Source organism: Streptococcus sp. 2342 (genome assembly GCF_013276795.1).
Taxonomy (GTDB): Bacteria; Bacillota; Bacilli; order Lactobacillales; family Streptococcaceae; genus Streptococcus.
This window is the reverse complement of record NZ_VMLR01000002.1, coordinates 1-115,343: the sequence shown is the minus strand read 5'-3', so window position 1 is coordinate 115,343 and position 115,343 is coordinate 1. Positions and strand designations below refer to the sequence as shown.

Annotated in this window: 103 protein-coding genes, 4 tRNA genes and 10 pseudogenes; 95 read left to right on the top strand and 22 right to left on the bottom strand. The window is 40.0% G+C overall.

The window, feature by feature from the left end:
* Positions 1–71: 71 nt before the first annotated feature.
* The 4 genes from metG to HT689_RS01705 all read left to right on the top strand — a co-directional run bounded on the left by metG (position 72) and on the right by HT689_RS01705 (position 4,631).
* Positions 72–2,069, top strand: coding sequence for a methionine--tRNA ligase (metG, locus tag HT689_RS01720; protein ID WP_173226640.1), 1,998 nt, complete (start codon positions 72–74; stop codon positions 2,067–2,069).
* A gap of 420 nt (positions 2,070–2,489) precedes the next feature.
* The gene (locus tag HT689_RS01715) at positions 2,490–2,810 is read left to right on the top strand and encodes a PadR family transcriptional regulator (protein WP_173226638.1); all 321 of its coding nucleotides are present in this window, start codon (positions 2,490–2,492) and stop codon (positions 2,808–2,810) included.
* Between the two features lie 3 nt (positions 2,811–2,813).
* On the top strand, positions 2,814–3,629 hold the full coding sequence (locus tag HT689_RS01710; RefSeq protein WP_173226636.1) for a hypothetical protein: 816 nt from the start codon (positions 2,814–2,816) through the stop codon (positions 3,627–3,629).
* 75 nt (positions 3,630–3,704) lie between these two features.
* Complete coding sequence (locus HT689_RS01705) at positions 3,705–4,631, top strand: aldo/keto reductase (RefSeq protein ID WP_173226634.1); 927 nt, start codon at positions 3,705–3,707, stop codon at positions 4,629–4,631.
* Positions 4,632–4,913: 282 nt separating this feature from the next.
* Here the strand turns inward: HT689_RS01705 and HT689_RS01700 are convergent, their stop codons facing one another.
* Positions 4,914–5,561 (bottom strand): hemolysin III family protein, encoded by a 648-nt coding sequence (locus HT689_RS01700; protein WP_173226632.1) that lies wholly within the window; start codon positions 5,559–5,561, stop codon positions 4,914–4,916.
* The gene (locus tag HT689_RS01695) at positions 5,558–6,004 is read right to left on the bottom strand and encodes a DUF1836 domain-containing protein (RefSeq protein WP_173226630.1); all 447 of its coding nucleotides are present in this window, start codon (positions 6,002–6,004) and stop codon (positions 5,558–5,560) included. Before HT689_RS01695 ends, HT689_RS01700 begins: the two co-directional genes overlap by 4 nt.
* Positions 6,005–6,138: 134 nt before the next feature.
* On the opposite strand from HT689_RS01695, the gene HT689_RS01690 reads away from it, so the two are divergent.
* The 7 genes from HT689_RS01690 to trxB all read left to right on the top strand — a co-directional run bounded on the left by HT689_RS01690 (position 6,139) and on the right by trxB (position 10,491).
* Positions 6,139–6,633, top strand: a complete 495-nt coding sequence (locus tag HT689_RS01690) for a GNAT family N-acetyltransferase (protein WP_173226628.1) — start codon at positions 6,139–6,141, stop codon at positions 6,631–6,633.
* Positions 6,633–7,142 carry a methylated-DNA--[protein]-cysteine S-methyltransferase gene (locus HT689_RS01685; RefSeq protein WP_173226626.1) on the top strand — a complete coding sequence of 170 codons (510 nt, stop codon included), beginning with the start codon at positions 6,633–6,635 and terminating at the stop codon, positions 7,140–7,142. The genes HT689_RS01690 and HT689_RS01685 overlap by 1 nt, the downstream gene beginning before the upstream one ends.
* 12 nt (positions 7,143–7,154) lie before the next feature.
* Positions 7,155–7,511 (top strand): arsenate reductase family protein, encoded by a 357-nt coding sequence (locus HT689_RS01680; RefSeq protein WP_000889092.1) that lies wholly within the window; start codon positions 7,155–7,157, stop codon positions 7,509–7,511.
* Between the two features lie 157 nt (positions 7,512–7,668).
* A complete protein-coding gene (locus HT689_RS01675) occupies positions 7,669–8,469 on the top strand; it encodes an amino acid ABC transporter permease (RefSeq protein WP_001103449.1) in 801 nt (266 codons plus the stop codon).
* The gene (locus HT689_RS01670) at positions 8,469–9,212 is read left to right on the top strand and encodes an amino acid ABC transporter ATP-binding protein (protein ID WP_000590982.1); all 744 of its coding nucleotides are present in this window, start codon (positions 8,469–8,471) and stop codon (positions 9,210–9,212) included. The genes HT689_RS01675 and HT689_RS01670 overlap by 1 nt, the downstream gene beginning before the upstream one ends.
* A 77-nt stretch (positions 9,213–9,289) precedes the next feature.
* Positions 9,290–9,514 carry a DUF4059 family protein gene (locus tag HT689_RS01665; protein WP_000926599.1) on the top strand — a complete coding sequence of 75 codons (225 nt, stop codon included), beginning with the start codon at positions 9,290–9,292 and terminating at the stop codon, positions 9,512–9,514.
* Between the two features lie 65 nt (positions 9,515–9,579).
* On the top strand, positions 9,580–10,491 hold the full coding sequence (gene trxB, locus HT689_RS01660) for a thioredoxin-disulfide reductase (protein ID WP_173226624.1): 912 nt from the start codon (positions 9,580–9,582) through the stop codon (positions 10,489–10,491).
* Between the two features lie 112 nt (positions 10,492–10,603).
* On the opposite strand, the gene HT689_RS01655 is transcribed toward trxB, so the two are convergent.
* Positions 10,604–10,789 carry a hypothetical protein gene (locus tag HT689_RS01655; RefSeq protein ID WP_001068557.1) on the bottom strand — a complete coding sequence of 62 codons (186 nt, stop codon included), beginning with the start codon at positions 10,787–10,789 and terminating at the stop codon, positions 10,604–10,606.
* Between the two features lie 231 nt (positions 10,790–11,020).
* Here HT689_RS01655 and rpiA point away from each other — a divergent pair, with 231 nt between their 5' ends.
* From rpiA to deoD, 9 genes and pseudogenes are all read left to right on the top strand, one after another.
* Entirely contained in the window at positions 11,021–11,704 is a 684-nt protein-coding gene (gene rpiA, locus HT689_RS01650) for a ribose-5-phosphate isomerase RpiA (RefSeq protein ID WP_173226622.1), read from the top strand.
* Positions 11,705–11,717: 13 nt separating this feature from the next.
* Positions 11,718–12,929: a phosphopentomutase gene (locus HT689_RS01645; protein ID WP_173226620.1), complete on the top strand. Its 1,212-nt coding sequence runs from the start codon at positions 11,718–11,720 to the stop codon at positions 12,927–12,929.
* Position 12,930: 1 nt separating this feature from the next.
* On the top strand, positions 12,931–13,491 hold the full coding sequence (locus tag HT689_RS01640; protein ID WP_173226618.1) for a DUF1697 domain-containing protein: 561 nt from the start codon (positions 12,931–12,933) through the stop codon (positions 13,489–13,491).
* Complete coding sequence (locus HT689_RS01635; RefSeq protein WP_173226616.1) at positions 13,488–14,297, top strand: purine-nucleoside phosphorylase; 810 nt, start codon at positions 13,488–13,490, stop codon at positions 14,295–14,297. Before HT689_RS01640 ends, HT689_RS01635 begins: the two co-directional genes overlap by 4 nt.
* A gap of 201 nt (positions 14,298–14,498) precedes the next feature.
* Positions 14,499–14,708, top strand: a complete 210-nt coding sequence (locus HT689_RS09665) for a hypothetical protein (protein WP_240148104.1) — start codon at positions 14,499–14,501, stop codon at positions 14,706–14,708.
* A gap of 43 nt (positions 14,709–14,751) precedes the next feature.
* Positions 14,752–17,499: a thiol-activated cytolysin C-terminal domain-containing protein gene (locus HT689_RS09890; RefSeq protein ID WP_173226615.1), complete on the top strand. Its 2,748-nt coding sequence runs from the start codon at positions 14,752–14,754 to the stop codon at positions 17,497–17,499.
* 340 nt (positions 17,500–17,839) lie between these two features.
* Positions 17,840–18,073: pseudogene (locus HT689_RS01620) on the top strand (purine-nucleoside phosphorylase); the annotation flags it as partial.
* The gene (locus HT689_RS01615; RefSeq protein ID WP_173226611.1) at positions 18,067–19,350 is read left to right on the top strand and encodes a chloride channel protein; all 1,284 of its coding nucleotides are present in this window, start codon (positions 18,067–18,069) and stop codon (positions 19,348–19,350) included. The pseudogene HT689_RS01620 and the gene HT689_RS01615, both read left to right, overlap by 7 nt.
* 557 nt (positions 19,351–19,907) lie before the next feature.
* On the top strand, positions 19,908–20,618 hold the full coding sequence (gene deoD / locus HT689_RS01610) for a purine-nucleoside phosphorylase (RefSeq protein WP_173226609.1): 711 nt from the start codon (positions 19,908–19,910) through the stop codon (positions 20,616–20,618).
* A 91-nt stretch (positions 20,619–20,709) separates the two neighbouring features.
* Here the strand turns inward: deoD and HT689_RS01605 are convergent, their stop codons facing one another.
* From HT689_RS01605 to coaA, 3 genes are all read right to left on the bottom strand, one after another.
* Entirely contained in the window at positions 20,710–21,222 is a 513-nt protein-coding gene (locus HT689_RS01605; protein ID WP_173226607.1) for a DNA topology modulation protein, read from the bottom strand.
* A gap of 52 nt (positions 21,223–21,274) precedes the next feature.
* Positions 21,275–21,511, bottom strand: coding sequence for a 30S ribosomal protein S20 (rpsT, locus tag HT689_RS01600; RefSeq protein WP_001274000.1), 237 nt, complete (start codon positions 21,509–21,511; stop codon positions 21,275–21,277).
* A 67-nt stretch (positions 21,512–21,578) separates the two neighbouring features.
* On the bottom strand, positions 21,579–22,499 hold the full coding sequence (coaA, locus tag HT689_RS01595; RefSeq protein WP_173226605.1) for a type I pantothenate kinase: 921 nt from the start codon (positions 22,497–22,499) through the stop codon (positions 21,579–21,581).
* Positions 22,500–22,698: 199 nt separating this feature from the next.
* Here coaA and HT689_RS01590 point away from each other — a divergent pair, with 199 nt between their 5' ends.
* The 9 genes from HT689_RS01590 (at position 22,699) to HT689_RS01550 (ending at position 31,062) form a co-directional block, all read left to right on the top strand.
* A complete protein-coding gene (locus tag HT689_RS01590) occupies positions 22,699–23,103 on the top strand; it encodes a hypothetical protein (RefSeq protein ID WP_173226604.1) in 405 nt (134 codons plus the stop codon).
* Between the two features lie 205 nt (positions 23,104–23,308).
* Complete coding sequence (locus tag HT689_RS01585; RefSeq protein WP_311518518.1) at positions 23,309–23,899, top strand: class I SAM-dependent methyltransferase; 591 nt, start codon at positions 23,309–23,311, stop codon at positions 23,897–23,899.
* On the top strand, positions 23,896–25,173 hold the full coding sequence (locus tag HT689_RS01580; protein WP_173226602.1) for a pyrimidine-nucleoside phosphorylase: 1,278 nt from the start codon (positions 23,896–23,898) through the stop codon (positions 25,171–25,173). The genes HT689_RS01585 and HT689_RS01580 overlap by 4 nt, the downstream gene beginning before the upstream one ends.
* 19 nt (positions 25,174–25,192) lie before the next feature.
* Positions 25,193–25,855: a deoxyribose-phosphate aldolase gene (gene deoC / locus HT689_RS01575; protein ID WP_173226600.1), complete on the top strand. Its 663-nt coding sequence runs from the start codon at positions 25,193–25,195 to the stop codon at positions 25,853–25,855.
* The gene (locus tag HT689_RS01570) at positions 25,842–26,231 is read left to right on the top strand and encodes a cytidine deaminase (RefSeq protein ID WP_000246089.1); all 390 of its coding nucleotides are present in this window, start codon (positions 25,842–25,844) and stop codon (positions 26,229–26,231) included. Before deoC ends, HT689_RS01570 begins: the two co-directional genes overlap by 14 nt.
* An 89-nt stretch (positions 26,232–26,320) precedes the next feature.
* Positions 26,321–27,373 carry a BMP family protein gene (locus HT689_RS01565; RefSeq protein WP_173226598.1) on the top strand — a complete coding sequence of 351 codons (1,053 nt, stop codon included), beginning with the start codon at positions 26,321–26,323 and terminating at the stop codon, positions 27,371–27,373.
* A gap of 143 nt (positions 27,374–27,516) precedes the next feature.
* Positions 27,517–29,052 (top strand): ABC transporter ATP-binding protein, encoded by a 1,536-nt coding sequence (locus HT689_RS01560; RefSeq protein WP_173226596.1) that lies wholly within the window; start codon positions 27,517–27,519, stop codon positions 29,050–29,052.
* Positions 29,045–30,103 (top strand): ABC transporter permease, encoded by a 1,059-nt coding sequence (locus HT689_RS01555; RefSeq protein ID WP_173226594.1) that lies wholly within the window; start codon positions 29,045–29,047, stop codon positions 30,101–30,103. The genes HT689_RS01560 and HT689_RS01555 overlap by 8 nt, the downstream gene beginning before the upstream one ends.
* Before the next feature lie 2 nt (positions 30,104–30,105).
* Positions 30,106–31,062, top strand: a complete 957-nt coding sequence (locus HT689_RS01550; RefSeq protein ID WP_055387421.1) for an ABC transporter permease — start codon at positions 30,106–30,108, stop codon at positions 31,060–31,062.
* A gap of 37 nt (positions 31,063–31,099) precedes the next feature.
* On the opposite strand, the gene plsY is transcribed toward HT689_RS01550, so the two are convergent.
* Complete coding sequence (plsY, locus tag HT689_RS01545; RefSeq protein WP_173226592.1) at positions 31,100–31,741, bottom strand: glycerol-3-phosphate 1-O-acyltransferase PlsY; 642 nt, start codon at positions 31,739–31,741, stop codon at positions 31,100–31,102.
* Between the two features lie 135 nt (positions 31,742–31,876).
* Between plsY and parE the strand changes: the two genes are divergently transcribed.
* The 30 genes and pseudogenes from parE (at position 31,877) to HT689_RS09885 (ending at position 64,523) form a co-directional block, all read left to right on the top strand.
* Complete coding sequence (gene parE, locus HT689_RS01540) at positions 31,877–33,820, top strand: DNA topoisomerase IV subunit B (protein WP_000037260.1); 1,944 nt, start codon at positions 31,877–31,879, stop codon at positions 33,818–33,820.
* A 27-nt stretch (positions 33,821–33,847) separates the two neighbouring features.
* Positions 33,848–34,681, top strand: a complete 834-nt coding sequence (locus HT689_RS01535) for an aminoglycoside 6-adenylyltransferase (RefSeq protein ID WP_173226590.1) — start codon at positions 33,848–33,850, stop codon at positions 34,679–34,681.
* Positions 34,662–35,396: a type II CAAX endopeptidase family protein gene (locus HT689_RS01530; protein ID WP_173226588.1), complete on the top strand. Its 735-nt coding sequence runs from the start codon at positions 34,662–34,664 to the stop codon at positions 35,394–35,396. Before HT689_RS01535 ends, HT689_RS01530 begins: the two co-directional genes overlap by 20 nt.
* A 52-nt stretch (positions 35,397–35,448) precedes the next feature.
* Positions 35,449–37,920: a DNA topoisomerase IV subunit A gene (parC, locus tag HT689_RS01525; RefSeq protein ID WP_173226586.1), complete on the top strand. Its 2,472-nt coding sequence runs from the start codon at positions 35,449–35,451 to the stop codon at positions 37,918–37,920.
* Positions 37,921–38,054: 134 nt separating this feature from the next.
* On the top strand, positions 38,055–39,077 hold the full coding sequence (locus HT689_RS01520) for a branched-chain amino acid aminotransferase (protein WP_033681953.1): 1,023 nt from the start codon (positions 38,055–38,057) through the stop codon (positions 39,075–39,077).
* 22 nt (positions 39,078–39,099) lie between these two features.
* Entirely contained in the window at positions 39,100–41,067 is a 1,968-nt protein-coding gene (locus HT689_RS01515; RefSeq protein ID WP_173226584.1) for a peptide ABC transporter substrate-binding protein, read from the top strand.
* A 97-nt stretch (positions 41,068–41,164) separates the two neighbouring features.
* A complete protein-coding gene (locus tag HT689_RS01510) occupies positions 41,165–41,395 on the top strand; it encodes a DUF2969 domain-containing protein (protein WP_000037113.1) in 231 nt (76 codons plus the stop codon).
* A gap of 49 nt (positions 41,396–41,444) precedes the next feature.
* A tRNA-Tyr gene (locus tag HT689_RS01505) sits at positions 41,445–41,525 on the top strand.
* 9 nt (positions 41,526–41,534) lie between these two features.
* Positions 41,535–41,606: transfer RNA gene (locus tag HT689_RS01500), tRNA-Gln, on the top strand.
* A gap of 161 nt (positions 41,607–41,767) precedes the next feature.
* On the top strand, positions 41,768–42,970 hold the full coding sequence (gene rpsA / locus HT689_RS01495) for a 30S ribosomal protein S1 (RefSeq protein ID WP_001001631.1): 1,203 nt from the start codon (positions 41,768–41,770) through the stop codon (positions 42,968–42,970).
* Between the two features lie 85 nt (positions 42,971–43,055).
* Positions 43,056–43,553, top strand: a complete 498-nt coding sequence (locus tag HT689_RS01490) for a GAF domain-containing protein (RefSeq protein WP_173226582.1) — start codon at positions 43,056–43,058, stop codon at positions 43,551–43,553.
* Entirely contained in the window at positions 43,553–45,208 is a 1,656-nt protein-coding gene (dnaX, locus tag HT689_RS01485; RefSeq protein ID WP_173226580.1) for a DNA polymerase III subunit gamma/tau, read from the top strand. Before HT689_RS01490 ends, dnaX begins: the two co-directional genes overlap by 1 nt.
* A gap of 27 nt (positions 45,209–45,235) precedes the next feature.
* Positions 45,236–45,430 carry a DUF3272 domain-containing protein gene (locus HT689_RS01480; RefSeq protein WP_173226578.1) on the top strand — a complete coding sequence of 65 codons (195 nt, stop codon included), beginning with the start codon at positions 45,236–45,238 and terminating at the stop codon, positions 45,428–45,430.
* A 150-nt stretch (positions 45,431–45,580) separates the two neighbouring features.
* Positions 45,581–46,351: a Fe-S cluster assembly ATPase SufC gene (gene sufC, locus HT689_RS01475; protein ID WP_000114489.1), complete on the top strand. Its 771-nt coding sequence runs from the start codon at positions 45,581–45,583 to the stop codon at positions 46,349–46,351.
* A 27-nt stretch (positions 46,352–46,378) separates the two neighbouring features.
* Positions 46,379–47,641, top strand: coding sequence for a Fe-S cluster assembly protein SufD (gene sufD, locus HT689_RS01470; RefSeq protein ID WP_173226576.1), 1,263 nt, complete (start codon positions 46,379–46,381; stop codon positions 47,639–47,641).
* Between the two features lie 10 nt (positions 47,642–47,651).
* Positions 47,652–48,878 (top strand): cysteine desulfurase, encoded by a 1,227-nt coding sequence (locus tag HT689_RS01465; RefSeq protein WP_173226575.1) that lies wholly within the window; start codon positions 47,652–47,654, stop codon positions 48,876–48,878.
* Complete coding sequence (gene sufU, locus HT689_RS01460; protein ID WP_173226573.1) at positions 48,865–49,305, top strand: Fe-S cluster assembly sulfur transfer protein SufU; 441 nt, start codon at positions 48,865–48,867, stop codon at positions 49,303–49,305. The genes HT689_RS01465 and sufU overlap by 14 nt, the downstream gene beginning before the upstream one ends.
* 53 nt (positions 49,306–49,358) lie before the next feature.
* Positions 49,359–50,771, top strand: coding sequence for a Fe-S cluster assembly protein SufB (sufB, locus tag HT689_RS01455; RefSeq protein ID WP_173226571.1), 1,413 nt, complete (start codon positions 49,359–49,361; stop codon positions 50,769–50,771).
* Positions 50,772–51,072: 301 nt separating this feature from the next.
* Positions 51,073–51,915 (top strand): annotated as a pseudogene (locus HT689_RS09645) (IS630 family transposase).
* A 110-nt stretch (positions 51,916–52,025) separates the two neighbouring features.
* Entirely contained in the window at positions 52,026–52,262 is a 237-nt protein-coding gene (locus tag HT689_RS01435; protein ID WP_000141907.1) for a DUF2829 domain-containing protein, read from the top strand.
* Positions 52,255–52,953, top strand: coding sequence for a 3-oxoacyl-ACP reductase (locus HT689_RS01430; RefSeq protein WP_173251785.1), 699 nt, complete (start codon positions 52,255–52,257; stop codon positions 52,951–52,953). Before HT689_RS01435 ends, HT689_RS01430 begins: the two co-directional genes overlap by 8 nt.
* A 9-nt stretch (positions 52,954–52,962) precedes the next feature.
* The gene (locus HT689_RS01425) at positions 52,963–53,442 is read left to right on the top strand and encodes an NUDIX hydrolase (RefSeq protein ID WP_173226559.1); all 480 of its coding nucleotides are present in this window, start codon (positions 52,963–52,965) and stop codon (positions 53,440–53,442) included.
* Between the two features lie 7 nt (positions 53,443–53,449).
* The gene (locus HT689_RS01420; RefSeq protein ID WP_173226557.1) at positions 53,450–54,178 is read left to right on the top strand and encodes a GNAT family N-acetyltransferase; all 729 of its coding nucleotides are present in this window, start codon (positions 53,450–53,452) and stop codon (positions 54,176–54,178) included.
* 41 nt (positions 54,179–54,219) lie between these two features.
* Positions 54,220–55,123 (top strand): annotated as a pseudogene (locus HT689_RS01415) (putative PEP-binding protein).
* A complete protein-coding gene (locus HT689_RS01410; RefSeq protein ID WP_173226553.1) occupies positions 55,065–55,505 on the top strand; it encodes an ASCH domain-containing protein in 441 nt (146 codons plus the stop codon). Before HT689_RS01415 ends, HT689_RS01410 begins: the two are co-directional and overlap by 59 nt.
* Positions 55,506–55,627: 122 nt before the next feature.
* On the top strand, positions 55,628–58,174 hold the full coding sequence (locus tag HT689_RS01405; RefSeq protein WP_173280774.1) for a M1 family metallopeptidase: 2,547 nt from the start codon (positions 55,628–55,630) through the stop codon (positions 58,172–58,174).
* Positions 58,175–58,282: 108 nt separating this feature from the next.
* On the top strand, positions 58,283–58,957 hold the full coding sequence (ciaR, locus tag HT689_RS01400; RefSeq protein ID WP_061439305.1) for a two-component system response regulator CiaR: 675 nt from the start codon (positions 58,283–58,285) through the stop codon (positions 58,955–58,957).
* Positions 58,947–60,281 carry a two-component system sensor histidine kinase CiaH gene (gene ciaH / locus HT689_RS01395; protein ID WP_173226549.1) on the top strand — a complete coding sequence of 445 codons (1,335 nt, stop codon included), beginning with the start codon at positions 58,947–58,949 and terminating at the stop codon, positions 60,279–60,281. The genes ciaR and ciaH overlap by 11 nt, the downstream gene beginning before the upstream one ends.
* A 182-nt stretch (positions 60,282–60,463) precedes the next feature.
* Positions 60,464–60,627: pseudogene (locus HT689_RS09640) on the top strand (transposase); the annotation flags it as partial.
* 368 nt (positions 60,628–60,995) lie between these two features.
* Positions 60,996–64,523: a pneumococcal-type histidine triad protein gene (locus HT689_RS09885; protein WP_173251787.1), complete on the top strand. Its 3,528-nt coding sequence runs from the start codon at positions 60,996–60,998 to the stop codon at positions 64,521–64,523.
* Positions 64,524–64,694: 171 nt separating this feature from the next.
* On the opposite strand, the pseudogene HT689_RS01380 reads toward HT689_RS09885, so the two are convergent.
* The 3 genes and pseudogenes from HT689_RS01380 to HT689_RS01370 form a co-directional block, all read right to left on the bottom strand.
* Positions 64,695–66,002, bottom strand: a pseudogene (locus HT689_RS01380) (transposase).
* A 308-nt stretch (positions 66,003–66,310) separates the two neighbouring features.
* Positions 66,311–67,861, bottom strand: coding sequence for an ATP-binding cassette domain-containing protein (locus tag HT689_RS01375; RefSeq protein ID WP_173251790.1), 1,551 nt, complete (start codon positions 67,859–67,861; stop codon positions 66,311–66,313).
* Between the two features lie 337 nt (positions 67,862–68,198).
* Complete coding sequence (locus HT689_RS01370) at positions 68,199–68,528, bottom strand: hypothetical protein (protein ID WP_000653208.1); 330 nt, start codon at positions 68,526–68,528, stop codon at positions 68,199–68,201.
* 162 nt (positions 68,529–68,690) lie between these two features.
* On the opposite strand from HT689_RS01370, the gene HT689_RS01365 reads away from it, so the two are divergent.
* The 7 genes from HT689_RS01365 (at position 68,691) to HT689_RS01335 (ending at position 77,520) form a co-directional block, all read left to right on the top strand.
* Complete coding sequence (locus HT689_RS01365) at positions 68,691–69,233, top strand: DUF177 domain-containing protein (protein ID WP_000773212.1); 543 nt, start codon at positions 68,691–68,693, stop codon at positions 69,231–69,233.
* On the top strand, positions 69,233–69,862 hold the full coding sequence (gene nth, locus HT689_RS01360; protein ID WP_173226543.1) for an endonuclease III: 630 nt from the start codon (positions 69,233–69,235) through the stop codon (positions 69,860–69,862). The genes HT689_RS01365 and nth overlap by 1 nt, the downstream gene beginning before the upstream one ends.
* A gap of 221 nt (positions 69,863–70,083) precedes the next feature.
* On the top strand, positions 70,084–70,605 hold the full coding sequence (pyrR, locus tag HT689_RS01355; protein ID WP_000644747.1) for a bifunctional pyr operon transcriptional regulator/uracil phosphoribosyltransferase PyrR: 522 nt from the start codon (positions 70,084–70,086) through the stop codon (positions 70,603–70,605).
* Positions 70,606–70,623: 18 nt separating this feature from the next.
* The gene (locus HT689_RS01350) at positions 70,624–71,547 is read left to right on the top strand and encodes an aspartate carbamoyltransferase catalytic subunit (RefSeq protein WP_000115770.1); all 924 of its coding nucleotides are present in this window, start codon (positions 70,624–70,626) and stop codon (positions 71,545–71,547) included.
* A 49-nt stretch (positions 71,548–71,596) separates the two neighbouring features.
* A complete protein-coding gene (locus HT689_RS01345; protein WP_000166853.1) occupies positions 71,597–72,676 on the top strand; it encodes a carbamoyl phosphate synthase small subunit in 1,080 nt (359 codons plus the stop codon).
* A gap of 447 nt (positions 72,677–73,123) precedes the next feature.
* A complete protein-coding gene (gene carB, locus HT689_RS01340; RefSeq protein WP_173280772.1) occupies positions 73,124–76,300 on the top strand; it encodes a carbamoyl-phosphate synthase large subunit in 3,177 nt (1,058 codons plus the stop codon).
* Positions 76,301–76,602: 302 nt separating this feature from the next.
* Positions 76,603–77,520, top strand: a complete 918-nt coding sequence (locus tag HT689_RS01335) for a bifunctional riboflavin kinase/FAD synthetase (RefSeq protein ID WP_173280763.1) — start codon at positions 76,603–76,605, stop codon at positions 77,518–77,520.
* 87 nt (positions 77,521–77,607) lie between these two features.
* Here the strand turns inward: HT689_RS01335 and HT689_RS01330 are convergent, their stop codons facing one another.
* Positions 77,608–78,456, bottom strand: a complete 849-nt coding sequence (locus HT689_RS01330; protein ID WP_023942678.1) for a YitT family protein — start codon at positions 78,454–78,456, stop codon at positions 77,608–77,610.
* 141 nt (positions 78,457–78,597) lie between these two features.
* Here HT689_RS01330 and HT689_RS01325 point away from each other — a divergent pair, with 141 nt between their 5' ends.
* From HT689_RS01325 to HT689_RS01300, 6 genes are all read left to right on the top strand, one after another.
* Complete coding sequence (locus HT689_RS01325) at positions 78,598–79,437, top strand: DegV family protein (RefSeq protein ID WP_173280761.1); 840 nt, start codon at positions 78,598–78,600, stop codon at positions 79,435–79,437.
* 106 nt (positions 79,438–79,543) lie between these two features.
* Positions 79,544–79,819 carry an HU family DNA-binding protein gene (locus tag HT689_RS01320; RefSeq protein ID WP_001284639.1) on the top strand — a complete coding sequence of 92 codons (276 nt, stop codon included), beginning with the start codon at positions 79,544–79,546 and terminating at the stop codon, positions 79,817–79,819.
* 377 nt (positions 79,820–80,196) lie between these two features.
* Entirely contained in the window at positions 80,197–81,372 is a 1,176-nt protein-coding gene (mutY, locus tag HT689_RS01315; protein WP_172934919.1) for an A/G-specific adenine glycosylase, read from the top strand.
* Between the two features lie 55 nt (positions 81,373–81,427).
* Entirely contained in the window at positions 81,428–82,132 is a 705-nt protein-coding gene (gene yycF / locus HT689_RS01310; protein WP_050223087.1) for a response regulator YycF, read from the top strand.
* Complete coding sequence (gene vicK, locus HT689_RS01305; protein WP_173226977.1) at positions 82,125–83,483, top strand: cell wall metabolism sensor histidine kinase VicK; 1,359 nt, start codon at positions 82,125–82,127, stop codon at positions 83,481–83,483. The genes yycF and vicK overlap by 8 nt, the downstream gene beginning before the upstream one ends.
* A complete protein-coding gene (locus HT689_RS01300; protein WP_054384038.1) occupies positions 83,476–84,285 on the top strand; it encodes an MBL fold metallo-hydrolase in 810 nt (269 codons plus the stop codon). The genes vicK and HT689_RS01300 overlap by 8 nt, the downstream gene beginning before the upstream one ends.
* Before the next feature lie 64 nt (positions 84,286–84,349).
* Here the strand turns inward: HT689_RS01300 and HT689_RS09625 are convergent.
* Both HT689_RS09625 and HT689_RS01290 read right to left on the bottom strand, forming a co-directional pair.
* Positions 84,350–84,718: pseudogene (locus HT689_RS09625) on the bottom strand (transposase); the annotation flags it as partial.
* Positions 84,719–85,114: 396 nt separating this feature from the next.
* Positions 85,115–85,414 (bottom strand): YbaB/EbfC family nucleoid-associated protein, encoded by a 300-nt coding sequence (locus tag HT689_RS01290; RefSeq protein WP_173226979.1) that lies wholly within the window; start codon positions 85,412–85,414, stop codon positions 85,115–85,117.
* Positions 85,415–85,628: 214 nt separating this feature from the next.
* Between HT689_RS01290 and HT689_RS01285 the strand changes: the two are divergent.
* Both HT689_RS01285 and HT689_RS01280 read left to right on the top strand, forming a co-directional pair.
* Positions 85,629–85,838, top strand: a pseudogene (locus HT689_RS01285) (helix-turn-helix domain-containing protein); the annotation flags it as partial.
* A 6-nt stretch (positions 85,839–85,844) separates the two neighbouring features.
* Positions 85,845–86,165: pseudogene (locus HT689_RS01280) on the top strand (transposase); the annotation flags it as partial.
* A gap of 146 nt (positions 86,166–86,311) precedes the next feature.
* On the opposite strand, the gene HT689_RS01275 reads toward HT689_RS01280, so the two are convergent.
* Complete coding sequence (locus HT689_RS01275; protein ID WP_000710764.1) at positions 86,312–86,554, bottom strand: type B 50S ribosomal protein L31; 243 nt, start codon at positions 86,552–86,554, stop codon at positions 86,312–86,314.
* Positions 86,555–86,649: 95 nt separating this feature from the next.
* Positions 86,650–87,585, bottom strand: a complete 936-nt coding sequence (locus HT689_RS01270) for a bifunctional oligoribonuclease/PAP phosphatase NrnA (protein ID WP_173226981.1) — start codon at positions 87,583–87,585, stop codon at positions 86,650–86,652.
* A gap of 103 nt (positions 87,586–87,688) precedes the next feature.
* On the opposite strand from HT689_RS01270, the gene HT689_RS01265 reads away from it, so the two are divergent.
* From HT689_RS01265 to HT689_RS01240, 6 genes are all read left to right on the top strand, one after another.
* Positions 87,689–88,132, top strand: coding sequence for a flavodoxin (locus tag HT689_RS01265; protein WP_001162128.1), 444 nt, complete (start codon positions 87,689–87,691; stop codon positions 88,130–88,132).
* A gap of 115 nt (positions 88,133–88,247) precedes the next feature.
* Entirely contained in the window at positions 88,248–88,514 is a 267-nt protein-coding gene (locus HT689_RS01260) for a chorismate mutase (protein ID WP_173226983.1), read from the top strand.
* Complete coding sequence (gene crcB, locus HT689_RS01255; RefSeq protein WP_173226986.1) at positions 88,511–88,885, top strand: fluoride efflux transporter CrcB; 375 nt, start codon at positions 88,511–88,513, stop codon at positions 88,883–88,885. The genes HT689_RS01260 and crcB (HT689_RS01255) overlap by 4 nt, the downstream gene beginning before the upstream one ends.
* Complete coding sequence (gene crcB, locus HT689_RS01250) at positions 88,879–89,208, top strand: fluoride efflux transporter CrcB (protein ID WP_173226988.1); 330 nt, start codon at positions 88,879–88,881, stop codon at positions 89,206–89,208. The genes crcB (HT689_RS01255) and crcB (HT689_RS01250) overlap by 7 nt, the downstream gene beginning before the upstream one ends.
* 118 nt (positions 89,209–89,326) lie before the next feature.
* Positions 89,327–89,674 (top strand): 50S ribosomal protein L19, encoded by a 348-nt coding sequence (rplS, locus tag HT689_RS01245; protein ID WP_001068669.1) that lies wholly within the window; start codon positions 89,327–89,329, stop codon positions 89,672–89,674.
* Positions 89,675–89,716: 42 nt separating this feature from the next.
* Positions 89,717–89,788: transfer RNA gene (locus tag HT689_RS01240), tRNA-Arg, on the top strand.
* Positions 89,789–89,843: 55 nt separating this feature from the next.
* Here HT689_RS01240 and yidA read toward each other — a convergent pair.
* Positions 89,844–90,650 carry a sugar-phosphatase gene (yidA, locus tag HT689_RS01235; protein ID WP_173226990.1) on the bottom strand — a complete coding sequence of 269 codons (807 nt, stop codon included), beginning with the start codon at positions 90,648–90,650 and terminating at the stop codon, positions 89,844–89,846.
* Between the two features lie 12 nt (positions 90,651–90,662).
* Positions 90,663–91,967 (bottom strand): HD domain-containing protein, encoded by a 1,305-nt coding sequence (locus tag HT689_RS01230; protein ID WP_173226992.1) that lies wholly within the window; start codon positions 91,965–91,967, stop codon positions 90,663–90,665.
* Positions 91,968–92,038: 71 nt separating this feature from the next.
* On the opposite strand from HT689_RS01230, the gene HT689_RS01225 reads away from it, so the two are divergent.
* The 7 genes from HT689_RS01225 to ffh all read left to right on the top strand — a co-directional run bounded on the left by HT689_RS01225 (position 92,039) and on the right by ffh (position 99,823).
* Complete coding sequence (locus HT689_RS01225; protein ID WP_173226994.1) at positions 92,039–92,416, top strand: DUF1934 domain-containing protein; 378 nt, start codon at positions 92,039–92,041, stop codon at positions 92,414–92,416.
* Between the two features lie 230 nt (positions 92,417–92,646).
* Positions 92,647–94,797 carry a Dam family site-specific DNA-(adenine-N6)-methyltransferase gene (locus tag HT689_RS01220; RefSeq protein ID WP_173226996.1) on the top strand — a complete coding sequence of 717 codons (2,151 nt, stop codon included), beginning with the start codon at positions 92,647–92,649 and terminating at the stop codon, positions 94,795–94,797.
* Complete coding sequence (locus HT689_RS01215; RefSeq protein WP_173226998.1) at positions 94,794–96,806, top strand: AlwI family type II restriction endonuclease; 2,013 nt, start codon at positions 94,794–94,796, stop codon at positions 96,804–96,806. Before HT689_RS01220 ends, HT689_RS01215 begins: the two co-directional genes overlap by 4 nt.
* 97 nt (positions 96,807–96,903) lie before the next feature.
* Positions 96,904–97,203 carry a hypothetical protein gene (locus HT689_RS09620; RefSeq protein ID WP_240148119.1) on the top strand — a complete coding sequence of 100 codons (300 nt, stop codon included), beginning with the start codon at positions 96,904–96,906 and terminating at the stop codon, positions 97,201–97,203.
* Positions 97,187–97,513 (top strand): hypothetical protein, encoded by a 327-nt coding sequence (locus HT689_RS09615; protein WP_240148118.1) that lies wholly within the window; start codon positions 97,187–97,189, stop codon positions 97,511–97,513. Before HT689_RS09620 ends, HT689_RS09615 begins: the two co-directional genes overlap by 17 nt.
* 394 nt (positions 97,514–97,907) lie before the next feature.
* Entirely contained in the window at positions 97,908–98,240 is a 333-nt protein-coding gene (locus HT689_RS01205; protein WP_050208479.1) for a putative DNA-binding protein, read from the top strand.
* A gap of 11 nt (positions 98,241–98,251) precedes the next feature.
* Complete coding sequence (gene ffh / locus HT689_RS01200; protein WP_000863622.1) at positions 98,252–99,823, top strand: signal recognition particle protein; 1,572 nt, start codon at positions 98,252–98,254, stop codon at positions 99,821–99,823.
* Positions 99,824–100,134: 311 nt separating this feature from the next.
* Here ffh and HT689_RS01195 read toward each other — a convergent pair.
* The 4 genes and pseudogenes from HT689_RS01195 to HT689_RS01180 form a co-directional block, all read right to left on the bottom strand.
* Positions 100,135–100,377, bottom strand: a pseudogene (locus HT689_RS01195) (solute carrier family 23 protein); the annotation flags it as partial.
* Between the two features lie 50 nt (positions 100,378–100,427).
* A complete protein-coding gene (locus HT689_RS01190; RefSeq protein WP_173251738.1) occupies positions 100,428–101,666 on the bottom strand; it encodes an NAD(P)H-dependent oxidoreductase in 1,239 nt (412 codons plus the stop codon).
* Positions 101,667–101,684: 18 nt separating this feature from the next.
* Complete coding sequence (locus HT689_RS01185; protein ID WP_000915940.1) at positions 101,685–102,290, bottom strand: NADPH-dependent FMN reductase; 606 nt, start codon at positions 102,288–102,290, stop codon at positions 101,685–101,687.
* A gap of 59 nt (positions 102,291–102,349) precedes the next feature.
* Positions 102,350–103,273, bottom strand: a complete 924-nt coding sequence (locus tag HT689_RS01180) for an FAD:protein FMN transferase (RefSeq protein WP_173251736.1) — start codon at positions 103,271–103,273, stop codon at positions 102,350–102,352.
* A 296-nt stretch (positions 103,274–103,569) separates the two neighbouring features.
* Here HT689_RS01180 and HT689_RS01175 point away from each other — a divergent pair, with 296 nt between their 5' ends.
* The 4 genes from HT689_RS01175 (at position 103,570) to HT689_RS01160 (ending at position 108,789) form a co-directional block, all read left to right on the top strand.
* Positions 103,570–104,949: an FAD-dependent oxidoreductase gene (locus HT689_RS01175; RefSeq protein ID WP_173251734.1), complete on the top strand. Its 1,380-nt coding sequence runs from the start codon at positions 103,570–103,572 to the stop codon at positions 104,947–104,949.
* A gap of 152 nt (positions 104,950–105,101) precedes the next feature.
* The gene (gene pdxS / locus HT689_RS01170) at positions 105,102–105,977 is read left to right on the top strand and encodes a pyridoxal 5'-phosphate synthase lyase subunit PdxS (RefSeq protein WP_000138526.1); all 876 of its coding nucleotides are present in this window, start codon (positions 105,102–105,104) and stop codon (positions 105,975–105,977) included.
* Complete coding sequence (pdxT, locus tag HT689_RS01165; protein ID WP_173227005.1) at positions 105,978–106,565, top strand: pyridoxal 5'-phosphate synthase glutaminase subunit PdxT; 588 nt, start codon at positions 105,978–105,980, stop codon at positions 106,563–106,565. It abuts the gene before it with no gap.
* An 889-nt stretch (positions 106,566–107,454) separates the two neighbouring features.
* On the top strand, positions 107,455–108,789 hold the full coding sequence (locus HT689_RS01160) for an Nramp family divalent metal transporter (RefSeq protein WP_000094601.1): 1,335 nt from the start codon (positions 107,455–107,457) through the stop codon (positions 108,787–108,789).
* A 78-nt stretch (positions 108,790–108,867) separates the two neighbouring features.
* Here HT689_RS01160 and HT689_RS01155 read toward each other — a convergent pair.
* Positions 108,868–108,955: transfer RNA gene (locus HT689_RS01155), tRNA-Ser, on the bottom strand.
* A 161-nt stretch (positions 108,956–109,116) separates the two neighbouring features.
* On the opposite strand from HT689_RS01155, the gene HT689_RS01150 reads away from it, so the two are divergent.
* The 4 genes and pseudogenes from HT689_RS01150 to HT689_RS01135 all read left to right on the top strand — a co-directional run bounded on the left by HT689_RS01150 (position 109,117) and on the right by HT689_RS01135 (position 115,107).
* Complete coding sequence (locus HT689_RS01150; protein ID WP_112443551.1) at positions 109,117–109,857, top strand: DeoR/GlpR family DNA-binding transcription regulator; 741 nt, start codon at positions 109,117–109,119, stop codon at positions 109,855–109,857.
* The gene (pfkB, locus tag HT689_RS01145) at positions 109,854–110,765 is read left to right on the top strand and encodes a 1-phosphofructokinase (protein ID WP_112443552.1); all 912 of its coding nucleotides are present in this window, start codon (positions 109,854–109,856) and stop codon (positions 110,763–110,765) included. Before HT689_RS01150 ends, pfkB begins: the two co-directional genes overlap by 4 nt.
* Positions 110,762–112,715, top strand: a pseudogene (locus HT689_RS01140) (fructose-specific PTS transporter subunit EIIC). The gene pfkB and the pseudogene HT689_RS01140 overlap by 4 nt, the downstream one beginning before the upstream one ends.
* An 88-nt stretch (positions 112,716–112,803) precedes the next feature.
* The gene (locus HT689_RS01135; RefSeq protein ID WP_345889730.1) at positions 112,804–115,107 is read left to right on the top strand and encodes a DNA translocase FtsK; all 2,304 of its coding nucleotides are present in this window, start codon (positions 112,804–112,806) and stop codon (positions 115,105–115,107) included.
* The last annotated feature ends 236 nt before the right edge of the window (positions 115,108–115,343 follow it).

Genomic DNA, 115,343 nt, shown 5'->3' with positions numbered 1-115,343 from the left:
AAAAATCCTTAAAAATGTGATATAATGAAGTGTTAGAAAAACAGGTTTCATTTGCCTGGAAAGGAAAAATTATGTCTGAAAAGAATTTTTATATTACAACGCCGATTTACTATCCATCTGGTAAACTTCATATCGGTTCTGCCTACACAACTATCGCCTGTGATGTCCTAGCTCGCTACAAACGCCTGATGGGCTACGATGTCTTTTATTTGACAGGTCTTGATGAACATGGTCAGAAGATCCAGCAGAAAGCGGAAGAAGCTGGCATTACACCACAAGCCTATGTTGATGGAATGGCAGTTGGAGTTAAAGAACTCTGGCAATTACTAAATATTTCATACGATAAATTTATCCGTACAACTGATGACTACCACGAAAAAGTAGTGGCTCAAGTCTTTGAACGCTTGCTGGCTCAAGATGACATCTATTTAGGTGAATATTCTGGTTGGTACTCAGTCTCAGATGAAGAATTCTTTACAGAAAGCCAGCTTGCGGAAGTTTTCCGTGACGAAGCTGGAAATGTGACTGGTGGAATTGCTCCATCAGGTCACGAAGTGGAATGGGTATCTGAAGAGTCTTACTTCCTTCGCCTCAGCAAATACCAAGATCGTTTGGTAGACTTTTTCAAGTCCCATCCTGAATTTATCACTCCAGATGGTCGTCTCAATGAAATGTTACGCAACTTCATCGAGCCAGGTTTAGAGGATTTGGCGGTATCTCGTACCACCTTTACCTGGGGTGTACCAGTCCCATCAAATCCAAAACACGTTGTCTATGTTTGGTTTGATGCTCTACTCAACTATGTGACAGCTCTTGGCTACGATCAAGACGAACACGCTAACTTTGACAAGTTCTGGAACGGAACAGTCTTCCATATGGTTGGAAAAGACATCCTTCGTTTTCACTCAATCTACTGGCCAATCCTTCTTATGATGTTGGATATCAAATTGCCAGAACGTTTAATTGGTCATGGTTGGTTTGTCATGAAAGATGGTAAGATGTCTAAGTCTAAAGGGAATGTTGTCTATCCTGAAATGTTGATAGAGCGTTTTGGACTAGATCCACTTCGTTACTACCTCATGCGTAGCCTTCCAGTTGGTTCAGACGGAACCTTCACTCCAGAAGACTATGTAGGCCGTATCAACTATGAATTGGCCAATGACCTTGGGAACCTCCTCAACCGTACGGTTTCTATGATTAACAAGTATTTTGATGGACAAATTCCTGCCTATGTAGAGGGTGTAACAGAGTTTGATAATACTCTTGCTCAAGTAGCTGCTGAATCAATTGCTGACTACCATAAATACATGGAAGCAGTTGACTACCCACGTGCCCTTGAAGCGGTCTGGACCCTTATCTCTCGTACCAATAAATACATCGATGAGACCGCACCATGGGTTTTGGCCAAGGATAAAGCTCTTCGTGACCAATTGGCAAGTGTTATGAGCCACTTGGCAGCCAGCCTTCGTGTCGTTGCTCACTTGATTGAACCATTTATGATGGAAACCAGTCGTGCAGTCTTGACTCAACTTGGTCTAGCAGAAGTTTCTAGCCTTGAAAACTTGAGTTTGGCTGCTTTCCCTGAGGGTGTAACAGTAGTTGCCAAAGGAACACCAATCTTCCCACGCCTGGATATGGAAGAAGAAATCGCCTATATCAAGGAACAAATGGAAGGTAACAAGCCAGCTGTGGAAAAAGAATGGAATCCAGATGAAGTTGAACTCAAATTAAACAAGGATGAAATCAAGTTTGAAGACTTTGACAAGGTTGAAATCCGTGTCGCAGAAGTCAAAGAAGTTTCTAAAGTTGAAGGCTCTGATAAGTTGCTTCAATTCCGCTTGGATGCTGGTGATGGAGAAGATCGTCAAATCCTCTCAGGAATTGCAAAATACTATCCAAATGAACAAGAATTGGTCGGCAAGAAAGTCCAAATCGTTGCCAACCTCAAACCTCGTAAAATGATGAAGAAATATATCAGCCAAGGTATGATTCTCTCAGCTGAACATGATGGACAATTAACCCTTCTTACAGTTGATCCAGCTGTACCAAATGGAAGTGTGATTGGGTAAAAGTAGACAGGACTAGTTCAGGCTAGTTCTGTTTTTTTTATTTATACTCAATAAAAATCAAAGAGCAATCTAGGAAGCTAGCCACAGGTTGCTCAAAGCACTGCTTTGAGGTTGTAGATGAAACTGACGAAGTCAGCTCAAAACACCGTTTTGAGGTTGTAGATGAAACTGACGAAGTCAGCTCAAAACATGGTTTTGAGGTTGTAGATGAAACTGACGAAGTCAGCTCAAAACATGGTTTTGAGGTTGTGGATAGAACTGACGAAGTCAGTAACCATATCTACTGCAAGGCGACGCTGACGTTGTTTGAAGAGATTTTCGAAGAGTATTAACTATTATGCTTTACAAACTAGTGTGAAAGTGGTATATTATAGATGAAGTTACTAGTAGGTATTACAAAATAGATAGAAGGGGGAAGGGATGAAGGAAACTCAACTATTAAAAGGTGTTCTTGAAGGTTGTGTCTTGGATATGATTGGTCAAAAAGAGCGGTATGGTTATGAGTTGGTTCAGACTTTGCGAGAGGCTGGGTTTGACACTATCGTTCCAGGAACTATTTATCCTTTGTTGCAAAAGTTAGAAAAAAATCAATGGATAAGAGGCGACATGCGCCCGTCGGCAGATGGTCCAGATCGGAAGTATTTTTCATTAACTAAAGAAGGAGAAGAGCGTGTCTCGGTCTTTTGGCAACAATGGGACGATTTGAGTCAAAAAGTAGAAGGAATTAAGAATGGAGGATAAACCATGAAGAAAATGAAGTATTACGAAGAAACAAGCGCTTTGTTACATCAGTTTTCTGAGGAGAATCAGCAGTATTTTGAGGAACTGTGGGATAGTTTTAATCTTGCTGGATTTCTCTATGATGAGGACTATCTCAGAGAGCAAATCTATTTGATGATGTTAGATTTCTCAGAAGCAGAACGAGATGGCATGAGTGCAGAGGATTATCTAGGTAAGAATCCTAAAAAAATAATGAAAGAGATACTCAAGGAAGCACCACGCAGTTCTATCAAGGAGTCACTGTTGACGCCAATTCTTGTCCTAGCGATATTACGTTATTATCAACTACTAAGTGATTTTTCTAAAGGTCCTCTCTTAACAGTCAATTTGCTCACATTTTTAGGGCAACTTCTTCTTTTTCTGATTGGATTTGGACTTGTGGCCACAATCTTACGTTGGGGGCTAGTCCAAGATTCTCCTAAGATGAAAATTGGCACCTATATTGTCGTTGGGATTCTTGTTCTGCTAGTTGTTCTGGGATATGTAGGAATAGGAAGTTTTGTACAAGAAGGAGCATTTTATCTTCCTGCTCCCTGGGATAGTTTGTCTGTCTTTATGATTTCCCTAGTCATCAGTATTTGGAATTGGAAAGAACCGATTTTTCGTCCCTTTGTCAGTATGATTATTGCCCATCTTGTGGTGGGTTCTCTACTCCGTTATTATGAGTGGATGGGAATTTCAAATGTTTTTCTTACAAAGATTATTCCTTTAGCTGTTCTTTTTATTGGCATTTTTCTATTATTCCGTGGGTTTAAGAAGATAAAATGGAGTGAAATATAGTCAAAAAGCCGTTGCAAAGCGGTTTTTTTGTTATAATGAAGGGAAGAATGTTAGAAATTTAAGGAGAAAAATTTGATGAGATACATAACTCTTGGTCAAGATGACAAAGAATTATCAGAAATTGTTCTCGGAATGATGAGAATAGAAGATAAGTCTGTAAAAGAAGTTGAAGAGCTTGTAGAAACAGCACTCTCTGTTGGAATCAATGCTTTTGACTTGGCTGATATTTATGGTCGTGGTCGTTGTGAAGAACTGTTAGGCCTTGTCCTAAAAAATCGTCCAGATTTAAGAGAAGAAATGTGGATTCAGTCAAAATGTGGCATTCGCATTGAAGAATTTACCTATTTTGATTTTTCTAAGGACTATATTATAAAATCAGTTGACGGAATTTTGCAAAGATTGAAGATTGATCATCTAGATAGCTTACTTCTTCATCGACCAGATGCTTTGATGGAATCTGACCAAGTAGCAGAAGCCTTTGATCTCCTTTATAAACAAGGTAAGGTTCGAAATTTTGGAGTTTCTAATCAAAATCCCATGATGATGGAGTTGCTTAAAAAAGATGTCAAGCAGCCGTTAGCTGTTAATCAGCTACAATTGAGTGCGGCTTTTACTCCAGGATTCGAATCAGGTTTTCATGTTAATATGGAAGATAGTCAAGCAGCTATGCGAGATGGCAGCATTTTTGAATATTGCAAATTACACGATGTGGTCATTCAAGCATGGTCTGTCTTACAATTCGGGTATTTTAGAGGGAATTTTGTTGGCAATGAGAAATTTCAAGCTTTAAATCAAGTACTTGATCGCTTAACTATTAAATATGGAGTAACCCCTTCAACTATTGCCATTTCTTGGATATTACGTTATCCAGCCAAAATGCAGGCAGTCGTAGGTACAACAAATCCTAAGCACTTGAGAGAAGTTAGCCAAGCGGGAAACTTTAGCTTAACAAGAAAAGAATGGTATGAAATTTATCTTGCTGCAGGGAATAATTTGCCTTAGGAAAAAATGCATTTAAAGAAATCACAGTCAAAAAAACGTTGGAAAACATTTTTTTGTTATCTGACCATTTGTCTGTCTTGATTCGTTATGTACGGTTCATCAACGGATGATTATGATTTAACTATTCTGATTTATATACTGGTAGGGAAGTAGTATTCCATAATCGACGGCACGATAGTAGATATTATAAAATGGATTAGAGTGATTTTTAGATTTTGATTGAGTATAAAACATCATAGAGAATAAAAAAATGAGGTTGGGATTTTTTGTCCCGACCTATTTTTACATGTAATAAACAATGGCGATGTATTGGAGTGCGGACGCAGCTAGTATAAAGAGATGCCAAATCATGTGGAAATAAGGTTTTTTCTTGGCGTAAAATCCAGCCCCAACTGTATAACAGAGTCCGCCAATTACCATGAGACTCCAGAAAATTGGTGTCGTTTGACTAATAATGGCAGGAATGATAGCTAGAACCAACCAGCCCATAATCAAGTAAAGAGCAAGGCTAAATTTCTCATTGACCTTTTTAGCAAAGATTTTATAGAGAATACCAAAGATGGTCGTTCCCCACTGAATGGCAATAATCAGATAGCCAAACCAGTTATTCATTAAAGTCAATACGACTGGCGTATAAGAGCCAGCAATGGCAACATAAATCATAGAATGATCGATGATTCGCAAAACGTATTTATGGGTAGAACCATAGGCCATAGAGTGGTAAATGGTGGATGATAGAAACATGAGAAAGAGACTAATAACGAAAATGGAAACGCCGATAGATGATAAAAATCCGTGTGCCTCATAACTATAGGTGGATGAAATGGGGAGTAAGATGAGCATGATGACTGCACCTACGGCATGGGTCACGCTATTAGCAATCTCCTCTCCAAAACTGAGTTGTTTGCTGAGTTTAAGACTATTGTTCATCGGATTACCTCCTCTTCAGTATGGTGGATTAAGGCTAGAGTTTGATGATAGAGTTTAACGGTTTGGCAGCTGGTTTGGATAATGGGGTTAGCTGGATCAATTCCTTGGTTCATGTAATCCACAAAAGCGTCGTAGAGTTGGTCTGAACTTGCTTGAGTTTGGAGAGTATTAAGTGTCTGGGCTATTTCTTGAATAGAAAATACAGACTTGAGGCTTGTGATAGCAATCAAACGGGCAATTTGTTGGCGTTGGTATTTTTTCTTGTCAGGCTTTGTCAGGTAACCATGTTTGACATAATTATTGACCATAGATGCTGTTAGGCCCTTGTCTTTATCAGGAGAAATAGGGGCGTAGACCTGATTGACATAGAGCAAAACCTGGTCCAGATAGAGGTCAATGTTTGGAATTTCTGCCCATTTTGGGTAGGAAAAGGTACTTTTCATTTCAAACTCCTTTTTATCTAGTTTTGATAAACAGATTATAAAATAACAAAAACAAAAAGTCAAGTTTTAACTGCTTGTGAAAAGGCTTAAATTATGCTATGATGGGAGAAACTAGTCAGAAATGAGGAGAAAAGATGGAGATTCGATTAGCTTTTCCAAATGAAGTAGATGCCATCATGCAGGTGATGGAGGATGCTAAAAAATGTTTAGCGGATGCTGGTAGTGACCAGTGGCAAAATGGCTATCCAAAAGCAGACATTATTATCGATGATATTATCTCAGGCCAAGCCTATGTAGCCTTGGAAGAAGGAGAACTATTAGCCTATGCTGCTGTAACCAAGAGTCCAGAGGCAGCCTATGAAGCCATTTATGAAGGCAACTGGCAAGCTGGGGAGTCAGAGTACCTAGTCTTTCACCGTATCGCTGTGGCAGCAGATGTGCAGGGACAAGGAGTTGCTCAAACCTTCTTAGAGGGCTTGATTGAAGGATTTGATTATCTAGATTTTCGCTCAGATACGCATGTTGCAAACAAGGCCATGCAGCATATCTTTGAAAAACTCGGATTTAAACAGGTTGGTAAGGTTCCAGTTGATGGCGAACGCTTGGCCTATCAAAAATTGAAGAAATAATGCAAAAGAAGTATGTAAAAATGCACTACTTTTCGCCAATAGGAACCTTGTCTTTGGTTGCCGACGAGCAATATCTGTATGGAATTTGGGTGCAGGAGCAGAAGCATTTTGAGAGAGGGCTAGGAGATGAGCCGATAGAAGCAGTTGTTAGTCATCCCATTTTAGACCCAGTTATTGCTTGCTTAGATGATTACTTTAAAGGCAAGTCTCAGGATTTATCCAACTTGCCCTTGGCTCCAATCGGAACGGATTTTGAAAAGGGAGTTTGGTCCTATTTACAGGAAATTCCTTATGGTCAGACAGTGACCTATGGACAAATAGCCCAAGACCTGCAAGTGGCTTCTGCTCAAGCAATTGGCGGAGCGGTAGGACGCAATCCTTGGTCCATCCTAGTACCCTGTCATCGTGTGCTAGGAGCAGGCAAGCGTCTGACAGGTTATGCTGCAGGAGTGGAAAAGAAAGCTTGGCTCTTGGAGCATGAAGACGCAGATTTTAAAGATATAAAATAGAAAGTGAAAGACATGTTAGAATTTATCGAATATCCAAAATGTTCAACTTGTAAAAAAGCAAAACAAGAATTAAACCAACTCGGTGTGGACTATAAAGCAGTCCACATCGTCGAAGAAACACCTAGCCAAGAAGTCATTTTAAACTGGTTAGAGACCTCAGGTTTCGAATTGAAGCAATTTTTCAACACCAGTGGAATCAAATACCGTGAATTAGGATTGAAAGATAAGGTAGGAAGTTTATCGAACCAAGAAGCGGCTGAGTTGCTAGCAAGTGACGGTATGTTGTTAAAACGGCCCATTTTAGTAGAAAATGGAACTGTTAAGCAAATCGGTTATCGAAAACCTTATGAAGAATTGGGATTGAAATAGTTTTTATCTATCTCTTTGATAGATAAAATATATAACCTCCCTGTTTCAAAGTATGATAAACTAGTAGGTAGACAAAGTCTGTATCTGACCGTAGCAAATAATTTCATTGACGGCAGAAGTATGGTAGAATGAATCATTATCAGGAGAGGATGTTTTTATGAATGTTACAACGATTTTAGCATCAGATTGGTACCAAAACTTGATGCAATTGATTCCGGATGGCAAGCTTTTTAGCCTGCGTTCGGTCTTTGATGGAATTCCGAGAATTGTCCAACAACTTCCAACAACGATTATGTTGACAATTGGTGGTGCCCTTTTTGGCTTGGTTTTGGCACTTCTTTTTGCCATTGTGAAAATCAATCGTGTCAAAATTTTATATCCCTTGCAGGCCTTCTTTGTTAGTTTCTTAAAAGGGACACCGATTTTGGTGCAACTCATGTTGACCTACTACGGAATTCCTTTGGCTTTGAAAGCCCTTAATCAGCAATGGGGGACTGGTCTCAATATCAATGCGATTCCAGCCGCTGCTTTTGCGATTGTAGCCTTTGCTTTTAATGAAGCGGCTTATGCCAGTGAAACCATTCGTGCAGCCATTCTCTCAGTCAATCCTGGTGAGATTGAGGCGGCACGCAGTCTGGGCATGACCCGAGCACAAGTTTATCGTCGCGTGATTATTCCAAATGCGGCCGTTGTGGCGACTCCAACCTTAATCAATTCCCTAATCGGCTTGACCAAGGGAACTTCCCTAGCCTTTAGTGCGGGTGTTGTGGAAGTATTTGCCCAAGCTCAGATTTTGGGTGGTGCCGATTATCGTTACTTTGAACGCTTTATCTCCGTTGCCCTTGTTTATTGGGTAGTCAATATCGGAATTGAAAGCCTCGGTCGTTTCATCGAGAGAAAAATGGCTATTTCTGCACCCGATACAGTGCAAACAGATGTGAAAGGAGACCTTCGTTAATGATTAAGATTTCGAATTTAAGCAAATCCTTTTCAGGACAGACTGTCTTGGATCATCTGAACTTGGATATTCAAAAAGGGGAAGTTGTAGCCTTGATTGGTTCTTCAGGAGCTGGAAAATCAACTTTCCTTCGCAGTCTCAATTATCTTGAAACACCTGACAGTGGCTCTATTCAGATTGATGATTTCTCAGTTGATTTTTCTAAGATTACTCAAGAAGAAATACTTGCCCTACGCCGTAAGCTGTCCATGGTTTTCCAACAGTTTAATTTGTTTGAACGCCGAACAGCACTTGATAATGTGAAAGAAGGCTTGGTTGTTGTTAAGAAATTATCCGACCAAGAAGCGACTAAGATTGCCAAGGAAGAGTTGGCTAAGGTTGGGCTTTCGGACCGTGAAAACCATTATCCTCGCCATTTATCAGGTGGACAGAAGCAACGGGTTGCCCTCGCGCGTGCTCTTGCCATGAAACCAGATGTCTTGCTCTTAGATGAACCAACTTCAGCCCTTGACCCAGAATTGGTTGGTGAAGTAGAAAAATCTATTGCAGATGCTGCTAAGTCAGGTCAAACCATGATTTTGGTCAGTCATGACATGTCCTTTGTAGCCCAAGTGGCTGATAAGATTCTCTTCTTAGATAAGGGGAAAATTATCGAGTCTGGAACACCAGATGAGATTATCCACCATCCTAAAGAAGAGCGGACAAAAGAATTCTTCGCTAGTTACAAACGGACTTATATTTGATATAATAGATAAAGAAAAACTCAGTTAGCTGGACTAGCTGAGTTTACTCTTTAAAAAAGATAGAAATGAGAGAAATCATGCTACTGCAACTATTTTCTTTATATTTCGAGAGTTTGATCTTGACCACCATCCTCGTCCTGATTTTTTTAGGGATTTGGATTGGACTGAGAGCCATGTCGGGAGTGGATAAGACAGCCAAGGCTCGCCAAGCCCATCTCTATGATATGATTATGATTGGTGTCTTGGTTGTTCCAGTATTATCCTTTGCGGTTATGAGTTTAATTCTTGTTTTCAAAGCATAATCCTTGCGTGATTGACAAGAAAGAGTTAGAATAAAGATAGTTACAACAAGAAAGAAGGAATCTATATGTACGATACTATTATTATCGGTGCTGGACCTGCAGGTATGACTGCAGCCTTGTATGCTGCTCGAAGCAATTTGAAAGTAGCCTTGATTGAAGGTGGTCTGCCAGGTGGTCAGATGAATAATACATCTGATATTGAAAATTACCCAGGATACGCTAATATTAGTGGGCCAGAATTGGCAGAGAAGATGTTTGAGCCGCTTGAAAATCTTGGTGTTGAGCACATTTATGGTTATGTTGAAAATATAGAAGACCATGGTGATTTTAAGAAAGTGATGACTGATGACCAAACATATGAAACACGTACCGTTATCGTAGCAACTGGTTCTAAACACCGTCCTTTGGGAGTGTCTGGAGAAGAAGAACTGAATAGTCGTGGTGTTTCTTACTGTGCCGTGTGTGATGGCGCTTTCTTCCGTGACCAAGATTTGTTGGTAGTCGGTGGTGGAGATTCAGCTGTTGAAGAAGCCCTCTTCTTGACTCGCTTTGCTAAGACTGTTACCATTGTTCACCGTCGTGACCAACTTCGTGCCCAAAAGGTTTTACAAGATCGCGCCTTTGCGAATGAGAAAATTAGCTTTATCTGGGATTCTGTAGTTAAGGAAATCAAGGGTGAAAACAGAGTAGAATCTGTCGTTTTTGAAAATGTGAAAACAGGTCAAGTGACAGAGCAAGCCTTCGGTGGTGTCTTTATCTATGTTGGTTTGGACCCTCTTAGCGATTTTGTTAAAGAATTGAATATTCAAGATCAGGCAGGTTGGATTGTGACAGATAACCACATGAAAACTGCAGTTGATGGTATCTTTGCAGTTGGAGATGTTCGTTTGAAAGATCTTCGCCAAGTAACAACAGCAGTTGGAGATGGAGCTATCGCTGGTCAAGAAGCTTATAAATTTATCACAGAACATAGTTAATTATAAAAACGCATAGTATCAGATTTACAAAAAATTTGACACTATGCGCTTTATTGTGGGAAAATTAATTTCATTTTCTACTGAAATTGAGTTTTGCCAGCCTCTTATATTTTTAGAAAAATCCTTTAATCTTTCCAACGAGGCCATCAAGACCTTCAGAACCAGAAATCAACTGCTGAGCTTGAGAGAAGTATTCTCCAAGTTGGTCTTGGTTTTCTGCAACAAATGTCTTTGCAGCTTCGAAATCTTTTGTTTCGATTAATTCTTTTACTTGGTTAAACAAATCTAATGGGTTCATCCTATTTCTCCTTTTCTATACTTACCTATTTAATCATCTTTATGGTAAAAAATCAACTGTTGCTACTTTTGGCTAGGACCTGTTTTTATCTACAAGTTCTCATAACTAAGATTCTAACTACCAAAACAAGGTAGACATAAAAATAAAAATGTTCGGTTTTTTCTAGTGTATCCATGAAATAAAAACGGATACATGTTATAATAGAAATAGCTCTTTAATGGAGGTGTTTGAGTGGAAAATCTGAAGAAAATGGCAGGTATCAAGGCTGCTGAGTTTGTCAAGGATGGAATGGTCGTTGGACTTGGAACAGGCTCGACTGCCTATTATTTTGTCGAAGAAATCGGTCGTCGTATCAAGGAAGAAGGACTGCAGATTACAGCTGTAACAACTTCTAGTGTGACCACTAAACAGGCAGAAGGCCTTAATATCCCACTCAAGTCTATTGACCAAGTAGACTTTGTCGATGTGACGGTTGATGGTGCAGATGAAGTGGATAGTCAGTTTAACGGAATCAAAGGCGGTGGTGGTGCCCTTCTGATGGAGAAAGTTGTAGCAACGCCCTCAAAAGAATACATTTGGGTAGTTGATGAAAGCAAGCTGGTCGAGAAACTAGGTGCTTTTAAATTGCCAGTAGAAGTGGTTCAGTATGGTGCAGAGCAGGTCTTTCGTCATTTTGAACGAGCTGGCTACAAACCAAGTTTCCGTGAAAAAGATGGCCAACGTTTTGTGACCGATATGCAGAATTTTATCATCGATCTTGCCTTGGATGTCATTGAAGATCCAATTGCTTTCGGACAAGAATTGGACCATGTCGTTGGTGTCGTAGAGCACGGTTTATTCAACCAAATGGTGGACAAGGTCATCGTTGCTGGACGAGATGGGGTTCAGACTTTAACCTCAAGAAAAGAAAAATAGAAGGGGGCATAAGATGTCTAAATTTAATCGTATTCATTTGGTGGTACTGGATTCTGTAGGAATCGGTGCTGCACCAGATGCTAATAACTTTGTCAATGCAGGGGTTCCAGATGGAGCTTCTGACACACTGGGACACATTTCCAAATCAGTTGGTTTGAATGTGCCAAACATGGCTAAAATCGGTCTTGGAAATATTCCTCGTGAAACTCCTCTTAAGACTGTACCGGCAGAAAGCAGTCCAACAGGATATGCAACAAAATTAGAGGAAGTATCTCTTGGTAAGGATACTATGACTGGACACTGGGAAATCATGGGACTCAACATTACGGAGCCTTTCGATACTTTCTGGAACGGGTTCCCAGAAGAAATCTTGACAAAAATCGAAGAATTTTCAGGACGCAAGGTCATTCGTGAAGCAAACAAACCTTACTCAGGAACAGCTGTTATCGATGATTTTGGACCACGTCAGATGGAAACTGGAGAGTTGATTATCTATACTTCAGCTGACCCAGTCTTGCAAATTGCTGCCCACGAAGACATCATTCCTCTTGATGAATTGTACCGTATCTGTGAATACGCTCGTTCGATTACCCTTGAGCGTCCTGCTCTTCTAGGTCGTATCATTGCCCGTCCTTATGTGGGTGAGCCAGGTAACTTCACTCGTACAGCTAACCGTCGTGACTTGGCCGTTTCTCCATTTGCCCCAACTGTTTTGGATAAATTGAATGAGGCTGGTATCGATACTTATGCTGTTGGTAAAATCAACGATATCTTTAACGGAGCTGGTATCAATCATGACATGGGCCACAACAAGTCAAACAGCCACGGAATTGATACATTATTGAAGACCATGGGCCTTGCTGAGTTTGAAAAAGGATTCTCATTCACAAACTTGGTTGACTTTGATGCCCTTTACGGCCACCGTCGTAATGCTCATGGCTATCGTGATTGCTTGCATGAGTTTGATGAACGCTTGCCTGAAATTATCGCAGCCATGCGAGAGAACGACCTTCTCTTGATTACTGCTGACCATGGAAATGACCCAACCTATGCAGGAACAGACCACACTCGGGAATATATCCCACTTTTGGCTTACAGTCCTGCTTTTAAAGGACATGGTGTCATTCCAGTAGGACATTTTGCAGATATTTCAGCGACTGTTGCCGATAACTTTGGTGTTGAAACAGCCATGATTGGGGAAAGTTTCTTAGATAAATTGGTATAAAATGACGCACTATGCTTTGCTGGTGAGGGGTATTAATGTTGGTGGCAAGAATAAGGTCGTCATGGCGGAGCTTCGTCAAGAACTGACAGAATTGGAACTGGAAAAGGTTGAAAGCTACATCAACAGTGGCAATATTTTCTTTACTTCGGCAGACTCAAAATCCCAATTGATTGAAAAATTAGAGACTTTCTTTGCAGTCCATTATCCATTTATTCAGAGATTTTCCCTAATGAGTCAAGAAGACTATGAAGCAGAAGTGGAGAATCTACCAGCTTGGTGGAATGAAGATTTGGCACGAAAAGACGTCCTCTTTTACACTGAGGGCTTGGACGTGGAGCAAGTCATCGCGACAGTTGAAAGTTTAGAGCTGAAAGATGAGGTGCTTCATTTTGGAAGACTTGGTATTTTCTGGGGAAAATTCTCTGAAGAAACCTACTCTAAAACTGCCTATCACAAGTACTTGCTGAAGGTGCCTTTCTATCGCAATATTACTATTCGCAATGCCAAAACCTTTGACAAAATCGGTCAAATGCTAAAAACTAATAAAGGAGACACACAATGACATTTTTAGATAAAATCAATGAAACAGCTGCCTTCCTGAAAGACAAGGGAATTCAAGCACTTGAGTTCGGTCTAATCCTTGGGTCAGGTCTTGGAGAATTGGCAGAAGAAATCGAAAATCCAGTTGTAGTAGACTATGCTGAGATTCCAAACTGGGGCCGTTCAACAGTAGTTGGTCACGCTGGGAAATTGGTATATGGTGAGCTGGCAGGTCGCAAGGTCTTGGCTCTTCAAGGTCGCTTCCATTTCTACGAAGGGAATCCTCTGGAAGTGGTGACTTTCCCAGTACGTGTCATGAAAGTTCTTGGATGTGAAGGTGTCATTGTAACCAATGCAGCTGGTGGTATTGGATATGGCCCTGGTACCTTGATGGCTATCTCAGACCATATCAATATGACGGGGCAAAACCCATTGATGGGTGAAAATTTGGATGACTTTGGTCCTCGTTTCCCAGATATGTCTAAGGCCTACACTCTAGAATACCGTGCTACTGCCCATGAAGTGGCTAAAAAACTTGGTATCAAGCTTGATGAAGGTGTCTATATCGGTGTAACCGGTCCAACTTATGAAACACCAGCAGAAATCCGTGCTTATAAGACACTGGGAGCAGATGCGGTTGGTATGTCTACGGTTCCTGAAGTGATCGTGGCAGCCCACTCAGGTTTGAAAGTTCTAGGAATTTCATGTATTACTAACTTTGCGGCTGGTTTCCAAGAAGAACTCAATCACGAAGAAGTTGTAGAAGTAACCGAACGTGTCAAAGGTGATTTCAAAGGCTTGCTTAAAGCTATTCTTGCAGAATTGTAAGAAAAAAGATTTAAAAGGGGGAATGCCTCTTTCCTTTCATGGTTGACTATTCGGAACAAAGAAGAAACATAGGTAGACTATGGGTTTCTTCCTACTCTTGTACCTGAAAGAGTCTGACAGTTAGCATTGTGAAAGACAAGATTCTAGGATACTAGCATTAGCTTCCTACCAAGCAGACTAGGATGATAAGGAAAGATAAGAATGAATTTATACTCAATGAAAATCAAAGAGCAAACTAGGAAGTTAGCCGCAGGTTGCTCAAAACACAGTTTTGAGGTTGTAGATAAGACTGACGAAGTCAGTGACCATATCTACGGTAAGGCGACGCTGACGTGGTTTGAAGAGATTTTCGAAGAGTATTACTTTCTGAATTTCTCAACCTTGTCTTATATAGGGGACAAGGAGATTTAGTTTGAGTCTGCTTATAAATAAACGAAAAGAAAGATAAGAAATAATGAAAATTGGTCAACGAATTATGCGCTTTGGCATAAAAAAATTAAGTATCGGAGTTGTATCTGTTGCAGTCGGCTTCGCATTTCTAGCTCCAGCTGGAATTTCAGCCAATGAAGTAAAACAAGATGTAACATCTGAAGTGGCAACAAGAGTGCCAGATTCTAAGGAGGAATTGAGAGAGCCGGAAAATGTTGCTCCAAAACGAGAAACTCCTCTTAGAGAGGAGCCAAGACTAGCTCCTCAACCGCTTCCGGAAGCAAGTGAAGTTCTTGAAAACAAAAGGGAAGAGTCAAAAGTAGAGATAACCGAGCCGGTTCAAGACTCACCTGTTCATGCTCCTGTAGAAGAAACTAAAGAAGAAGTTGTGACAGAAAAACCAACAAATACTCGTTCTCTAACCGCAGAAGATTTGGTGAAGATTTCCAAAGGGGAATTGCATTTAGAAAATGATTTGATTGATGAATCTCTCTATGGTGAAAAAGTTCTTGATTTGGAAGGGGATGATGACCAAGATGGCCTCAAAAACAAAGATGAACTTTATGTTTACAACAAAGATGGTAAGGATTATCTAGGATATAACAGTCATCCCTTGCTAGCAGACAGTGATGGGGATGGTTTGGCAGATGGAGAAGATGACAATAAGAAAGAATGGTATGTCACAGACCGTGATTCTCTTCTCTTTATGGAGTTAGCCTATCGAGACGATGATTATATTGAGAAAATTTTAGATCATAAGAATCCTTTCCCTAGTCTCTATCTTGACCGTCAAGAATACAAACTCATGCACAATGAATTGGCTCCTTTCTGGAAGATGAAAAAAGCCTACCATACAGATAGTGGCTTGGATGCTTTCTTATTTGAGACCAAGAGCGACCTTCCTTATCTCAAAGATGGAACGGTGCACATGTTGGCTATTCGTGGAACGCGAGTTAATGACGCCAAGGACTTAAGTGCAGATTTGGTTTTATTAGGCGGAAATAAACCAGCTCAAGCGGATGATATCCGTAAGATTGTTGGGGAATTAGCCAAGGATACAAGTATTACCAAGTTGTATATGACAGGTCATTCTCTTGGAGGCTACCTAGCTCAGATTGCAGCGGTTGAAGCTTACCAAAAATATCCTGATTTTTATAACCATGTATTACGGAAAGTGACGACTTTCAGTGCTCCTAAAGTGATTACTTCCAGAACTGTTTGGAATGCTAAGAATGGTTTCTGGGATGTTGGTTTGGAAAGCCGTAAATTAGCTGTTAGTGGAAAAATTAAGCATTATGTGGTTGATAATGATAATGTTGTGACTCCCTTGATTCATAATGATCGTGATATTGTTACATTTACAGGTAATTCACGCTTTAAACACCGTTCTCGTGGCTATTTTGAAAGTCGAATGAATGATATTCCTAACTTTAATATTGGTAAACGAGCTACCTTGGATAAACATGGTTATCGTGATCCGAAATTGGATAAAGTGCGATTCTTTAAGAAACAGACTCTGCCTCAATCTTCTAGTCAACCAAGCGCTGAACCAATGGAAAATATTGCCTTAGGAAAACAGGTTACTCAAAGTTCGACAGCTTTCGGAGGAGATGCTAGAAGAGCTGTGGATGGCAAAGTTGATGGTAACTATGGTCACAATTCTGTCACTCATACCAATTTCCAATCTAAACCTTGGTGGCAAGTAGATTTGGCTAAAGAAGAAACCATTCGCCAAATCAATATTTACAACCGCACAGACACTGCCCAGGATAGATTGGCAAACTTTGATGTCATTCTTTTAGATAGTTTTGGTAAAGAAATTGAGAGAAAACGCATAACATCTCTTAAAGATGTGTCAGCACAAATTGCGATTAACCATAAAAAAGCGCGCTATGTTCGAATTGAGCTAGAAGGCTATAATGCTCTCAGTCTTGCAGAAGTCCAAGTGTATCGTGCTGAGAATATCGCTTGGAAAAAACAAGCTAAGCAAAGTTCTACTGATTTTGGAGGAGATGCTAGTCGTGCCTTGGATGGCAATACCAATAGTAGTTATAGCCAGCAATCAATTACCCATACAAAATTTGAAAACCAGCCTTGGTGGGAAGTTGATTTAGGTCGTACAGAACAGGTAGGACTTGTTCGCCTTCATAACCGTGGGGATGGAGAACTTTCTAAACGTCTGTCAGACTTTGATGTGATTTTGTATGATGAAAAAGGGAAAGAAGTTGCTAGACAGTATGTTTCTAAACTTGACGGAACGAGCTTGGATGTTCAATTAAATGGGAAATTGGGACGCCGTGTTCGTGTGCAACTACGTAAGAACAATCAAGCCCTCAGTCTTGCAGAAGTAGAAGTTTTCCGCTTTATCGCTACGAATGGTGAGACGGCGACACAAGTTTCTAAGCCAGTTCAACCAATCAGTCAGACGCCTGTGAAAGACAAAACATTGACAATTCAACATAGTGGAGCTTATATTGCCCGCTACTCTATAACTTGGGAAGAAGTTACAGTAGATAAAGATGGACACCAAGTTGTTCGTAGTCGTTCTTGGGAAGGAAACGGTCGCAACCAGACTGCAGGTTTTGTCCTCAACCTCCCAATCAAAGAAAATATGAGAAATCTGCGAATTAAGATTGAGAAAAAGACAGGTCTACTATGGAATAGATGGCAAACAATCTATGAAAACAGACCAATTTTAGCTCAACCCCACCGTAAAATTACCCATTGGGGAACAACATTAAATTCTAAGATTTCTGATGACGATGTCTTGTAAAAAATCCTACTATTTAATAATGGGATGATTTAGTTTATAAGATAAGAACTACCTGAGCTTGAATAGAACTCAGGTAGCTCTCTGTGAAAGAACAAAATTAATACTCAATGAAAATCAAAGAGCAAACTAGGAAACTAGTCGCAGGCTGCTCAAAGCACTGCTTTGAGGTTGTAGATATAACTGACGAAGTCAGCTCAAAACACTGTTTTGAGGTTGTGGATAGAACTGACGAAGTCAGTAACATATATACGGCAAGGCGACGTTGACGTGGTTTGAAGAGATTTTCGAAGAGTATAAACAGAAAGGTAGAGCACGTGTTCTAATTTGAACACGAGTAGCAATTCGTACCTATAAGATGCTTGGAACAGATGTGGTCGGAATGTCAACTGCTCCTGAAGTTATTGTTGTAGCCTACTCAGCTTTGAAACTTCTAGGAATTTTATGTATTACTAACTATACTACTGGTTTCAAAGAAGAGATTAACTACGAAGAGGTTATAGAAGTGACTGAGTGTGTTAAAGGTGATTTTAAAGGCTTACTTAAAGCCGTTTTTGCTGAATTATTACTATGTTAAAAGAATTGAGGAGTATTTTTCAGAAAATCCCTTATAATCTTAAATTATTCCTAGCAGTCATTTTGCAAGGAATAGTTTCAGCTTTATCTGGTATTTTTCTACATTATCTTTTAAAGATGATAGAGGGGATAGCTTTTGGTCAATCAGAGCATCAAACTGTATTCTTGACAGATGGAGTTTCCTCGTCGCGGATAGGATTAAGTTTAATAATCGTGGGTGTCAGCTCATCCTTGGTCTGGTATTACTTGCAAAAAAAATCACAGATTTTTTCCATTAAAGCGCAGATGAAGGATGAGACTTCACAATACAAACTTCATTTTTTAAAACAGCTATTTCATTCAATTTGGCAAATTATTGCAGTTGGAGGGGGAGCACCTATTGGTAAAGAAGCTGCACCACGAGAGATTGGAACTCTATTTGCAGGACCAATTGGAAAAATATGTTCTCTCTCTAAGAAGGATCAAATCTTTCTCCTTGCTTGTGGTGCTGGTGCTGGTTTAGCAGCTGTCTACCAGGTTCCATTAACAAGTGTCTTCTTTGTTTTTGAAACTCTAGGAATTGCTCTATCTATTAAACGAGTTGTCTTAGTCGGTTTGACTACCTATGTCTCAACCTATACAGCAGGCTTGGTTATTTCAGATCAGGCTCTCTACCAGATTCCAGCCATCGCATGGTCATTAAAGGAAATGTGGATTATTCCCTTATTACTTTTTTTCTTAACCCCACTAGCTTGGCTTTTTGGTCGCTTGAGTAAAGAAGTGTCTTCAAACAGGATAAAAGATAAACGAGTACTTCTCACATTGCCTACAGCTTTTCTTTTTCTTGCTGGGTTGGCAAGTTATTTTCCACATCTACTTGGAAATGGACGTATGATGGCTCAGGAAGTATTGAATGGTAGCAATGGCAAAACAGTATTCCTCTTGTTTATCCTAAAAGCACTGGTCGTTCTTATTACTCTGTGGGCAGGGGCCTATGGTGGTACACTTACGCCATCTTTTGCCTTGGGGATGGCTGGAGCTGCTCTCTTTGGAATGATTCTAGGTGGGGATAGTCAGCCTAGCATTTTACTTTTGGGATCGGTTTGCTTTTTGTCTGTGACCTTGAGGGCCCCCTGGTCTGCAACTGGATTAGTAATAGGTTTCACTGGGCTAGGTTTGGATTCTCTTCTGTATCTCTTAGTAACAGCTGTTTTAGCCTATGAATTTGCAAAAATATTAGACCGTTTTTCTTGGGCTAACATACTGTGTCAGAAGTCAAATAATAAAGTAATTAGGTAGGAAATGCCCATTTCTTCTAGTCAATGATTTGATTTAAAATATTAAAAAAACTCTCAATTTATTTATAACTGTTTTAAATAAAAATGAAGTAGGCTTATCGGAGTCATGGTTGAATCCGATTTTTCCTAGCTATGAAATATAAAAATAAAAAAAGAAAGGTAGAGCGTGTGTTTTGATTAGAACACGAGCGGAAAACTTTTCTAAAAACTCAGAAGAGAAGAGAAGTTCGGGTTTGAATTGAAGCCAGACTAATCTTCTCAATATCATCAAAATTAAGAAAGAAAGGAATTGAACCCACCCTAAAAGCAGTGGGAAAAAGATAGTTGGTCTAGCGAGCATCGCTCACTGCACCCAACTCCTATTTTCCCTTTGCTTTTTGACGGGTTTGGTATCTTTCTGATTATAAATTTTAGAATAAAGAAAGGATGGGTTAACTGTATTCATTGAACTGAATACGGGCGGAGAACTGTGTAAAAAAGATAAACTTTCTAGCATCTGCGATGTGTCGTCAGTTTCCTATTTTTCCTTTGTTCTCCGTCGCCCTTTATATCTTAATTATGTCTATCCATATTGCTGCTCAGCAGGGTGAAATTGCTGATAAAATTCTTCTTCCTGGGGATCCTCTTCGTGCTAAGTTTATTGCGGAAAATTTCCTTGAAGATGCTGTTTGTTTTAACGAAGTGCGTAACATGTTTGGTTACACTGGTGCTTACAAGGGCCACCGTGTATCTGTCATGGGAACTGGGATGGGGATGCCATCCATTTCGATTTATGCGCGTGAGTTGATTGTGGACTACGGTGTGAAGAAATTGATTCGTGTGGGAACTGCAGGTTCTTTGAATGAAGATGTTCACGTCCGTGAATTAGTTTTGGCGCAGGCAGCTGCAACCAACTCTAACATCATCCGCAATGACTGGCCACAGTACGATTTCCCACAAATCGCTAGCTTTGATTTGCTGGACAAGGCCTACCATATCGCCAAAGAACTCGGTATGACTACCCACGTTGGGAACGTTTTGTCTTCTGATGTCTTTTATTCAAACTACTTTGAAAAGAACATCGAACTTGGTAAATGGGGAGTCAAGGCTGTGGAAATGGAAGCAGCAGCCCTTTACTATCTGGCAGCCCAACACCATGTTGACGCGCTTGCTATCATGACTATTTCGGATAGTTTGGTCAATCCAGATGAAGACACGACTGCGGAAGAACGTCAAAATACCTTCACCGATATGATGAAGGTTGGCCTAGAAACCTTAATTGCTGAATAAAAGGGAACACAAAAGGAAGATTTTCTGAATGAAAATCTTCCTTTTTTAGTCATTCACTACATACTGACCTTAATGAATGTTACTCTATTGTCTATTTTTTAAGAGATTGCAAGAAATAATCAATTTCTGCTTGAGAATGGAGAATATGCATCTTTTCAGGGTAGGTATCACTTAATTTTTGGTATCTTTCCTTAGCATTATTTGTCCGCCCATCCCAGAGAATCCATCTGATAAACTCCCAATTAAATTGTTCTTGACAACCAGCTGCCATACTTTCTCTTACTTTTCCCCGGTATTTAAGATAACGTTTAAAGGCTCGTAGCAGACAATTCCAGCGAGAAAAATTGAGAAAGATGATTTGATCTGCTTCCAGCATTCTTTCTTCGTAATAGCACCAAGAATAATTGCCATCAATAACCCAAGCTTTATGCTTGGTGAGAAAATTTTTCATCTCGGTCAACATCCATTCGCGATCACTGTCTTGCCAATCAGGTTGAAATTGGAGTGTGTCCATGTGAAGTTTTGGGATGGAGTAGCAGTGAGACAACTTTTCGGCTAGAGTTGACTTACCAGCACCAGAATATCCGATAATTGCGATTTTCATTTTCTACCTTTTCCTATTTGAGGACAAAAAAACAGCCTCTATGGACTGTTTCTTATTTAGCAAGTTTAGCTGAAAGACGAGCTTTATCACGGCTTGCTTTGTTTTTGTGAATCAAACCTTTAGTTTCTGCTTTATCGATAGCTGAGCTAGCAGCACGGAAAAGTTCTTCAGATGGGTTTGCTTCGAAAGCTTTGATAGCAGTACGCATAGCTGATTTTTGAGCTGAGTTCTTTTCGTTTTGTTTAACGTTCAATTCAGCGCGTTTGATAGCTGATTTAATGTTTGCCAATGTTCTTACCTCCATATTTACTAACTATACCATTATATCTGAAAACTTACGTTTTGACAAGGGAAAATTATTTTTTTAAGTAAATTTCATCGATTTCATGGTTCTTTGTTTTATGAAGAATCACTTCCGCTCGATTTCTTGTCGGTTCAATATAATTTTGTAGATTTATGAGATTGATACTGGTCCAGACCTGATGGGCAAAGGATTCCACTTCCCCAATCGGCATTTGTGTAAAACGATAATAGTAGCTATCAGGGTCGTTTTGGGCTAGGCTCAGCATCTTCAAGAAACGGTCTAGATACCAACTCTCAATGTCATCGACTGCAGCATCAACATAGATGGAAAAGTCAAAGAAGTCAGTAATGTAGAGACGCTCGTTTTGTGGATTTTGAAAGACATTTATTCCCTCAACAATGACAAAATCAGCAGCTTTGACGCTCTGCTTTTCCTCAGGTACGATGTCGTAGACTTCATGAGAATAGACAGGAATATCTACATCTTGTCCATTTTTGATGTGATCCAGGAAGTTGAGAAGAGCTTCCATATCATAGCTTTCAGGAAATCCCTTGCGATTTAAAATCCCTTGTTCAATCAAGGTCTGGTTGGGATAGAGAAAGCCATCGGTTGTTACCAACTCAACCGTAGCATCTGTAAGTGTACGGGACAGTAGGATTTGAAGTAGGCGACTGGTTGTGGATTTTCCAACGGCGACACTCCCAGAAACCCCAATGATAAAAGGCTGGGATTTGCTTTCACGTTGAAGGAAAATCCCTTTTGAAAAGGCCAAATCATCCTTGGTACGCTTGTAAATCTGGATGAGATGGGCTAGGGGGAGATAGACATCGGTAACATCCTGCAAGCTAATCTGGTCATTAAAACTCTTGATGGATTCTAATTCCTCTTCTGTCAAAGGAGGTGTTGTCTTTCGATGTAACGATTGCCAAGTCTGGCGGCTGATTTTTTCAAAATGTAAAAATTCGTTGGTCATTTGTTTTCCCCTAGATATTTTGTTTATCATACCATAAAAAGCTAAAAAAATAAAGCGGTTTCTTGATGATAGTAAACCAATATCGTATAATAGAAGTAGATAGGGTTGACCAATTTATTGATGAGGTAGGAGCTACTTTCTCCTGACTTATAAGCCAATAAAGGGGGCTTTGGGATTCACAATTTATAGGAGGTGTACTATGAAAATCTTAAAAAGTTATATACTGGAACTCTGTTTTATTTTAAGTTTTGCACTACCTTTTATAAAAGGGGCGAATGCGGATAATGGTAGACGCTTTGTGGAAATCTATTACGGTTTTACTTTTTTGATGGAACATGCTATTGTAACAGCTATCTTTATCTGTTCGCTCTTGATTGCTTGCCTACTAAAAAAACGGTGGACGAAATGGCTTGCTGCTGGTAGTTATCTATTTTTGATTTTGTGGATTGCTACAGAGGGTTATTTCTTCCGTATGTCGCTAGAAGATTTGGTACGGCTTTGGACAAGTTGGGAAATCCTGACAAAAACGTATCAGTTGGGCTTTTATCTAAACATCTTGTTGGGAATTTTGTTGATAATTAAATATCTGAAGGTTAAGCAATAGTCATAAAAATGAGCCTAATTATAAATGATAAATTTGTTGTTTTATCCTGATTATGATATTTCTAGTTCTAAATGGCTTATTATTTATAAGTGTTTAAAGAGATTGAAGAAAAGGTCTTCTTGACTAGTTTTCTTCAGTCTTTTTCGTTTTATGATCAATTTGTAAACGATTTACAATTTAAGTCAAATTATGGTAAAATAGTTTCATGAGTAAAATGTATTATGCAGAAAATCCTGACGCTGCTCACGACATTCATGAGTTGAGAGTGGACTTGTTGGGAGAAAAAATGACCTTTTTGACAGATGCGGGTGTTTTTAGCAAGAAAATGGTTGACTTTGGAAGTCAACTCTTGCTCAAGTGTCTTGAGGTCAACCAAGGAGAAACTGTCCTGGATGTAGGCTGTGGTTACGGACCTTTGGGCTTGTCTTTAGCTAAGGCTTATGGCGTTCAGTCTACCATGGTCGATATTAATAATCGTGCCTTGGATTTGGCGCGACAAAATGCTGAACGAAATAAAGTAGAAGCGACGATTTTCCAGTCCAACATCTATGAACAAGTTGAAGGCACATTTGACCATGTCATTTCAAATCCTCCTATCCGTGCGGGCAAGCAAGTAGTTCATGAAATCATTGAGAAAAGTAAAGATTTCTTGGAAACTGGTGGGGATTTAACAATTGTTATCCAGAAAAAACAAGGGGCTCCAAGCGCCAAGTCAAAGATGGAGGAAGTGTTTGGCAATTGTGAAATCGTCAAAAAAGATAAGGGATACTATATCCTTAGAAGTGTGAAAGAATGAGAGCAGTTGATTTAATCCAAAAGAAACGAGATGGTCAAGAGCTGACTTCGAGTGAAATTGAGTGGTTAGTTGAAGGCTATGTGTTAGGAACTGTCCCTGATTATCAGATGTCTGCCTTTGCTATGGCAGTTTATTTCAAAGGAATGACGACTCGAGAAATATCTGATTTGACCATGAAAATGGTTCAGACAGGTCAAGAGTTTGATTTATCAGCTATTGATGGGGTTAAGGTTGACAAGCATTCTACGGGTGGTGTTGGTGATAAGGTGACCTTGATTTTGGCTCCTCTTGTTGCAAGCTTTGGTGTTCCTGTGGCAAAAATGAGTGGTCGTGGTCTCGGCCATACTGGCGGAACAATTGATAAATTGGAGTCCGTTAAGGGCTATCAAGTAGAGCGTAGTCAAGAAGATTTTATTCGTCAGGTTCAGGATATTGGTGTATCTGTCATTGGGCAATCAGACCAGCTTGTCAAAGCAGATAAGCTTCTCTACGCCCTCCGTGATGTGACCGCAACTGTCGACACGATTCCTTTGATTGCGAGTTCGGTGATGAGCAAGAAAATCGCGGCAGGAGCGGATGCTATTTTGCTAGACGTAACTGTCGGTGAGGGTGCCTTCATGAAGACGGTTGATGAGGCGCGTGAACTGGCTCAAACCATGGTGGAACTAGGTAAGGCAGTTGGTAGAAAAACGGTAGCAGTGATTACCGATATGAGTCAGCCCTTGGGACGAGCGATTGGAAATCGTCTAGAAATTCTTGAAGCACTGGAGATTTTACAAGGTCAAGGACGTCAGGATATTACCCATTTTATATGCGAACTGGCTCAAATTATGCTTGGCCTTGCAAATGTTAACAAGACAGTTGAAGAAGTTCACCAACATCTTGAAAATGGTCAAGCACTGGCTAAGTTTGAGGAGATGGTCCAAGCCCAAGGTGGAGACTTGGAAGACCTCTATCGTCCTGTAAATGTAGCCCATGTGGTGGACATCCCTGCTCAGGAAACGGGTGTCATTTCAGCTCTTCCAGCTATGGAACTTGGACTTTATGCTATGAGACTGGGGGCAGGTCGTGCAGTCAAGTTTGATGCCTTGGACTATGAAACAGGAATTGTTTTTGAAAAGAAAGTTGGAGATTCCGTTCAAAAGGGAGAAATTGTTGCAAAAGTATACACAAATGGAAAAATTTCTCCTCAGCTAGTTACAGATTTTCAAAAATATGTTAGAATAAATGATAGTGTGCAAAGTTTACGAGAAATCATAGAAATAATCTCATAAACTGCAGGAGAATCCGAATATGAAATTAAATAAATATATCGATCATACACTTTTGAAACAAGAAGCGACAGAAAATCAAATTGATTGTTTGTTGTCTGAAGCTAGAGAGTATGATTTTGCCAGTGTTTGCGTTAATCCGACCTGGGTTGAACATGCTAAAAAAGGGCTTGAAGGCACAGATGTCAAGGTCTGCACAGTAGTAGGTTTCCCCTTGGGAGCAACAACTTCAGCTGTGAAAGCATTTGAAACAAAAGAAGCTATCCAAAATGGTGCAGATGAGATTGATATGGTGATCAATGTTGGAGCTCTCAAAACAAGTAATCTTGATTTGGTTGAGTCGGATATTCGAGCAGTAGTAGAAGCAAGTGGTGACAAGTTAGTGAAAGTCATTATTGAAGCTTGCCTTCTGACAGACCAAGAAAAAGTTGTGGCTTGCCAATTAGCTCAAAAAGCTGGAGCTGATTTTGTTAAAACATCTACTGGCTTTTCAACTGGTGGTGCTACGGTAGCAGATGTTCAATTAATGCGTGAAACAGTTGGTCCTGATATGGGTGTCAAGGCTGCTGGTGGAGCTCGTTCTTATGCAGATGCTCTTGCATTTGTGGAAGCAGGGGCGACCCGTATCGGAACGTCAGCTGGGGTAGCCATTTTAAAAGGAGAATTGGCTGATGGCGACTACTGAGTTGATTGAACTGGCAATTGAAACCAGCAAACATGCCTACGTCCCCTATTCTCACTTTCCTATCGGAGCAGTTTTAGTAGCCAAAGACGGAAGTGTTTACACGGGAGTGAATATCGAAAATGCTAGCTATCCTTTGACCAATTGCGGTGAGAGAACAGCCATTTTTAAGGCTGTATCTGAAGGGCAAAGAGAATTTTCAGAGCTGATTGTTTATGGTCAAACTGAAAAACCGATTTCACCATGTGGTGCTTGTCGCCAAGTAATGGTCGAATTTTTTGAACAAGATCTAAAAGTGACCTTAGTCGCAAAAGATAAATCGACGGTCGAGATGACGGTCGGGGAATTACTTCCATATTCTTTTACAGACTTAAACTAGTCTGAGTCGCTCTTTGAGTGGCACGGTCCTTGTGACCAATCAATCCATACTTGCAACATCGTTGCACATCTTATTTAGGAGGTTCAGTAATGAACAAGAAACAATGGCTAGGCCTTGGTCTAGTTGCAGTGGCAGCAGTTGGACTTGCTGCATGTGGTAACCGCTCTTCTCGTAACGCAGCTTCATCTTCTGATGTGAAGACAAAAGCAGCAATCGTCACTGATACTGGTGGTGTTGATGACAAATCATTCAACCAATCAGCTTGGGAAGGTTTGCAAGACTGGGGTAAAGAACATAATCTTTCAAAAGATAACGGTTTCACTTACTTCCAATCAACAAGTGAAGCTGACTACGCTAACAACTTGCAACAAGCGGCAGGAAGTTACAACCTAATCTTCGGTGTTGGTTTTGCCCTTCACAATGCGGTTGAAGAAGCAGCAAAAGACCACTCTGATTTGAACTATGTCTTGATTGATGATGTGATTAAAGATCAAAAGAATGTTGCTAGCGTAACGTTTGCTGATAACGAAGCTGCTTACCTTGCGGGTGTTGCAGCGGCAAAAACAACTAAAACAAAACAAGTTGGTTTTGTAGGTGGTATTGAGTCTGAAGTTATCTCACGTTTTGCAGCTGGATTTAAAGCTGGTGTTGAGTCAGTAGACCCATCTATCAAAGTACAAGTTGACTATGCTGGTTCATTTGGTGATGCTGCTAAAGGTAAAACAATTGCAGCAGCACAATACGCAGCTGGTGCAGACGTTGTTTATCAAGCAGCAGGTGGAACAGGTGCTGGTGTCTTTGCAGAAGCAAAATCACTCAATGAAAGCCGTTCTGAAAGTGAAAAAGTTTGGGTTATCGGTGTTGACCGCGACCAAGTAGCAGAAGGTAAGTACACTTCTAAAGATGGTAAAGAATCAAACTTCGTTCTTGTATCTACTTTGAAACAAGTTGGTACAACTGTAAAAGATATTGCTAACAAAGCAGAAAAAGGTGAATTCCCTGGCGGTCAAGTGATCGTTTACTCATTGAAAGATAAAGGGGTTGACTTGGCAGTAACAAACCTTTCAGAAGAAGGTAAAAAAGCTGTTGAAGATGCTAAAGCTAAAATCCTTGATGGAAGCGTAAAAGTTCCTGAAAAATAATGGATGGAAGTCATTTCTTAGGAAGTGGCCAAGGGCCGCTTTTTTAAGAGTTGAGACAAAGTCATTTTGTCTCAGTAAAGCTTGCTACTAGAGAAACTAGCAAGTTTTATTGAAATAAAATAAGACTCTGAAAGGAAGAGCACATGGCACACGAAAATGTCATTGAGATGCGTGATATTACCAAGGTGTTTGGTGAATTTGTTGCCAACGACAAAATCAACCTGCACCTACGAAAAGGTGAAATTCATGCACTTTTAGGAGAAAATGGGGCTGGAAAGTCCACGCTCATGAACATGTTAGCAGGGCTTCTTGAACCAACCAGTGGTGAAATTGTGGTCAACGGTCAAGTTGTCAACCTCGACTCACCCTCTAAAGCAGCTAGCTTGGGAATCGGAATGGTTCACCAGCACTTTATGTTGGTAGAAGCCTTCACAGTGGCTGAAAACATCATTTTAGGTAGTGAATTGACTAAAAATGGTGTGCTAGATATCGCTGGAGCTAGCAAAGAAATCAAGGCTCTTTCTGAACGTTATGGCTTAGCTGTTGACCCTTCTGCCAAGGTAGCAGATATCTCAGTTGGAGCCCAACAACGTGTAGAAATTTTAAAAACCCTTTATCGGGGGGCTGATATCCTTATCTTTGACGAACCAACGGCCGTTTTGACTCCATCAGAAATTGATGAGTTGATGGCTATTATGAAAAATCTTGTCAAAGAAGGGAAATCAATTATCTTGATTACCCACAAGTTGGACGAGATTCGCGCAGTTTCTGACCGCGTTACAGTTATCCGTCGTGGGAAATCAATTGAAACCGTCGAAATTGCAGGAGCTACAAATGCTGATTTAGCAGAAATGATGGTGGGTCGTTCTGTTTCCTTTAAAACAGAGAAACAAGCCTCTCAACCAAAAGAAGTGGTCTTGTCTATTAAAGACTTGGTGGTCAATGAAAACCGCGGTGTCCCAGCTGTTAAAAATCTGTCCTTGGATGTTCGTGCTGGAGAGATTGTCGGTATTGCGGGGATTGATGGAAATGGTCAGTCTGAATTGATTCAAGCCATTACAGGTCTTCGTAAGGTTGAATCTGGTAGCATCGAGCTAAAAGGAGATTCAATTGTAGGTTTACACCCACGTCAGATTACAGAGTTGAGTGTTGGGCACGTTCCAGAAGACCGTCACCGTGATGGTTTGATTTTGGAAATGATGATTTCTGAAAATATTGCCCTTCAAACCTACTATAAAGAACCACATAGTAAAAATGGAATTTTGAGCTATTCAAATATTACTTCTTATGCTAAAAAGCTAATGGAAGAGTTTGATGTTCGTGCTGCCAGTGAATTTGTTCCTGCAGCAGCACTCTCAGGAGGAAATCAACAAAAAGCAATTATTGCTCGTGAAATTGATCGTGATCCTGATCTCCTTATCGTCAGCCAGCCAACTCGTGGGTTGGATGTCGGTGCCATTGAGTATATCCATAAACGCTTGATTGAAGAGCGTGATAATGGCAAGGCTGTCCTTGTTGTCAGCTTTGAATTGGATGAGATTTTAAACGTCTCAGACAGTATTGCCGTTATCCACGATGGTAAGATTCAAGGTATTGTATCACCAGAAACAACCAATAAACAAGAACTTGGTGTCTTGATGGCTGGTGGAAACTTGGGAAAGGAGAAGAGTGATGTCTAAAAAATTACAACAAATTTCGGTTCCCTTGATTTCTGTCTTCCTAGGAATTTTGCTCGGAGCCATTGTCATGTGGATCTTCGGTTATGATGCTATTTGGGGCTACGAAGAATTGTTTTATACAGCCTTTGGTAGTCTACGTGGGATTGGGGAGATCTTCCGTGCTATGGGGCCTCTAATCTTGATTGGTCTTGGTTTTGCCGTTGCCAGTCGTGCTGGTTTCTTTAACGTTGGACTTCCTGGTCAGGCTTTGGCAGGTTGGATTCTCAGTGGTTGGTTTGCCTTGTCACATCCAGATATGCCACGTCCTTTGATGATTCTAGCAACTATCGTGATTGCCTTGATTGCTGGAGGGATTGTCGGAGCGATTCCGGGTATTCTTAGAGCTTATCTAGGGACGTCAGAGGTTATCGTAACCATCATGATGAACTATATCGTCTTGTATGTAGGAAATGCCTTTATCCATGCCTTTCCTAAAGACTTCATGCAAAGTACAGATTCAACCATTCGTGTTGGGGCTAATGCAACCTATCAGACACCTTGGTTGTCTGAGTTGACTGGTAATTCGCGGATGAATATTGGTATTTTCTTTGCCATCATTGCCGTTGCAGTTATTTGGTTCATGCTCAAGAAAACAACTCTTGGTTTTGAAATCCGTGCTGTTGGTCTTAATTCACATGCTTCAGAATATGCTGGTATTTCTGCAAAAAGAACGATTATCCTCTCAATGATTATCTCAGGTGCCTTGGCTGGTCTTGGTGGAGCTGTTGAAGGTCTGGGAACCTTCCAGAACGTTTATGTTCAGGGGGCGTCATTAGCTGTCGGATTTAACGGAATGGCGGTTAGTCTGCTTGCGGCCAACTCACCAATTGGTATTCTATTTGCAGCCTTCTTATTTGGTGTTCTCCAAGTTGGAGCTCCTGGTATGAATGCGGCGCAGGTACCGTCTGAGCTTGTCAGCATTGTAACAGCGTCTATTATCTTCTTTGTCAGTGTTCATTACCTTATTGAACGCTTTGTCAAACCGAAAAAACAAGTTAAAGGAGGTAAGTAAAGATGTCTATTACAACCTTGCTCACCCTCTTGGTGTCTTCTATGCTGATTTACTCAGCGCCCCTCATCTTTACAAGTATCGGTGGTGTTTTCTCTGAACGTGGTGGTGTGGTAAACGTCGGTCTTGAAGGAATTATGGTTATGGGTGCCTTTTCTGGAGTTGTCTTTAACCTTGAATTTGCAGAACAATTTGGAGCAGCAACTCCATGGCTATCCTTGCTTGTAGCAGGATTGGTTGGAGGCCTCTTCTCTATCATCCACGCAGCAGCGACGGTTCATTTCCGTGCAGACCATGTTGTCAGCGGTACGGTATTGAACTTGATGGCGCCAGCCTTGGCTGTTTTCTTGGTGAAAGTTCTTTATAACAAAGGACAAACCGACAACTTAAGTCAAACTTTTGGACGCTTTGACTTCCCAGTCTTGGCAAATATCCCAGTGATTGGTGATATCTTCTTCAAGTCAACTAGTCTTCTTGGTTACTTGGCGATTGCCTTCTCTTTCCTTGCTTGGTTTATCCTCTTCAAGACTCGATTTGGTCTTCGTCTCCGCTCTGTCGGTGAACATCCTCAAGCAGCTGATACCTTGGGAATCAATGTCTACAAGATGAGATATTTTGGAGTCATTATTTCCGGTTTCCTAGGTGGAATTGGCGGAGCGATTTATGCTCAATCCATCTCAGTTAACTTCTCAGTGACAACTATTGTTGGACCTGGATTTATCGCTCTTGCTGCGATGATTTTTGGGAAATGGAATCCAATCGGAGCCATGCTATCTAGTCTCTTCTTTGGACTTTCACAAAGTTTGGCTGTTATCGGATCTCAATTGCCATTCCTACAAGGAGTGCCTGCGGTTTATCTTCAAATCGCACCTTATGTTTTGACAATTCTTGTCTTGGCAGCCTTCTTTGGAAAAGCAGTTGCACCAAAAGCAGATGGTATCAACTATATCAAATCAAAATAAGCATACAAAAAACGTCAGTTCAGAATGAACTGGCGTTTTATTTTTTAGGATGTTGGTGGGTTAGGTTCAATCCCCAAGGGACAAGATTTTCAGTTTTATTTTTGATACGAGCGATATTGTCCTTATGACGAATGATAATCAAACTAGCAAGAGCTAGGATAATAGCGATGAATAGAGGGTCATAGTTGCTCAGGATAAAACCAAAAAGTGGAAAGAGTAGAACTCCGATGACAGCCGCGATAGATGCTGTGACACTAGATAGCGAAATCATACTACCAAGATAGAGGGTTCCAAAGAAAACAACCGCAAGGTAGAGGCAGAAGACAGGCGCAAATCCGAAAACCACTCCAGCACTGGTTGCGACAGCCTTACCACCCTTAAATCCTGCAAAGATAGGGAAGGTATGGCCAATAACAGCCAAAAGTCCAAAGATGAGAGGCGAAAAGTCTTGTAGATGAAACATAATCGGAAGAAGCGTTGCTAGGGTTCCTTTGAAAAAGTCAATGACAAAGGTTGCCATACCAGCTTTCTTACCTAAAATGCGGAAGGTATTGGTCGTTCCAGTGTTACCAGAACCATGCTCTCGCAGATTGATTTGAAAGAAAACTTGTCCAATCCAGAGACCAGACGGAATCGAACCCAGCAGATAGGCTAGGATTAATAAAACTATTGTAATCATACTCCTATTATATCATGAAATGGAGAAGAAAGGCAGAGAATCTCTTCTGAAATTGTCACAGCGGAGAAAGAAAAATTTTGCAAAATCCTTGGAAAACTTGTAGAATAGTAAAGATGAACGAATAGGAGGTTCCTTGTGTCAAAAAAGGAAATCAATATTAACAATTATAATGATGATGCCATTCAGGTGCTAGAAGGGTTGGATGCGGTCCGTAAACGTCCAGGAATGTATATCGGATCGACCGATGGTGCTGGTCTCCACCACCTAGTCTGGGAAATCGTCGATAATGCGGTCGATGAAGCCCTGTCTGGGTTTGGCGATCGTATTGATGTGACCATTAATAAAGATGGAAGTTTAACGGTTCAAGACCACGGACGTGGAATGCCAACTGGTATGCACGCGATGGGAATTCCAACTGTTGAGGTTATCTTTACCATTCTTCATGCAGGAGGGAAATTCGGTCAAGGAGGCTACAAGACATCAGGTGGACTTCACGGGGTGGGGTCTTCCGTTGTTAATGCCCTTTCTAGCTGGCTAGAAGTTGAAATCACTCGTGATGGTGCAATCTACAAGCAACGTTTTGAAAATGGTGGAAAACCTGTCACGACTCTGAAGAAAATCGGTACAGCACCCAAGTCTAAAACAGGTACCAAGGTTACTTTTATGCCTGATGCGACGATCTTCTCTACGACAGATTTCAAGTACAATACCATCTCAGAGCGTCTTAATGAATCAGCCTTTCTCTTGAAAAATGTGACCTTGTCTTTGACGGACGAGCGAACAGATGAAGCGATCGAGTTTCACTATGAAAATGGGGTGCAGGACTTTGTTTCTTATCTGAACGAAGACAAGGAGACCTTAACGCCAGTTCTTTACTTTGAAGGTGAAGACAATGGTTTCCAAGTGGAAGTAGCTCTCCAGTACAATGATGGTTTTTCAGATAATATTTTGTCCTTTGTCAATAACGTTCGTACCAAGGATGGTGGAACGCATGAGACTGGACTTAAGTCTGCCATTACTAAGGTTATGAACGACTACGCGCGTAAGACAGGTCTTCTCAAGGAAAAAGATAAAAACCTTGAAGGGTCAGACTATCGTGAGGGGCTAGCGGCTGTCCTCTCTATTCTAGTCCCTGAAGAACATTTGCAGTTTGAGGGTCAGACCAAGGACAAACTAGGAAGTCCACTAGCTCGTCCCGTTGTGGATGGAATTGTAGCGGATAAGTTGACCTTCTTCCTTATGGAAAATGGTGAATTGGCTTCTAACCTCATCCGCAAGGCTATTAAGGCCCGTGATGCTCGTGAAGCGGCACGTAAGGCGCGTGATGAGAGCCGAAATGGGAAGAAAAATAAAAAAGATAAGGGCTTGCTGTCTGGTAAATTAACCCCAGCCCAGTCTAAGAATCCTGCTAAGAATGAACTCTATCTCGTCGAGGGCGACTCTGCCGGTGGCTCTGCCAAACAAGGTCGTGACCGTAAATTTCAGGCTATCCTACCTCTTCGTGGTAAGGTTATCAATACAGCCAAGGCCAAGATGGCGGATATCCTCAAAAATGAGGAAATCAACACCATGATTTATACCATCGGTGCAGGTGTCGGAGCAGACTTCTCCCTTGAAGATGCCAACTATGACAAGATCATTATCATGACCGATGCGGACACCGACGGTGCCCACATTCAGACTTTACTCTTGACATTTTTCTACCGCTACATGCGTCCGCTAGTTGAGGCAGGACATGTTTATATCGCCCTCCCGCCTCTTTACAAGATGTCCAAAGGTAAAGGCAAGAAAGAAGAAGTGGCCTACGCATGGACAGACGGAGAACTTGAAGAACTCCGCAAGCAGCTCGGTAAAGGCGCTACCCTCCAACGCTATAAAGGTCTCGGTGAGATGAATGCGGACCAGCTCTGGGAAACAACCATGAATCCAGAAACGCGTACTCTTATCCGTGTTACAATCGAAGACTTAGCACGCGCCGAACGCCGTGTCAATGTCCTCATGGGAGATAAGGTCGAACCACGTCGTAAGTGGATTGAAGACAATGTCAAGTTTACGCTGGAGGAAGCGACAGTGTTTTAAGTTAGTTTTTAATGAATGGGTATAAACATGAGAACTGAAACAGAAATGCTCGATGTAATCTTAAAGACTGCTGAAACCTTACAAGTTGCGGCTGTCGCCATGTCTGGTTCGCGGACAAACCCAAAGGCCCTAAAAGATGAATTTCAAGATTACGATGTAGTCTATGTTGTAGAGAATCTGGACGAGCTGATCTCAGATTTATCTTGGACAGATCAGTTTGGTAAACGTATTATCGAGCAAGAGGTTAGGTTGGGACATCGCCGTCTATTTCTTATGCTCTTTGAAGATGGCAATAGGATTGATTTGACTCTATGTCCTAAAGAATATATCAAGGAGTGGATAGAAAGCGAAGCGGATTTCACGGTGTTAGAGGACCCTAAGGGCTTGTTTGCGCCTTATTCTCCAAATCCTCAACGTTACTGGACGAATCCAGCTAGTCAGATAGATTTCGAAAAAGCCTGCAATGAATTTTGGTGGGTTTCCGCCTATGTGGTCAAAGGAATCTGTCGTAAGCAAGTTATTTATGCGACCGATCATCTCTATGGCATTTGTCAACAAGAACTCCTAAAAATCTTAGTTTGGCAGGTTGCAAGTGATAGGGGGAAAGTCGATATCGGCAAGAACTACAAGTACCTCTTTCAGTATTTGCCTGCTGAGAAAGAGAAAGAATTTACAGCCTTGCTTGACTTTTTTGACCAGAAAAGCCTCACCAAGTCTCTCTTCGCTACCATGAACTTTTTCCATAAAGAAGCGCAGGCCTTCTCTCTTAAAACCGGCTTCCACTATGACAAAGTAACTGCTGAGAAGATGATTGAGTATGCTAAGGAGAGACTCGAAACAAATGAAACATTTACAAAATAATAAGATAACAAAATTTTTACTGATTAGTTTTCTCATTTCTTGGGGATTTGGTTGGGGATTGCTCGCTTTTCTGACGCAAATGAGCCTCTTAAGTCTAACAAGTCCACTAGGAGTTTTTCTCCATTTACTAGGAGGTTTCGGTCCAACCATTGCAGCCATTTCTTGTTTGCCTCAAAAATCCATTAAAAGCATAGTCTCTTTTATCTTAGGGGACTCAAAGAAATATATTTTGCTATTTCTTTTACTAATTTTCGTGCAGACAGGTGTCATCGCTTTCTCCTCTAAGGAACTTAATCCGGCTTTTCCACTAGGAAATTTGTTTGTTGTTTTTTTGAGTGCAATCTGTATCTATGGTGGCGAAGAAGAATTGGGATGGCGAGGCATCTTGCAACCAACTTTGGAAACTAGATTCTCCTTTTGGATTTCCGGTTTGATAACAGGTTGTATTTGGGCAATTTGGCATGTACCTTTATGGTTTGTGATTGGAAGTTCCCAAAGTGGGATGCCTTTTATATTATTCAGTCTATTTGCAATTTATCTCAGTATTCTTCTAGCAGCTGTTTTCAAAAAGACTAAGTCGGTCCTTTTTTGCGCCATTTTTCACGGCCTAATTAATACCCTACTTAGCTTATTTGTTATTAAAATTAATCTTTTATTCATTCTAGGATTAGTAGGATTGCTCTTCTTTTCTCACTACCTACAAAGAAACAGTTAAATTTATAAAATATAGATTTACTTTACAATAAAACACTAAAAAGAGAATTATTATGTCTAACATTCAAAACATGTCCCTAGAGGACATCATGGGAGAGCGCTTTGGTCGCTACTCCAAGTACATTATTCAAGACCGGGCTTTGCCAGATATTCGTGATGGCTTGAAGCCGGTTCAGCGCCGTATTCTTTATTCGATGAATAAGGATGGTAATACCTTTGATAAGAGTTACCGCAAGTCGGCCAAGTCTGTCGGTAACATCATGGGGAATTTCCACCCACACGGTGACAGTTCTATCTATGATGCCATGGTTCGTATGTCACAGGACTGGAAAAATCGTGAGATATTGGTTGAAATGCACGGTAATAACGGTTCTATGGACGGAGATCCACCTGCGGCTATGCGTTATACCGAGGCGCGTTTGTCTGAGATTGCAGGCTATCTTCTTCAGGATATCGATAAAAAGACCGTTCCTTTTGCTTGGAACTTTGACGATACGGAGAAAGAGCCGACAGTCTTGCCAGCAGCCTTTCCAAATCTTTTGGTCAATGGTTCGACTGGTATATCGGCTGGATATGCTACAGACATTCCTCCCCATAATTTGGCTGAGGTCATTGATGCGGCGGTTTACATGATTGACCACCCAACTGCAAAGGTGGATAAACTCATGGAATTCTTGCCTGGACCAGACTTTCCGACTGGAGGGATTATCCAGGGTCGTGATGAAATCAAGAAAGCTTATGAAACCGGAAAAGGGCGCGTGGTTGTTCGTTCCAAGACTGAGATTGAAAAGCTAAAAGGTGGTAAGGAACAAATCGTTGTCACTGAGATTCCTTATGAAATCAACAAGGCCAATCTGGTTAAGAAAATCGATGATGTTCGTGTCAATAACAAGGTTGCAGGTATTGCTGAGGTTCGTGATGAGTCTGACCGTGATGGTCTTCGTATTGCGATTGAACTCAAGAAAGACGCCAATACGGAGCTTGTTCTCAACTATCTCTTCAAATATACTGATTTGCAAATCAACTACAACTTTAACATGGTGGCGATTGATAATTTCACACCTCGTCAGGTTGGGATTGTTCCAATCCTGTCTAGCTATATCGCCCACCGTCGTGAGGTGATTTTGGCGCGTTCTCGCTTTGACAAGGAAAAGGCTGAGAAACGTCTCCATATCGTTGAAGGTCTGATTCGCGTGATTTCGATTTTAGACGAAGTCATTGCTCTTATCCGTGCTTCTGAGAATAAGGCTGATGCCAAGGAAAACCTTAAAATCAGCTATGATTTTACAGAAGAGCAGGCTGAGGCCATCGTTACCTTGCAACTTTACCGCTTGACCAATACAGACGTTGTTGTCTTGCAGGAGGAAGAAGCAGAACTTCGTGAAAAGATTGCCATGCTGGCAGCTATTATCGGTGATGAGCGGACTATGTACAATCTCATGAAGAAAGAGCTTCGTGAGGTCAAGAAAAAATTTGCGACTCCGCGTTTGAGTTCTTTGGAAGACACTGCAAAAGCAATCGAGATTGATACAGCTAGTCTTATTGCTGAGGAAGATACCTACGTCAGCGTGACCAAGGCAGGTTACATCAAGCGTACTAGTCCACGTTCCTTTGCGGCTTCCACCTTGGAAGAAATTGGCAAACGTGATGACGATCGTTTGATTTTTGTGCAAGCTGCCAAGACAACCCAGCACCTCTTGATGTTCACAAGTCTCGGAAATGTCATCTACAGACCAATCCATGAATTGGCAGATATTCGTTGGAAGGATATCGGAGAGCATCTGAGCCAGACCATTACAAACTTCGAAACGAACGAAGAAATCCTCTATGCAGAAGTAGTGGATCAGTTCGATGATGCGACAACCTACTTTACAGCAACTCGCCTTGGTCAAATTAAACGTGTTGAACGCAAAGAATTCACTCCATGGCGGACCTACAAGTCTAAGTCTGTCAAGTATGCTAAGCTCAAAGACGAGACAGATCAAATTGTAGCAGTGGCTCCGATTAAACTGGATGATGTACTCTTGATTAGCCAAAACGGTTACGCCCTGCGTTTCAATATCGAAGAGGTTCCAGTTGTCGGTGCTAAGGCTGCAGGTGTCAAAGCTATAAACCTGAAAGCAGATGATGTTCTCCAATCCGCCTTTATCTGCAACACCTCATCCTTCTACCTCTTGACCCAACGTGGAAGTTTGAAACGTGTTTCTATTGACGAAATTCCGGCAACCAGCCGTGCCAAACGTGGTTTACAAGTCTTGCGTGAGTTGAAAAACAAACCGCATCGTGTCTTCTTAGCAGGAGCAGTTGCAGAACAGGGCTTCGTTGGTGACCTCTTCAGTACAGAAGTGGAAGAGAACGACCAAACTCTGCTTGTTCAATCCAACAAAGGAACAATCTACGAAAGCCGATTGCAAGATTTGAACCTGTCAGAACGTACCAGCAATGGTAGCTTCATCTCTGACACGATTTCAGATGAAGAAGTTTTTGACGCTTATCTTAAAGAAGTATTTACTGAAGCTAAATAAGTGAAATGAGGAATCAGTTCTAAGAGCTGGTTCTTTTTATTGAAGAAATTTTCTGAAAATTACAAAATATACTTGCTATTTTAGAAAAATAGTGTAGAATATAAGAAATAGGTTTTTAGAATAAGGAGTGGAATATGACAGTAACGATTGATTGGGAAAACCTTGGTTTTTCCTATATGAAATTACCTTATCGCTATATTGCTCATTTTAAAAATGGACAATGGAATCAAGGAGAGCTTACAGAGGATGCAACTTTGCATATTTCAGAGTCTTCTCCAAGTCTTCACTATGGTCAACAAGCCTTTGAAGGTTTGAAAGCTTATCGTACTAAGGATGGCAGTGTTCAACTGTTCCGGCCTGATGAAAATGCTAAACGCCTGCAACGTACATGTGACCGTCTCTTGATGCCACAAGTTCCGACAGAAATGTTTGTAGAAGCTTGTAAAGCAGTTGTTCGTGCGAATGAAGAATACGTACCACCATACGGAACAGGTGGGACCTTATATCTTCGCCCTCTTTTGATTGGTGTCGGAGATATTATTGGGGTTAAACCAGCAGAAGAGTATATTTTCACCATCTTTGCCATGCCAGTTGGAAATTACTTTAAAGGTGGTTTGGTCCCAACCAACTTCTTGATTCAGGATGAATACGACCGTGCTGCTCCAAATGGTACAGGTGCGGCAAAGGTTGGTGGAAACTATGCTGCCAGTCTCTTGCCAGGGAAATTGGCCAAGTCACGTCATTTTTCAGATGTTATTTACCTAGACCCTTCAACTCATACAAAGATTGAAGAAGTTGGATCAGCTAACTTCTTTGGAATTACAGCTGACAATGAGTTTGTAACACCATTGAGTCCATCTATCTTGCCATCTATTACCAAGTATTCCTTGCTTTATTTGGCAGAACATCGCTTGGGCTTAACTCCTATTGAGGGAGATGTCCCAATTGATAACCTTGACCGTTTTGTAGAGGCAGGTGCCTGTGGTACAGCAGCGGTTATTTCTCCAATTGGAGGTATTCAACACGGTGATGATTTCCATGTATTCTATAGTGAAACAGAAGTTGGCCCTGTGACTCGTAAACTCTATGATGAATTGACAGGTATTCAGTTTGGTGATATTGAAGCGCCAGAAGGTTGGATTGTAAAAGTAGATTAAAAATATATTAAAGGAGATTTTTATGAAATCAAAAAAGTGGATTTTAACAACAGGACTTATCCTAAGCACAACAGCTCTTTTAGCAGCCTGTGGAAAAGCTGATAAAGAAGCAGATGCTCCGACAACATTTTCTTATGTTTATGCAGTGGATCCAGCATCCTTGGACTACAGCATAGCAACGCGTACATCCACAACAGATATTATCGGGAATGTCGTTGATGGTTTGATGGAAAATGATAAATATGGTAATGTTATTCCTTCTTTGGCTGAAGATTGGTCTGTCTCAAAAGATGGTTTGACTTATACCTATAAACTTCGTAAAGGAGTGAAATGGTACACTTCAGAAGGTGAAGAATACGCAGAAGTAACAGCCCATGACTTTGTGACAGGACTAAAACACGTGGCTGATGGTAAGTCAGACGGTGTCTCTCTCATCCAAAATTCCATCAAGGGCTTGGACGCCTACATGACTGGTGAAACCAATGATTTCTCTACAGTTGGTGTTAAAGCTTTGGATGACTATACAGTTGAGTATACATTGAATGCGCCAGAAAGTTTCTGGAATTCAAAAGTTACAACAGCGACGATGTTGCCTGTAAATGAAGAGTTTTTGAAGGCATCAGGAAAGAATTACGGAGAGGTTAGCCCAGCAGGGATTCTCTACAATGGTCCTTATTTCTTAAAAACATTGACTTCTAAATCTTTGATTGAATATGAAAAAAATCCAAATTACTGGGATAAAGAAAATGTTAAAATCGAGAAGATTAAATTGACCTACTACGATGGTTCAGATCAGGAGTCTTTGATCCGTAGCTTCTCCTCTGGTGCTTATACGACAGCCCGTCTCTTCCCAAGTAGCTCAAACTTTGCTTCAACTTTGGAACAATACGGAGATAAAATCACTTATAGCCCACAGGACTCAAGTAGTTATTACTTTACTTTTAACGTAAATCGTCAGTCATACAATAAAACTGCGAAAACAAGTGAAGAGCAAAAGACTTCTACAAAAGAAGCTATGCTTAATAAGGACTTCCGTCAGGCTATCAACTTTGCCTTCAACCGTCATTCGTATGCTGCCCAGCTAAACGGTGAAGATGGTGCGGACAAGATTATTCGTAATAGTCTAGTTCCAGATAACTTTGTGCAAGCTGGTGGTAAGAACTTTGGTCAAATCGCTCAAGCAGAGTTGGTGAACTATGGTGACCAATGGAAAGGCGTTGAGTTAGTGGATGGTAAGGATTCTATCTACAACCCTGACAAGGCTAAAGCTGCTTTCGAAAAAGCTAAGAAAGACTTGGAATCTAAAGGGGTAACCTTCCCAATTCACTTGGATGTCCCGGTTGAACAAACAGATACTATCGCCGTTCAACAAAGCAACTCTTTCAAACAGTCTATTGAATCAACTCTTGGTGCTGAAAATGTTATCATCGATGTACTTCAAATGACAGATAATGAAAAAGAAACGATTACATCACAAGCGCGTGTTCCTTCTCAAAAAGACTATGATTTGAACAGTACAGGATGGGCTCCAAGCTATCAAGATCCAGCGTCTTACTTGAATATTATGGATCCAAAATCTGGTTCTGCCATGAAACACCTTGGTATTACGAAAGGAAAAGATAAGGATGTTGTGGCTAAACTTGGTTTGGATCAATATAAGAAATTGTTAGAAGATGCTGTTTCTGAGACCACTGACTTAGAGAAGAGATATGAAAAATATGCCAAAGCTCAAGCTTGGTTGACAGATAGTTCATTATTGATGCCAACAGCTTCATCTGGAGGTTCTCCAGTTGTAAGTAACGTAGTACCATTCTCAAAACCATACTCACAAGTTGGTATTAAGGGGGATCCATATATCTTTAAAGGAATGAGATTGCAAAAAGATATTGTTACAACAAAAGAATATGACGAAGCTCTTAAAAAATGGCAAAAAGAAAAATTGGAATCCAATAGTAAATACCAAAAAGAACTAGAAAAGCATATTAAATAAAGTAGAAAACTCTATGTCAGACAAGCCTGATATAGAGTTTTTTCTTGCTAGTTTTAGGATTTTCTTGTAAAATAGAAAAAGTGAAGAGAGGTATGAAATGAGCAAGAAAGATAAAAAAATTGAAATTCAAGTAGCAGATGCTAAAGTTAATGTAGGAAAAGACAGTTTTGAAGGTTATACGTTGACTATTGGTAAAAAAGTTATCGGAGAAATTGCCGAATTAGACGGACAATTTGCTATCATAAAGAATGGGAATGTCGATAGTTTTTATAAAAAATTGGAAAAAGCTGTGGAAATTTTGATTGAAAATTATAATTTAGCAAAATAAGTCTTGTTTTTTTGAAATTTTCATGATATAATAGTCCATGTTGATTGTAGGAGAGATAGCGAAGAGGCTAAACGCGGCGGACTGTAAATCCGCTCCTTCGGGTTCGGGGGTTCGAATCCCTCTCTCTCCATTTTATCAATGGGGTATAGCCAAGCGGTAAGGCAAGGGACTTTGACTCCCTCATGCGTTGGTTCGAATCCAGCTACCCCAGTTCTTAGGTAATAATCAAGATAAAAAGCAAAATATCTTAGGGTATTTTATTTTTATAATTGAAAGACGTGAATGATATGAACATGTCCTTGCGGGTGCTTAGGAAAAAAATTATAAGTATGTCAAGTTTAAGAAAAACTTGATTGTTGGAGGATTTTTTAGATGAACGAATTTGAAGATTTGCTAAATAGCGTTAGCCAAGTTGAAACTGGTGATGTTGTTAGTGCTGAAGTATTGACAGTTGATGCGACTCAAGCTAACGTTGCAATCTCTGGAACTGGTGTTGAAGGTGTCTTGACTCTTCGCGAATTGACAAACGATCGCGATGCAGATATCAATGACTTTGTTAAAGTAGGAGAAGTATTGGATGTTCTTGTACTTCGTCAAGTAGTTGGTAAAGATACTGATACAGTTACATACCTTGTATCTAAAAAACGCCTTGAAGCTCGCAAAGCATGGGACAAACTTGTTGGTCGCGAAGAAGAAGTTGTTACTGTTAAAGGAACTCGTGCCGTTAAAGGTGGACTTTCAGTAGAATTTGAAGGTGTTCGTGGATTTATCCCAGCTTCAATGTTGGATACTCGTTTCGTACGTAACACTGAGCGTTTTGTAGGTCAAGAATTTGACGCTAAAATCAAAGAAGTTGACGCTAAAGAAAACCGCTTTATCCTTTCACGTCGTGAAGTTGTTGAAGCAGCTACTGCAGCAGCTCGCGCTGAAGTATTCGGTAAATTGGCTGTTGGTGATGTTGTAACTGGTAAAGTTGCACGTATCACAAGCTTTGGTGCTTTCATCGACCTTGGTGGTGTTGACGGATTGGTTCACTTGACTGAATTGTCACACGAGCGTAACGTATCACCAAAATCAGTTGTAACTGTTGGTGAAGAGATTGAAGTGAAAATCCTTGATCTTAACGAAGAAGAAGGACGTGTATCACTTTCACTTAAAGCAACAACACCTGGACCATGGGATGGCGTTGAGCAAAAATTGGCTAAAGGTGATGTAGTAGAAGGAACAGTTAAACGTTTGACTGACTTCGGTGCATTTGTTGAAGTATTGCCAGGTATCGATGGACTTGTTCACGTATCACAAATTTCACACAAACGTATTGAAAATCCAAAAGAAGCTCTTAAAGTTGGTCAAGAAGTTCAAGTTAAAGTTCTTGAAGTTAACGCAGATGCAGAACGTGTATCACTTTCTATTAAAGCTCTTGAAGAGCGTCCAGCTCAAGAAGAAGGACAAAAAGAAGAAAAACGTGCTGCTCGTCCACGTCGTCCAAAACGTCAAGAAAAACGTGATTTCGAACTTCCAGAAACACAAACAGGATTCTCAATGGCTGACTTGTTCGGTGATATCGAACTTTAATCAAATTGAAAATTCACAAAATCCTTTGTTTTCTAAACAAGGGATTTTTCTTTTGTCTGTAAGCCTTTTTTGATATAATAGTTCTATGTTAGAATCAGAAAAACAATCACGTTATCAAATGTTAAATGAAGAACTCTCTTTTTTATTGGAAGGCGAAACCAATGTTTTGGCAAATCTTTCCAACGCCAGTGCTCTTCTAAAATCACGCTTTCCTAATACTGTATTTGCAGGCTTTTATTTGTTCGATGGAAAGGAATTGGTTTTGGGTCCCTTTCAAGGTGGTGTTTCCTGCATCCGTATTGCACTTGGAAAGGGTGTTTGTGGGGAGGCAGCTCACTTTCAGGAAACTGTTCTAGTTGGAGATGTAACAACTTATCCCAACTATATTTCTTGTGATAGTCGTGCTAAAAGTGAAATTGTCGTGCCGATGGTAAAGAAAGGTCAATTACTTGGTGTTCTGGATCTGGATTCTTCAGAGATTGATGATTATGATGCTATGGATCGAGATTATTTGGAACAATTTGTCGCTATTTTGCTTGAAAAGACAGAATGGGACTTTATAATGTTTGAGGAGAAAGCCTAATGTATCAAGCACTTTATCGAAAATATAGAAGTCAAAACTTCTCTCAGTTGGTTGGTCAAGAAGTTGTGGCTAAGACTCTTAAACAAGCGGTAGAGCAAGAGAAAATAAGTCACGCTTATCTTTTTTCTGGTCCTCGTGGAACGGGAAAAACCAGTGTGGCTAAGATTTTTGCCAAGGCTATGAACTGTCCCAATCAAGTGGGTGGTGAACCATGTAATAACTGCTATATCTGTCAGGCAGTGACGGATGGTAGTTTAGAAGATGTCATCGAAATGGATGCGGCCTCTAATAATGGGGTTGATGAAATTCGTGAAATTCGTGATAAATCTACCTATGCGCCTAGCCTTGCTCGTTATAAGGTTTATATCATAGATGAGGTTCACATGCTGTCTACAGGGGCTTTTAATGCTCTTCTAAAGACGCTGGAAGAGCCAACACAGAATGTGGTCTTTATTTTAGCTACTACTGAATTGCACAAGATTCCTGCCACTATTCTATCCCGTGTGCAACGTTTTGAATTTAAATCAATTAAAACACAGGATATTAAGGAACATATCCACTATATCTTAGATAAAGAAAATATCAGTTCTGAACCAGAGGCTGTGGAAGTCATTGCTAGACGAGCTGAAGGTGGAATGCGAGACGCCTTGTCTATTTTGGATCAAGCCCTGAGTTTGACACAGGGAAATGAGCTGACGACTGCTATCTCTGAAGAAATTACTGGCACCATTAGCCTATCAGCCTTGGATGATTATGTGGCCGCCTTGTCTCAACAGGATGTTCCCAAAGCCTTAGCTTGCTTAAATCTTCTCTTTGACAATGGTAAGAGCATGACTCGTTTTGTGACCGACCTTTTGCACTATTTAAGAGACTTGTTAATTGTCCAAACAGGGGGAGAAAACACTCATCATAGTCCAGTCTTTGTAGAAAATTTGACACTTCCTCAAGAAAATCTGTTTGAAATGATTCGCTTGGCGACAGTCAGTTTAGCAGATATTAAGTCTAGTTTGCAGCCCAAGATTTACGCTGAGATGATGACCATCCGTTTGGCAGAAATCAAGCTTGAACCAGCTCTTTCAGGGGCGGTTGAACATGAAATTTCTGCACTTAGACAGGAAGTTGCCCGTCTCAAACAAGAACTCGCCAATGTGGGAACGGTGCCCAAGCCAATAACCCCAGCTCCTAGTCGTCCAGCGGCAGGTAAGACAGTCTATCGTGTGGATCGCAATAAAGTTCAATCTATCTTACAAGAGGCTGTCGAAAATCCTGATTTAGCACGTCAAAATCTGATTCGTTTGCAGAATGCCTGGGGAGAGGTGATTGAAAGTCTAGGAGGCCCTGATAAGGCTCTGCTAGTTGGTTCTCAACCGGTTGCGGCCAATGAACACCATGCCATTCTTGCTTTTGAATCTAACTTCAATGCTGGTCAAACCATGAAACGAGACAATCTCAACACCATGTTTGGCAATATCCTCAGTCAGGCAGCAGGTTTTTCACCTGAGATTTTAGCCATTTCCATGGAGGAATGGAAAGAAGTTCGCGCAGCCTTTTCAGCCAAAGCCAAATCTTCTCAAACTGAAAAAGAAGTAGAAGAAAGCCTGATTCCAGAAGGATTTGAATTTTTGGCTGATAAAGTGAAGGTAGAGGAAGACTAAAGAAAGATTTCATGATACAATAAGTTTATGAATAGACAACAATTTATTATCATCGCACTGTTTACAGCTGCTGAGACCTATTTTTTCAATGAAGCCTGGATGACTGGTCGCTATATTATGGCAGCCTTTTGGGCCATTTTACTCTTTAGAAATTTTCGAGTCAGTTACTTGATGGGCAAAATAGTAGATGTCATTGACAAGCATTTAAAAGGAAAAGACTAGTCCTCAGCTTCTAGACAAAATCAAAGCCTTTTAGGCTTTTTTTTGTTATACTATAAAAGTATATTTATTGACCTTTTACCGTATTTTCTAGGGAAATCAAGTATGTTTCCAGTAAGAACTGTAAAGGTCTTGAAAAAGAAAGGAACTATCATGTCAGTATTAGAGATCAAAGATCTTCACGTTGAGATTGAAGGAAAAGAAATTTTAAAAGGGGTTAACCTGACCCTGAAAACAGGAGAAATTGCCGCTATCATGGGACCAAATGGTACTGGTAAATCAACTCTTTCTGCCGCTATCATGGGAAATCCAAACTATGAAGTTACCAAAGGTGAAGTTTTGTTTGATGGCGTAAACATCCTTGAGTTGGAAGTGGACGAGCGTGCGCGTATGGGACTTTTCCTTGCTATGCAATATCCATCAGAAATTCCTGGAATTACCAATGCTGAGTTTCTTCGTGCAGCAATGAATGCTGGTAAGGAAGATGATGAAAAGATTTCAGTTCGTGAGTTTATCACTAAGTTAGACGAGAAGATGGAACTGCTCAACATGAAAGAAGAAATGGCAGAGCGTTACCTCAACGAAGGTTTCTCTGGTGGTGAGAAAAAACGTAATGAAATTCTTCAACTCTTGATGTTGGAACCAACTTTTGCCCTTTTGGATGAGATTGACTCTGGTCTTGATATTGACGCCCTTAAAGTTGTTTCTAAAGGTGTTAATGCTATGCGTGGTGAAGGCTTTGGTGCTATGATTATCACTCACTACCAACGTCTTTTGAACTACATCACACCTGATGTGGTACACGTGATGATGGAAGGTCGTGTTGTCCTTTCAGGTGGTCCAGAATTGGCTGCGCGTTTGGAACGTGAAGGATACGCAAAACTAGCTGAAGAACTTGGCTACGATTACAAGGAAGAATTGTAATTCCCTCGTATCTTTTAGGAGAAGTAAATGACTAAAGAAAATATTAAACTTTTTTCAGAAATGCACGCTGAACCAAGCTGGTTGGCTGACCTCCGTCAAAAAGCTTTTGACAAGATTGAGACTTTGGAATTACCAGTTATTGAGCGTGTCAAATTCCACCGTTGGAATCTGGGTGATGGAACGATTACAGAAAGTGAGCCATCAACAAATGTTCCTGATTTCACTGCTTTAGATAACCACTTGAAATTGGTGCAGGTTGGAACTCAAACTGTTTTCGAACAAATTCCAGTTGAGTTGGCTGAACAAGGGGTGGTCTTTACAGACTTCCATTCAGCTTTAGAAGAAATTCCAGAGTTGATCGAAGAATTCTTCATGTCATCTGTTAAGTATGACGATGATAAGTTGGCAGCCTACCACACAGCTTACTTTAACAGTGGGGCTGTACTCTATATTCCAGATAACGTAGAAATCATAGAGCCAATCGAAGGTATTTTCTACCAAGATAGTGATAGCGATGTGCCGTTTAACAAGCATATTATGATTATCGCTGGTAAAAATTCTAAGATTAGTTATCTGGAACGTTTAGAGTCACGTGGTGGAGGTAGTGCTAAGGCAACTGCAAATATCACAGTTGAAGTGATTGCACGTTCTGGTGCTCAAGTGAAGTTTGCTGCGATTGACCGTCTAGGTGAAAACGTCACTGCTTACATTAGCCGTCGTGGTAAATTAGGCAACGATGCAAGTATTGACTGGGCTATCGGTGTCATGAACGAAGGGAACGTCGTTGCGGACTTTGATAGCGACTTGATTGGAAATGGTAGCCATGCGGATCTTAAAGTCGTAGCTCTTTCAAGTGGCCGTCAGGTACAAGGAATTGATACTCGAGTGACTAACTATGGTTGCAACTCAATCGGAAATATCCTCCAACATGGGGTTATTCTTGAGAAAGCGACTTTAACTTTCAACGGTATTGGCCACATCATCAAGGGTGCTAAAGGAGCAGATGCGCAACAAGAAAGTCGTGTTCTCATGCTTTCAGACCAAGCTCGTTCAGATGCCAATCCAATTCTTTTGATTGATGAAAATGACGTAACTGCAGGACACGCGGCTTCTATCGGTCAGGTAGATCCAGAAGATATGTATTACCTCATGAGCCGTGGTTTGGATAAGGCAACTGCAGAACGCTTGGTTGTTCGTGGTTTCCTTGGCTCTGTTATCGTTGAGATTCCAGTCAAGGAAGTTCGTGATGAAATGATTGCAACTATCGAAGAAAAATTGTCAAAACGCTAAGGGGAAGTCGATGTTAGATGTAGAAGTGATTCGCAAGGATTTTCCAATTTTAGACCAGATTGTTAATGATGAACCATTGGTCTATTTGGACAATGCTGCGACGACACAAAAACCACTAGCAGTTCTGGAGACGATTAACCGCTACTATGAGAACGACAATGCCAATGTTCATCGTGGCGTTCATACCTTGGCAGAACGGGCGACAGCTTCTTATGAGGCGGCTCGTGAAACCATTCGTAAGTTTATCAATGCAGGGTCTACAAAGGAAGTTCTCTTTACTAGAGGAACGACAACCAGTCTGAACTGGGTAGCGCGTTATGCTGAGGAAGTCTTGACTGAGGGAGACCAGGTCTTGATTTCCGTCATGGAACACCATTCTAATATCATTCCTTGGCAGGAAGCCTGCCGCAAGACTGGGGCAGAGCTTGTCTATGTTTATCTCAAGGACGGAGCTCTGGATATGGATGATTTGCGAGTTAAATTGACTGATAAGGTTAAGTTTGTCTCCCTTGCTCACGCCTCCAATGTTCTTGGTGTGGTCAATCCAATCAAAGAAATCACCCAATTATCCCATCAAGTTGGAGCTATCATGGTGGTGGATGGTGCTCAGTCTACTCCTCATATGAAGATTGATGTTCAGGATTTGGATGTGGACTTCTTTGCCTTTTCAGGTCACAAGATGGCTGGTCCGACTGGTATCGGTGTTCTTTACGGTAAAGAAAAGTATCTGGAACAAATGTCACCTCTTGAATTTGGTGGCGAAATGATTGATTTCGTCTATGAGCAATCTGCTAGTTGGAAGGAATTGCCATGGAAATTTGAGGCTGGAACTCCTAATATGGCAGGTGCAATTGGACTTGCTGCGGCAGTGGATTATCTGGAAAAGATTGGTATGGATGCTATTGAAGCTCATGAACAGGAATTAATCGCATACGTCTATCCAAAACTGCAGGCGATTGAAGGATTGACTATTTACGGTTCTCAGAACTTGGCTAAACGTTCAGGTGTCATTGCCTTTAACCTAGGCGACCTTCATCCTCACGACCTTGCGACTGCTTTGGATTATGAAGGTGTAGCTGTTCGCGCAGGTCATCATTGCGCTCAACCTTTGCTCCAGTATTTGGAAGTTCCAGCAACAGCCCGAGCAAGTTTTTATATCTACAATACTAAGGCAGATTGTGACAAGCTGGTCGATGCCCTACAAAAGACAAAGGAGTTTTTCAATGGCACTTTCTAAACTAGATAGCCTTTATATGGCAGTGGTAGCGGACCATTCGAAAAATCCACATCATCAAGGGAAGTTGGATGATGCTGAACAAATCAGTCTTAACAATCCAACCTGTGGGGATGTCATCAACCTCTCTGTCAAGTTTAATGCAGATGACTGCTTGGAGGATATCGCTTTTCTAAACTCAGGTTGTACCATCTCGACTGCCTCTGCTAGTATGATGACAGATGCAGTCTTAGGAAAGACCAAGCAAGAAGTTTTAGAACTTGCGACTATTTTTTCTGAAATGGTTCAAGGGCAAAAAGATGAGCGTCAAGACCAACTTGGAGATGCAGCTTTCTTATCAGGCGTTGCCAAATTTCCTCAACGAATCAAGTGTGCAACCCTAGCTTGGAACGCCCTGAAGAAAACAATTGAAAATCAAGAAAATCAGTAAGACAAGTTTCTTTTGTCTTATGAATCATTAGAAATGAAGAAAGAAAGGATATTATGGCTGAAGAAAGAGTAGAACCAAAACCAATTGACCTTGGTGAATATAAATTTGGTTTCCATGATGATGTAAAGCCTGTCCTATCGACAGGAAAAGGATTGAATGAAGATGTCATTCGTGAACTATCAGCTGCAAAGGGAGAACCTGAGTGGATGTTAGAGTTCCGTTTGAAGTCTTACGAAACATTTAAAAAAATGCCCATGCAAACTTGGGGAGCAGACTTGTCAGAGATTGATTTTGATGACTTGATCTACTACCAAAAACCATCTGATAAACCAGCCCGTTCTTGGGATGATGTTCCTGAAAAGATTAAAGAAACCTTTGAACGTATTGGGATTCCAGAAGCTGAGCGTGCTTATCTAGCTGGTGCCTCTGCCCAGTACGAGTCAGAAGTGGTTTACCACAATATGAAGGAAGAGTTCCAGAAATTGGGGATTATCTTTACAGATACGGATTCTGCTCTTAAAGAATACCCAGACTTGTTTAAACAATACTTTGCCAAGTTGGTACCACCAACAGATAACAAGTTGGCTGCCCTTAACTCAGCAGTATGGTCAGGTGGAACCTTTATCTACGTACCAAAAGGGGTCAAGGTAGATATTCCACTTCAAACCTACTTCCGTATCAATAACGAAAATACTGGTCAGTTTGAACGTACTTTGATTATCGTTGATGAAGGAGCAAGTGTCCACTACGTAGAGGGCTGTACAGCACCAACTTATTCAAGTAACAGCTTGCATGCGGCCATCGTAGAAATCTTTGCCTTGGATGGAGCTTATATGCGTTATACAACCATCCAAAACTGGTCTGATAACGTTTATAACTTGGTAACGAAACGTGCTAAAGCTCAAAAGGATGCCACGGTTGAGTGGATTGATGGAAACTTGGGTGCCAAAACAACTATGAAATACCCATCTGTTTACCTAGATGGAGAAGGGGCGCGTGGTACCATGCTTTCGATCGCTTTTGCCAATGCAGGGCAACACCAGGATACTGGAGCTAAGATGATCCACAACGCTCCACATACTAGCTCGTCTATCGTATCTAAATCCATCGCTAAAGGTGGAGGAAAGGTTGACTACCGTGGACAAGTAACCTTTAACAAAAACTCTAAGAAATCTGTTTCTCACATCGAGTGTGACACCATTATCATGGATGACTTGTCAGCATCAGATACTATTCCATTTAATGAAATCCACAACTCACAAGTTGCTTTGGAACACGAAGCCAAGGTTTCTAAGATTTCAGAAGAACAACTCTATTACCTCATGAGTCGTGGATTGTCAGAATCTGAGGCAACTGAGATGATTGTCATGGGATTTGTTGAACCCTTCACTAAAGAACTTCCAATGGAATACGCCGTTGAGCTCAACCGCTTGATTAGCTATGAAATGGAAGGGTCAGTCGGATAAAATTTGATTTTAGATTTACTCAAAATCAAGGACTTTGAAGATGAACTTGTGACAACAAGAAACTGAGAAAAAATATTTTAAGAACAGAAAAACGCATGATATCAGGAGTTCAAAAAAACTTGATATTATGCGTTTTATTGTGGGAAGATTTATTGCATTCTCTCATGAAATGGAGTTTTTTCCTAAGCGCTTTTGATTTTTGATATATTTTTGTGAAGACGAAGTAAGACAATATATAAAATAGTCAGTTCAAGACATGATATAGTTGCTTAGTTTAAAATAAGCATGGTCTAATAAATCTATGGCATATAGTAGAGATTTTAAACAAGGAGCCTTAGATTACATCAAAAAGGACCACAGCCATGTCGAGGCAGCCAAAGTTTTTGATGTTGGCGTCAGAACTTTCTTCACGTGGGAACAGAAAGACGTGAACAAGTACACTTAGAGAGGAAAAAGCGAGTCGTCAAAAACCGAAAGATTCCTTTAGAAGAATTGAAAGCCTTTGTAGAGGCTCATCCAGACGCTTTTTTACGGGAAATTGCGGTACATTTTGATTGCGCTGTTCCTTCAGTATGGACAGCTTTAAAGCAATTCATGTCACTTTAAAAAAGACGATTAGCTCTAAGGAACAAGATCTAGAGAAAGTCGCTGAGTTTCTTGATATTTTGAATAGCCTAAAAGATTTACCAATCGTATATAATGACGAAACGGAAATCGACCGCTACCTCTATCGTTCTTATGCACGGGCTCCTAGAGGGGAGAAAGTCTATGAAAAGATTAGCGGACGGCGTTTTGAGCGGACTTCAATTGCTGCAGGACAAGTAGACAGAGAGTTTATAGCTCCCATGATTTACAAGGAAAGTATGACAATCGATTTCTTTGTGGAGTGGTTTAAAACGCAACTCCTGCCTGCTTTGAAGACACCTCATGTCATTGTTATGGACAATGCTAGTTTTCATCTCAAGCATATCTTGGATGAACTTTACCTTCAAGATAAACACTTTTTCTTACCTTTACCACCTTATTTACCAGATTTGAATCCTATTGAGCAAGCTTGGCTATCTTGAAAAAGAAAGTGACTGATTTATTAAGGGAAGTTCCAAATATTTTTGAATGTTTGGAACGCTTTTTTAAAACTAAATGACTATAATTATAAAATGCTTATTGATTTTGATTTAAAATGACTCAAAAAGCCGTTGCACAACGGTTTTTTGTTATAATTAAATGAAGAATGTAGAATTAAAGGAGAAAAACATGACATTTGAAGAGATCCTGCCTGGATTAAAGGCTAAGAAAAAATATGTACGAATTGGTTGGGGAGGGGCTGAAAACTATGTCCAACTTTTTGACACTATTGAACAAAACGGAGTTGCACTTGAAGTGACGCCTTACTTCCTAATCAACGTTTCTGGCGAAGGAGAAGGTTTTTCTATGTGGAGCCCGACACCTTGTGATGTTTTGGCGACGGATTGGGTAGAAGTGCATGACTAGGCGTGTACTCATTACAGGGGTAAGTTCAGGTATCGGATTGGCTCAAGCTCGCCTTTTTTTAGAGGAGGGCTATAAAGTCTACGGAGTGGACCAAGGTGAAAATCCACTATTACAGGGTGATTTCCATTTTTTACAGAGAGATTTGACCTTGGACTTAGAGCCTATTTTTGACTGGTGTCCTCAGGTTGATGTTTTGTGCAATACTGCGGGAATTTTGGACGATTATAAACCACTTTTGGAACAGACAGCGCAGGAAATTCAAGAAATTTTTGAAATTAACTATCTGACTCCTGTTGAGTTGACTCGGTATTATTTGACACAAATGTTAGAGAATAAAGAGGGAATCATTATCAATATGTGCTCCATTGCTTCAAGCCTAGCTGGTGGAGGTGGTCATGCCTATACTTCCTCTAAGCACGCCTTGGCTGGATTTACAAAGCAGTTGGCTATAGACTATGCAGAAGCTGGGATTCAGGTCTTTGGGATTGCTCCAGGAGCAGTCAAGACGGGTATGACCGCTGCCGACTTTGAACCAGGTGGTTTAGCGGACTGGGTGGCTAGTGAAACGCCAATCAAACGCTGGATTGAATCAGAGGAAGTGGCAGAAGTCAGTCTCTTTTTGGCCAGTGGAAAGGCATCTGCCATGCAGGGACAAATTCTGACAATAGATGGTGGCTGGTCTTTGAAGTAGGAGGATCTGATGGAAATTAAAAGACACTTTGGAGTCTACGCTGTTTGCTTTGAAAATGGGAAGTTACTCTGCATTGAAAAAACGAGAGGCCCTTATCAACATCGGTATGATTTACCTGGAGGCAGTCAGCAACTTGGAGAAGGACTGACGGAAACGCTGACTAGAGAAGTTATGGAAGAGACGGGATATACTGTTAAAAGTTACTCCAATCCTCGAATCTACGATGTTTTTGTCAGGGAAGAGTTAAAAAATTTTATAGTTCACCATGTCATGGTTTTGTATGATGTAGAAATGAATGAGAGTGCACCTCAAGTTACGACTTCGGAAGCTGTGTCTGATGGTGCGAATGATTCACTTGGATATATTTGGATGGATATTCAAGAGATTACAGAAGAAAATGTATCGCCATTAGTCTTGAAGGTTAAGTCTGAATTATTAGGACTTCCAGAACTGGACAAGACTTCTTACATGAATTGGAAAGTGAAGTAGGGGGATAATGGAACTATTTAAAACATGGAAGAAAAATATGGTTCTCTATGGTCTTAAATCTCAAATTGGAACTGTCTACCGAAACAATGATAGGACAACAAGTTTTTATGATGTTGGGAATTTTCTATACCTAGCAGGGGACTTGGATTCCAGATTTTGGGAAGATTTTGTTAGAAAATATGGTTTAGATTATAAGATTATTATTTCAGAAAATACTAATTGGCAAGATTTTCTGCATCGAAAAGTGGGGCTAAATTCTTTTACTCGCTATTCTTTTAAAGATAAGGCAAATTTTCAAGTTAAATTTCTAAATGATCTAGTTACTCATTTAGAGGAAGATTACAATATTGTGCCTATTAATAATCATATTTATAACTGCTTTTCTACGGAAGAATGGTCACAGGATTTACAGGGGGATTTTGAGTCCTATCAGGATTTTGTTTTAAAAGGTGGATTTGGCTTTGTGATTCTTAAAAATAATGAACTGATTGCTGGGATTTCCTCAGGGTTAGTTTACCGTGAAGCAGTTGAAGTGGAAGTTGCAACTAGACCAAACGAACAAGGAAATGGATTTGCTAAAAAGCTTGGTGCTGCAATGATTCTAGAGAGTTTAAATAGAGATATGTTTCCACTTTGGGATGCTCATAACGAGGCTTCCAAAAAAGTAGCAGAATTTTTAGGATATGAGTTAGCTGAACCTTATGAAGCTTTTGAACTAGAGAAAAGTTTCATATAATTATATATGATATTGTATCTTTTAAGACGAGGTGAATGGCTATGAAAAATCAACTTGCTCTTAGCGGAGAACAAATTGTTGAAAAAATTTATCCTCAACTATTGCACCACGTCTGTATGATTCGTGGGGAATACTTGTTGAGAGAGCTTAATCAAAACATCCTATTACCAAGTTGTCAGCAATTTGTAAAAGATTATCTAGAGACTATCTGCTCCTTGTACTCAGATGAGGAGATCTGGTATCGTTTTTCTGAATTAACGAATACAGAAGCCAATTGTTTAGTGGGGACTAGAGAGTTTTTTGACGAAGGGCATCCCTTGTTTGGCTATAGAGGAACAAGGCGTTTACTGGCGTGCTTGGATGAATTTCAGGATGAAGCAAATGTCGTTACAGATGTTTATCAAACCAATCCCAATCTGTCTCTTATTTTTCCTTTTGTCAATGATGCCGACCAGTTAAAGGAAGCTATTAGAGTATTGCGTCAGCAGGGTTTTACTGGGAAAATTGCCACGATGATTGAATTACCGTCAGCTTATTTTGACTTGGACAGAATAATGGAAACGGGCATTTCAAAGATTGTAGTTGGAATGAATGATTTGACTTCCTTTGTTTTTGCGACTGTGAGAAACAGTCAATGGCATGATATGGAAAATCCAATTATGTTAGATATGTTGAGACAGATGAAGGATAAAGCAAGGAAGAACAAGATTGATTTTGCTGTAGCAGGCTATCTGAACACTTCTTTTATACAAAAAATGAATCAGATGGATATCGAATGCATTCTCCATTACAGTTCTATTCCAGATATTTTTAATTTAGAGATTGACCATCCAGACCATCTCAAACACATAAAAGAAGAAAGTAAAAAATTACAAAGGAGATACCTATGACACCGCAAGAAATGTGGAATGCCTACAAGAAAATCAATCCTTCGATTGGAGATGAAATCGATGCTTGGGCTTTTGGAGTGGAAGCAGATCTCTTGGCAGATTTGGTTTTAAAAGGAGAAAAGACAGCAACAGCGTCAGCCTATGACCTCTACGCACTAGAAGATGAACCCCTTCCGCAAGTAGGAACCTTTGACGTCATTTTAGACAGTCAAAATCAGGCTGTCTGTATTGTTGAAATTACAAAGGTTTCCGTTCAGCCTTTCAATCAAGTGTCAGCTGACCATGCCTTCAAAGAAGGGGAAGGTGACAAATCCATAGCCTATTGGCGTCAGGTTCATGAGGATTTTTTCGCCGAGTGGTTGAGAGAAGCAGGACTGACTTTTACACCTGAAAGCAAGGTTGTTTTAGAAGAATTTCGCAAGGTCTACCCCCTGTAGACTATTAGAAGGAAGAAAGTTTTGGAAATCGCTGTCCAATCCTTTTTTCTTAGGCAAAACATGTTATAATAAGTTTGTTTGAAGAAGAGCAGCAGCTCTTAAACTTAGAATAGGAGAAAACTATGCAAGCAGTTGAACATTTTATTAAGCAATTTGTTCCTGAACACTATGATTTATTTTTAGACTTGAGTCGTGAGACCAAGACGTTTTCTGGGAAGGTGACCATCACTGGTCAAGCACAGAGTGACCGTATTTCCCTTCATCAAAAAGACTTGGAAATCGCTTCTGTAGAAGTTGCAGGTCAAGCTCGTCCATTTACGGTTGATCATGACAATGAAGCCCTTCATTTTGAACTTGCGGAAGCAGGTCAAGTTGAAGTGGTTATCGCTTTCTCAGGAAAAATTACAGACAACATGACAGGGGTTTACCCATCTTACTACACAGTTGATGGAGTCAAGAAGGAAGTCTTGTCTACTCAGTTCGAGAGCCATTTTGCGCGTGAAGCTTTCCCATGTGTGGATGAGCCAGAAGCTAAAGCAACTTTTGACCTCTCTCTACGTTTTGACCAAGCCGAAGGTGAATTGGCCTTGTCTAATATGCCAGAAATCGATGTTGAAAATCGTAAGGAAACAGGTATCTGGAAGTTTGAGACAACACCTCGCATGTCTTCTTACTTGTTGGCCTTTGTTGCGGGTGATTTGCAAGGTGTGACGGCTAAGACTAAAAACGGTACTCTTGTAGGTGTTTACTCAACGAAAGCCCACCCACTATCTAACCTTGATTTCTCACTGGATATCGCTGTTCGCTCAATCGAGTTTTACGAAGATTACTATGGAGTTAGGTACCCAATCCCTCAATCTCTCCACATCGCCCTTCCTGACTTCTCGGCTGGAGCTATGGAAAACTGGGGTCTGGTGATCTACCGTGAAGTTTACTTGGTTGTGGATGAGAACTCTACCTTTGCCAGCCGTCAACAAGTTGCCCTTGTTGTAGCCCATGAATTGGCTCACCAATGGTTTGGTAACCTTGTTACTATGAAATGGTGGGATGACCTTTGGCTCAATGAAAGCTTTGCTAATATGATGGAGTACGTCTGTGTGGATGCCATTGAGCCAAGCTGGAATATCTTTGAAGATTTCCAAACAGGTGGTGTTCCGTCTGCCTTGAAACGTGATGCGACTGATGGTGTTCAGTCTGTTCACGTCGAAGTTAAACATCCAGATGAAATCAATACGCTCTTTGATGGCGCTATCGTCTATGCCAAAGGAAGTCGTCTTATGCACATGCTTCGCCGTTGGCTAGGTGATGCCGATTTTGCCAAAGGTTTGCATGCCTACTTTGAAAAACATCAATACAGCAATACAATTGGTCGTGACCTTTGGGATGCTCTTGGTCAAGCGTCTGGACGTGATGTCGCAGCCTTCATGGATTCTTGGTTGGAACAACCTGGTTATCCAGTTCTCACTGTCAAAGTTGAAAATGATGTCTTGAAGATTTCACAAAGACAATTCTTTATCGGTGAGCACGAAGATAAGAACCGTCTCTGGGTTGTGCCACTAAACAGCAACTGGAAAGGCTTGCCTGATACACTTGAAACTGAAAGTATCGAAATCCCTGGCTATGCAGCCCTTCTTGCTAAAAACAAAACAGCACTTCGCCTCAACACAGAAAATACAGCCCACTACATTACTGACTATCAAGGAGACTTGTTAGATGCTGTTCTTGCTGAGCTAGAGACACTTGATAACACAAGCAAACTGCAAATTGTTCAAGAACGTCGCTTGCTTGCTGAGGCAGGGCACATTTCTTATGCAGACTTGCTCCCAGTCCTTGATAAACTTGCCAAGGAAGAGTCTTACCTTGTTGTTTCAGCTGTTTCTCAAGTGATTTCGGCCCTTGAGCGCTTTATCGATGAAGGAACAGAAGCTGAAACAGCCTTCAAAGCACTAGTTGCTAAATTAGCTCGTCACAACTATGACCGTCTTGGTTTTGAAGCTAAAGATGGCGAATCAGATGAGGATGAATTGGTTCGTCAGTTGGCTGTTTCGATGATGATTCGCTCAAATGATGCAGAAGCTAGTCAAGTCGCTAGCCAAATCTTAGCGACTTACAGGGAGAATCTTGCAGGACTTCCAGCAGCTATTCGCTCACAAGTTCTGATCAATGAGATGAAACATCATGAGACTAAAGACTTGTTAGCACTTTATCTTGATACCTATACTCACGCAACAGATGCGGTCTTTAAACGTCAGTTGGCAGCGGCTCTTGCCTATAGTACAGATGCGGATAATATCCAAACCTTGATTGCTTCTTGGAAGGACAAATTTGTGGTTAAACCACAGGACTTGTCTGCTTGGTATTACCAATTCTTAGGTCATCAAGCAACTCAGGAAACAGCTTGGTCTTGGGCGCGTGAAAACTGGGCTTGGATTAAGGCAGCTCTTGGAGGAGATATGAGCTTTGATAGCTTTGTTATCCTTCCTGCTCACGTATTTAAGACTCAGCAACGTTTGGCAGAGTACAAGGAATTCTTTGAGCCACAACTTTCTGACCTTGCTCTTAGCCGTAACATCGGTATGGGAATCAAGGAAATTGCAGCGCGTGTTGACTTGATTAACCGTGAAAAAGCTGCAGTGGAAGCAGTCGTTCTTCAATACGAAAATGCATAAATAAGCCTAAAATAAAAAGAAAACTCAGCTATCTCATGTAAAATGCAGAGAGTTGAGTTTTTTTTAAGGCAAATTTGGTATAATAGTTTTAATAAGGAGGAGTTTCTCATGATAAAAATCTTATTGGTTGAGGATGACCTAGGTCTGTCAAATTCAGTATTTGACTTTTTAGACGATTTTGCGGATGTTATGCAGGTATTTGATGGGGAAGAGGGTCTCTACGAAGCTGAAAGTGGTGTCTATGACTTGATTTTGCTGGATTTGATGTTGCCAGAAAAAAATGGTTTCCAAGTCTTAAAAGAATTGCGTGAAAAGGGAATTACGACACCAGTTCTGATTATGACTGCCAAGGAAAGTTTGGATGACAAAGGACATGGATTTGAACTGGGAGCGGATGATTATCTGACCAAGCCTTTCTACCTAGAAGAACTCAAAATGCGGATTCAGGCCCTTCTCAAACGTTCAGGTAAGTTTAATGAAAATACGCTATCTTATGGAGATATTCTCATCAATTTATCAACCAATACCGTTAAGGTTGAAGATACTCCAGTCGAATTGCTGGGGAAAGAGTTCGATTTACTAGTTTATTTCCTTCAAAATCAAAATGTTATTTTGCCTAAGACGCAGATTTTTGATCGTCTATGGGGATTTGATAGTGACACAACGATTTCAGTTGTCGAAGTTTATGTTTCAAAAATCCGTAAGAAATTAAAAGGAACCACTTTTGCAGAGAATTTGCAAACCTTGCGCAGTGTTGGGTATATTTTAAAAGATGTTCAGTAAACTAAAAAAAACATGGTATGCGGATGATTTTAGTTATTTTATCCGCAACTTTGGTGTCTTCACTCTGATTTTCTCTACAATGACTCTGATTATTTTGCAGGTCATGCATTCGAGTCTCTATACTTCGGTGGATGATAAACTCCACGGACTGAGTGAAAATCCTCAAGCAGTTATTCAACTGGCAGTGAATAGGGCAACAGAAGAGATTAAAGATTTAGAAAATGCTAGGGCGGACGCTAGTAAAGTAGAAATAAAACCTAATGTCAGTTCCAATACGGAAGTCATTCTCTTTGATAAGAACTTTACTCAACTTCTTTCTGGAAATCGATTTTTGGGCTTGGATAAGATTAAGTTAGAGAAGAAAGAACTAGGACATATCTATCAGATTCAGGTTTTTAATAGCTATGGACAGGAAGAAATCTATCGCATGATTTTGATGGAAACCAATATCAGTTCGGTTTCAACCAATATCAAGTATGCTGCTGTCTTGATAAATACCAGTCAGTTGGAGCAGGCCAGTCAAAAGCATGAGCAATTGATTGTGGTCGTGATGGCTAGTTTCTGGATTTTGTCTTTGCTTGCCAGTCTCTATCTAGCTAGGGTCAGTGTTCGTCCTCTGCTTGAGAGTATGCAGAAGCAACAGTCCTTTGTGGAAAATGCCAGTCATGAGTTACGGACTCCACTTGCAGTTTTGCAAAATCGCTTAGAGACCCTCTTTCGTAAGCCAGAAGCTACCATTATGGATGTGAGTGAAAGCATTGCATCGAGTTTGGAAGAAGTCCGAAATATGCGGTTTTTGACGACAAACTTGTTGAATTTAGCTCGGAGAGATGATGGGATTAAGCCGGAACTTGCAGAAGTTCCAACCAGTTTTTTCAATACGACTTTCACAAACTATGAGATGATTGCTTCTGAAAATGACCGTGTCTTTCGTTTTGAAAATCGGATCCATCGTCCGATTGTCACAGATCAGCTTCTCTTGAAGCAGTTGATGACCATCCTATTTGATAATGCTGTCAAGTATACTGAAGAGGATGGTGAGATTGATTTTCTTATCTCGGCGACCGATCGTAATCTGTATTTGCTAGTTTCCGATAATGGAGTCGGTATTTCGACAGAAGATAAGAAGAAAATTTTTGATCGTTTTTATCGAGTCGACAAGGCTAGAACCCGTCAAAAAGGTGGTTTTGGTTTAGGATTGTCCCTAGCCAAGCAAATTGTAGATGCCTTAAAAGGAACCATTACTGTTAAAGATAATAAGCCAAAGGGAACAATCTTTGAAGTGAAGATTGCCATCCACACATCATCTAAAAAGAAAAAATAAACATATCGCTCCGGATGGGGCGATATTTTGTATTATGTGACTTTCGGTCCGTCTCACTAAGTCAGGTGTGAGACAGGCAAACCACCCACTATGCGGGTGCGCGTCGAAGGTTATACCAAAAAAACTCCGAACGCGATACAATAAAGGTGTTAAAGCCAATTGTAAAGCGAAAGGAGAAAAATATGGCACAAAAGGCTCATAGTTTATCGCACACAAAGTGGCACTGTTCTATCATATTGTGTTCACCCCTAAGTATAGACGAAAAGTCATCTATAATCAATATCGAAGTAGTTTAGGCGAAATATTTCATCGTTTGTGTAGTTATAAAGGAGTTGAAATTATCCAGTGAATGATTTCTTCACGAGTATGAAAATTTGAGAACTAGTAAAGCATGATATAGTACTAGAGAAATTAAGTGTAAAAGAATATGAGGATTCTTTTAGGGATAGTAGTAAGTAATACTAAAGCTTCTTTAAGATGCAAGTGACGAGTCAAGAGCAATAAGGCTTGAGCAAAGTGAAAGTCAGCGTCTTTAGGCGCTGGTTGGTAATTTAGGCAATAATTAAAATGATATAAAAATCTTGACAGATAAACTTAAAAAAGGTAAACTATTTACTGGTTAATTAAATGGTTAAATAACCGGTTTAGAAAAATTGTTTAACCGAGAAAAAGAAGTTAAGAAAAAGCTTCATCATTTATTGAAATGAGGGATTTATGAAATTCAGTAAAAAATATATAGCAGCTGGATCAGCTGTTATCGTATCCTTGAGTCTATGTGCATATGCACTAAACCAGCATCGATCGCAGGAAAATAAGGACAATAATCGTGTTTCTTATGTGGATGGTAGTCAGCCCAGTCAGAAAAGTGAAAACTTGACACCAGACCAGGTCAGCCAAAAAGAAGGAATTCAGGCTGAGCAAATTGTCATCAAAATTACAGATCAGGGCTATGTGACGTCACACGGTGACCACTATCATTACTATAACGGGAAAGTTCCTTATGATGCTCTCTTTAGTGAAGAACTTCTGATGAAGGATCCAAACTACCAACTTAAAGATGGAGATATTGTCAATGAGGTCAAGGGTGGCTACATTATCAAGGTCAATGGAAAATATTATGTCTACCTGAAAGATGTAGCTCATGCTGATAATGTTCGAACCAAGGATGAAATCAATCGTCAAAAACAAGAACATGTCAAAGATAATGAGAAGGTCAGCTCTGATGTTGCTGTAGCAAGGTCTCAGGGACGCTATACGACAGATGATGGTTATGTCTTTAATCCAGCTGATATTATCGAAGATACTGGTGATGCTTATATCGTTCCTCACGGAGGTCACTACCACTATATTCCAAAAAGTGATTTGTCTGCTAGTGAATTAGCAGCAGCAAAAGCTCATTTAGCTGGCAAAAATACGCAACCGAGCCAGTTAAGCTATTCTTCAGCAGCTAGTGACAATAATACGCAATCTGTAGCACAAGGCTCAACTAGCAAGCCAGCAAATAAAGCTGAAAATCTCCAAAGTCTTTTGAAAGAACTCTATGATTCACCTAGTGACCAACGTTACAGTGAATCAGATGGCTTAGTCTTTGACCCTGCTAAGATTATCAGTCGTACACCAAATGGAGTTGCGATTCCACATGGCGACCATTACCACTTTATTCCTTACAGCAAGCTTTCTCCTTTAGAAGAAAAGATTGCCAGAATGGTGCCTATCAGTGGAACTGGTTCTACAGTTTCTACAAATGAAAAACCTCATGAAATAGTGTCTAGTCTAGGAAGTCTTTCAAGTAGTCCATCTACTTTGAATCATGCCTCATTACTTACAAATAAGCCTATCTCTTCAACATCTGATGGTTATATCTTTAATCCTAAAGATATTGTCGAAGAAACTGCTACAGCTTATATTGTAAGACATGGTGATCATTTCCATTACATTCCAAAATCGACCGTAATTGGACAACCGACTCTTCCAAATAATGGTCTAACAACACCTTCGCCATCTCTTGCAGCCAATCCTAGTGTTTCACATGAGGAACATGAAGAAGATGGGCACGGCTTTGATGCTAATCGTATTATTGCGGAAGATGCGGCAGGCTTTGTCATGACTCATGGTAACCACAATCATTACTTCTTCAAGAAGGACTTGTCAGCAGAGCAAATTAAGGCAGCGCAAGACCACTTGAAAGGGGTAAATACAGCTACACCAAATCCAGCTCATGATGACGATCACGATGGCGATGAGCATGACCACCATCATGGTGAAGATCACGATCACGGTTTTGATGCCGATCGTGTCATTAGTGAGGATGATCAAGGATTTATCATGAGTCACGGAGACCACAATCATTACTTCTTCAAAAAGGATTTGACAGCTGATCAAATTAAGGAAGCTCAGGAACATTTGAAAACACATCATGATGCAGAGCCTGTTCAACCACTTGCAAAATCTGTTGAATCATTCTCTAAAGATGCTAGTGATGAAGAAAAAATAGCTTATATTTCTAAGACCTATGGGGTTCCACTTGAAGCTATTAGAATTTCAAAAGGTTTCTTTGTATTTAATAATCCTGACCAAGCCTACGATCCAACTCATATCCATCCCTATGCTGTTCGTAAGGAACACGTTCGACTTCCACTCCAAACTGGAAATCCTGAACTTGATTTCCTAAATGAACTTTATACGACTGCCTTACGTGATCGCGTATCACCTTATCGTTTGCAGGTTGAAAACGGCAGTTTTGTGATCCCTCATGGAGACCACAATCACTACATCAAGGTTCAAACTAAGGGCTATGAAGTAGCCTTGAAAAACAAAATTCCAGCCCTGAAATCCAACTATCAGCCTGGGGCCTTTGATGAGAAAACAGTTTTAGCAAAAGTAGATCAACTTCTTGCTGAAAGTCGAAACGTCTATAAAGACGATCCAATCAAACAAAGACAGATTGAGTTAGCCTTAGGACAGTTTACTGAAAATATGAAGAAACTAGCAACTAACTCTACAGCAGGTTATCTTGCGACACTTGATCTCTTTGATAAGCAATATATCCATATTGATGAAAGTGTCAAACCTGTTGAAACAAGTGCTTTAGATAAGAAATATCAGGCCTTGATCGATAAAATCAATACACTAGATACTGACTCTTATGGACTTCCTAAAAAAGACCTTCTCGTTCGACTCCAAGAGGCTAAGTTGGCTAAAGATGAAGCTGCTTTAGTAGCAGTTGAATCACAACTTCAAGCTCTTCAAGACTTTAATGATCGTACTGGTGATACAACAGTGGAATATATCAAGTACTTCTATGAGCATGTAACTGATGGTCGTTTAAGTGATGAGCTTCGTAGTAAAGTAGCTAATTTGACTTTTACTTTATATCAATCTCAATCCTTCCGTAAGGCTGTGGACTTGAATAAACTGTTCCCAAGCATTTACCAAACAAAACAAGAAGTAGAAGAGGCTTTGAAAAATCAGCCAGCTTCTACAAAAGTAAATGAAACAGTTTTAGATAAAGAAACAGTTGATAACCAATCTGCTAAGCAAGCGATTTATGAATTTTTGAAAGATCTTTATCCTGATCTTAAAAAAGAAGAGCATGTCAATCATGTTAGCAAGGAAGAAGTAGAAAGTCTCTTGAGCAAGGCAAATCAACTCTTGGAGCAAATCCAAGAAGAAGGAATCAGACAATCTTTGGCAGAAGAAGTAGAAAATCTCAAAGCTGCTACAAACAAGGCTGATGCAGACTTGGATGAAGTAAACAGCCAGGTGAAAGATGTTTTGACTCGTATCGCTAGTGCTCTTCAACAAGAGAAAGAAAATGCTGAACAAGATCCTCAGACACTTGTACTCTATCAAAAACTCTACGATATTCTCATATCGCTTCACTCTTATTTAGAAAGTAATAATGGTTCTGATGAGGACTTTGATAAAGTGGATGCATTACTAGATCAACTTTCTGCTAAGAGTAAAGACAAAGCAGCTTTACTTGAATTGACAAAAGCTATTCTAGTTTTGAATCACCAAATCCAGTCAAAATCAAGCACAAGCGAAGAAACAAATCCAGCAAGAAATGCCGAGGCAAATGGAGATAACACCAGTGCTGAGAACCAACCAAACGCAACTGCAGAATCTAACAGTGAAACTGCTAGCGACGAAAACAAACCGAGCAACGCAACAGATTCTAAACCTGCTGAATCAGCTTCAGAAAAGGAAACAACAGAGTATACAACAAGTACTGGAAACTAAGAAAAACCAGCAGAATAAAAAAGTTGGTAGATAAAAAAGTTTGTGGTCGTAGATCTAGGAGATTTTCCCATTCAAGGCTGTTTCCTATTTCTCATTGTAATTATAAACCATGGCAACATAAGAAAACGAGCATTTCCTGCTCTTTGTCAACTGTAGTGGGTTGAAGAAAAGCTAAGCTCGAGAAAGGACAAATTTCGTCCTTTCTTTTTTGATGTTCAGAGCGATAAAAATCCGTTTTTTGAAGTTTTCAAAGTTCCGAAAACCAAAGGCATTGCGCTTGATAAGTTTGATGAGATTATTGGTCGCTTCCAGTTTGGCGTTAGAATAGTGTAGTTGAAGGGCGTTGACAATTTTCTCTTTATCTTTAAGGAAGGTTTTAAAGACAGTCTGAAAAAAGAGGATGAACCTGCTTTAGATTGTCCTCAATGAGTCCAAAAAATTTCTCTGGTTCCTTATTCTGAAAGTGAAAAAGCAAGAGCTGATAGAGATGATAGTGGTGTTTCAAGTCTTCTGAATAGCTCAAAAGCTTGTCAAGAATCTCTTTATTGGTTAAGTGCATATGAAAAGTAGGGCGATAAAATCGCTTATCACTGAGTTTACGACTATCTTGTTGAATGAGCTTCCAGTAACGTTTGATGGCTTTGTATTCATGGGATTTTCGATCGAACTGATTCATGATTTGAACACGGACACGACTTATAGCACGGCTGAGATGTTGGATAATATGGAAACGATCTAGAACGATTTTAGCACATGGGAGTGAAACAGTCTGGGAGACTGTTTCAGCCTGAGCCTAGAAATTCGAAAGCGAAGCTGTTTAGCTAAGGCATAGTAGGGACTAAACATATCCATAGTAATGATTTTCACTCGACATCGGACGGCTCTATCATATTTAAGAAAGTGATCACGAATGACAGCTTGTGTTCTACCCTCAAGAACAGTGATGATGTTGAGATTATCAAAATCTTGTGCAATAAAACTCATCTTTCCCTTAGTGAAGGCATACTCGTCCCAGGACATAATCTCAGGAAGACGAGAAAAATCATGCTTAAAGTGGAAATCATTGAGCTTTCGAATGACAGTTGAAGTTGAAATGGAAAGCTGATGGGCAATATCGGTCATAGAAGTCTTTTCAATTAACTTTTGAGCAATTTTTTGATTGATAATACGAGGAATTTGGTGATTCTTCTTGACGAGTGAGGTCTCGGCGACCATCATTTTCGAGCAATGATAGCACTTGAAACGACGCTTTCTAAATAGAATTCTAGTAGGCATACCGGTCGTTTTGAGGTAAGGAATCTTAGAAGGTTTTTGAAAGTCATATTTTTTCATTTGACTTCCACAATAAGGACAAGATGGAGCATCGTAGTCCAGTTTGGCGATGATTTCTTTGTGTGTATCCCTATTGATGATATCTATAATTTGAATATTAGGGTCTTTAATGTCTAGTAGTTTTGTGATAAAATGTAATTGTTCCATATGATTCTTTCTAATGAGTTGTTTGATCGCTTTTCATTATAGGTCATATGGGACTTTTTTCTACCCTAAAATAGGCTCCATAATATCTATAGGGATTTACCCACTACAAATATTATAGAGCCGCATTTCCAACTGAGGAGGTGCTCGTTTTTTGATAGTTAGAAGTAGTTTTTATCCGTCTATTTAGAGTTGATTACAAATGATCTTGAAAGAAATTATTGACTTGAATGTGGATATAAGATTTATTCACTGATTATAATGTTTAAATAGCGCTCCAAAGCAAAGAATTATCCTCATGAGTATGAATCTTATAAATTAACTAGCTCCAAACCGTGTTCTGTTATGCGATAGATGATCGAGCAAACTTCTTTTAAGAAACGACGGTCATGCGAAACAGTGATGAGACCACCAGGATAGGTGGCAAAGAGTTTTCTGATTTGGGGTTGAGAAGTGGGAGAAAAGTTTCGTGTAGGTTCATCCAGCAGGAGAAAGTTGGGTTTGCGCAAGACTAAATCCAAAAGCAGGAGTTTACCCTGTTGCCCGCCAGATAAGGAGCGAATTTGATACTGCATTTCTGGATAACTGAAATTGAGACTGGCTAGGTGAGATTGGATTTTTTGTAGTTCCTCTTTTTCCCCAGTTTTGCTGAGATAGGCTATTGGGGATAAATCTAATTGTAGTTTTTTATGGTAATCTTGTGGCATAACACCAAGTGAAATCTCTCTTTTGGCACTTAGTAGTTGCTGTAACTTGGCTAACAGAGTTGATTTTCCAACACCATTTGGGCCGATGATACCAATTTTTTCTTGGCCACGGATAGTTAGTTGTAGTTCTTGCACCAAAATTCGCTCGCCAATGGACAAATTTTCTTTTTCCAGTTGGATTAATACTTTAGAAGTCGCTAATGGCTGTATATCTGAGAAGAAAAGTCTGATTTCTTCCTCTTCAAGTGGTTTTTGGGTCATGGACTGAGCTATCTTTTCAAAGCGTTTTTCTTGAGAGAGAACATTTTTCATTTTTTTAGCCAATAGGCGACCGGCAGTACTGTCTTTAGTAGCTCGAAGCGCAGTTTCTACATTTTGCTTGACTCGCCGATGTTTTTCCATGGTTTTATCGTAGGCTCTTTGGTCGTTGGCTGCTTGCTGGCTTTGTCTGGCCAAATTAGCCTTTCTCTGCTCACTATTACTATCATAGTCTAAATGCTCTACTAGTGTTTCCGCTTCTTTACGGTGCTTGACCAGTCGCAAGTGGACAATAGTGTCTGCCGTTTCAGAAAGAAAGTCCTCATCATGGGAAATGAAAATAACGGTTTGCCTAATCTTTCGAATCTGACCTTTTAGCCAGTCAACCGTCTCAAGGTCTAGGTCATTTGAAGGTTCATCTAAAAATAGAATCTCAAAGGGTTTGGCTAACTCATGGATGAGCTGAATTTTCAAAGCTTCGCCCCCCGAAAGGCTTCCAATCTCTTGAACGCTAGCGAAACGGTTGCTATCAAAGTGTAACTCCTCAGCCAAACGATAGAGGATACTGTAGTCTAAATCAGCAAAATCCAAAAAGAAGTAGTCGTGTAGACTTTTCTTTTTCAGCTCTTCGGGGAGTTTTTGAGGAATGTAGGCTATTGATTGATAATCAGATTGAATGTCTCCCCTGATAGTGAAATCAGGTAAAGTTTCTCCCATTAAAGTTTTAATCAAGGTTGATTTGCCATTTCCTTCCTCTCCAATAATAGCTATCTTTTCCCCGTCTTGGATGGTCATGTTTAAGTCTGAGACAAGGTCTCGTAAATCTTTGTTTTGTGTGATGGTCAGGTGATTGATTTTTATCATATGATTGCCCTTTCTAGAATGTCGATAGTGCATAACAAAAAGCTCTACTTTATCTAGTAGAGCCCAAAGTCACTGTCAAAACTCTATTATCCTCGTTGAAAAGCTCGTCAAACTAGCTTAGGATTGCCTAATCCAACTCAAGAGGAGCAGATGGTTAGCCTTCTAGTTTTTTGATTTTCAATGAGGATAAGATACTAGAAAATCTAGTATGAAAAGAGCACACAAAAAGAGACAAAAACAAGATCTACTAAATAAAGTTTCTTTATTTGATAGACTTAGTTGTTCATGTCTCCCTTACCTCCGAGTATTAGTATCTTTATCCTATACCTTTAAGGAAATTTTGTCAACAGAAAACTGACAATTCTAATCTCTAAAATCCGAAAACAGGTCCATAGAGAGTCAGTACGTGTTTGATATGCTCGTAATGGAATTTATCATAGTTTCGCCAAGCAGTGCGTGCTTGATCATTCAGTTTTAGGCTACCAAGACCAATCAGAAGACTGGTACGTTGGTAAAATTTCTCAAGGTCGATTAAAATACTGTTGTCCAACTTTTCCGCTTTTTTGAGCTCTTGCAGAGTAGTGTTTAGCAGCTCTTGCAGTCGAATATCATCTGCCCTACCCTGTTTGCAGCTTTGGAAACTTTTATTTAACTCGGATAGGAGTTGGGTTGCATTAGTAATGAGTTCTTTGTCTTTCATGTGAGCATCCTCCTTGCTCTGATGTATTATTGCCTATAGTATGGCACTAAAAAATGTCATAGTAAACATGTTAAAAAATCGAATGTTAATTAAAAAGTTTGGTGGGCTGATTTGTAGGCTTTTCATGGTATAATCAAGAGAGTAAATCTTTATGGAGGAAGTATGAAATTAAATATTCAAGAAATTCGTAAGCAGTCTGAAGGCTTGCATTTTGAACAAACGTTAGACCTAGCTGCAGACCTGCGTGCACGCAATCAAGAAATTTTAGATGTAAAAGATATCCTTGCAGTTGGGAAAGTACAGTACGAAGACCGTATGTATTTCTTAGATTATCAACTATCTTATACCATTGTTCTTGCTTCAAGTCGCAGTATGGAACCAGTTGAGTTAGTTGAATCTTATCCAGTAACGGAAGTTTTCATGGAAGGTGCAACTAACCAACTAGATCAGGAAGTTTTAGACGATGATTTGGTCTTGCCTATCGAAAATGGAGAACTTGACCTTGCTGAGAGCGTGTCAGATAATATCCTTCTCAACATTCCTATCAAGGTCTTGACGGCTGAAGAAGAGGCTGGTCAAGGATTTGTTTCAGGAAATGACTGGCAAATCATGACAGAAGAAGAATACCAAGCCCAACAGGCAGTTAAGAAAGAAGAAAACAGTCCTTTTGCTGGCTTACAAGGACTATTTGACGGAGACGAATAATGGTCTTGTCAAAAAAACGAGCACGAAAAGTGCTGGAAGAAATAATTGCTCTGTTTCCAGATGCCAAGCCCAGTCTTGATTTTACCAATCATTTTGAACTACTAGTTGCGGTCATGTTGTCAGCTCAGACAACGGATGCAGCGGTAAATAAGGCTACACCAGGTCTCTTTGCTGCCTTTTCAACGCCACAAGCCATGTCTGTAGCGACAGAGAGTGAGATTGCTTCACACATTTCTCGCCTGGGACTGTATCGGAATAAGGCTAAATTCCTTAAAAAATGTGCCCAACAGTTACTAGATGATTTTGATGGCCAAGTTCCTCAAACACGTGAGGAATTGGAAAGTCTTGCAGGAGTTGGTCGCAAGACAGCCAATGTTGTCATGAGTGTGGGCTTTGGGATTCCAGCCTTTGCAGTGGATACTCATGTGGAGCGTATCTGCAAACACCACGATATTGTCAAAAAATCAGCGACACCGCTTGAGGTGGAAAAGCGGGTCATGGATATCTTGCCACCGGAGCAGTGGTTAGCTGCCCATCAGGCCATGATTTATTTTGGAAGAGCCATTTGCCATCCTAAAAATCCAGAGTGTGACCAGTACCCACAGTTATATGACTTTAGCAATTTATAAGCAATTTATAAGATGGGGTTTCAAAAGTTTTTGCTTGATTTTAAGCATGCTTTGTGCTATAGTATTTGATAACTAAATATTCCTTTAAACCTGTCCCGTGAGGCAGGCAAGGAGAACGATTAAGTAGTAGGGTGAAGTCTATACTGTTTGCAGTAGGGCTCGCTTGGCTATACATTTCAAGTCTCCTTGTTTAAGGAGACTTTTCTTTTTGGAGGTTTGTCATGAAGGCAAAAGAAGTTGTAGACGAATTGACTGTCAAACGAGCGATTACGCGTATTACTTATGAGATTATCGAACGCAACAAAGATTTGAATAAAATCGTCTTGGCTGGTATTAAAACTCGTGGTGTCTTTATCGCCCACCGAATCCAAGAACGTTTGGAACAGCTAGAAAATCTTTCAGTTCCTGTTGTGGAATTGGATACTAAACCTTTCCGTGATGATGTTAAAAGTGGAGAAGATACTTCTTTGGTTTCTGTCGATGTGACAGACCGCGAAGTTATCTTGGTGGATGATGTGCTCTATACAGGTCGTACCATCCGTGCTGCTATTGATAATATTGTAGGTCATGGTCGTCCTGCGCGCGTGAGTTTAGCAGTTCTAGTCGATCGTGGACATAGAGAATTGCCAATCCGTCCAGATTACGTTGGAAAAAACATACCAACTAGTCGTTCTGAAGAAATCATCGTAGAGATGGCAGAACTTGATGGCCAAGATAGAGTTCTGATTACTGAAGAAGCTTAGAAAGCTAAAGGAGTAGCCATGTCAGTAAATCAACAAGCATTAAACCATGTGGTGTCCATGGAAGACCTCACTGTCGATCAAGTGATGAAATTGATCAAGCGAGGAATTGAGTTTAAAAATGGAGCTCAGCTTCCCTATGAGGACCATCCGATTGTTTCCAATCTTTTCTTTGAGGATTCTACACGAACGCATAAGTCCTTTGAAGTGGCAGAGATTAAACTGGGATTGGAGCGACTTGACTTTGATGTGAAGACTAGTTCAGTCAATAAGGGTGAGACACTTTATGATACCATTTTGACTCTGTCTGCTTTAGGAGTGGATGTCTGTGTGATTCGCCACCCTGAGGTTGACTACTACAGAGAGTTAATTGCAAGTCCGACGATTACGACTTCCATCATCAATGGTGGAGATGGTTCGGGTCAACACCCTAGCCAGAGCTTGCTTGATTTGATGACTATTTATGAGGAATTTGGTCACTTTGAGGGTCTCAAGGTTGCGATTGCAGGTGACTTGGACCACTCACGCGTTGCTAAATCCAATATGCAGATTTTGAAACGCTTGGGAGCTGAACTTTATTTTGCTGGACCTGAGGAATGGAGAAGTCAAGAGTTTGCAGATTATGGACAGTTTGTAACCATTGATGAAATCATTGATCAGGTGGATGTCATGATGTTTCTCCGTGTGCAACATGAACGCCATGATAGTGGAGCTGTCTTTTCAAAAGAAGACTACCATGCCCAACATGGCTTGACTCAAGAACGTTATGACCGTTTGAAAGAAACAGCAATCCTTATGCACCCAGCCCCAGTCAACCGTGATGTAGAAATCGCAGACCACTTGGTTGAAGCACCAAAATCACGGATTGTCCAACAAATGACCAATGGTGTCTTTGTTCGAATGGCAATCTTAGAATCCGTACTGGCGAGTAGAAACGCCAACTAAAACACAAGACGTTAAAAGACGCCAGTGAGCGTCCACGAGAGGTGAAAATATGACAAAAAGACTTCTAGTATTAGAAGATGGCACAGTTTTTGAAGGCAAGGCCTTCGGAGCAGATATTGATGTAACAGGCGAAATCGTCTTTAATACAGGTATGACCGGCTACCAAGAATCCATTACAGACCAGTCTTATAATGGACAAATCTTGACCTTTACTTATCCTTTGGTGGGAAATTATGGAATTAATCGTGATGATTACGAATCCATCATTCCAACTTGTAAAGGAGTCGTTGTTTTTGAAGAAGCACGAAGAGCAAGCAACTGGCGCAACCAAATGACCTTGGATGAATTTTTGAAAGCCAAGAAAATTCCGGGTATTTCTGGAATTGATACGCGTGCACTTACCAAGATTATCCGTAAGCATGGTACGATGCGTGCAACCTTGACTCATGTTGGAGATAGTATGGACCATGTGACGGACCAGCTCCAAGCAACAGTTTTGCCGACAGATAATATCAAGCAGGTTTCTACTAAAACATCCTATCCAGCTCCAGGAGTTGGTTTGAGCGTGGTTCTAGTGGACTTTGGTCTTAAGCACTCAATTCTACGTGAACTTTCTAAACGCAACTGTAACGTGACAGTTGTTCCCTATTCGACAACGGCTGAAGAAATTCTCCATCTCAATCCTGACGGAGTTATGTTGTCAAACGGTCCAGGTAACCCAGAAGATGTTCCACAGGCACTGGATATGATTCGTGGTGTGCAAGGGAAAATTCCAATCTTTGGTATTTGTATGGGGCATCAACTCTTTGCAATGGCAAATGGTGCTAAGACCTACAAGATGAAATTTGGACACCGTGGATTCAACCATGCGGTACGCGAAATTGCTACAGGACGTGTGGATTTTACAAGTCAAAACCATGGTTATGCAGTTAGCCGTGAGGATTTGCCAGAACACTTGATTATCACCCACGAAGAAATCAATGACAAGTCAGTTGAAGGTGTGCGTCACAGATACCAACCTGCTTTCTCTGTTCAATACCACCCAGACGCAGCCCCTGGTCCACACGACGCAAGCTACCTATTCGACGAGTTTATCGAGATGATGGAAGCTTTTAAACAATCAAACTAAGAACGAGTAAAAGCTTGTCGGAGAATTTATTTAACTGAACTCGGACGGAAAGCTTGGAATTTAGAGAAACCAATTTGGATTGTCAATCCTTCCTTGGTTTCCTAAAATTCAATCGCTTTCTATTCGTCCTTTGTATCTTATTTAATGGCAACCCGAGAGTTGCCGAATAGAAAGGCAGGTCGTTTCTTTTAGTCGCTATCAGGCGAACTAAAAACTCCCTGCACTAGATTTTTTACCGAAAAGTATCGTTTCGCTAAAAAATCGTCGGAGAATTTATTTAATGGCAACCCGAGAGTTGCCGAATAGAAAGGAGAAGATACATTGTTCGCGGAAGTGAACACGTCCTAAGAACTGTGTGAAAAAGATAAACATCGTCTTGACGCTAAAGGCGTCTGCACCGAGTTTCCTATTTTCACTGTGTTCTTTACGGGCTTTGTATCATAAACTATGCCTAAACGTACTGATATTCAAAAAATTATGGTGATTGGTTCTGGTCCGATTATTATTGGTCAGGCTGCTGAGTTTGACTATGCTGGAACCCAGGCTTGCTTGTCGTTGAAAGAGGAAGGTTATGAGGTTGTCTTGGTTAACTCAAATCCTGCAACCATCATGACGGATAAGGAAATTGCTGATAAGGTTTATATTGAACCGATTACACTTGAGTTTGTGACACGTATTCTTCGTAAGGAGCGTCCAGATGCCTTGCTACCAACACTCGGTGGTCAGACAGGTCTCAACATGGCCATGGAATTATCTAAAAATGGTATTCTTGATGAGCTTGGTGTTGAGCTTCTGGGAACTAAATTATCTGCCATTGACCAAGCGGAGGACCGTGACCTCTTTAAACAATTGATGGAAGAGCTCAACCAACCCATTCCAGAATCTGAAATTGTAAACACTGTTGAAGAAGCTGTTGCCTTTGCAGCAACAATTGGCTACCCAGTCATCGTTCGTCCAGCCTTTACCCTAGGTGGTACTGGTGGTGGAATGTGTGCTAATGAGGAAGAATTGCGTGAAATCTCTGAAAATGGATTGAAATTGTCACCTGTGACCCAATGTTTGATTGAACGTTCAATCGCAGGTTTCAAGGAAATCGAATACGAAGTGATGCGCGACTCGGCTGACAATGCCCTGGTTGTTTGTAACATGGAAAACTTTGACCCAGTTGGGATTCACACAGGGGATTCCATCGTATTTGCCCCTGCCCAAACCATGTCAGATTATGAAAACCAAATGCTACGTGACGCGAGCTTGAGCATTATCCGCGCTCTCAAGATTGAAGGTGGGTGTAACGTTCAGCTAGCCCTTGATCCGCATAGCTTCAAATACTATGTCATCGAAGTAAACCCCCGTGTATCACGTTCTTCAGCCCTTGCTTCAAAGGCGACAGGTTATCCGATTGCTAAGTTAGCTGCTAAGATTGCCGTCGGTTTGACTTTGGATGAGGTCATCAACCCAGTTACAGGTTCAACCTATGCCATGTTTGAACCAGCCCTTGACTACGTGGTTGCCAAGATTCCTCGTTTCCCATTTGACAAGTTTGAAAAAGGTGAGCGCCGTCTGGGTACCCAGATGAAGGCGACTGGAGAAGTTATGGCAATTGGTCGTAACATCGAAGAATCTCTCCTTAAGGCCTGTCGCTCCCTTGAAATTGGGGTGCACCACAATGAAATGCCTGAACTTGCAGCAGTTTCTGATGATTCCTTGATTGAAAAAGTAGTCAAAGCACAAGATGACCGCCTCTTCTACGTATCAGAAGCCATTCGCCGTGGCTACACACCAGAAGAAATTGCTGAATTGACTAAGATTGATATATTCTATCTTGATAAACTCTTGCATATCTTTGAAATTGAGCAAGAATTGGGTGCCCATCCACAAGATCTAGAAGTTTTGAAAACAGCTAAACTTAATGGCTTCTCAGACCGTAAGATTGCTGAACTTTGGGAAACGACTGCAGACCAAGTTCGTCAGCTTCGTTTGGAAAACAAGATTGTCCCAGTCTACAAGATGGTCGATACTTGTGCGGCAGAGTTTGACTCTGAAACACCATATTTCTATTCAACCTATGGTTGGGAAAACGAGTCTATCAAGTCTGATAAGGAATCCGTTCTAGTCCTAGGTTCAGGTCCAATCCGTATCGGTCAAGGGGTCGAGTTTGACTACGCAACTGTTCATTCAGTTAAGGCTATTCAGGCGGCTGGTTATGAAGCCATCATCATGAATTCAAACCCAGAGACCGTTTCTACAGACTTCTCTGTGTCTGACAAGCTCTACTTTGAACCATTGACTTTTGAAGATGTTATGAACGTCATTGACTTGGAGCAACCAAAGGGTGTTATCGTTCAGTTTGGTGGTCAAACAGCTATCAACCTTGCGGAGCCATTGGCAAAAGCAGGTGTGACCATCCTTGGTACACAGGTCGCTGACCTAGACCGTGCCGAAGACCGTGACCTCTTTGAGCAAGCTCTAAAAGATTTGGACATTCCACAGCCACCAGGACAAACGGCTACCAATGAAGAAGAAGCAGTGCTTGCAGCTCGCAAGATTGGCTTCCCAGTCTTAGTTCGCCCATCTTATGTTTTAGGTGGACGTGCCATGGAAATCGTTGAAAATGAAGAAGACCTTCGTTCTTACATGCGAACTGCTGTTAAGGCTAGTCCAGACCACCCAGTTCTTGTTGACTCTTACATCGTTGGGCAAGAGTGCGAAGTTGATGCCATTTCAGATGGTAAAAATGTACTCATTCCTGGTATCATGGAGCATATCGAACGTGCTGGTGTCCACTCAGGTGACTCAATGGCCGTTTACCCACCACAAACCTTGTCGCAAAAGGTTCAGGAAACCATTGCAGACTACACAAAACGCCTAGCAATCGGTCTTAACTGCCTTGGAATGATGAACATCCAGTTTGTCATCAAGGATGAAAAAGTCTATGTTATTGAGGTCAATCCACGTGCTAGCCGTACGGTGCCATTCCTTTCTAAGGTAACCAATATCCCTATGGCACAAGTAGCAACCAAGCTCATTCTTGGTCAAAGTTTATCAGAACTTGGCTACCAAGATGGACTTTACCCTGAAAGCACCCGCGTTCATATCAAGGCACCTGTCTTCTCCTTCACAAAACTAGCTAAGGTAGACAGCTTGCTCGGTCCTGAAATGAAGTCAACAGGGGAAGTTATGGGTTCTGATACGACTTTGGAAAAAGCTCTCTATAAGGCCTTTGAAGCTTCTTACTTACACTTGCCAACTTTTGGTAACGTTGTATTTACTATCGCAGATGATGCCAAAGAAGAAGCCTTGGACTTGGCTCGTCGTTTCCAAAATATTGGCTATGGAATCCTCGCGACAGAAGGGACAGCAGCCTTCTTTGATAGTTATGGCCTGCAAGCTCAACCAGTTGGTAAGATAGGTGATGACGATAAGGATATTCCAAGCTTTGTTCGCAAAGGAAGAATCCAAGCTATCATTAACACAGTTGGAACAAAACGAACTGCTGACGAAGATGGTGAGCAAATTCGCCGTTCAGCCATTGAACACGGGGTGCCACTCTTCACAGCGCTAGATACAGCTAATGCCATGCTCAAAGTATTGGAAAGCCGTAGTTTTGTCACAGAAGCGATCTAGTTGAGAAAGAATTTTCACAGTTTTAAAGCCAGCGTCAGAAAACGCTGGCTTTTGCGACATTAGTGCAGGCTATTCAACTATCAGTTCTTCACTCAAGAATGATGATGAACTGTGATGCGATAAGAATAAATTGGGAATGGCTTATGATGTTAATCGTTCACCTTTTTTGTAATTCTAGTATATCAGAGTCAATATATATTTGCATGCTACTCCCTTTTGTAAAAATGGTCATTTCAGGTGAAAAAAACGACATTTCAGATTTTCTGTTCCAGAAATAGCTATCGCTATGATATAATTATTTTATGATTATTACTATTCCTATAAAAAACCAAAAAGATATTGGTACACCATCTGATTCAGTCGTTGTTCTCGGCTATTTTGATGGTATACACAAGGGGCATCAAGAATTATTTCGTGTTGCCAATAAGGCTGCGAGAAAAGATTTATTGCCTATCGTCGTTATGACCTTTAATGAATCTCCAAAGATCGCTTTAGAGCCTTATCATCCTGATCTGTTTTTACATATTTTAAATCCTGCTGAACGTGAGAGGAAATTAAAGCGTGAAGGTGTAGAAGAATTATATCTCCTTGATTTTAGTAGTCAATTCGCTAGTCTCACGGCAGAAGAATTTTTTGCAACTTATATCAAGGCTATGAATGCCAAAATTATTGTTGCAGGTTTTGATTATACATTTGGTTCTGACAAAAAAACAGCAGAAGATTTAAAGAATTACTTTGATGGAGAAGTTATCATTGTTCCACCTGTGGAAGATGAGAAAGGAAAAATCAGTTCAACTCGTATCCGTCAAGCTATTTTAGATGGAAATGTGAAAGAAGCAGGAGAACTTTTGGGGGCACCGCTTCCATCCAGAGGTATGGTGGTTCATGGCAATGCTCGTGGTCGTACAATTGGTTATCCGACAGCGAATTTAGTGCTTTTAGACCGTACTTATATGCCAGCAGATGGCGTTTATGTCGTTGATGTTGAGATTCAAAGACAGAAGTATCGTGCTATGGCTAGTGTCGGGAAAAACGTGACCTTTGATGGAGAAGAAGCACGTTTTGAAGTCAATATTTTTGATTTTAATCAAGATATTTATGGGGAAACCGTCATGGTTTATTGGCTTGATCGCATTCGAGATATGACCAAATTTGACTCAGTTGACCAATTAGTGGATCAGTTAAAGGCTGATGAAGAAGTAGCTCGGAATTGGTCTTAAGAGCTTGAGTAAACAAAAAAGAGGTTGTTTGTAACCCAAAAGATAGATGATTTAGTCTAACTTTTTAGGTCACGACATTACCTCTTTTTATTCTTTTTCAAAGGTGAATCCTTCTCCAAGGATTTCGTGGGCTTCTGTAATAGTGATAAAGGCTTGCGGATCGATTCGATGAATCATTTCCTTCATTTTTACAATTTCATTTCTACCGACAATACAGTAAATGATTTTCAAATCTTTTTGACTATAGTAGCCTTGACCGGAAATAAAAGTAACACCTCTTCCTAGGTCATCATTGATCGCCTTAGCAAGTTGGTCAGGACGTTTTGTGATAATCATAAAGCCTTTACCTGCGTAGCCACCTTCGCCAATCAAATCAATAACACGCGAAACGATAAAATCAAATAAGAGTGTGTAGGAAACCAATCTCAAATCCTTGAAGATAAGGAGAATGAGCATGAGAATACAAAAATCTAAGATAAAAAGTAGTTTACCCATTGATATATGAGTGTATTTGTTGAGAATACGAGCTAGAATATCAGTTCCGCCAGTTGTACCTCCAGCATTAAAAATAATTCCAAGGCCAATTCCCAATAGGATTCCTGCTATAAGGGCTGTGATTAGTAAATCACCTTGAAGATCAATATGAAGGGGAATACGCTCAAAAAAAGCCAACCAGGCGGATAAGGCTAAGGTTCCTAGCAAACTAGAATAGAGGGATTTGGCTCCAAATATTTTCCAAGCTAGGATGAAAAGGGGAATGTTAATCAGCAGGTTCATGAGAGAAACAGGTATTTTAAAAAGATAAAAGGTGATGAGGGTAATACCTGTCGCCCCTCCTTCAAAGAGATGATGAGGAACTACAAAATAAGTCAGGCCAAAAGCATAAATAGCAGCACCTAGTAAAATGGTAAAAATAGGGTAAATTTTTTTAATCATAGGACACCTCTTTTCTTATAAGTTGATTATATCAAATTTTTACGGAAAATTTGAATGACTCCATTAGGATTTTTAATCTTTTTTTGATATAATTAAGAGTAAGAAAACCAATCTGAATCCTAAAATAGAAAGATTGATATTATGACAAAAATTAAGATTGTAACCGATTCATCTGTTACTATTGAACCAGAACTAGTAAAGCAATTAGATATTACAATTGTTCCATTATCTGTAATGATTGATAATGTTGTTTATTCTGATGCTGATTTGAAAGAAGAAGGTAAATTTCTTCACTTGATGCAAGAAGCTAAGAATCTTCCGAAAACAAGTCAGCCGCCTGTAGGTGTCTTCGCTGAAGTATTTGAAGACCTATGCAAGGATGGTAGTCAGATTCTTGCTATTCATATGTCCCATGCTCTTTCGGGGACTGTAGAAGCAGCGCGTCAAGGTGCTAGTTTATCTACTGCAGATGTGACTGTTGTTGATAGTTCCTTCACTGACCAAGCCTTGAAATTCCAAGTTGTTGAGGCTGCGAGATTAGCTCAAGAAGGCAAAGACATGGAGACAATTTTATCTCATGTAGAAGAGGTTAAAAACCACACAGAACTTTATATTGGCGTTTCAACTTTGGAAAATCTTGTCAAAGGTGGACGAATTGGCCGTGTAACTGGATTGTTGAGTTCCCTTCTCAATATCCGTGTTGTCATGCAAATGAAAGACCATGAATTGCAGCCAATGGTTAAAGGTCGTGGAGCTAAAACTTTTAAAAAATGGTTAGATGAGTTGATAACATTGCTATCTGATCGTTCTGTAGCAGAGATTGGAATTTCATATTCTGGTAGTGATGATTGGGCAAAAGAGATGAAAGAAAGCTTACAAGCTTATGTTGAAAAGCCAATTTCTGTTTTGGAAACGGGTTCCATTATTCAAACTCACACGGGTGAGAACGCTTGGGCTATTTTGGTACGTTACCACTCCTAAAAAAATAAATAAAATGGGAAGAAATAGCGTTTTTAACTTGACCTAAAAGGGATTTTAGGATATGATTATATTTGTTAATTAGAAATTATTTGGAGGAATCATTAACATGGCAAACAAACAAGATTTGATCGCTAAAGTAGCAGAAGCTACAGAATTGACTAAGAAAGACTCAGCAGCAGCAGTTGAAGCTGTATTTGCAGCAGTAGCTGACTATCTTGCAGCTGGTGAAAAAGTTCAATTGATTGGTTTTGGTAACTTTGAAGTTCGTGAGCGTGCAGAACGTAAAGGTCGCAACCCACAAACTGGTAAAGAAATGACAATTGCAGCTTCTAAAGTTCCAGCATTCAAAGCTGGTAAAGCTCTTAAAGACGCTGTTAAATAATCAGCCTTTAAAAAGCCTATTGTATCAAGCTATAAAGCTTGATACAATAGGCTTTTTTGTGTATAGGGGGCAAAACACTATTTTTTCACTTGTTTTAGGATGATGTCAACCAGCATTTTCGTTATTTTCTAATAGTGCTGAGTTTTTATACTCTTCTAAAATCTCTTTAAACTACGTCAGCTTCACCTTGCCGTAGGTATATGATACTGACTCTGTCAGTTCTATCCACAACCTCAAAACAGTGTTTTGAGCAACCTGCGGCTAGCTTCCTAGTTTGCTCTTTGATTTTCATTGAGTATCAGTCCTCTTTCACTTGGGAAGAGGCTTTTTAATACTGGGAAAAGGACAGTTAGAGTCTTCTGTGTTATACTAGAGATATGTTAGATTTGAAAGAATACGGTATCGCCATGTGGCCGGAGGAAAAGATCATTTCTTTTCGTAAGAAACTTCTCAACTGGTATGATGAAAACAAAAGAGATTTACCCTGGCGTAGAAGTAAAAATCCTTATCATATCTGGGTATCTGAAATCATGCTCCAGCAGACCAGGGTGGATACAGTTATTCCTTATTACGAACGATTTTTGGACTGGTTTCCAACAGTGGAAAGTTTGGCGAATGCGCCTGAAGAGCGTTTGTTGAAGGCTTGGGAAGGTTTGGGTTATTATTCTCGAGTTCGTAATATGCAGGCTGCAGCCCAGCAGATTATGACTGACTTTGGGGGCCAATTTCCAAACACCTATGAAGGAATTTCCAGTTTGAAAGGGATTGGCCCTTACACAGCAGGAGCCATTTCCAGTATCGCTTTTAATTTGCCTGAGCCAGCTGTAGATGGTAATGTTATGCGTGTTTTGGCCCGTCTGTTCGAAGTCAACCATGATATTGGGATTCCAAGTAATCGCAAAATTTTTCAGGCAATGATGGAAATCTTGATTGATCAGGATCGTCCAGGCGACTTTAATCAAGCTTTGATGGATTTAGGGTCTGATATTGAGGCTCCTGTAAATCCCAGACCAGAAGAAAGCCCAGTTAAGGACTTCAGTGCAGCATATCAGAATGGAACCATGGACCGTTATCCAATTAAGGCTCCCAAGAAAAAGCCAGTTCCTATTTATCTAAAAGCCTTGGTGGTAAAGAATAGTCAGGGACAATTTTTGCTTGAAAAAAATGAAAGCGAAAAGCTATTGGCAGGTTTTTGGCATTTCCCACTGGTAGAAGTTGATGATTTTTCGCAAGAAGAGCAGTTTGACCTCTTTCATCAGGTTGCGGAAGAAAGTGTAAACTTTGGCCCCAGTCCAGAGGAGAGTTTCCAGCAGGACTATGACCTAGATGTTGCTTGGTTTGATGTTTATTTTGAGACTGTCAAGCATGTCTTTAGTCATCGTAAATGGCATGTTCAAATTGTAACAGGTCAGGTGAGTGACTACCATGATTTTTCAGATAGGGAAGTTCGCTGGCTTTCACCAGAAGAGTTCAAGAATTACCCACTTGCCAAACCCCAACAAAAAATCTGGCAGGCTTATGCAAAAGCCAACTTAGACAGTAGCCAAGACTAGCTATCGTGTCTTCTTGTTATTTTTTTGGTATAATAGTAGAGAAAAAGGTGAACATATGAAAAAAATACTAATTGTAGATGATGAGAAACCAATCTCGGATATTATCAAGTTTAATATGACCAAGGAAGGTTACGAGGTTGTAACTGCTTTTAACGGTCGTGAAGCGTTAGAGCAATTTGAAGCAGAGCAGCCAGATATTATTATTCTGGATTTGATGCTTCCAGAAATTGATGGTTTAGAAGTTGCTAAGACCATTCGCAAGACAAGTAGTGTACCTATTATTATGCTGTCGGCTAAAGACAGTGAATTTGATAAGGTTATCGGTTTAGAGCTTGGAGCAGATGACTATGTAACCAAACCCTTCTCAAATCGTGAGTTGCAGGCGCGTGTTAAAGCTTTGTTGCGTCGTTCTCAACCTATGCCAGTAGATGGGCAGGAAGCAGAAAGTAAACCTCAACCTATCCAAATTGGGGATTTAGAAATTGTTCCAGACGCCTACGTGGCTAAAAAATATGGCGAAGAACTAGACTTAACCCACCGTGAGTTTGAGCTTTTGTATCATTTGGCATCGCATACAGGTCAAGTCATTACGCGCGAACACTTGCTTGAGACTGTCTGGGGTTATGACTATTTTGGTGATGTCCGTACAGTTGATGTGACTGTCCGACGTCTGCGTGAGAAGATTGAAGATACGCCTAGCCGACCAGAGTATATCTTGACGCGCCGTGGTGTAGGGTATTACATGAGAAATAATGCTTGATTTACTGAAACAAACCATTTTTACCAGAGATTTTATCTTTATCCTGATTTTGTTAGGTTTCATCCTTGTTGTGACTCTTCTATTACTGGAAAATAGACGTGATAATATTCGATTGAAGCAAATCAATCAAAAGGTTAAAGATTTGATTGCAGGAGATTATTCCAAGGTTCTTGATATGCAAGGTGGGTCTGAAATCACCAATATTACCAATAATTTGAATGACTTGTCGGAGGTTATTCGTCTCACTCAGGAAAATCTAGAACAAGAGAGTAAGAGACTAAATAGTATTCTTTTTTATATGACAGATGGGGTTCTTGCGACCAATCGTCGGGGGCAGATTATCATGATTAACGATACAGCCAAGAAGCAACTGGGGCTGGTTAAAGAAGATGTTCTGAATAGAAGCATTTTAGAATTGCTCAAGATAGAAGAAGACTATGAATTGCGTGATTTAATTACCCAAAGTCCAGAATTGTTGCTAGATTCCCAAGACATCAATGGCGAATATCTGAGCCTTCGAGTTCGCTTTGCCTTGATACGTCGAGAGTCTGGCTTTATTTCAGGTTTGGTGGCTGTTTTGCATGATACGACGGAGCAGGAGAAGGAAGAACGCGAACGAAGACTCTTTGTTTCCAATGTTAGCCATGAGTTACGGACTCCTCTGACTAGCGTAAAATCCTATCTTGAAGCCTTGGATGAGGGAGCTTTGTGTGAAACTGTAGCACCAGACTTCATCAAGGTGTCTCTGGACGAAACCAACCGTATGATGCGCATGGTGACGGACCTCCTTCATCTTTCACGGATTGATAACGCCACTAGTCACTTGGATGTGGAACTGATTAACTTCACTGCCTTTATTACTTTTATCCTCAATCGTTTTGACAAGATGAAAGGACAGGAAAAGGAGAAAAAATATGAGTTAGTGAGGGATTATCCTATCAATTCTATCTGGATGGAAATTGATACAGATAAGATGACGCAGGTTGTCGACAATATTTTAAATAATGCCATTAAGTATTCGCCAGATGGGGGTAAAATCACTGTCAGAATGAAGACAACTGAAGACCAGATGATTTTATCCATTTCTGACCATGGTTTAGGCATTCCTAAGCAGGATTTACCACGTATCTTTGACCGTTTTTATCGTGTGGATCGTGCTAGAAGTCGTGCCCAAGGTGGTACTGGTTTAGGACTAGCTATCGCTAAAGAGATTATCAAACAACATAAGGGCTTTATTTGGGCTAAGAGTGAATATGGTAAGGGATCAACCTTTACCATTGTGCTCCCTTATGATAAGGATGCAGTGAAAGAAGAAGTATGGGAGGACGAAATAGAAAACCAGAATGAGTGAAATAGGCTTTAAATACAGTATTTTAGCGTCGGGATCCAGTGGAAATTCCTTTTATCTGGAAACCCCAAAAAAGAAACTTTTAGTGGATGCAGGCTTGTCGGGCAAGAAAATTACCAGCTTACTTGCTGAAATTAATCGCAAGCCAGAAGATTTGGATGCTATCCTGATTACGCATGAACATTCTGACCATATTCATGGAGTAGGTGTTTTAGCTCGCAAGTATGGTATGGATTTGTATGCCAATGAAAAGACCTGGCAGGCTATGGAAAATAGCAAGTATCTTGGCAAGGTGGATTCTTCGCAAAAGCATATCTTTGAAATGGGCAAAACCAAAACCTTTGGAGATATCGACATCGAGAGTTTTGGTGTGAGCCATGATGCAGTCGCACCGCAGTTCTATCGCTTTATGAAGGATGATAAGAGTTTTGTCCTTTTGACAGATACAGGTTATGTTAGTGACCGTATGGCAGGGATTGTCGAGAATGCAGATGGTTATCTTATCGAGTCCAATCATGATGTAGAGATTTTGCGAGCAGGTTCTTACGCTTGGCGACTCAAACAACGAATCCTATCGGATCTTGGTCACCTTTCTAACGAGGACGGTGCTGAAGCCATGATTCGGACGCTAGGAAACCGCACTAAGAAAATCTACCTGGGACATTTGTCTAAAGAGAACAATATCAAGGAGCTGGCTCACATGACCATGGTCAATCAGCTAGCACAAGCTGATCTGGGAGTCGGAGTGGACTTTAAGGTTTATGATACCTCACCAGATACCGCAACACCATTGACAGATATATAAAGAGGCTGGGAAAAAGTCTTTAAAATTAAAGGCTCTTTGTCAATTGTAGTGGGTTGAAGAAAAGCTAAGCTCGAGAAAGGACAAATTTCGTCCTTTCTTTTTTAATGTTCAGAGCGATAAAAATCCGTTTTTTGAAATTTTCAAAGTTTCGAAAACCAAATGCATTGCGTTTGATAAGTTTGATGAGATTATTGGTCGCTTCCAGTTTGGCGTTAGAATAGGGTAGTTGAAGGGCGGTGATGCTTTCTTTAGAAAGATTCTAATAAAAGCCTGAAAGCGAGGATAGGCTAGCTTTAGATTCTTCTCAATGAGTACGCAAAACCTTACTTTAGAAGTAAAACTGTAAGAGATTATAGTGGTACTTTCATTCTTCTTAGCAACTCAAGAGTGTCTCTATAATCTTTTTAGTAGGTAAGCACATACGAAAAGTCGGCGATACAATAGTTTACTACTATGATATTAGCAGAGTTTGATGACTATGTACTCATGAAATCTTTGATTAAATTGCTTCATGGCTTGGCATGACTTACAACTTGCATTAAGTATTGAAGTAGAACAGTCTGGTGGACTGCTTTAGCCGGGATTTAGGAATATAATAACAAATGGTAAAAAAGATTAAGAACGATTTTAGCGTCTAGGGCTTAGTATGAGAAAAAAGTTTTCAATATCAAGCAGTTGTGATAAAATGTAGTTGTTCCATATGATTCTTTTTAATGAGTTGTTTGATCGCTTTTCATTATAGGTCGTATGGGGCTTTTTTCTACACAAAAATAGGCTCCATAAGATCCATAGGGATTTACCCACTATAAATATTACAGAGCCTTTTTTATTAGAATGGCAATTTCCCGGCGAAAGCACCTAATTTTTTCTTAGTCGTTTCATCGATTTGTTTAAGAGCAGAGTTGATGGCTTGAACGGTCATATCAGAAAGGGTTTCGAGGTCTTCTGGGTCAACGACAGCTGGATTGAAGTCAATGCTGACAACTTTCTTATCTCCAGTTAAGGTCGCTTGAACAAGATCTTGAGCAGATTTGCCAACAAATTGCATAGCTGCAAGTTCAGCTTGGCTTTGTTCCATTTGTTTTTGAAGTTTTTGTGCTTGACGCATCATGTTTTGCATGTTCATCATGGTGATTTACAGTTTCCTTTTATCTTATTTTCTTTCCTATTTTATCAATTTTGGGGTTAAAAGTCTAATCTTTTTCTGAGAGAATCTAAGAATTGTGCTTGGGGTAACTTCTCAAAGTAACTTCCATTTAGCTAGCCGAAGTGGAAATTAGTCTAAAACGGATTCTTATGGTGGAATTAAGTATGAGACGTTTGAGTTAGAAATGAGGTCCACTATGACAAAATATAAATACCTTACCCTTTCAGACCGTAATGATATCCAACTAGACTTAGGGCGCGGTGAAATCTTCAAAGCTATCGGGCAACTTATTCTAAAAGACCCGACTACTGTTTCTAAAGAAGTCAAACGAAATAAACAAATTAGAGACTCTACCTCTAACAACCTTTCTTGCCCTCTACTCGATAAAGCTCCCTTTGTCTGTAACGATTGCCACGATATGAAATTGTTCAAAATGAGTCGCAGAAATATTGGACAAGCTGGTAAAATCTTAGCAGACAGTGGTTATCAAGGGATCATGAAGATGTATTCACAAGCGTAAACTCTGAGGAAATCAAACAAACTTAAGCCACTAACTCTTGAAGATAAATCCTATAATCATATGCTATTTAAAGAGAGAATTAAGGTTGAGAATATTTTTGCCAAAGTAAAAACGTTTAAAATGTTTTCAACAACCTCTCGAAATCGACGTAAACGATTTGGATTACGAATGAATTTGATTGCTGGAATTATCAACTGTGAACTAGAATTCTAATTTCGCAGGAAGTCTAATAAAAAACTTTGTACTCTGGAAACCATCGCATGGTTAGCTAGAGTGCAAAGTTTTTTTGAGTCTGGAATATGAAAACAGCAGTTGATTTCAAGAAATAAAAAAGAACAGCCGAAGCTGTCTTTCTATCATTATTTGAGACCGTATTTTTTGTTGAAACGATCCACGCGTCCATCTGCTTGAGTGAACTTTTGACGTCCAGTGTAGAATGGGTGTGAGTCTGATGAAATTTCCACACGGATCAATGGGTAAGTTTCGCCTTCGAACTCAACTGTTTCGTTAGAGCGTTTTGTTGAACCGCTAAGGAATTGGTAACCAGTAGTTGTGTCCATGAAGACAACTGGGCGATATTCTGGATGGATATCTTTTTTCATTTTGCAATATTTCCTTTCTGCCATGGTCTCTTTGCGAGCCATAGATTGTTACCTTACTAGTCTATCAGATTCTGAAAAGTTTGGCAAGTATTTTATCAGTTTTTAAGCAAGTTTTTTAACTTTTGGTAGATGATTTCGTTTTCTTCTAGGCTATAGGAATTAGCACCGCTTGCCAGAGGGTGGCCTCCACCATCATGTTCTTTGGCAATTTCATTGATAGGATGGATTTTACTGCGTAAGCGAACGCGGTAGTGGTCATCAGCCTGCTCCACAAAAACTCCCCAGAGACTGACGCTGTCAATACGTCCAGGTGCACCGACAATGGCTGCAGTTTCAGCATCGGTGACATTGAATCGTTTTAAGATTTCCTGACTCAGGATAACACGAGCAGCACCATTTTCATCCACTTCCAGATGGTCGTAGATGTAGCCTTGCAGTTTAGCAATTTTGTAACTCATAGTGTCCATTTTGCGAGTGAGAGCCGCAAAGTCAAAGTTCTGTTCTCTCAAATAAGCAGCAAGGCGAAGAGTTCGTGCAGTCGTAGAAGGGTAGAGGAAGCGACCTGTATCACCAACAATTCCTGCAAAGAGCAACTCAGCAGCGCGATCTGACAAGGACAGTTGAGTTGTTTCTGCAAATAAGGTAATCATCTCACTAGCGCTACTTGAACTAGTATCCACCCATGATAGGTCACCGTATACATCATCATTTGGATGGTGGTCAATTTTAATGAGAAAATCACCTTGAATATAGCGTTTATCATCAATACGAGCAGTATTCGCCGTATCACAGACGATGACAAGTGCTCCCTGGTAGGCACTATCTTCAACAAGATCCATCTCAGCCATCCAAGTAAGAGTTGGTTCATCAAAACCAACTGCTTTGATGGTTTTTTCTGGGAAATGATGTTTGAGAAGAGCTTTCAATCCCACCTGACTTCCCAAGGCATCAGGGTCTGGTTTCATATGACGATGAATGATAATCGTGTCGTATTCTTTAATTTTTTCTAAAATTTGATGGCAAATGTCCATAAATAACCTCAATTCTTTCTCATTTCATTGTAGCACAAGAATTTTTATTTTTAAAATGAAAAAGATGTGATATAATGGAGAAAGATAAATTGAGGAGGACGATATGGCATTAGCAAAAATTGTATTTGCCAGTATGACCGGTAATACCGAAGAAATTGCAGATATTGTAGCAGACAAATTACGTGACTTGGGCTTGGATGTCGATGTTGATGAATGTACAACTGTTGACGCTTCAGACTTCTTGGAAGCAGACATCGCTATCGTTGCGACCTATACTTATGGTGATGGAGAATTGCCAGATGAGATGATGGACTTCTACGAAGACCTAGCTGATCTCAATTTGAATGGTAAAATCTACGGAGTGGTTGGTTCAGGTGACACCTTCTACGATGAATTCTGTAAGGCTGTTGATGACTTTGATCGTGTCTTTGTGTCAACAGGAGCAGAAAAAGGTTCAGAGTGTGTTAAAGTTGATCTTTCTGCCGAGGAGGAAGATATTGAACGCTTAGAACAATTCGCAGAAGAATTGGCTGCTAAAGTAGGATAAGCATAAACGTGCGCTGATGCAATCAATCAGTGCATTTTTCTTATCGTGACTTGGGATTTTACTAGCCTATTTAGTGGCTTTTTGATACAATAATTCAAATAAAGGAGGAGACTGTATGGATTTAGATAGTATTCGTCAAGAAATTGATCAAATCGACGACCAAATCGTCAAGCTCTTAGAAGAACGAATGCATTTGGTTGAGGGTGTAGTTGCCTATAAGAAAGCTTCAGGTAAACCGATTTTAGATACTAAGAGAGAAGCGGTTATTTTTGAAAAGGTTAGAAGTCGTGTAGAGGACAAGCGCTATCAGGAGACTATTGTCGCGACTTTTTCGGACATACTCAAACGTTCGCGTGATTATCAGGATAAAAATATCAAATGAAAAAAGAACAATTTTATCCGCTAGGGATTTTTCTAGCTGCTATGTTGGGCGGACTTGTCCGCTATCTAGTTTCCACTTGGTTACCAGCCAGTCCAGATTTTCCTTGGGGAACCCTTCTTGTTAACTATCTAGGTATTTTCTGCTTGGTTTATCTTGTCAAGGGCTATCTGGTCTATAAAGGAACCAGTAAGGGCTTGGTTTTAGCACTAGGTACAGGTTTTTGCGGAGGTCTAACAACCTTTTCCAGTCTCATGCTTGATGTTGTAAAACTGCTTGATACAGGGCGCTATGTTAGCTTAGTCTTGTATCTCATTTTAAGCATTGGTGGTGGCCTGCTCTTAGCCTATTGTCTGGGGAGGAAGAAATGGTAATGGTCTATCTTGCAATTGCTTGTGGTTGCGGAGCTTTAGTGCGCTATTTCTTTTCCCGCTATAATCAATCTTCTAAATTGCCACTTGGAACGCTTATAGCAAATCTTTTAGGGTGTTTTTTGATTGGATTATTCTACAATCATGTGGAGTCTAAGGAAGTCTATGCTATTCTAGCAACAGGATTTTGCGGAGGTTTGACAACTTTTTCGACCTTGAATGACGAACTCCAAAGGTTGCTAAGTGATAAGAAGGTTTTTTATTCTTACCTGACTTTGACTTACCTAGGTGGTTTAGTTGCGATTTTTTTAGGAATTCTGCTATAAATTTCTTTACTTTTTTGTGGAAATTTGGTAAACTGTATCTTGTGTGTAATGGACGCACAAAAATACAGTTTATCCGCTGAGGAAGATTCCTCAAGATTGACAAAGATAGGAGAATAAAATGAATCCATTAATCCAAAGCTTGACTGAAGGTCAACTTCGTACTGATATCCCATCATTCCGTCCTGGTGACACTGTTCGTGTACACGCGAAAGTTGTCGAAGGTAACCGTGAACGTATCCAGATTTTTGAAGGTGTTGTTATCGCACGTAAAGGTGCTGGCATTTCTGAAAACTACACAGTTCGTAAAATCTCTAACGGTGTAGGTGTTGAGCGTATCTTCCCAATCCACACTCCACGTGTTGAAAAGATCGAAGTTGTTCGTTACGGTAAAGTACGTCGTGCGAAATTGTACTACTTGCGTGCTCTTCAAGGTAAGGCAGCTCGTATCAAAGAAATCCGTCGTTAATTCGACTAAAAAACTCTGCTCATTTAGCAGAGTTTTTATCTAGCTCCCTTAGTTCAATGGATATAACAACTCCCTCCTAAGGAGTAGTTGCTGGTTCGATTCCGGCAGGGGGCATGTAATTAGATACTAAAAACCGCTCAGCTGAGCGGTTTTCGTATATTTTTCCCTTTTACAGTACCCATGTACGGATGGCATGGGCAACGCCAGATTCATCATTAGATTTAGTGATGTATTTGGCGATTTTTTTGATTTCTGGATTTCCATTTTCCATGACAACGGGGTTGCCAACGACTTCCAGCATGGCACGGTCATTTTCTTCGTCCCCGATCGCCATAGTTTCATCTTTGGTCAATCCGAGTTTTTCAGCTAAGTGAGTAATGGCTGAACCCTTGTCAACATTCTTTTTAAGGAGTTCGAGGTAGAAAGGAGCAGATTTGTTGATAGAGTAGCGTTCGTAAAATTCGGCTGGGATTTTTTCAATCGCAGCATCGAGGATTTCTGGCTCATCTATGAACATACACTTGACAATTTCTTTGTCAGCCATTTCTTCAGGTGTACGGTAGAAAATTGGCATGCTGACGAGGGTTGATTCGTGCACTGTGTATTTTCCGATATTGCGATTGGCTGTGTAGATGCCGTCCTTGGTAATAGCGTGCATGTGGACACCGAGCTTACGACTGAGAAATTCCATATCAAGATAATCCTCATAAGTCAAGGATTCGCTGATAATCTCATGCCCTGTAGCAGTTTCTTGGACAAGGGCACCATTGAAGGTCACAACATAGTCACCCTCGTCTCTCAACTGTAAGTCGTCCAGAAGTTTGGCAACACCTGCGATAGGGCGGCCAGTTGCAATGACGACTTTGACACCAGATTCTTTGGCATCTTGGATGGCAGAAAAGACTTCAGGAGTAATTTCCTTTTGGCTATTGACTAGGGTTCCGTCAATATCGACGGCGATTAGTTTAATACTCATAAATTTCCTCTTCTAGTTTTTATTTGAGTTAAAATGATCGTTCTCAATCAAGTGTAGAAATTGTTGGGTAATGCTTGCGAAGATACTGTTTTGGTCCAACATTTCTTTCGGGAAATAAAAACGATTATCTCCGTGACGGCTACCAGCAAGGGATTGGACAATAGGAGACAGGCTAGAGAGTTCGGCTAGTTCTCCATTCTTTTGTAAAATCTCAATCTGTGTCCGTGGATTTTCAGATTCGGGACGATAGATATCATAAGGGAGGTCAAAGTTCTTATGAATAGCAGTGTAGTAGTCGGGATCAAAGCCGATATCCTCAACCAATTTTCTCATGCTAGCGAGTTGGTCTTGATCTTCTTGTGAAAAGGTAATGGATTTAAAGACCTTGCGGTTGACAAAGCGTTGCGACAAATCTGCGAGAATCTTGTCAGGACTGGTCATCCAGAGTTGGAAGTAGGTATTCATCACACCATCATCCAGAGCTAGATAGTCAGACAAGGTCACATTTTTTTCAAAGAATGGCAGGAGGTGTGGAGAAGTTCGTGCAAAGAAGTCCTTGTCCTCAGGATAGAGTTCCTTGGCGCGTTTGAGGAGATTCTGCAGGAGAACTTCCATAGCGCGTGTTGCTGGGTGGAAATAAACCTGCATGTACATCTGGTAACGACTGAGGACGTAGTCTTCGATAGCATGCATGCCATTGCGCTGAAAGGCGATACCATTTGCGACAGGACGAATGACTCGGAGGATGCGAGTCAGGTCAAATTCCCCATAAGATGCTCCCGTAAAATAGGAGTCACGCAAGAGATAGTCCATGCGGTCTGCATCAATTTGACTGGAAATGAGTTGCACGACCTGCTTGTTAGGATAGGTATGGTCAATGACACTGGCAACCTTTTCTGGGAAATCAGGTGCCACTTGTAGCAGGACTTGATGAATTTCCGTCTCAGGACTTTGGATAATCTCCTGAGTAATGGCTTCATGGTCTGTATCAAAGAGATGTTCAAAAGTATGGGAGTAGGCACCATGCCCAAGGTCGTGTAGGAGAGCAGCGGTCATGGTCAAGAGGGACTCGGCAGGATTCCATTCTTCTGGATATTTTTCTTCAAAAATCTCTGTGATGCGTCGTGCAATTTCATAGACCCCTAGACAGTGGGAGAAGCGGCTGTGCTCCCCACCGTGGAAGGTATAACTGGAAGTTCCCAGTTGCTTGATCCGGCGCAAACGCTGAAATTCTTTTGTATTAATCAAGTCATAGATGATTTGATTATCGACATGGATGTAGTTGTGAACTGGGTCACGGAATACTTTTTCGTTCATATGACCATTATAGCAAAAAGCTAGAGTTTTTGGTAAAATAGTAGGACAAGAGACAAGAAAGAGGACTTGATGTGAAGATTAGGATGCGAAATACGATTCAGTTTGATGAGCAGTTGGAAGTGATTGACCAGCTTTATGACGTGGAAGTGCATGAAAAAGGAGATTATAGCTACCTGCTTTTCTATAATGGGGAAAAGGAAAAAGTGGTTATTAAATTTCATGGTCAAGAACTTGTGATGAGCCGATTTTCCAATCCCAAGACCATTATGCGCTTTTTAAAGGATAGTGATAGTTTAGCCTATATTCCCACACCTATGGGCATGCAGGAGTTTATCATCCAAACGAGCCATTATGAAGTTGATGGGCAAAAGATTCATTTAGATTATCAACTACAAAATCAAGAGGGACAACCCTTTGCCAGCTATCAATTGGAAATTACTTGGGGCTAGGCTCATGTCTTTTTCAAATTTAGCTAGCTATCTTCTTGGATTGGCTCCCTAGTGTGGTAGATTAGGGATAATATCCAAATTTCATACAGCAGTTATATTGTTATGTACATAGAGATTAGTTTTGTACTAGTCTCTTTTTCTTTATTTTACCGAATTTCACGAAGACTATTGGTTGGATAATCCTCTCAAATATGGTATACTCATTACTGTAAAAGGAGATGGATGCCTAGATGCTGAAAACACAAGAAATTGCCGATAAATATGGTATAACAAGACAGACATTGAATAATTGGATGCAAAAAGGAATAATTTCCCAACCTCGAAAAAATAATCGTTCTGCTTATGAATGGGAAGAAGAAAATGAACAAGAGATTATGAGAGTAATTTCGGAAGAAACTCCTGTAAAATACCATGTTTCAAATAGAGAGTTATTAAAAATTGGAAATCGACGTTATCTTGGAAGTAAACAAAGGATGCTTGATTTCATATTAAAGACAGTGTCAGAAAATATTGGAAGTATCGATAGTGTAGCGGATATATTTGGTGGGACAGGTGTTGTTGCAGACTTATTTAGAAAACAGAATAAAAAAGTTATAGTGAATGATATACTCTATAGCAATTTCGTTTCTTTTCAAACTTGGTTTTCGAATGAGAATGTAGACATTCATAAAGTTTCTCATATAATTGATGAATTAAATAATTTACCTCCTAAAAAGGGTTATGTTTCTAAGAATTTTGGTGGTGCATATTTTTCTGAAGAAAATGCTGGAAAGATTGACTCAATTCGTGAAGAAATTGAAAAATATAAATCTGGTAACCAGAGAGAATATTTCATGTTACTAACCAGTCTATTGTATGCTATGGATAAAGTGGCTAATACTGTAGGTCATTATGACGCTTATAGGAAAAAAATGGATTATTGTAAGGAAATATATTTAAGAGTCCCTGAGTATAATGAAAACAATCAGAATGAAATTTATAATAAAGATGCCAATAAATTAGTTAAAGAAATTTATGCAGATCTTGTTTATATTGATACTCCATATAATTCCCGTGGCTATGAAAATGCCTACCATGTTTTAGAAAATATTGCTGAATGGAAAAAACCAGATGTAGAAGGTGTAGCGAAAAAAGCAGTCAATCGTTCAGAAAAAGGCTCGGATTATACAAAAAGTAAAGCTCCTCAAGCTTTTGAAGATTTAATTCTAAACATTAATGCTAAGTATATATTGGTTAGCTATAACAATATGAATAAAAAAGGTAATTCCCGTTCAAATGCCAAGATTTCAAACGAAGAAATAATTGAGATTTTATCAAAACGAGGTAAGGTTCAAGTATTTGAAACTGATTTCTCACCTTTCACAACTGGTAAGTCTAAAATTGAAAATCACAAGGAATTGCTATATTTATGCATAATTTCTCCAGAGAAAAAAAAAGAAAAAAAGTTAATTAAGAGCGCTCTTAACTATACTGGAGGAAAGTATAAATTACTTCCTCAGTTATTACCTCTTTTTCCTGAAAGCTACAATAATTTTATTGATTTATTCTCTGGTGGAGCAACGGTGGCAGTTAATCTTGCTAATATTAATAAATCAAAAACGAAAAAGTATATCGTCAATGATATAAGTGAGGAAGTAATTGATTTTTATAAATATTTGGGAAGTCAAAAAGATGTAACGGTATTTTTGGATAAAGTAGAGAAAGCTATAGAAGTTTATAAACTTTCGAACACACAGAAATATAGCTATGCTCACTACGGTGTAAACAGCTCTACAGGACTGGGGGCGTATAATAAAGAAGCTTTTCTAAAACTTCGTCAAGACTACAATAAGAAAAATTATAATAAATTTGATAAGGAAGTGTTATTTTATCTATTAATTGTATTTGGTTTTAACAATCAAATAAGATTTAATAATAAAGGAGAGTACAATCTTCCTGTAGGTAAGCGTGATTTTAACGCTAATATGAAATCTAAACTAATTACGTTCATTCAAGGTTTACAAAATTACAATTTTGTTATCCAATCTTGTGATTTTCGTAAAACTATGAATCAAGTAAATAAAGGAGATTTTGTATATGCAGATCCTCCTTATCGCATTACTACTGCCGCTTACAATGAAAATGGTGCGTGGACATTAAAGGATGATTTGGATTTGTTTAAGTATTTAGATAGCATAAACGATAAGGGAGCTTATTTTGCTCTTTCTAATGTTGTCATTCATAACAATAAAGAAAATAAAGAATTGATGAAATGGGCTTCAAAGTATAATTTACATGTATTAGATTACCATTACAATAATAGTAATTATCAGTCTAAGGCGAAAATGAGTAATACTGTTGAAGTCTTGATTACAAACTATAATTCGAAAGGTGATATATGAGGCTAAAAGAGTCAACAAGCATTTTTAATATGGGTGATACGAGTATTCGTGTTAAAGAAGTTGTCCCTATCTACAAACAGATTTTAAAAACTCTTCAAAAGCATAATCAGTCAAATCAGAAATGGAACAATGAAAGTCAAGCAAGTTTTTATTCATCAGTTTTAAGTGATTTTGCAAAAGTTGAAACAGAGGATGGAATTAACCTTTTTGGGAATTTGAATAGAAATGAAATAACTGGTTTAGACAAAAGAGGGAGAACTCTAACAAATGCTCTTGTGAAAATTGGTTTTATTAACTATGACAGAAAATTATCTCAAGTTGGGTTGAATTATATTTTTGAAACAGAGCAAGCTTTTGATAAATTAGAAGAACTTTTTGGTTTAACAATTGATAATCTTGTTTATTTTAGGCAATTATTGAAGCTTCGTATATATGATAGCAACTCTGATAAATACTTCTATAATTTCCGTTTTGCTCTTGCTTTTTTGAACAGATATAGTAAAGTTCCTGTTAAAGATTTTCTATGGATAGTAGAAAGCATTAAGCCAAACTTTTCAGAAGAAAAAATCAAAGCGATTATCAATAATTACCAATCTGTTTATGATAACAATAAAACTTTTGAACAGTATAGAGATGAAGAATTTGCTAATCATATATTGATCCCTGAAAGAGTGTCTGAAGCCCACAAAATGTTTGAAATTGAAGATTTTTCGGATGCAAACTTCAAAAAACTTTTTCCAAATCGAAAGAATAGTAATAAGAGTTTAGAATATAAAAGTTTTGTTCTTTCAATTATAAAATTTATAGAAGAAAAGACAGAACAGTCATTAGAAGAAATGATGAGTCTTTCTAAACAAGATGCTATTAAGAAAGCTTTTGGAGACGGTAAGGCTGTTTTCAAATATAAAAATAAAGATTCTATTCAAGAATTTATAACTAAAAACAGTGATAATTCATTGCTATCAGGTCAATATTTGGATATATATTATACGTTTGCATGGTCTAAGCATAATGATTTGATTAAAGAATACAGTGATATGTGTAAAAGAATATTTTCTTTATCTGGAGTAATCAGCTTTAATCAAGGAGTTGTATCGCTTGGTCAGCCTTGGATTTTCCCTAAACTTTTTTCTCTACTAAATGATAATTTTAATATATCTGGTGAAGAAAGTTATGAAGAATATGAAAATAATATAAAAAGTTCTTTTTATCAAGATATTTGCCTATCAGATATTTTAGAGTTATCTAATAGGCAAGTCTTAGAAATACAAAATCAGATTGCAGAAGAGTTTGGCATTCCTGATATTGCAAATATCAAACAATTTGTAGCAGACAAACAGGAAAGAGAATTTAGGGAATTTGTTGAACAGGAATTTGATATCACTAAAGTATCTGAAATTTTGAGTTTCATTTCTCAAAGAAATGATAAGAAGGTTCAAGAGCTTGTTACGGATAATGCTTTAGTTCCTACTATTTTCGAATATATATTGGCTATTGCATGGTATTATATATCAGGTAAGAGGTTTCAACTTAGAAAATCCATGCAGTTAACATTTTCTGCTGATAACCTACCACTATCACATGCTGGAGGTAATAAAGGGGATATTGAGATTGAATATAGCGATAAAATGCTTTTACTTGAAGCGACATTAATGGATAAATCAACTCAAAAACGTGGTGAGTTAGAGCCAGTTATACGTCATTCTGTAAATTTAGCATTATCTACTAATAAACCGTTGCAAACAATATTTGTAGCTAATGAAGTAGATGATAATGTAGTTAATATTTTTAGAGCTACATCATTTATTCAGTTGAATGGAACATTAACAAAAGGTAGTGTAAAAGGGTTAAATATATTCGCTTTAACGATTCCAGAAATTATAAATATTTTGGATAAGAAGATTAATGAGCAGAGAATTTTTGATAGTTTAGATGATTTTTCAGATATGGATCTTCACAGAATAGAAAATGGTTGGCGTGAAAAGATAGTGTCTGAAATTTTAGCATAGTCTGTAGGAAATTCGAGTAATTATAGGGTTTTGTATAAGATAATTTGATGTATAAAGGTTTGTATTCAATGATTCAAAGAGGCTCAGAGTTTAGAAAATGGGATTTACATATTCATTAATCAAGAATGAAGGTGAGATTTTAGCTAAAATTGAGACATTTGAGAAACAAAGGGACAACTTCAATAAGTTAAAAGAAGAAATTATTTCGAAATATAAGGAATACTCTAATATTAGAACTGAATCGTTGAATAATTTCAAAATTGAAGATGATAGTGGAGATAATTTAAAGATTTCAGTCAATTTCTCTTTAATTGATTTAGATACTGAATTTGATTATGTGAGTGCTCGAGGTCGTTCGAAGCAAGACTTTATAGAAAAAAATGATAGATTCTTTTGATGAAGTTGTCGATTCAGTATTTTATGAGGATAGTCTTGTATTTAATGGAAACAGGGACAAATTCAGTCATATTGAACATTTCTTCACTACTAATTTTTACGAATATAGTTTTGAGATTGAATATCAAGGTGATAAATTTGAGCAGATGTCTCCTGGTAAAAAAGCGTTTATTGTATTAAAATTAATATTAGAGTTTTCAGATAGTAAAATCCCCGTATTAATTGACCAGCCTGAAGATAGTTTAGATAACAGAGCAATATATAGTGAATTGACAAAATACATCAAAAAACTAAAAAGAATCGACAAATAATCATAGTTACTCACAATCCTAATATAGTTGTATCTGATGATGCGGAAAATATTATTGTAGCTAATCAGCAATCTGATAATTCTCCGAATCAAAATGGTAAGAAGTTTGATTATGTAAATGGTGCTTTAGAGAACCGTAATAATGATTCTACATCTGAATTCATACTTCAAAAATACAACATCAGGGAACATGTATGTGATATTTTGGAAGGTGGAGAAGACGCCTTTATTAAGAGGGAAAATAAATACAGTATTAATGGCTGATAATAATTGTATTAATTAAAATGGAGAGCATTAATTTATAAAAGACACATGTTTATTTCTAGCAAACAGACTTTTTAAGGAGTTAGGATTGGTCATTGGACTGCCGGGTAATGTGTGGTATAATAAAAGTTATGGAAATTGAAAAAACCAATCGTATGAATGCGCTCTTTGAATTTTATGCAGCGCTTTTGACAGATAAGCAAATGAATTATATCGAGCTCTACTACGCTGATGATTACAGCCTTGCTGAGATTGCCGAGGAGTTCGGCGTTAGTCGTCAGGCTGTCTATGACAATATCAAGCGAACAGAAAAGATTCTGGAAGATTATGAGATGAAATTGCACATGTACTCGGATTACATTGTCCGTAGTCAGATTTTTGACCAGATTTTGGAGCGCTATCCCAAGGATGACTTTCTGCAGGAGCAGATAGACATTTTAACAAGCATTGATAATAGAGAATAAGAGGAAGAAACATGGCATTTGAAAGTTTAACAGAACGTTTACAGAACGTCTTTAAAAATCTACGTAAAAAAGGAAAAATCTCTGAATCTGATGTCCAAGAGGCAACCAAAGAAATTCGCTTGGCCTTGCTTGAGGCCGACGTTGCTTTACCAGTTGTGAAGGACTTTATCAAGAAAGTTCGTGAGCGTGCAGTCGGGCATGAGGTCATTGATACCCTTAATCCTGCGCAACAAATTATTAAAATTGTAGATGAGGAACTGACAGCTGTTTTAGGTTCTGATACGGCAGAAATTATCAAGTCACCTAAGATTCCAACCATCATCATGATGGTCGGTTTGCAAGGGGCTGGTAAAACAACCTTTGCAGGTAAATTGGCCAACAAACTCAAGAAAGAAGAAAATGCCCGTCCTTTGATGATTGCGGCGGATATTTATCGTCCTGCGGCTATTGACCAGTTGAAAACTCTGGGGCAACAGATTGATGTGCCTGTCTTCGCTCTTGGGACAGAAGTTCCAGCTGTTGAGATTGTACGTCAAGGTTTGGAACAAGCCCAAGCCAATCATAACGACTATGTCTTGATTGATACGGCAGGTCGTTTGCAGATTGATGAGCTTTTGATGAATGAGCTTCGCGATGTGAAAGCCTTGGCTCAGCCAAATGAAATCCTCCTCGTCGTTGATGCTATGATTGGTCAAGAAGCGGCCAATGTTGCGCGTGAGTTTAATGCTCAGTTAGAAGTCACTGGGGTGATCCTTACTAAGATTGATGGGGATACTCGTGGTGGTGCGGCTCTATCTGTTCGTCACATTACTGGAAAACCAATCAAGTTCACTGGTACAGGTGAAAAGATTACAGATATCGAAACCTTCCACCCAGACCGTATGTCTAGCCGTATCCTTGGCATGGGGGATATGCTCACTTTGATTGAGAAAGCTTCTCAGGAATACGATGAGCAAAAAGCCCTTGAAATGGCTGAGAAGATGCGTGAGAACACCTTTGATTTCAATGATTTCATCGATCAATTGGATCAGGTGCAAAACATGGGGCCAATGGAAGATTTGCTCAAGATGATTCCAGGTATGGCCAACAATCCAGCCCTTCAAAACATGAAGGTGGATGAGCGTCAGATTGCTCGTAAACGTGCCATTGTGTCTTCGATGACTCCTGAGGAGCGTGAAAATCCAGATTTGTTAAATCCAAGCCGTCGCCGTCGTATCGCTGCTGGTTCTGGAAATACCTTTGTTGAAGTCAATAAATTCATCAAAGACTTTAACCAGGCTAAACAGCTCATGCAAGGTGTCATGTCTGGTGATATGAATAAGATGATGAAGCAAATGGGAATCAATCCAAACAACCTTCCTAAAAATATGCCAAATATGGGAGGAATGGATATGTCTGCTCTTGAAGGAATGATGGGACAAGGTGGTATGCCTGACTTGTCAGCTCTCGGAGGAGCAGGAATGCCAGATATGAGCCAGATGTTTGGTGGAGGTCTAAAAGGTAAAATCGGTGAATTTGCCATGAAACAATCCATGAAACGCATGGCCAATAAAATGAAGAAAGCGAAGAAGAAACGCAAGTAAGACAAGAGATTGAGCCAAATAAAGCAAATATTATAACAAAATGCATAGTATCAAGGTTTATGTGAATACCTGATATTATGCGTTTTTTGATTTTAATAATTTTGTTAAGACACTTTTATTATGATATACGAAAAAGAGTCTGGGACAAAAGTCTAACCTTAAATATAAAAAGCGAACAAAACAAGTTATCTGACACTCAGAATTCTGTCTTGTTCGCTTTTTTGTCTAACCTATCGATTTTAAAAATTTATAATAAAGAATTCCTAAAATCAAAATCTTTTTGTCCCAGACTCTTAGGTGTATTTAGATTCTTAATCTTTATTTTCGTATGGCAAGATCAAATTCAAGATGATTCCTGTCATAGCTGATAAGGCAGTTCCTGAAAGGGTAACTGGACCGAGTTTAAGGATAGCTCCTCCAAGTCCAAGAACCAACATAGCACTTGCGATGATGAGGTTACGCATTTGAGCGAAGTCAACACGTTCTTTAATCAAGACTTTCAAACCGTTGCTGGCGATAACTCCATATAGAAGGATTGACATACCACCAAGTACAGTTGACAAAGAGCCAAAAAAGGAACCATAAAGGTTCCTAAAAACTATCATTAGTAACTTGCACCGGCTGTAGCGTCTGCGCCACCACCGTGGCCTCCAGCATCACCTGCATCAGAAGCTCCAGATGTTGCATCTGCTCCGCCATGTCCTCCAGCAGGAGCTGCAGCATTTCCACCAACTAGACGTTGACCAGTTGTTTCTAAGTACCAATCAAGCCATGGTTGGAAATTAAAGATAATTTCATTAATTCCAGCATATGAACCATCTGGGTAGTACATTGCCTTGTAGTTATGTGTATTAATAACACCTTCTGGTGTTCCTGGTACAATTGTACGGACATATTCTTGATCTCCGTTACGTAGTACACCGACAACCCATTCAACGTTTTTCATTCTTGCAGGTGGTAGAGAAGCATGTACTGTTCCTAGTCGGCTACCTGCTTGAACGCGCACACGTTTACCATACATTGTGTTTGGATCTTGGTGGGCGTTATTGTAGTACAAGAATTGGTTATTATCATCCGCATATGTCAACTCAAATGGCATTGCCTTCAAGAACATATCAATTTGGTTAACTGTCAAGATACCGTGGTCTAATTTAACGTAAGTATCTCCAGAAACAGCTCCAACAAGCTCAGCTGCTTTTTCTACCCATTCAGGATCATCAGGGTCAACTCCTTGAATGGTAGTTGCGATTGGATTTGTACAATATAAATCTTCTGGTGCGATTGGTTTTGGTTTTTTCAATTTTGAAACGACTCCCACATATTTCACAAAGTTGTCTAAACATGTTTCAAGGAAATTAATAGTTCCTTCATTTGTGATATTCCCATTAACATCAAAGGCTTCTTTAGCTTTACCGAGAAGGAATTCATTTCCTGGAAGTGTGTAGGCATTGACACCTGGAGCATCAAGAATCTTACGAAGGTGAACTTGGGCACGAGAAGTACCTTGGTCGTAGTAAGAAGCACCTACAATCATGACTGGCTTGTTTTCAAATGGATGAACTTCGTATGAAAGCCATTCAAGAACAGATTTTAGGGAAGCTGAGATTGTATGGTTGTGCTCAGGAGTAGCGATGATAACACCATCAGCACGAGTAATTTTGTTATATAAATAACGTAATTGGAAACTTTCGTCCCATTTTTCGTCTTGGTTAAACATTGGAACTTCGTCAATTTCAAGAACTTCTAATTCAAATTTGAGTTTGAAGTGACGGCGGATAAATTCCAAGAGTTTACGGTTATATGATTGATCGTAGTTTGATCCTACAAGTCCAACAAATTTCATTCTTTTTGCTCTCCTATCTTACAAATTTTCCCAGTCAAAGTCTTCAGCATCTTTGCGAAGTAATTCTTGTGCATTGCGCAATTTTTCTGTGATTTTTACAAAGATACGGAAGTCGTCAAAAGTGGCATCCAATTTTTTAATAACATCAAGATCCACTAGGTCTCCACTTGGGTTAAAGGCTTGAAGAGAATGTGAAAGCAAGAATTCATCTGGAAGGACACTTGCTTTAATTTCTGGAGCATTTAAGATTTGGCGAAGTTGTAATTGAGCACGTGATGAACCAAGTGTACCGTAAGAAGCACCAGTTATCATGATTGGTTTGTTCAAGAGTGGGTAAATACCATATGACAACCAAGCAAGAGCGCTCATCAAAACAGCTGGGATAGAGTGGTCGTACTCAGGTGTACCGATAATAACGCCATCTGCTTCTTCAATTTTAGCAGCAATTTCCAATATTTCAGCAGGTACTTGCTTGTCAGCTGGCTTGTTAAAGACAGGGATATCCTTGATTTCAACAAGTTCAATTTCAGCTTTGTCAGCAAAGTGTTTTTGCATGTATTGAAGCAATTGACGGTTTGTAGAACGTTTTGAATTTGTTCCAACAATAGCAATAAGTTTTAACATGAGATTTCCTTTCTCTTTTTACATAATACAATTTTAAAACTCCATTGAAACAGTTGTCTCTATAGAGTAGGAATTCCTGAAGAACAGCTTAGGTGGCCCTCTTTATCGATGAGGATGGCTTCGATGCCCTCCAAACTTTCGACTTGCCAAAGGATAGAAGCAGGTCTTTCTCCAAAGAGTCGAGTTGTCCAGATTTCACCATCAACTGACTTATCAGAGATAATTGTGAGACTAGCGAGTTCTGTTTCAACAGGATATCCTGTCTGACTGTCAAAAATATGATGGTAATCTTTTCCATCGACTGTCAGGTGACGTTCATAAATGCCTGAAGTCACGACAGATTGATTGACAACAGGAATGGTCATTAAGTGATTTCCCCTCGGATTGTCTGGGTCTTGAATCCCGATTTGCCAAGGCTGATTTCCTCTTGCCTGATTTTTTCCAATAGTCAGGATATTCCCTCCCAGATTGATTAAGGCAGATGTCACTCCCTCTTCTCTCAGAAATTGGGCAACCTTATCCGCACTATAACCCTTGGCTAAACAACCAAGATCGATTTTCATTCCTTTCTGTTTTAAAAACACAGTGGAAGTAGAAGAATCTAACTCGATATAGTAAGGATTGATTAAAGGTAGCACCGATTCAATTTCTTGAGGTTGGGCGACCTTGACATCTGAAAAACCGATGCGCCAGGTTTGAATCAAGGGACCAATGCTGATGTTGAGATGGCTAGAGGGTGCTAGGCTATGCTCTAACCCAAGTGAAATCAGTTCAAACAGGTCTGGATGAACCGTGACAGGAGCTATTCCTGCTTGATAATTGATTTCCATCAACTCAGATTTCTGACTATTGGCATTGAAGCGGTATTCTAGCTCTCTGAGTAAATCAAAGGATTTTTGGAGCAAGCTATCGGCTCGCTCATCTACTAATGAAATAGTGATAGTAGTCCCCATTAGCCGTTCGGAATGTGAACTTAGAGGCAAGCTACCAACTCCTTTCTCTTATAGAAAATAAGTTGTAATATCAAGTAATTATCTAAATTGAAGCCCTTACATTTTATTTTCATGTTATTAGAATACCATAAAGTTAGATTTTCTACAAATGAAATTTGGAAAAAGTCAAGAAATATGCTCACAAAAATTCATTAGTCTTGAAATCAGGATAAATGGGGAATTATTTTTGATAAAAAATGCTGAAATAATAGGAAACCACTTGTAAACGCTAACAGTAAATGTTATACTAGTAGAGTAAATTTAAAATTGAAGGCAGGAAATTTTTTATGAGTAAAATCGTTGTAGTTGGTGCTAACCACGCTGGTACAGCATGTATTAATACTATGTTGGATAATTTTGGAAATGAGAACGAAATTGTTGTATTTGACCAAAACTCTAACATCTCTTTCCTAGGATGTGGAATGGCTCTTTGGATTGGTGAACAAATTGACGGTGCTGAAGGCTTGTTCTATTCTGATAAAGAAAAATTGGAAGCTAAAGGTGCTAAAGTCTACATGAACTCACCTGTTCTTTCAATCGACTATGATAACAAAGTAGTTACAGCAGAAGTTGAAGGAAAAGAGCACAAAGAATCATACGAAAAATTGATTTTCGCTACAGGTTCTACACCAATCTTGCCACCAATCGAAGGTGTTGAAATTGTTAAAGGAAACCGCGAATTTAAAGCAACACTTGAAAATGTTCAATTTGTTAAGTTGTACCAAAACGCAGAAGAAGTCATCGAAAAACTTGCTGACAAGAGCAAGCACCTAGAGCGCATCGCTGTTGTTGGTGGTGGTTATATCGGTGTTGAACTTGCTGAAGCCTTCGAGCGTCTTGGAAAAGAAGTTGTCCTTGTTGATATCGTAGATACTGTCTTGAACGGTTACTATGACAAGGACTTCACACAAATGATGGCTAAGAACTTGGAAGACCACAATATCCGCTTGGCACTTGGTCAAACTGTTAAAGCAATCGAGGGTGACGGTAAAGTTGAACGCTTGATTACTGACAAAGAAAGCTTTGACGTGGATATGGTTGTTCTTGCAGTTGGTTTCCGTCCAAATACAGCCCTTGCTGACGGTAAGATTGAACTCTTCCGTAACGGTGCCTTCCTTGTAGATAAGAAACAAGAAACTTCAATTCCAGGTGTATTTGCAGTTGGTGACTGTGCAACTGTTTATGACAACGCTCGTAAAGACACTAGCTACATTGCCCTTGCTTCAAATGCTGTTCGTACTGGTATCGTTGGTGCCTACAATGCTTGTGGACATGAATTGGAAGGAATCGGTGTGCAAGGTTCAAACGGTATCTCAATCTACGGTCTTCACATGGTTTCAACTGGTTTGACTCTTGAAAAAGCTAAAGCAGCAGGTTACAATGCAACTGAAACAGGCTTTAACGATCTTCAAAAACCAGAATTCATGAAACATGATAACCATGAAGTAGCAATCAAGATTGTCTTTGACAAAGATAGCCGTGAAATTCTTGGTGCCCAAATGGTTTCACGCGATTCTGCAATCAGCATGGGAATCCACATGTTCTCTCTTGCGATTCAAGAGCATGTAACAATTGATAAATTGGCATTGACAGACCTATTCTTCTTGCCACACTTCAACAAACCATACAACTACATCACAATGGCTGCCCTTACAGCTGAAAAATAAAATTTGATGAACTATCTGGCCTTAAGTTAAGGTCAGATAGTTTTTTTAGTCGATGTGTACCCATACAATTATGATTTTTTTATCTTGTACTTCATTTTAATCTAACTTAAAATGAAATGGTAGCTACCAATACAAATGATGAGGATAAAGAAATGACTGAAAATCGTTATGAATTAAATAAAAACTTGGCACAGATGCTCAAGGGCGGTGTAATCATGGACGTTCAGAACCCTGAACAAGCCCGTATTGCAGAGGCTGCTGGTGCGGCAGCTGTTATGGCTTTGGAGCGGATTCCAGCTGATATTCGTGCAGCTGGTGGTGTTTCCCGTATGAGTGATCCAAAGATGATTAAGGAAATCCAAGAAGCGGTTAGTATTCCAGTGATGGCCAAGGTCAGAATCGGGCATTTTGTTGAGGCTCAGATTTTAGAGGCTATTGAGATTGACTATATCGATGAGAGTGAAGTTTTATCTCCAGCAGACGACCGTTTCCATGTGGACAAAAAAGAATTCCAAGTTCCTTTTGTCTGTGGAGCTAAGGACTTGGGTGAAGCCTTGCGTCGTATCGCTGAAGGAGCCTCTATGATTCGTACCAAAGGAGAACCGGGTACAGGAGACATCGTTCAAGCTGTTCGCCATATGCGTATGATGAATCAGGAAATTCGCCGCATTCAAAATCTACGTGAGGACGAACTTTATGTTGCTGCCAAGGAATTGCAAGTCCCTGTAGAATTGGTTCAATATGTCCATGAGCATGGAAAATTGCCAGTTGTAAACTTTGCGGCTGGAGGCGTTGCAACGCCAGCAGATGCGGCATTAATGATGCAATTAGGGGCAGAGGGTGTCTTTGTCGGCTCAGGTATTTTCAAGTCAGGAGATCCTGTTAAACGAGCGAGTGCCATTGTCAAAGCGGTAACTAACTTCCGTAATCCTCAAATTCTAGCTCAAATCTCTGAAGATCTAGGGGAAGCCATGGTTGGTATCAATGAAAATGAGATCCAAATCCTCATGGCTGAGCGAGGGAAATAGATGAAAATTGGAATATTGGCCTTGCAAGGGGCCTTTGCAGAACATGCAAAAGTGTTGGATCAATTAGGTGTCGAGAGTGTTGAAATCAGAAATTTAGAGGATTTTCAGCAACATCAGAGTGACTTGTCAGGTTTGATTTTACCTGGAGGAGAGTCTACAACCATGGGCAAACTCTTACGCGACCAGGACATGCTGATTCCCATTCGAGAAGCCATTCTATCTGGCTTACCAGCCTTTGGAACCTGTGCAGGCTTGATATTGCTGGCTAAGGAAATTACTTCTCAGGAAGAAAGTCATCTTGGAACTATGGATATGGTGGTCGAGCGCAATGCCTATGGGCGCCAACTAGGAAGTTTCTACACGGAAGCAGAATGTAAGGGAGTCGGTCAGATTCCAATGACCTTTATCCGTGGTCCAATTATCAGCAGTGTTGGAGAGGGTGTAGAAATTCTAGCAACAGTTGAAGATCAAATCGTTGCAGCCCAAGAAAAAAATATGTTGGTAACTTCTTTTCATCCAGAATTGACTGATGATGTTCGCTTGCACCAGTACTTTATCAATATGTGTGACAAAAAGATAGTGGAATAAAAAGTGATAAATCAAGTTTTGATTCGCTTTTTCCAAAGAATCATTTTTTAAGTCATCTGACAGTATTCTGTGATTTTAGATTTATTTACGATAAATTAGAAAAGAATGATTGTTTTGACTTAGGGCATAAAGCTTATATGCTGAATATAGTGTTCAAGTATCTTTTATTGGGAGCACTTTAGAGGATGGAGTTAAAATACTATTCTATACTCCTTAATACTCTTCGACAATCTCTTCAAACCACGTCAGCTTTATCCGCAACCTCAAAGCGGTGCTTTGAGCAACCTGCGGTTAGCTTCCTAGTTAGCTCTTTGATTTTCATTGAATATATAGTGGTTTGAAATAAGATGTGTGCAACTTGATTAGGGAAATCAAATTAATTTCTAGAAATGTTTTAGTATCCACGATGTACTATTCTAGTTTCATTTTACTATAAAAATGATGTATGGGATTGGTCAAAAAGAACACTTTGAAAATAGCAAAAAACGAGTATCTCTACAGATGGAGATACTCGTTCTATTATGTATAAAGCTATGAGTCTGTCGTCCTACGTAAGGTGCGCGTCGAAGGTTATACCTAAAAAACTCCAAACGCGATACAATAAAGGGGATTAAGCCAGTACATTTTACAACGTTTTTTATTTTATTCTTTGGTATTCTTTTGCAAAAAAAGAATACAACATTTTGTTGTATCCTAAATATTAAATCAAGTCCTGAATTTTCTTAAGTTTTTATCATATTTTCTGTTATAATTAAGGTGCCTTAAGAAAAATAATGAAAAAACTAAATGTTTTTCATATAGTTTTCATTGTTTTAATAGTTTAAAGTCAATCTTATTTTTCTCTAATAGAAAATAATGAAAAAGTAGGTTTAGAAAGAGGTAAGTATCTATGTCTTCTCATAAAAAAGTGTCACTCTCTGAGATTAATCAATCTATCGATACTCCAAATAACAATCATTTCTGGCAAAATTTAAATGCCTTTTTAGGTCCGGGTGCTCTTGTCGCAGTTGGTTATATGGATCCAGGAAACTGGATTACCAGTGTAGTCGGTGGTGCTTCCTATAAGTATAGTCTCTTGTTTGTTATCTTGATTTCATCTCTCATTGCCATGCAACTTCAGCAGATGGCAGGAAAGCTTGGTATTGTAACCCAGATGGACCTGGCTCAAGCAACGGCTCATCATTCACCTAAATGGCTTCGTTATAGTCTATGGGTGATTTTAGAATTAGCCTTGATGGCGACAGATCTGGCAGAAGTTCTAGGTTCAGCGATTGCTCTCAATCTTCTCTTTAAGATTCCGATTATGATAGCAATTCTCTTGACCGTGTTGGATGTTTTTCTCTTATTGCTTCTGATGAAATTTGGCTTTAAGAAGATTGAAGCTATTGTGACAACACTGATTTTAACAATTCTAGCAATTTTTACCTATCTGGTAGCTTTGTCACATCCAAGCTTCCAAGGAATCGTTGAGGGTTATCTACCGAATGCAACCTTATTTGAAAGTCCCTTGCCAGGGCATGAAAGTCAATTAACCTTGGCACTAGGGATCGTGGGAGCAACGGTTATGCCCCATAACCTCTATTTGCATTCTTCCTTGTCACAAACTCGGAAAATCAATCACAAGGACAAGAATGATGTTCGAAAAGCCGTGCGCTTTATGACCTGGGATTCAAATCTCCAATTATCCTTGGCCTTTGTGGTTAACTCCCTTCTATTAATTCTCGGGGCGGCTCTCTTTTTCGGCCATGCATCTGAGATTTCTGCCTTCTCTCAAATGTATAATGCCTTGCAGGATTCTACTATTGCAGGAGCTATAGCTAGCTCGACCTTATCAACCTTGTTTGCCTTGGCTTTATTAGCCAGTGGTCAAAATTCGACAATTACGGGTACCTTGACTGGACAAATCGTTATGGAAGGTTTCTTGCATATGAGATTACCTCAATGGTTCATTCGTTTGGCAACTCGTCTCTTTGCCTTGTTGCCTGTCATGATTGTAGCGGTTCTGTTTGGTCATCAGGAAAAAACATTAGATCAGTTATTGGTTTATTCACAGGTCTTTCTTTCAATCGCTCTTCCATTTTCAATCTTCCCACTGATTTATCTAACTTCTAAGAAATCACTGATGGGAGAATTTACCAATGCCAAATGGAATACCATCCTTGGTTATATTGTTTCCATTATCTTAACAATTCTCAATGTGAAATTGTTATTTGATATTTTCTAAGAAATTCACCCGAGTTATAAAACAAGCATATAAGAAAAAAGATACCCAAGATTTCTTGGGTATCTTTTTTAAAATAAACGGAAGACATGGGATTCGAACCCACGCACGCTGTTACACGCCTACCGCGTTTCCAACACGGCCTCTTAAGCCTCTTGAGTAATCTTCCAATACTTACTCAAATAGTCTACCATAAAGGCTCTTATCTTGCAATAAAAATTCTGAAAATAAGAAAAATGATAGAATTTGAAAGAAAATGATAAAAAATGCTTGACTTTAAAAGAAAGTGTGATAGAATGAATAGTGTAAACGATAACAGGAGGTGATTCGGTGTTAAAAACAGAGCGGAAACAACTGATTTTAGAGGAGTTAAATCAACATCATGTAGTTTCTCTAGAAAAATTAGTTAGTTTGCTAGAGACCTCAGAATCAACGGTTCGAAGAGACTTGGATGAATTGGAAGCTGAAAACAAGCTTCGTCGTGTGCATGGTGGAGCAGAATTGCCCCATTCCTTGCAGGAAGAAGAAACCATTCAAGAAAAATCTGTCAAAAACCTTCAAGAAAAGAAGTTGCTGGCTCAGAAAGCTGCTTCTCTCATCAAGGAACAAGATGTCATCTTTATCGATGCTGGAACAACAACAGCCTTTTTGATTCATGAATTGGTCAATAAGAATATTACTGTTGTGACAAATTCGATTCACCATGCAGCTCAGTTGGTTGAAAAGCAGATTCCGACTGTCATGGTTGGAGGAAGCGTCAAGACGGCGACAGATGCTAGCATCGGGGGCGTTGCTCTTAACCAGATTAACCAATTGCACTTTGACCGTGCCTTTATCGGGATGAATGGTGTGGACGATGGCTATTATACGACTCCTGATATGGAGGAGGGGGCTGTGAAGCGTGCTATTTTAGAGAATGCCAAACAAACGTACGTCTTGGTGGATTCGTCTAAAATTGGACAAACTTGCTTTGCTAAGGTAGCACCACTCAAACGCGCTATTGTTATCACAAGTCAAGGGCATGAGCTCTTGCAGGTTATTAAGGAGAAAACGGAGGTAATAGAAGTATGATTTATACAGTCACACTCAATCCATCCATTGACTATATTGTCCGTCTGGACCAAGTCCAAGTCGGTAGTGTCAATCGTATGGACAGTGATGATAAGTTTGCTGGTGGGAAAGGAATCAATGTAAGTCGTGTCTTGAAGCGCTTAGATATTCCAAATACAGCGACTGGATTTATCGGAGGCTTTACTGGTGAATTTATCACAGATACTCTGGCAGAGGAAGAAATCGAGACGCGTTTTGTCCAAGTGGCAGAAGATACTCGTATCAATGTTAAAATAAAAGCAGACCAAGAGACAGAAATCAACGGAACGGGTCCAAATGTGGAACCAGCCCAGTTAGAAGAGTTGAAAGCTATCTTATCTAGTTTGACTACAGAAGATACAGTTGTCTTTGCTGGTTCAAGTGCTAAAAATCTAGGCAATGTCATCTACAAGGATTTGATTGCCTTGACGCGCAAGACTGGTGCGCAAGTAGTCTGTGACTTTGAAGGACAGACCTTGATTGATAGTTTGGACTATCAGCCACTTTTGGTCAAACCAAACAATCATGAACTGGGAGCTATTTTTGGGGTTAAACTCGAAAGTTTAGATGAAATCGAGAACTATGCTCGTGAGTTACTGGCTAAAGGTGCTCAAAACGTTATTATCTCAATGGCTGGGGACGGTGCACTTCTTGTCACATCTGAAGGAGCTTACTTTGCTAAACCAATCAAGGGAACAGTGAAAAATTCAGTTGGGGCTGGTGATTCTATGGTCGCTGGATTTACAGGTGAATTTGTCAAATCTAAAGATGCAGTAGAAGCCTTCAAATGGGGAGTGGCTTGCGGAACGGCAACCACCTTCTCAGATGACTTGGCAACAGCAGAATTTATTAAAGAAACATATGAAAAAGTTGAGGTAGAAAAACGATGAAAATTCAAGACCTATTGAGAAAAGATGTTATGTTGCTGGATTTGCAGGCAACTGAAAAAACAGCTGTCATCGAAGAGATGATTAAAAGCTTGACAGACCACGGTTATGTGACAGATTTTGAAACTTTTAAAGAAGGAATTTTGGCGCGTGAAGCTCTGACTTCTACAGGTTTGGGTGACGGAATCGCTATGCCTCATAGCAAAAACGCTGCTGTCAAAGAAGCGACAGTTCTCTTTGCCAAGTCAAACAAGGGTGTTGACTACGAGAGCTTGGATGGACAAGCAACCGACCTCTTCTTTATGATTGCAGCTCCAGAAGGTGCCAATGATACTCACTTGGCTGCCTTGGCAGAATTGTCTCAATACTTGATGAAAGACGGCTTTGCTGATAAACTTCGTCAAGTAACATCAGCTGACCAAGTCATTGAACTTTTTGACCAAGCTTCAGAAAAAACTGAAGAGCCTGTTCAAGTACCTGCTAATGAAACTGGTGACTTTATCGTAGCTGTTACAGCTTGTACGACAGGTATTGCCCACACTTACATGGCCCAAGAAGCCCTTCAAAAAGTGGCCTGCTGAAATGGGTGTTGGAATTAAGGTCGAAACCAACGGTGCTAGCGGTGTTGGAAATCAACTAACTGCAGAAGATATCCGTAAGGCTAAAGCTGTTATCATCGCAGCAGACAAGGCCGTTGAAATGGATCGTTTCGATGGCAAACCATTGATCAATCGTCCGGTTGCTGACGGTATACGTAAGACAGAAGAGTTGATTAACTTGGCTCTTTCAGGAGATGCTGAAGTCTACCGTGCCGCTAATGGTGCAAAAGCTGCAACAGCCTCTAACGAAAAACAAAGCCTTGGTGGTGCCTTCTACAAACACTTGATGAGTGGTGTCTCTCAAATGTTGCCATTCGTTATCGGTGGTGGTATCATGATTGCCCTTGCCTTCTTGATTGATGGTGCTTTGGGTGTTCCGAATGAAAACCTTGGTAGTCTTGGTTCCTACCATGAACTAGCTTCTATGTTCATGAAAATTGGTGGAGCTGCCTTTGGTTTGATGCTTCCAGTCTTTGCAGGTTATGTTGCCTACTCTATTGCTGAAAAACCAGGTTTGGTAGCAGGTTTCGTGGCTGGTGCTATTGCTAAAGAAGGTTTTGCCTTTGGTAAAATTCCTTATGCTGCAGGTGGTGAAGCAACTTCAACTCTTGCAGGTGTCTCATCTGGTTTCCTAGGTGCCCTTGTTGGTGGATTTATCGCAGGTGCTTTAGTTCTTGCTATCAAGAAATACGTTAAAGTTCCTCGTTCACTTGAAGGTGCTAAATCAATCCTTCTCTTGCCACTTCTTGGAACAATCTTGACTGGATTTGTCATGCTAGCTGTTAACATCCCAATGGCAGCAATCAACACAGCTATGAATGATTTCCTTGGCGGTCTTGGAGGCGGTTCAGCTGTCCTTCTCGGTATCGTTCTTGGAGGAATGATGGCTGTCGATATGGGTGGACCAGTCAATAAAGCAGCTTATGTCTTTGGTACAGGTACGCTTGCAGCAACTGTTTCTTCAGGTGGTTCTGTGGCTATGGCAGCAGTTATGGCTGGAGGAATGGTGCCACCACTTGCAATCTTTGTCGCAACTCTTCTTTTCAAAGATAAATTTACTAAGGAAGAACGCAACTCTGGTTTGACAAATATCATCATGGGCTTGTCATTTATCACTGAGGGAGCGATTCCATTTGGAGCTGCTGACCCAGCTCGTGCGATCCCAAGCTTCATTCTTGGTTCAGCAGTAGCAGGTGGCCTCGTTGGTCTTACTGGTATCAAACTCATGGCGCCACACGGAGGAATCTTCGTTATCGCCCTTACTTCAAATGCTCTTCTTTACCTCGTTTCTGTCTTGGTAGGAGCAATCGTAAGTGGTGTGGTCTATGGTTACCTACGCAAACCCCAAGCATAAAACTTAAATAGAAAATGAAAAGATTGGACCGTTTGGTGCAGTCTTTTTCTCTTTCCGAAATGCCTGTGAAATATGGTATAATAGAAGAATGGCAAACAAGAATACAAGTAAAACAAGACGGAGACCGTCTAAAGCAGAACTCGAAAGAAAAGAAGCGATTCAACGGATGTTGATTTCGTTGGGAATCGCCCTTTTATTGATTTTCGCAGCTTTTAAATTAGGAGCTGCAGGTATCACTCTTTACAATTTAATTCGCTTGTTGGTGGGTAGTCTAGCTTATCTGGCAATATTTGCCCTATTGATCTATCTCTTCTTTTTCAAGTGGATACGAAAACAGGAAGGACTCTTATCTGGCTTTTTCACCATATTTGCAGGTTTGCTCCTGATTTTTGAGGCCTACTTGGTTTGGAAATATGGTTTGGACAAGTCCGTTCTAAAAGGGACCATGGCTCAGGTTGTGACGGATTTAACTGGTTTTCGAACGACCAGTTTTGCTGGAGGTGGCTTGATTGGTGTTGGCCTTTATGTGCCAATCGCCTTTCTCTTCTCAAATATTGGTACTTATTTTATTGGTTCTATCTTGATTTTAGTGGGTGCTCTCCTAGTCAGTCCTTGGTCTGTTTATGATATTGCTGAATTTTTCAGTAGAGGCTTTGCCAAATGGAGGGAAGGACATGAGCTTCGAAAAGAGGAACGCTTTGTCAAACAAGAAGAAAAAGCTCGCCAAAAGGTTGAGGAAGAGGCTAGATTAGAACAAGAAGAAGCTGAAAAAGCCTTACTCGATTTGCCTCCTATTGATATGGAAACGGGTGAAATTCTGACAGAAGATGTTGTGCTTGACGTTCCTCCTGTTCCAGAAGAAGAGTGGGTGGAACCAGAAATCATCCTGCCTCAAGCTGAACTTGAATTCGCTGAACAGGAAGATGGCTCTGATGACGAAGACGTACAGGTCGATTTTTCAGCCAAAGAAGCCCTCGAATACAAACTTCCAAGCTTACAACTCTTTGCCCCAGATAAACCCAAAGACCAGTCTAAAGAGAAGAAAATCGTTCGTGAAAACATCAAAATCCTAGAAGAAACCTTTGCTAGCTTTGGTATCAAGGTAACAGTTGAACGGGCTGAAATTGGGCCATCAGTGACCAAGTATGAAGTTAAGCCAGCAGTGGGTGTACGGGTTAACCGCATTTCCAATCTAGCAGATGACTTAGCGCTTGCTCTAGCGGCCAAGGATGTTCGGATTGAGGCTCCAATACCTGGTAAATCCTTAGTCGGGATTGAGGTTCCTAACTCTGAGATTGCGACTGTATCCTTCCGCGAACTATGGGAACAATCTCAAACGAAAGCAGAAAATCTCTTGGAAATTCCTTTAGGAAAGGCGGTTAATGGCACTGCAAGAGCTTTTGACCTTTCCAAAATGCCCCACTTGCTCGTCGCGGGTTCAACGGGATCAGGGAAGTCAGTAGCAGTTAACGGAATTATCGCCAGCATTCTCATGAAGGCGAGACCTGACCAAGTTAAATTTATGATGGTCGATCCCAAGATGGTTGAGTTATCTGTTTACAATGATATTCCCCACCTCTTGATTCCAGTAGTGACCAATCCCCGTAAAGCCAGCAAGGCCCTGCAAAAGGTTGTGGATGAAATGGAAAATCGTTATGAACTCTTTGCCAAGGTAGGAGTCCGTAATATTGCAGGCTTTAATGCCAAGGTAGAAGAGTTTAATACTCAATCTGAGTATAAGCAGATTCCGCTACCGCTCATTGTTGTGATTGTAGATGAGTTGGCTGACCTCATGATGGTGGCCAGCAAGGAAGTGGAAGACGCTATCATTCGTCTTGGACAGAAGGCGCGTGCTGCAGGTATCCACATGATTCTTGCAACCCAGCGTCCATCCGTTGATGTCATCTCTGGTCTGATCAAGGCCAATGTCCCTTCTCGTGTCGCTTTCGCGGTTTCATCAGGGACAGACTCCCGTACGATTTTGGATGAAAATGGAGCGGAAAAACTGCTTGGTCGAGGTGACATGCTCTTTAAACCGATTGATGAAAATCATCCAGTTCGTCTGCAAGGCTCCTTTATCTCGGATGATGATGTTGAACGCATCGTAAACTTCATCAAGGCTCAGGCGGATGCGGATTACGATGAGAGTTTTGATCCAGGTGAAGTTTCTGAAAATGATGGAGAATTTTCAGATGGAGATGCTGGTGGTGATCCGCTTTTTGAAGAAGCCAAAGCTCTAGTCATTGAAACCCAGAAAGCCAGCGCATCCATGATTCAGCGTCGTTTGTCAGTTGGATTTAACCGTGCGACCCGGCTTATGGAAGAACTTGAAATGGCAGGAGTCATTGGTCCAGCTGAAGGCACCAAGCCAAGAAAAGTTTTACAACAATAAATTTCTCTCTCTTATACGGAAATGTGAACCTGACGTGATTTGAAGAGATTTTTGAAGCGGTTTATCTATGATGTATAATTAATTGAATCTAAAATAGTACGAAACGACTTTTAAAGCATGAAATTGATTTGAATTCCCTAATAAATTTGTTCACATTTTATTCAAACACTATATCAAGCTGAAACAGGTTTAGAATTTCTTTTAGATATATGCAGACTCCCCCTGTAGTTTCTAGT

Coding starts and splice junctions, on each gene's coding strand:
- metG (WP_173226640.1), top strand. CDS start 72: ATGTCTGAAAAGAATTTTTATATTACAACGCCGATTTACTATCCATCT.
- HT689_RS01715 (WP_173226638.1), top strand. CDS start 2,490: ATGAAGGAAACTCAACTATTAAAAGGTGTTCTTGAAGGTTGTGTCTTG.
- HT689_RS01710 (WP_173226636.1), top strand. CDS start 2,814: ATGAAGAAAATGAAGTATTACGAAGAAACAAGCGCTTTGTTACATCAG.
- HT689_RS01705 (WP_173226634.1), top strand. CDS start 3,705: ATGAGATACATAACTCTTGGTCAAGATGACAAAGAATTATCAGAAATT.
- HT689_RS01700 (WP_173226632.1), bottom strand. CDS start 5,561: ATGAACAATAGTCTTAAACTCAGCAAACAACTCAGTTTTGGAGAGGAG.
- HT689_RS01695 (WP_173226630.1), bottom strand. CDS start 6,004: ATGAAAAGTACCTTTTCCTACCCAAAATGGGCAGAAATTCCAAACATT.
- HT689_RS01690 (WP_173226628.1), top strand. CDS start 6,139: ATGGAGATTCGATTAGCTTTTCCAAATGAAGTAGATGCCATCATGCAG.
- HT689_RS01685 (WP_173226626.1), top strand. CDS start 6,633: ATGCAAAAGAAGTATGTAAAAATGCACTACTTTTCGCCAATAGGAACC.
- HT689_RS01680 (WP_000889092.1), top strand. CDS start 7,155: ATGTTAGAATTTATCGAATATCCAAAATGTTCAACTTGTAAAAAAGCA.
- HT689_RS01675 (WP_001103449.1), top strand. CDS start 7,669: ATGAATGTTACAACGATTTTAGCATCAGATTGGTACCAAAACTTGATG.
- HT689_RS01670 (WP_000590982.1), top strand. CDS start 8,469: ATGATTAAGATTTCGAATTTAAGCAAATCCTTTTCAGGACAGACTGTC.
- HT689_RS01665 (WP_000926599.1), top strand. CDS start 9,290: ATGCTACTGCAACTATTTTCTTTATATTTCGAGAGTTTGATCTTGACC.
- trxB (WP_173226624.1), top strand. CDS start 9,580: ATGTACGATACTATTATTATCGGTGCTGGACCTGCAGGTATGACTGCA.
- HT689_RS01655 (WP_001068557.1), bottom strand. CDS start 10,789: ATGAACCCATTAGATTTGTTTAACCAAGTAAAAGAATTAATCGAAACA.
- HT689_RS01645 (WP_173226620.1), top strand. CDS start 11,718: ATGTCTAAATTTAATCGTATTCATTTGGTGGTACTGGATTCTGTAGGA.
- HT689_RS01640 (WP_173226618.1), top strand. CDS start 12,931: ATGACGCACTATGCTTTGCTGGTGAGGGGTATTAATGTTGGTGGCAAG.
- HT689_RS01635 (WP_173226616.1), top strand. CDS start 13,488: ATGACATTTTTAGATAAAATCAATGAAACAGCTGCCTTCCTGAAAGAC.
- HT689_RS09665 (WP_240148104.1), top strand. CDS start 14,499: ATGAATTTATACTCAATGAAAATCAAAGAGCAAACTAGGAAGTTAGCC.
- HT689_RS09890 (WP_173226615.1), top strand. CDS start 14,752: ATGAAAATTGGTCAACGAATTATGCGCTTTGGCATAAAAAAATTAAGT.
- HT689_RS01615 (WP_173226611.1), top strand. CDS start 18,067: ATGTTAAAAGAATTGAGGAGTATTTTTCAGAAAATCCCTTATAATCTT.
- deoD (WP_173226609.1), top strand. CDS start 19,908: ATGTCTATCCATATTGCTGCTCAGCAGGGTGAAATTGCTGATAAAATT.
- HT689_RS01605 (WP_173226607.1), bottom strand. CDS start 21,222: ATGAAAATCGCAATTATCGGATATTCTGGTGCTGGTAAGTCAACTCTA.
- coaA (WP_173226605.1), bottom strand. CDS start 22,499: ATGACCAACGAATTTTTACATTTTGAAAAAATCAGCCGCCAGACTTGG.
- HT689_RS01590 (WP_173226604.1), top strand. CDS start 22,699: ATGAAAATCTTAAAAAGTTATATACTGGAACTCTGTTTTATTTTAAGT.
- HT689_RS01585 (WP_311518518.1), top strand. CDS start 23,309: ATGAGTAAAATGTATTATGCAGAAAATCCTGACGCTGCTCACGACATT.
- HT689_RS01580 (WP_173226602.1), top strand. CDS start 23,896: ATGAGAGCAGTTGATTTAATCCAAAAGAAACGAGATGGTCAAGAGCTG.
- deoC (WP_173226600.1), top strand. CDS start 25,193: ATGAAATTAAATAAATATATCGATCATACACTTTTGAAACAAGAAGCG.
- HT689_RS01570 (WP_000246089.1), top strand. CDS start 25,842: ATGGCGACTACTGAGTTGATTGAACTGGCAATTGAAACCAGCAAACAT.
- HT689_RS01565 (WP_173226598.1), top strand. CDS start 26,321: ATGAACAAGAAACAATGGCTAGGCCTTGGTCTAGTTGCAGTGGCAGCA.
- HT689_RS01560 (WP_173226596.1), top strand. CDS start 27,517: ATGGCACACGAAAATGTCATTGAGATGCGTGATATTACCAAGGTGTTT.
- HT689_RS01555 (WP_173226594.1), top strand. CDS start 29,045: ATGTCTAAAAAATTACAACAAATTTCGGTTCCCTTGATTTCTGTCTTC.
- HT689_RS01550 (WP_055387421.1), top strand. CDS start 30,106: ATGTCTATTACAACCTTGCTCACCCTCTTGGTGTCTTCTATGCTGATT.
- plsY (WP_173226592.1), bottom strand. CDS start 31,741: ATGATTACAATAGTTTTATTAATCCTAGCCTATCTGCTGGGTTCGATT.
- HT689_RS01535 (WP_173226590.1), top strand. CDS start 33,848: ATGAGAACTGAAACAGAAATGCTCGATGTAATCTTAAAGACTGCTGAA.
- HT689_RS01530 (WP_173226588.1), top strand. CDS start 34,662: ATGAAACATTTACAAAATAATAAGATAACAAAATTTTTACTGATTAGT.
- parC (WP_173226586.1), top strand. CDS start 35,449: ATGTCTAACATTCAAAACATGTCCCTAGAGGACATCATGGGAGAGCGC.
- HT689_RS01520 (WP_033681953.1), top strand. CDS start 38,055: ATGACAGTAACGATTGATTGGGAAAACCTTGGTTTTTCCTATATGAAA.
- HT689_RS01515 (WP_173226584.1), top strand. CDS start 39,100: ATGAAATCAAAAAAGTGGATTTTAACAACAGGACTTATCCTAAGCACA.
- HT689_RS01510 (WP_000037113.1), top strand. CDS start 41,165: ATGAGCAAGAAAGATAAAAAAATTGAAATTCAAGTAGCAGATGCTAAA.
- rpsA (WP_001001631.1), top strand. CDS start 41,768: ATGAACGAATTTGAAGATTTGCTAAATAGCGTTAGCCAAGTTGAAACT.
- HT689_RS01490 (WP_173226582.1), top strand. CDS start 43,056: ATGTTAGAATCAGAAAAACAATCACGTTATCAAATGTTAAATGAAGAA.
- dnaX (WP_173226580.1), top strand. CDS start 43,553: ATGTATCAAGCACTTTATCGAAAATATAGAAGTCAAAACTTCTCTCAG.
- HT689_RS01480 (WP_173226578.1), top strand. CDS start 45,236: ATGAATAGACAACAATTTATTATCATCGCACTGTTTACAGCTGCTGAG.
- sufC (WP_000114489.1), top strand. CDS start 45,581: ATGTCAGTATTAGAGATCAAAGATCTTCACGTTGAGATTGAAGGAAAA.
- sufD (WP_173226576.1), top strand. CDS start 46,379: ATGACTAAAGAAAATATTAAACTTTTTTCAGAAATGCACGCTGAACCA.
- HT689_RS01465 (WP_173226575.1), top strand. CDS start 47,652: ATGTTAGATGTAGAAGTGATTCGCAAGGATTTTCCAATTTTAGACCAG.
- sufU (WP_173226573.1), top strand. CDS start 48,865: ATGGCACTTTCTAAACTAGATAGCCTTTATATGGCAGTGGTAGCGGAC.
- sufB (WP_173226571.1), top strand. CDS start 49,359: ATGGCTGAAGAAAGAGTAGAACCAAAACCAATTGACCTTGGTGAATAT.
- HT689_RS01435 (WP_000141907.1), top strand. CDS start 52,026: ATGACATTTGAAGAGATCCTGCCTGGATTAAAGGCTAAGAAAAAATAT.
- HT689_RS01430 (WP_173251785.1), top strand. CDS start 52,255: ATGACTAGGCGTGTACTCATTACAGGGGTAAGTTCAGGTATCGGATTG.
- HT689_RS01425 (WP_173226559.1), top strand. CDS start 52,963: ATGGAAATTAAAAGACACTTTGGAGTCTACGCTGTTTGCTTTGAAAAT.
- HT689_RS01420 (WP_173226557.1), top strand. CDS start 53,450: ATGGAACTATTTAAAACATGGAAGAAAAATATGGTTCTCTATGGTCTT.
- HT689_RS01410 (WP_173226553.1), top strand. CDS start 55,065: ATGACACCGCAAGAAATGTGGAATGCCTACAAGAAAATCAATCCTTCG.
- HT689_RS01405 (WP_173280774.1), top strand. CDS start 55,628: ATGCAAGCAGTTGAACATTTTATTAAGCAATTTGTTCCTGAACACTAT.
- ciaR (WP_061439305.1), top strand. CDS start 58,283: ATGATAAAAATCTTATTGGTTGAGGATGACCTAGGTCTGTCAAATTCA.
- ciaH (WP_173226549.1), top strand. CDS start 58,947: ATGTTCAGTAAACTAAAAAAAACATGGTATGCGGATGATTTTAGTTAT.
- HT689_RS09885 (WP_173251787.1), top strand. CDS start 60,996: ATGAAATTCAGTAAAAAATATATAGCAGCTGGATCAGCTGTTATCGTA.
- HT689_RS01375 (WP_173251790.1), bottom strand. CDS start 67,861: ATGCACTATCGACATTCTAGAAAGGGCAATCATATGATAAAAATCAAT.
- HT689_RS01370 (WP_000653208.1), bottom strand. CDS start 68,528: ATGAAAGACAAAGAACTCATTACTAATGCAACCCAACTCCTATCCGAG.
- HT689_RS01365 (WP_000773212.1), top strand. CDS start 68,691: ATGAAATTAAATATTCAAGAAATTCGTAAGCAGTCTGAAGGCTTGCAT.
- nth (WP_173226543.1), top strand. CDS start 69,233: ATGGTCTTGTCAAAAAAACGAGCACGAAAAGTGCTGGAAGAAATAATT.
- pyrR (WP_000644747.1), top strand. CDS start 70,084: ATGAAGGCAAAAGAAGTTGTAGACGAATTGACTGTCAAACGAGCGATT.
- HT689_RS01350 (WP_000115770.1), top strand. CDS start 70,624: ATGTCAGTAAATCAACAAGCATTAAACCATGTGGTGTCCATGGAAGAC.
- HT689_RS01345 (WP_000166853.1), top strand. CDS start 71,597: ATGACAAAAAGACTTCTAGTATTAGAAGATGGCACAGTTTTTGAAGGC.
- carB (WP_173280772.1), top strand. CDS start 73,124: ATGCCTAAACGTACTGATATTCAAAAAATTATGGTGATTGGTTCTGGT.
- HT689_RS01335 (WP_173280763.1), top strand. CDS start 76,603: ATGATTATTACTATTCCTATAAAAAACCAAAAAGATATTGGTACACCA.
- HT689_RS01330 (WP_023942678.1), bottom strand. CDS start 78,456: ATGATTAAAAAAATTTACCCTATTTTTACCATTTTACTAGGTGCTGCT.
- HT689_RS01325 (WP_173280761.1), top strand. CDS start 78,598: ATGACAAAAATTAAGATTGTAACCGATTCATCTGTTACTATTGAACCA.
- HT689_RS01320 (WP_001284639.1), top strand. CDS start 79,544: ATGGCAAACAAACAAGATTTGATCGCTAAAGTAGCAGAAGCTACAGAA.
- mutY (WP_172934919.1), top strand. CDS start 80,197: ATGTTAGATTTGAAAGAATACGGTATCGCCATGTGGCCGGAGGAAAAG.
- yycF (WP_050223087.1), top strand. CDS start 81,428: ATGAAAAAAATACTAATTGTAGATGATGAGAAACCAATCTCGGATATT.
- vicK (WP_173226977.1), top strand. CDS start 82,125: ATGCTTGATTTACTGAAACAAACCATTTTTACCAGAGATTTTATCTTT.
- HT689_RS01300 (WP_054384038.1), top strand. CDS start 83,476: ATGAGTGAAATAGGCTTTAAATACAGTATTTTAGCGTCGGGATCCAGT.
- HT689_RS01290 (WP_173226979.1), bottom strand. CDS start 85,414: ATGATGAACATGCAAAACATGATGCGTCAAGCACAAAAACTTCAAAAA.
- HT689_RS01275 (WP_000710764.1), bottom strand. CDS start 86,554: ATGAAAAAAGATATCCATCCAGAATATCGCCCAGTTGTCTTCATGGAC.
- HT689_RS01270 (WP_173226981.1), bottom strand. CDS start 87,585: ATGGACATTTGCCATCAAATTTTAGAAAAAATTAAAGAATACGACACG.
- HT689_RS01265 (WP_001162128.1), top strand. CDS start 87,689: ATGGCATTAGCAAAAATTGTATTTGCCAGTATGACCGGTAATACCGAA.
- HT689_RS01260 (WP_173226983.1), top strand. CDS start 88,248: ATGGATTTAGATAGTATTCGTCAAGAAATTGATCAAATCGACGACCAA.
- crcB (WP_173226986.1), top strand. CDS start 88,511: ATGAAAAAAGAACAATTTTATCCGCTAGGGATTTTTCTAGCTGCTATG.
- crcB (WP_173226988.1), top strand. CDS start 88,879: ATGGTAATGGTCTATCTTGCAATTGCTTGTGGTTGCGGAGCTTTAGTG.
- rplS (WP_001068669.1), top strand. CDS start 89,327: ATGAATCCATTAATCCAAAGCTTGACTGAAGGTCAACTTCGTACTGAT.
- yidA (WP_173226990.1), bottom strand. CDS start 90,650: ATGAGTATTAAACTAATCGCCGTCGATATTGACGGAACCCTAGTCAAT.
- HT689_RS01230 (WP_173226992.1), bottom strand. CDS start 91,967: ATGAACGAAAAAGTATTCCGTGACCCAGTTCACAACTACATCCATGTC.
- HT689_RS01220 (WP_173226996.1), top strand. CDS start 92,647: ATGCTGAAAACACAAGAAATTGCCGATAAATATGGTATAACAAGACAG.
- HT689_RS01215 (WP_173226998.1), top strand. CDS start 94,794: ATGAGGCTAAAAGAGTCAACAAGCATTTTTAATATGGGTGATACGAGT.
- HT689_RS09620 (WP_240148119.1), top strand. CDS start 96,904: ATGGGATTTACATATTCATTAATCAAGAATGAAGGTGAGATTTTAGCT.
- HT689_RS09615 (WP_240148118.1), top strand. CDS start 97,187: ATGATAGATTCTTTTGATGAAGTTGTCGATTCAGTATTTTATGAGGAT.
- HT689_RS01205 (WP_050208479.1), top strand. CDS start 97,908: ATGGAAATTGAAAAAACCAATCGTATGAATGCGCTCTTTGAATTTTAT.
- ffh (WP_000863622.1), top strand. CDS start 98,252: ATGGCATTTGAAAGTTTAACAGAACGTTTACAGAACGTCTTTAAAAAT.
- HT689_RS01190 (WP_173251738.1), bottom strand. CDS start 101,666: ATGAAATTTGTTGGACTTGTAGGATCAAACTACGATCAATCATATAAC.
- HT689_RS01185 (WP_000915940.1), bottom strand. CDS start 102,290: ATGTTAAAACTTATTGCTATTGTTGGAACAAATTCAAAACGTTCTACA.
- HT689_RS01175 (WP_173251734.1), top strand. CDS start 103,570: ATGAGTAAAATCGTTGTAGTTGGTGCTAACCACGCTGGTACAGCATGT.
- pdxS (WP_000138526.1), top strand. CDS start 105,102: ATGACTGAAAATCGTTATGAATTAAATAAAAACTTGGCACAGATGCTC.
- pdxT (WP_173227005.1), top strand. CDS start 105,978: ATGAAAATTGGAATATTGGCCTTGCAAGGGGCCTTTGCAGAACATGCA.
- HT689_RS01160 (WP_000094601.1), top strand. CDS start 107,455: ATGTCTTCTCATAAAAAAGTGTCACTCTCTGAGATTAATCAATCTATC.
- pfkB (WP_112443552.1), top strand. CDS start 109,854: ATGATTTATACAGTCACACTCAATCCATCCATTGACTATATTGTCCGT.
- HT689_RS01135 (WP_345889730.1), top strand. CDS start 112,804: ATGGCAAACAAGAATACAAGTAAAACAAGACGGAGACCGTCTAAAGCA.